Below are 113,470 nucleotides of genomic sequence, written 5' to 3' on the forward strand. Positions count from 1 at the left end.
CACCATGCTGCGCTGGGAGCTGTTCCGGGCCTCCTTCTCGAAGGCGATCCATTGATCATCCTCGATGGTCACCATCTCGGTGATGGCCGCGCGGATCTGCTCCATGAGCGCCTTGCCCCGGTCCGTCTGGATGACCTCCAGGGCGGGGTTGAGGCCGCGTTGCTGGCGCACGCGGATGATCTCCGCCATCTCGGCGAGCTTTTCGCGGATGAGGGGCTCGACCCGGTTCAGCCGGGCCAGTTGCTCGGGGTCGTCGGCCAGGTCCGAGCGCAGCCGGGCAATCTGCGAGTCCAGTGTCTGGATGGCCCGTTGGTAGGGCTCCAGGTAGCGCTCCTCGCCGGTGAGGACGTAGCCACGCTGGCCCGTCTCGGCATCCAGAATCAGCATGCGCACCTCGCGGACGCTGCGGGCTTGATCCCGGCTCTCCACCAGCCCCCCGGTGGTCTGCACCAGTTGCTGGGCGCCCTGGAAGGCCACCAGCGCGATGGCCAGCAGCACCAGCAGGGACAGTCCGAAGCCGAGGGCGATCTTCTTCCCGATGCTCATGCAGTCCTTTCCTCGGAGAAGTCGAAGAAGAGGCGACCATCCCTCAGCAGGGCCTCTCCCTCCAGAACGATGATGCCCTCCCGGCTGATGCCGGACACGAGTGTCCGCTCCTGCGCGCCGAGGGCGGCCGGGGGCGCCAGGAGGGTGTCACGGGCGAGCAGGCGCACCTCCTCGATGGTATCGGCGCGCAGGCCCAGCTCCGGGCGGCCCGGGCCCACCACGAGCACGGGCCCGTGGGTGGTGGGGGCGGCCCGGCCGAAGAGGGGCGCGAGCTCCGCCACCGCGAGCACCTCGCCGTGCAGCAGGGTGAGGCCGCGCAGCGTCTCCGGCGCGCCGGGCAGGGGGACGAGCTGCTCCGGGGAGCGCAGCACCTCCAGGACGAAGCGTGTCTCCAGGGCGTAGTCCTGCTCGCCGGAGCGGAAGTGCACCAGCTCCAGCAGGGGGCCCGTCTGGGTGTGCCGCTCCAGGGGCCGGGCCAGTGCCCGGGCGCGCTCGTCGAGCAGCTCCGCCTCACGGGCGGGGTCGGCCGTGGAGGCGGCCTCGGTGGCGGCGGCGAGCCGTTTCAACCGCCTGTAGGCCGCGGCCCAGTCCGGCCCGTCCCCCTTCGCCTCATCGCCTCCCGTCATTCACGGACCTCCTCGCGGGCCTTCTCCAACCGGGTGCGCTCCGCCCGGGCCACTTCCGCCAGGTGGCCGGCGCGCTCGCCATCGCCCAGGGGTACCAGGGTCTCCGGCGGGAGCGAAGCGCACAATGACTCGGCGGTGTGGAAGGAGCGCCGGGCCCCGGCGGTGTCGCCCTGGCGCCGGAGGATGTGGCCCAGCATGAGGTGGGCCACGGCCAGCGAGGGCTCGAGGTAGAGGGCCTGCCGCGCGGCGCGCTCGGACTCCGGGAGCCGGCCGAGCCCCAGCAGCAGCATGGCCTCCAGGTAGCGAAGCTCCGCGGCGAGCGGGTGGCGCAGGGCGGCCTCGGCACAGCGACGCACGGCGGCCAGTGGATCCAGGTTGCCCAGGGCGCGGACCGCCACCGCCTCGGCTTCCGCGTCCTCCGGGTGTGCTCCGGCCAGCCGCACCGCCTCGCGCCAGTCTCCGGCCTCGAGGGCCCGCCTCGCTTCCGCCAGCTCCGGGCGGGCCGTGGGCGGCGGCGCGGGCACGGGGGCGGCGGGCACGGGAGGCGTGACGGCCACGGGCGGCGGCGCGGGAGGCGGCACCCGCGGTGGGAGGGGAGGAAGCGGCGCGGGCGGAGGGACGGTGGGAAAGGAGCGCAGGGGGGCCTCGCCCGCGGCGGGCCGGTGGTAGACGATGCCCCAGTCGGTGAGGATCGTCTCGAAAGGGGCGTAGGTGCCGAGCGGGGGGTCCGAGGGGCCGGTGATGAGGAAGCCGCCGTCGGCGAGCGAGGCGTGGAGCCGCTGGGCCACCGCCTCGATGGTGGCGCGGTTGAAGTAGATGAGGACGTTGCGGCAGAAGATGACGTCCATGCCCCAGATGCCGTGGGCCTGGGACGGCCAGGTGTCGTCGGCGAGGTTGAGGTAGTCGAAGTGGACGCGGGCGCGCACCTGGGCATCGAGCGTGTAGCGCTTGCCCTCCAGGTGCAGGAAGGGCCGCATGCGGCTGGCCTCGGTGCCGCGCAGGGACCACTCGCCGTAGCGGGCCACCTGGGCCCGGGCGAGCGCCGCGCGCGACACGTCCGTGGCCCGCACCTCCATCTTCTCTCCGTAGCCCTCCTCCACGAGGAGCACCGCCAGCGAGTAGGGCTCCTCGCCCGAGGCGCAGCCGGCGCTCCACACGCGCGCCACGTGGGTGGGGCCCCGGCGGCGCTGCACCTCGGGCAGCACCTGGTGGCGCACGAACTGGAAGTGCTCCGGGTTGCGGAAGAAGTACGTCTCCCCGATGGTGAGCTCCACCAGCAGGTCATCCAGCAGGGCGGTGTCCGCCTCGAGCTGGGCGAGGTAGGCGGGGAAGCCGGACAGGCCCGCGCGGGCCATGGCCCGGTCGATGCCCTCCATGGCGGCGGCGGGACAACTGGGCGGCAGCAGGCCGGCGCGTGCGGCGACGAGGTCGATGACGGCGAGGTAGCCGGGGTGCCTCCAGGCCTGGGTGCTGTCACCGCTCACCGGGGGGCTCCCTCCCTCGCGAGCGCCTCGTCCAATTCGAGCGCCTCCGCCTCGGAGAGGAAGGTGCGCAGGTCATGCAGGAGCACGAGCCCATCCGGCAGCTTGAGGGCACCGGCCACGTAGCCCACGCCCGGCAACTCCCGGGGGGACGCATCGAGCTGTCCCGTCTCCAGGGAGAGCAGGCCCTCGGCCCGGTCCACCCGCAGGGCGACGGAGCGGGGGCCGGCCCGGGCCACCACCAGGTGGTCCGTGGAGGAGAGCGGGCGGGCGGGCAGGCGGAAGCGGCGGCGCATGTCCAGGACGGGGAGCAGCTCGCCGCGCAGGTTGAGCAGCCCTTCCACCACGGCGGGGGCGCGGGGCAGGGGGGTGAGTCGCACAGCGCGTACCAGCTCGCGCACATCATCCATGGGCAAGGCGTAGCGGTGCCCTTCCAGCAGGAAGAGGAGGACCTCGCGGGGGGGTTGCGTCACCATGCGTCTCCCAAGGGTGCGCAGTGTAGGCACAGACCGCCCGCCGTGGCCGCCCGCGTGTGGGGCGGCGGGGAGACTTGACGTCTGGTGGACGTCGTGGGGGGCCAGCCCCATCTATGCGCTGTGACACGGCCCCGGGCGGGGAGTGTCACGGCGGGATGTGACGCTCCGGAGGGGGGTTGCCCGGTGGCGTGCTCGCACGGCGCGGAGGAGGGGGACGGCCGGAAATGCTGGCCGCCCTGGGAGGGAGCTTCCCGTACCGGGGTCCGGGTGGCGCTCCCGCGAGGGGGGGCTGCTCCATCTTGAGGGCATGGCGGAGCATCCAACACCGCTGGAAACACACGGGCACCTCTCCCTCCACGAATTCATCCGGAGCCACCGCTCCCACATCCTGGAGGACTGGGAGCGGGCGGTGCGTCAGCTGCCCTGTACCCGGGGCCTGCCCTACCCGCGGCTGGGGACCCACCTGCCGGTGCTGCTCGAGCGCATGGCGGAGATGATGGAGGCGCGCCACCACGGGACGCCGGGCGGGCAGGCGGAGACCCCGGAGCTGGATGCGTTGGACAGGTTGGACCTGGGCTACGACCTGGAGGAGGTGTCGGGGGAGTACTCGGCCCTGCGGGACAGCATCCTGCGGCTGTACACCGGGCACCTGGAGCAGCGCGCGGCGCACGAGCTGGCCGTGGTGCTGGGAGAGCTGGCGTACTTCCACCGGACCTTCGACGCGCTGATGGCGGCGGCCGTCGCGCGCCATGCCCGGGCGCGTGAGCGGACCTTCCAGGTGCTCGAGCGCATCTCCCAGTCGGCGCGGGGGACGGAGGACCTGGACATCTTCCTGCCGAAGCTGCTGCGGGTGATGTTGGAGGCCACCACGGCGGTGGACTCGGTGACGCTGCTGCTGCGGGAGGGGGACGTGCTGCGGGCGCGTGCCTCGGTGGGGCTGGAGGAGATGGTGACCTCCGGCTTCTTCGTGCACGTGGGCGAGGGCTTCGGTGGGCGCATCGCCGCCGAGCGGCGGCCGATGGCACTGCGCTCGGCGGCCACGTCTCCGCAGGTGAAGTCGGGGGCGTTCCGGCGGCAGGGAACGCGGGGCCTGTATGGGATTCCGCTAATGCAGGGAGAGGAGGCGCTGGGCGTGGCGTTGATGGGCAGCCGCACGGCGTTCGACTTCTCCAACGAGGACAAGCTCCTCTTCGGCTCCATGGTGAGCCGGGCCACGGCGCTCATCCTCCAGGCGCAGCTGGCGGCGCGCGAGCGCCAGGCGCGGGAGCAGGCGGAGCAGGCGTTGGAGCGGCTGCGGGAGCAGGAGTCGCGGACGGCCCGGTTGCAGGAGGTGACGGCGGCGTTGTCGGAGGCGCTCACCACCTCGGAGGTGGCGCACGTGGTGGTGGCGAAGGCGGTGCGGGCGCTGGGGGCCGCGGGCGGTTCGTTGGGGCTGCTGTCGGAGGATGGGCAGTGGTTCGACATGCTGGAGACGACGGGCTACGCGGAGGCGGAGACGCGGGACTGGAAGCACTTCCCGGCGGACCTGCCCGTCATGTACGGCGACGTGGTGCGCACGGGCGCTCCGCTCTTCTACGAGTCACTGGAGTCCGTGCTGGCCGACTATCCGCACTGGCGGGGCCACCCCGAGGTGGAGGAGTACGGGGCCTTCGTATGCCTGCCGCTGACGGTGGAGGGCCGGGTGATGGGGGCGATTGGCCTGTCCTTCCGCCGGCGCCACCCGTTTCCGGCGGACGAGCGGGTGTGGATGGAGGTGGTGGCGGGCCAGTGCGCGCAGGCGCTGGAGCGCGGGCGCCTCTACGACGCGGAGCGGCGGGCGCGCACGGGGGCCCAGGAGGCGCTCTCGCGGCTGGACGCCATCATGGAGACGGTGCCGGTGGGGCTGGGCTTCTGGGACACGGAGCTGCGCTACGTGCGGCTCAACGAGCACCTGGCGCGGATGAATGGCCCTTCCGCGCGGGAGCACATGGGGAAGAGCATCCGCGAGGTGTTGCCGAAGATCGCGGATCAGGTGGAGCCGGTGCTGCACCAGGTGGTGGAGACGGGCCAGCCGGTGATGGACGTGGAGGTGGGGGGAGAGACGCCCGCGCGGCCGGGGGTGAAGCGGTACTGGCTGGCCAGCTACTACCCGGTGCGGGACGCGGACGGCTCCATCACGGGGTTGGGCGTGGCGGTGATGGACATCTCGGAGCAGAAACGCGCGGAGGAGCACCTGCGCCGGACGGCGGAGTTCCGCGAGCGCTTCATGAGCATCGTCTCGCACGACCTGCGCAATCCGCTCAATGCGATATTGCTATCGGCCAACGCGCTGCTGCGCTCGGAGGACCTGGGGGAGCGGCACGTGAAGGGCGCGCGCCGCATCATCGCCAGCGCCGAGCGGATGAAGCGGATGATTTCGGACCTGTTGGACTTCGCGAGGGGAAGGCTGGGGGGAGGCATTCCCATCAGTCCGCGGCCGGTGGAGCTGACGGCGCTGTGCCGCGAGGTGGTGGAGGAGTTGGAGGCGGGACGGCCGGGGAGGGAGGTGGACCTGGAGGTGGAGGGAAACCTGCAGGGCGAGTGGGACGCGGACCGGCTCTCGCAATTGCTCATCAACCTGGGGAAGAACGCGCTGGACTACAGCCCGGAGGAGTCGCGGGTGCGCTTCTCGCTATGCGGCGAGGGGGAGCTCGTGCGGCTGGAGGTGCACAACGAGGGAGCGCCGATCCCCGCCGAGCGGCTCGGGTCCATCTTCGAGCCGTTCCGGCGGTTCGGGGAGGAGCAGTCACCGACCTCGACGTCGGGATTGGGGTTGGGGCTCTACATCGTGGAGCAGATTGTGCGGGCGCATGGGGGGAGTGTGTCGGTGCGCTCCACGGAGGAGGAGGGCACGACGTTCACGGTGCGGCTGCCCCGGCATCCGGCGGGGATGGGGGCGGGGGCGCACTGAGGGGCGTGCCTGGTGCCCCGCGCGGCCTCAATTCGCGAGCGTCGCGGCCCGGTCCGAGTTCTCGCGTGGCAGTTTCGCGGTGAAGGTGGTGCCATCGCCGGCGTGCGACTCGGCGCCCAGCGAGCCGCCGTGAGCCAGGATGATCTGCTGCACGATGTAGAGCCCGAGCCCCAGTCCGCCGCCGTGGTGGGCGCTCTCGCGGGTGCCGCGGCGGAAGGGCTCGAAGAGCTCGGGCAGCACGTCCTCGGGGATGGGCGCGCCCTGGTTGTGCACCGAGAGCACCACCTCGCTGGCCGCCCGTCCGTCCACGGTGACGCGGATGGGGGAACCCTCGGGGCTGTACTGCAAGGCATTGCCCACCAGATTCGAAACGACCTGGGACAGCCTTCCCGCGTCCCACTCGCCCAACCCCTGCCCGAGGACCCGCAGTGACAACCTCGAGCCGGGATGCGACGTCTCCAATTCCTCCAGCGCTTCGCGGCAGATGACGGACAGGTCCGCCAGGCACGGGTCCACCGGCATCCCTCCGCCCAGCCGGCTGCGGGTGAAGTCCAGCAACTCGGAGATCATCCGCGCCATGCGGTCCGCGCTCGAGGCGATGCGCCGCACGGCCTTCAGCTCGCGCTCGGGGAAGGCCTCGGACACCAGCAGCACGCGGGCGGACAGCGTGATGGCATTGAGCGGATTGCGCAGGTCATGCCCGACGATGCCGAGGAAACGCTCACGGAACTCGGCGGTGCTGCGCAGCCTCTCCAGCGCATTGGCGCGTTGCTGCTCCAGGGCCAGGCGCTCCGTCTCATCGCGGGCGGTGAGCACGGCGCCCACGAGCGTTCCATCCGGCCGGCGCAGGGGCGAGGCGGTACCGCACAGCGTGCGCACCGAGCCATCCGGCCGCTTCACCAGCCAGCGGGCGTTGTTCATCGGCCTGCCCTCGAGGGCCCGGTAGAGCGGCGTCTCCCCCAATGGCAGGGGATGCCCCTCCAGCGTGAGCAGTCCAAAGGCCGCGGCCCATTCCGGGGCGGACACCTGCTGGCGGGTGACGCCGTGCTGGCGCTCGGCCTCGGCGTTGAAGAGCTGGATGACGCCCTTCGCATCCGTCACCACCACGGCATCGCCACTCTGCTCGATGACGAGGTCCAACAGGGCCTGCCGCTCCTCCACGGCGCGGTGGGCGGCATGCTCGCGCTCGAGCATCGCGGTCCGCTCCGACTCGGCCCGCACGCGCTGCCGGAGCGCGCGCACCAGGAACACCCCCAGGGCCACGGCCACCACCACCGTCCCGAGGAACCCCAGGGCGAGCATCCCCAGCGCCCGCTCCGAGTCCGCCCGTGCCTGATGGCGTGTCTTCCAGTAGCGCTCGCGCTCGTGGTCGGCCAGCGCGTTCAGGGTCTTCTCCATGTCCATGCGGACGGGCTGCAACTCCGCCAGCAGCCGGGGGCCCGAGGCGGGGCCCTCCTTCCGCCGCGTGGCGATGAGGTGGTCCATCACGGCGCGGGCCCGGTCCCGGGTCACCACGAAGTGCTCCACCAGCTGGTGCTCCTCGGGCGTCCTGGGCTCCTGGCGGGTGAGCTGCCCGACGACGGTGCCGAAGTGCTCGCGGGCCCGCACCAGTGCGTCCAGGCGGGGTGCGTCCTCCAGCAGGAGGAAGTCGCTCGCCTGGTGCATGAAGTGGGTGTGGGCCGTTACCAGCTCCTGGGTGAGGACCACGTCCTCCATATATCCGTTGAGCAACTGGTCCTGGGACCGCAGCGCCGAGTGCAGGACGGCGAGCGAGCTGGCGCCCAGCAGGACGGCCAGCAGGGCGACGAAGAGGAAACCGGCGGCGGCTTTTCTCATCGGCCGGAACAACGCCCGGGCCACCCGAATCGTGCCATGGGGGAGGGGACCCCGGGGGCCATGACGCTTGCTCGCCTGGAGAGCTGCAACTCCGGAGGCTTCCAGGCATCGTAGGGCCGCCATGGTACGTCACGTCATTGTCGTGGGAGCGGGGCCCGGAGGATTGTCGGCGGCGATCAACCTCGCGGGGTTGGGGCTGAAGGTCACGGTGGTGGAGAAGGACGCGGTGCCCGGAGGGCGGATGAAGGGGCTCACCCTGGGCGAGCACGGCGAGTACGCCGTGGACACGGGGCCCTCCATCCTGCAACTGCCCGGGGTGCTGGAGCGCATCTTCGAGCGCGCGGGCAAGCGCATCTCCGACTACGTGAAGCTGGTACCGCTGGACACCAACACCCGGGTGCACTTCTGGGACGGCACCTACCTGGACACCACGCGGGACGCGGCGCGCATGGAGCGCGAGGTGTCGAAGTTCGGCCCGGACAAGGCCCCCGCCCTGCGCCGCTGGCTGGAGGAGAGCCGGGAGAAGTACCCGCTGGCCTATGAGAAGTTCATGGCCACCCACGCCGACAGCCTCGCCTACTATGCGCCCTGGCGGCTGATGGCCACGCTGCGCTTCAAGCCCTGGCAGACGCTCTACAAGCACCTGGACGGCTTCTTCCACGACGACCGCATCAGCTATGCGCTCTCCTACCCCTCCAAGTACCTGGGGCTGCACCCCACCACGTGCTCCTCGGTGTTCAGCGTCATCCCCTACCTGGAGCTGGCCTTCGGGGTGTGGCACGTGGAGGGCGGCTTCCGGGCCCTGTCGCGCGGGATGATGAAGTGCGCCGAGGACCTGGGCGCCACCTTCCGCCTGGGCACGGCGGTGGAGCAGGTGCTGGTGGAGTACGGCCGGGCGGCGGGCGTGCGGCTGGCCAATGGCGAGCGGCTGGAGGCGGACGCGGTGGTGGTGAACGCGGACCTGCCCTACGCGGCCCAGAAGCTCGTCCCCTCCGAGGCCCGTGCCGGCACGCGGCTGACGGACGCGGCGCTGGAGAAGGCCAGCTACTCGTGCAGCACCTTCATGGCCTACTACGGGCTGGACCGCGTCTACGACGAGCTGCCCCACCACCTCATCTACCTGTCCGAGAGCGCGCGGCGCACGGACCGGGAGGCCCTGGAGGACCAGAAGGTGGACGTGGACGACCCGCCCTTCTACGTCTGCAACCCCACCGTCACGGACAAGAGCGGGGCGCCCGCGGGCCACTCCACCCTGTACGTGCTGGTGCCCACGCCCAACACCTCGCGGGATGTGGACTGGGCGGCCACGGAGCGCACGCTGCGCGAGCGGATTCCGGCCATGCTGGAGAAGGTGGGCATCCAGGGGGTGCGCCAGCACCTCCGCGCCGAGCGCTACTTCACCGCCGAGACGTGGCGGGACGACTTCAACGTCTTCCGGGGGGCCGTCTTCAACTTGTCCCACACCTGGACACAGTTGGGGCCCCTGCGCCCCCATGTGAAGAGCCCCAGCGTCGAGGGGCTCTACTGGGTAGGGGGTGGGACGCACCCGGGCAGCGGGCTGCTCACCATCATGGAGAGCGCCAACATCGCGGCGGACTACCTCTCCCGGGAGGCGGGCAAGGGGCCCCTGGGCGGCTGGCCTTATGTGCCGCCGGTCGAAGGGCATTCGACCGAGCCCCGTGCACGTGTGGGCTGAGGTCATCAGGAATACGTGGTAGGACTCGGAGCCTTCCGACCTGCGAACGATGAACGAAGCGCTCCAAGTCCTTCTGGCCGATGGTGTGATTGACGAGGTGGTGGGCCGCCTCAAGAGTGGCAAGGAGGCGGACGTGTACCTTGTCCGCCACAAAGGCGAGGTGGTTGCCGCCAAGATCTACAAGGAGCGCGAGCACCGCAACTTCCGCAACAACTCGGGCTACCGGGAGGGCCGGCAGGTGCGCAACAGCCGCACGGCGCGGGCCATCGCCAAGGGGAGCCGCTTCGGGGTGCAGGCCGCCGAGGACGCGTGGAAGACGGCCGAGGCGGATGCCCTGGGCAAGCTGCACACGGCCGGCGTGTGCGTGCCCAGGCCGGTGATGTTCTACGAGGGCGTGCTGTTGATGGAGCTGGTGCTGGACCTCGAGGGCCACCCGGCGCCGCGGTTGGAGGAGGCGGCGCTGACGGCCGAGGAGGCCTCGGCGCTGTACTTCGACCTGCGCAACCAGGCCATCCGGATGCTGTGCTGCGACCTCATCCACGGGGACCTGTCGGCCTTCAACATCCTGCTGGGCAACCGCGGGGCCACCATCATCGACTTCCCGCAGGTGGTGGACGCGGCGGCCAACAGCCAGGCCGAGTTCTTCTTCAAGCGCGACGTGGAGAACCTGCGCCGCTACTTCGAGTCGACGGACCCGAGCCTGCGGGCGCGGGCCGGGGACGCGCAGGAAATCTGGCGGACGTACCTCAAGCGCGAGCTGACGCCGGACTACGTGCCCACGGGGCGCTTCCAGGGCGATGGGCCGCGCCGCTTCTCCGGTGGGCCGCGCAACGGCGACAACCGCTTCAACAATGGACCGCCTCGGGGAGACCGCCCCCAGGGAGACCGGCCTCCGCGTCAGGATCGTCCCCAGGGCGAGCGCTTCCCGAGAGGGAACGGTGACGGCTCGCGTCCGTGGCGCGAGCAGGGCGCGAGCTCCCCGGAGCAGCAGGGCCCCCGGGAGATGCGTCCCCAGGGAGACCGGCCTCCGCGCAACGACCGCCCCATGGGAGACCGCCCGCCCCGGAACGACCGTCCGCCGCGCGGAGATCGTCCCCAGGGAGACCGTCCGCCACGCGGAGACCGTCCCCAGGGAGACAGGCCTCCGCGCAATGACCGTCCCCAGGGCGAGCGCTTCCCGCGAGGAGACCGCGCGCGGGGCGATCGTTTCCCGCGTGGGAACGGTGAAGGACAGCGTCAGTGGGGAGAGCAGGGCGCGAGGCCCTCGGAGCAGCAGCCGGGGCCTCAGGGCCCGCGGGGGCGTCCTCCGGAGCGGAGGAGCGATCGGCCCGATCGGGGGCCGCGTCAGCCTCGGAGCGGTGGCGGTGGTCCGGCGGTGACCTACGTGCAGAAGGCGCCGGCCGTCCCTTCCGCTTCGCCGTCGAAGCCGGAAGACGAGTCCTAGCCGTTAGCGGTAGCGCTCCTGCTGGGGCTCGGGCTGGCACGCCACCTCGAGGAAGGTGGTGCTGCGTCCGGAGACGAGCACCCACAGACAGCGCAGCAGGCAGGTGGCTCCGAACTCCCGGTAGATGAGGCCCAGGTTCTCGAGTACCTCGCGTCCGGTGATGACTCCCCGCATGCCACACCCCCTCGGATGGACTTCGCGAGGGGCCTACTGCAAAGGCTTTGCCGAGCCATCCCTGTCGAAATGACAGGGTTTGTCGGCGGTTGGACGAGCCAAGTCCCCCGTCTTCCGTTGGGAGATTTACGCCCACCTGCGCCGAGGTGTGACGACCGGGCGGGAAGGCTGGAGTTCCTACAGGCGGCCTGTGGAAAGGTTGACGGGCGCTCGGGGATGATGGGCCCGCCGTCCAATCCTTGTCCCACGTAGGAGTCCCCATGCGTCGCACCGCCCTCGCCGTTGCCGTGGCCTTCGTCCTCGGTGGTTTCTCCCAGCGCGCCTTCGCCGAGAAGCAGCCCAAGATGGAGGAGGCGCTCGTCCACCTGCGCTATGCGCTGGCCGCGCTCAAGACCGCCTCCCACGACAAGGGCGGCCACCGCGCCAAGGCCGTCGAGCTCACCGAGAAGGCCCTGGACGAGGTGAACAAGGGCATCGCCTTCGACAACAAGCGCTGACGTCAGCCAGCGCCAGGGAACCTCGCGGCGGGCCCCTCGCTCCCGGTCTTGACGCCTCGCGTCAGGCCGGTGGGGCGGGGCCCGCTCGGGTCAAACCGGTGATCCAGGAAAGTGTCGGACGGGCGCAACTGGAAACCTACAAGGTCGATAATCGTAAATAGGCAGGTTCCCGTACATCCCCCGCCCCGGGCGTACCCCAGGCGCGCGCCGCACCCCCGCGAGGTTGCTCCATGTCGATCAAGAAGACGGACGGCTCCACCTACGTTCCGAAGCCGAAGCCGCCCGAGCCGAAGCCTGTCGAGACGAAGGCGAAGCCGAACACGACGGCGCAGACGGCGAACCAGGGTGGCACGACGCGGACGGCGGGCAACCAGGTCCGGCGGCAGCAGGCGCGGGACGGGTTCGATGGTGGCAAGGCGCCCACCTCGACGGCGCGCGGCCAGACGGCGGAGAAGCTGGGCTCCACCACTGCGCCCGCGGGGACCCCGCCCAACGCGGCGGCGGACAAGGGCGCGCTGGCGAAGATCGGCCTGACGCAGGAGGACCTCAAGAAGGCGGGTGAGGCGGCGCGTCCGCACCTGGAGAAGGCCGTGCAGTCGGTGGCGGGTGGCCACCCGGAGCAGGCGCTGGAGCACCTGCGCAACGCGGCGCTGGCCTCGCCCGAGGTGGCGCAGAAGGCCATCCGTGGCCTGGCGCAGAACCTGCCCGAGGGTCCGGCCAAGACGCTGCTGACGGATGAGAAGGTGGCCAAGGAGCTGGTCACCAACAACGAGCTGCACGCCTCCATCGGCAAGCTCATCCAGAACCCCGGCGACACGGGCGCCGTGCGCGAGCTGCTCAACAACGCCCCCGCGCGTGACGCGGTGCTGGGCGCGCTGGGCAATGATCCGCAGATCAAGGAGCAGCTGGCCAGGGTCGGCCTGGAGCCCAAGGACCTGGTCGAGGCGGGCGCGGCCGCGCCGAAGCTCTGGGACGCCGCCGAGAAGATCAAGGCGGGCGATGTGAAGGGCGGTCTGGCGGACATCCAGGCGGCGGTCGAGGCCGCGCCGGGACTTGCCGCCAAGATTGGCGAGAAGCTCGAGAAGCTCCTGCCGCAGAGCGTGAAGGATCAGTTCGCCAAGCTGGGGATTACGCCGGAGCAGATCCGCACGGCGGGCCCGGCGCTGCCGCACCTCTACGAGGCGGCGGACGCGGCGTCCAAGCAGGACTGGGGCACGGCGTTCAACGCGCTGAAGGAGGCGGCCATCGCCGCCCCGGACCTCACCACGCAGGCCATGAAGGGCCTGGCACAGCAGCTCCCGGCCAACCTGGGCGCGGTGAAGACGCTGCTGACGGACGACAAGTTCCTCAAGGAAGTCGTCACCAACCGCGACCTGCACGGCCAGGTGGGCAAGCTGTTCGACGAGTCCACGCGCATGGAGGGCCTGCGCGGGCTGCTCAACAACGACAAGGTGCGTGACACGGCGCTCACCGCGCTGGGCAACGACCCGAAGGTCAAGGAGCAGCTGGCCCGGATTGGCCTGGAGCCCAAGGACCTCGTCGATGCCGGCAAGGCCGCGCCGAAGCTCCTGGACGCCGCCGAGAAGATCAAGGCCGGCGATGTGAAGGGCGGTCTGGAGGACATCCAGAAGGCCGTGGAGGCCGCGCCCGGGCTGGCCGCCAAGATTGGCGACAAGCTGCTGAAGATCCTCCCGCAGGGCGTGAAGGATCAGTTCGCCAAGCTGGGCATCACCGAGCAGCAGATCCGCTCGGCGGGTCCGGCGCTGCCGCACCTCTATGAGGCGGCGGATGCGGCCTCGAAGCAGGACTGGGGCAAGGCCTTCAACTCGTTGAAGGAGGCGGCCATCGCCGCCCCGGACCTCACCACGCAGGCCATGAAGGGCCTGGCGCAGCAGCTGCCGCCGCAGCTGGGCGCGGTGAAGACGCTGCTGACGGACGAGAAGTTCCTCAAGGAGGTCGTCACCAACCGCGACCTGCACTCGCAGGTGGGCAAGCTCTTCGACGAGTCCACCCGGATGGAGGGACTGCGCGGGCTGCTCAACAACGACAAGGTGCGTGACACGGCGCTCACGGCGCTGGGCAACGACCCCAAGGTCAAGGAGCAGCTGGCCAAGATTGGCCTGGAGCCCAAGGACCTGGTCGAGGCCGGCCGCGCCGCGCCGAAGCTCTTCGACGCCTTCGACAAGATCCAGAAGGGCGACGTGAAGGGCGGTCTGGAGGACCTCCAGGCGGCGGTGCAGGCCGCGCCGGGGCTGGCCGCGAAGATTGGCAACAAGCTGGTGGACGCGCTGCCGCAGGGCGTGAAGGACCAGTTCGCGAAGCTGGGCATCACCGAGCAGCAGATCCGCACGGCGGGCCCGGCGCTGCCGCACCTGTTCGAGGCGGCGGACGCGGCCTCCAAGCAGGACTGGGGCAAGGCCTTCAACGCGCTGAAGGAGGCGGCGATCTCCGCGCCGGACCTCACCACGCAGGCGCTCAAGGGGCTCGCGCAGCAGCTGCCGGCCAACCTGGGCCCGGTGAAGACGCTGCTGACGGACGAGAAGTTCCTCAAGGAGCTCGTCACCAACCGCGACCTGCACTCGCAGGTGGGCAAGCTCTTCAATGACTCCACGCGGCTCGAGGGCCTGCGCGGGCTGCTCGGCAACGACGCGGCGCGCGACACGGCGCTCACGGCGCTGAGCAACGACCCCAAGGTCCAGGAGATGCTGACCAAGGCGGGCCTGACGCAGCAGGATCTGCTGCAGGCCGGCAAGGCGGCGCCGCACCTGTTCGACGCGGTGAAGGCCTTCTCCGAGGGGAAGATCGACGAGGGCATCACCGCGCTGGGCTCGGCGGCCGAGGCGGCGCCGGAGCTGCTGAACAAGATTGGCGAGAAGCTGATCAACAAGCTGCCCGAGGGCCTGCGCAAGAACATCACCGACCTGGGGATTACGCCGTCCGAGCTCATCCAGGCGGGCCGCGCGCTGCCGGACCTGCTCAAGGCGGGCCAGGCGCTGGGCCAGGGTGACTTCCAGCAGGCGCTCTCGAGCCTGCAGTCCGCGGCGGGCAAGATGCCGCCGTCCATCATCGAGAAGGCCATCACCACGACGGCCGGGAAGCTCCCGGACGAGGGCTTCGGCGGCGTGGTGAAGTCGATGCTCACGGACAAGGACTTCGTGCACCAGCTGGTGGCGAACCCGGACGTGCACGCGGCGTTCGAGAAGATGATGTCGGGAGACCTGGTGCAGGGCACCAAGGATCTGCTGACCAACCCTCAGCTGGCGGCGGCGGCGGGCAACGCGCTCGCGAAGAACACGCAGCTGATGGACAAGCTGAAGCCCTTCGGCATCGAGAGCGGCGCGGACATCGCGGCGCTGGGCGGTGCGGTGTTCGACGTGATGGAGGCGGGCAAGCAGATCGCGGAGGGCAAGCCGGGCGACGCGCTGAAGTCGCTGGGCCAGGCGCTGGCGGATGTGCCGCCGGAGCTGCGCGGGCGCATGGCGGGCAAGCTGGCCGAGAAGCTGGGCGCGCCGGAGTGGGCCAAGGACACGATCGTCGCGGCGGCGAGCCTGCTGGGCAACGACGAGGTGGGCAAGGCGCTGGGCGACGCGTTCGGGGCGCTCAAGAACGGGGACATCGGCGGCTTCGTGAAGGGGCTGGCCACCACGGGCAAGACGATCGCCCAGACGGCACCGGAGGCGGCCAAGGCGTTCCTCAACTCGCTGTCGCACATCCCGGGCAGCCTCGGCGAGCTGTTCGCGGACCGCGAGCTGAACGAGGCGATGGTGGACTCGGGCGCGGTGACGAACCTGTTCGAGGCGGCGGAGAAGCTGTCCACGGGCGACATCGGCGGGGCGCTGAGGGAGATCGCCGAGGCGGGTGGCGCGCTGCTGACGCAGGGTGACCACTTCGAGGTGGCGGGCCAGGAGCTGCCGTTCGGGCGTCAGGGCATCGAGAACATGACGCGGCTGTTCGGCCGGTTCGTGGACGCGCTGCCGGACGAGCTGAAGGAGAAGATCGCCAAGGAGTCGGCGAAGTTCGCGGCGAAGGCGGGCCTCAAGTCGGTGCCGCTGCTGGGCAACGTCATCAGCGCGGGCAGCGCGATTGGCAGCGCGAAGGACCTGTGGGACGAGCTGCAGAAGGATCCGAAGGACGGGCTCGACATCGCGCTGGCGGCCGGCCAGCTGGGTCTGGACGTGGCGGGAGCCATCCCGGGTCTGAACAGCATCACGGGCCCGTTGCAGATCGTGCTGGGCACGGCGAAGGTCATCAAGGGAGCGGCGGACCTGATCGGCGACGTGCGTCAGTTCCAGCAGAGCCTCGTCGGAGCCTGAGGAAGCCCAGCCCCAGGGAATCCCGGGTTGAGCCCGAGTCACCACCCCTCTCCCTCTGGGAGAGGGACAGGGTGAGGGTCTGCCCGCGTGACGCGGCCGTCCATGGTTGGAGCAAAAAATATCTGAAGGGGACCCCCCATGGGGAGGGAGGGGCAGGTGGGTGTAAGGTGCGCGTGGGCTCCTCGCGATGGGGGAGCGTTTTGCTACGAGCACAATCACTCATGAAGAGTCTGAAGCTGGCGGTTCTGCCCCTGATGACGCTGCTCGCGGTGCCGGCTGTGGCCGCGCCGCGCGTGAAGGTCATCCTTCCGGAGAAGACGAAGAACACCTGCATCCGCAAGGTGGCGCGGCTCTCCTCGACGCTCAAGTACGAGGCGGCGCTCGCCGAGCTCGCGACGCCTGGATGTACGCAGGAGCTGAGTCCGGAGGAGCAGCTGTGGGTGTCGTTGATGGAGGGCGTGCTGCACCAGTCGCTCGAGCAGATGCCGCAGGCGGAGGAAGCCTTCTGCCGTGCGCTGAAGCAGGAGGAGCTGGCGAGCCTGCCGCTGGAGAATCCCGCGGCGGGGATGGACGAGCTCTTCGAGAAGATGCGGGTGGAGTGCCCGGATCGCGAGAAGGCGAAGGCGGCGCAGGCCGAGGCCGAGGCCGCCGCCAAGGCCGCTGCCGAGGCCGAGGCGGCGGCAGCGGCGGCCGCACCGCCGCCCGTGGAGCCGCCGCCCGCCGTCGAGCCGGAGCCGGCGTACTCGCTGGTGGACTCGTTCGAGCTGTACGCGGGCCTGCATGGTGAGGCGGACGTGGGGAGCACGGGGCCGGTGCCGCTGGGGGGCGTGAACGTGAACGCCTCGGTGGGGCTGCCGTTCGGGCTGAGGGCGGGGCTGGGCCTCACGGCGATGGCGTCGCCGCGGTTCTCCTCGGCCATCGGGCTGTTGCTGGCGGACGTGCGGCTGGCGTACCCGTTGATGTCGTCGCCGGGGAAGTTCGGGCTGCAGGTGTTCGCGTCGGGTGGCCCGCTGCTCTACGCGCCCAGCCCCATGGCGGCGGGAGGCCGGGCGGGACTGGGCGTGGCGCTGGACGTGTCCAAGGTGCGCGTGTCGCTGGGTGGCTCCTATGAGTGGCGCAGCCACTACCGGCTCGACTACGCGGCGCCGATGGCGTGGCTCGAGCTGGGTTGGAAGCTCCGGTAACGCTCCGGGTGCAGTGAAAGGAAGCCGCCGCGGTCCAGGGTTGCCTGGGCTCCGGCGGCTTCTTCATTTTTACTTCCAGTGAATGCGTGGATGTGGGTGAATACGGCTTTTCCTTGTCTGGCTTGAAGGGTCGGGAATTCCATTGTATCCAGGATGGCGTGCCGTGCATGAAGCCGGTTCTCCCTCCAAGGGTTCTCTCGATGAAGATGAAGACGCTGCTCCTGGGTGTGGCCTGTGGGTTCCTGCTGTCGGCGTGCGGGGGTCCCATCGAGGAGGAGGCGGCGCCGGCGCCGGTGGAGGAGCTGGGCACGGTGCAGGGAGCGCTGTGTGAGGGGTGGGACTCGGGGGCGCGCCGGTGTTCCTTCAAGTGCACCAGCACGTCGACGTGGTGGACGACCTATTCCTCGGTGGCCTACGGCGACTGCACGGAGTTCGCGAGGCGCGAGTGCGGCTTCACCGCGTACGGCACCTGCTGGAGCAAGTAGCCGCGGCGTTTGCCTCGAACGAGTCAATCCACTCCAAGGAATCTCCCATGAAGATGAAGACCCTGTTGCTCGGCGTTGCGTGTGGTTTCCTGCTGTCCGCGTGCGGTGGCGTTGAAGAGGAGGCGGTCACCGGCGAGGAGCAGCTCGGCGCGGTGGAGGGAGCGCTGTGTGAGGGCTGGGACTCGGGTGCGCGCCGGTGTACCTGGAAGTGCACCAGCGACGCCCCGCGCTGGTACTCGGTGACCGCGGGCTACGTGGCCTACGGCAACTGCACGCAGTACGCGACCACCCAGTGCGGGAGGACGCCGTACGCCACCTGCTGGAGCTTCTAGCAAGCCGTCGCGACGGATGGAGGCCGCCGAGGACCAGGGGGTGCCTGGGCCCGGCGGCTTCTCCGTTTTCAGTGCCTGGGGTGCTGGTCCCGTGCCGTGGAGGCGGTATCCCGTGGCGCGGATGTCCGATGGGCATCCAGGAGCGCTCGAGCAGGAGGTCTCCAGAGCACCAGCGTCTCGAATGAGCACCTGGCTTGCGACTTGCTCTGTCTCGTCGCGAGGGTGACGGGGATGGCGGCAACGGGTTGACCTTGGAGGTCACCTGCCCCACGCTTCGAGACATGGAGCGCGATCGGCGGGGCAACGCGGAGGCCTTCCCCCAAGCACCCTCCCAGCAGGAGTGGGAGGCGATGAGCGTGGAGGAGCGGGAGCAGGTGGTGGCCTCACTGCCCGGTGAGGTGACGTGGGACGAAATGGCCATGCCGGAGGGCGACCGGCACCTGGGGGCGAAGGTGAGCGCGCTGGATGTACTGAGGGCGCACTTCAGCCGCCACCGGCGGCCCCGGATGTACCTGGGAGCGGAGCTGCCCGTGTACTACCCGGGCGAGCGGCGTTTCGCGCCGGACCTGTTGGCGGTGCGGGACGTGGAGCAGCACGAACGGGACAAGTGGGTGGTGAGTGCCGAGGGGAAGGGGCTGGACTGGGTGATGGAGGTGCACGTGGGCGGCGATCGGAAGAAGGATGCCGAGTACAACGTGCGGCGCTACGCGCGGGTGGGCATTCCCGAATACTTCATCTACGACCGGAAGAAGGAGCGGTTGATGGCGTACCGGCTGCCGGCGTCCGGGCCGGGGAAGTACGTGCCCATTCCCCTGGTGAGGGGGCGCTACCACTCGGAACAGTTGGGGTTGGACTTGCAGGTCGAGGAGGGACGGCTGCGCTTCTGGGCGGGGCGCACGCCCCTGCTGGAGTCGAACGAGCGCATCGCTGGGCTGAAGAAGGAAGCGAGGCAGTTGCGGCGGCGCGCGGCCGAAGAGGTACGGCGCGCGGCCGAAGAGGTGCGGCGCCGGGAAGAGGCGGAGCAACAGCTCGCGAAGCTGCGAACCGAGTTGAAGCGGCTCAGGACACGGGGCGCCTGAGCTTCGAGCGGAGGAGGGGTGGCCCTCCCCCGTTCGGAACCCGCTACCCGAGCTTCTTGATGAAGGCGGCGGTGAGCTCGGCCTTCTTCGCGTCGCTCTCGCCCGCGGGCACGATGAGGATGCGCTCGGGAGGGAGCACCTTGCGCGCGCGCTCCTGCAGGTGGGCGGAGTATTTGGCCACGTACTCGTCGGCGGTCTTCTGGGCGACGCCGGAGGCCAGCCCCTTCTTGCGCTGCTCCTCCAGGCCCGCGAAGTCGAGCACGCACCCATCGGCCTGGCCGAGGTAGAGCAACCAGCTGACGCTGTAGAGGCCCACGCGCTGCTTGTCGGCGGCGAGCTTCTCGAGCGCGTCCTTGTAGTAGGGGGCGAGCTTGGGGTTTTCGCCCGGAGGCAGGCCGCCCTGGAGCAGCAGCTTCTGGGCCTCCTTGTTGTCGGAGACGGCGTCGGTGATGGCCTCGTTGTCCACGAAGGTCAGCTGGGACGTGGCGCAGGCGCGAGCCATCCAGGGGGCGGCCTCGGCCGGCTCGTTGTCGAAGACGATGACGAAGCGCTTCATCGGAGAGGGTCTCCAGGTAGGGGATGCGGCCATCATAACCCCGGGAAGCTGGCCGGAGAGCATCCTGGCGAGCGGATTCCTCGGCGGGAACACGGAGCCCGCTCTCCTGGTGCACGGGGTGGCGGGAATGCGGCGCACGTGGGAGTGGCGGGTTAGAGAGAGGGCGTGTCTCCACCGCTTTCCTCCCCGCGACCCCCCCAATCGCTGAAGGCCCGGCTCAAGGGCATGGGCACCCTCTTCCGGCAGTTGCCGGGCACCTTCCGGCTCTTCTGGGAGGCGAGTCCCCGCGGCGCGGTGGTGCTCGGGCTGCTGACGCTGGTGGCGGCGCTGGTGCCGGCGTCCATCGCCTGGGTGGGCAAGCTCATCGTGGACGGGGTGGTGGCGGCGCAAGCGGGCGGGGGCGAGGCCGCGCGCGAGCGGGTGCTGCGGCTGGTGCTGCTGGAGTTCGGGCTGATGGTGGGCTCGATGACGCTGGACCGGGCGTTGTCGCTGACGCGCGAGCTGCTGCGCGCGAGCCTGGGCAACCTGCTCAACGAGCGCATCCTCCAGAAGGCACTGCAATTGGAGCTGCGGCACTTCGAGGACTCGGACACGTACGACAAGATGCAGAACGCGCGGCGCGAGGCCAACAGCCGGCCGTTGGCGCTGGTGATGGATGCGTTCTCCATCGTGCGCAACATGGTGACGCTGTCCACGTACGCGGTGCTGCTGGTGTCGCTGTCGCCGTGGAGCGTGGTGGTGCTGGTGGCGGCGAGCATCCCGGCGTTCATCGCGGAGGCGCGGCTGGCGGCGGAGGGATTCCGGCTCTACTCGTGGCGGGCGCCCGAGGGGCGCAAGCTGAACTACCTGGAGTGGATCCTCACGCGGGACAACCACGTGAAGGAGGTGAAGGTGTTCGCGCTGGGCCCGCTGGTGCTGGGGCGCTACCGGACGCTGTTCCAGAAGTTCTTCCAGGAGGACCGGGCGCTGGCGCTCAAGCGGATGGGATGGGGACTGGGGCTGGGGCTGCTGTCGTTGGGGGCGTTCTATGGGTGCTACATGTTCGTGGCGAACCGGGCGACGCTGGGGACCATCACGCTGGGAGACATGACGCTGTACCTGATGGTGTTCCGGCAGGGGCAGACGGCGTTCCAGGGAATCCTCTCGAGCGTGGGGAGCATGTACGAGGGGGCGCTCTTCATGAGCAACCTGTTCGCGTACCTGGAGATACCGACGGGGCAGGAGGCATCGCGGGTGCTGCCCGCGCGCACGGCGCCGAGGGGACGGGGCAACGCCATCGAGCTGCGCAACGTGTCGTTCCGCTACCCGGGGAAGAAGGAGTGGGCGCTGCACAACCTGTCGCTGAAGCTGGAGCCGGGGGAGAAGCTGGCGCTGGTGGGCGAGAACGGGGCGGGGAAGAGCACGCTGGTGAAGCTGCTGCTGCGTCTGTACGAGCCCACGGAGGGGGAGATCCTCTACGGGGGTGTGAACCTGAAGGACATGGAGCCGGAGGACCTGCGTTCGAGGTTCGGAGCGGTGTTCCAGGACTTCGTGCGCTACCAGTTCAGCGTGGCGGAGAACATCGGGTTGGGGCACGTGCCGGCGCTGGAGGACCGCAATCGCATCGTCCGGGCGGCGGAGCAGGGCGGGGCGAGCACGGTGATTTCGGCATTGCCCAACCAGTACGACACGATGCTGGGCGGTTGGTTCGAGAAGGGACAGGAGCTGAGCGGGGGGCAGTGGCAGAAGCTGGGAGTGGCCCGGGCGTTCATGAGGGAGGACGCGGAGGTGCTCATCCTGGACGAGCCGACGGCGAGCATCGACGCGGAGTCGGAGCACGCGCTGTTCGAGCGCTTCCAGGAGCTGGCGGCGGACCGGATTGCCCTGGTCATCTCGCACCGGTTCTCGACGGTGCGGATGGCGGACCGGATTGCCGTGCTGCACAACGGCGAGGTGGAGGAGCTGGGGAGCCACTCGGAGCTGATGGCGCGCAACGGGCGGTACGCGCACCTGTTCAACCTGCAGGCCCGGGGCTACCGGGACTGAAGAAGGGTTGCTCCGGCGGCGGCCCGTGTCATCCTCGGCCGCCCTCACACCGGAGGTAGCGTGTTGGAGCAGGTCCTCGCATTCGCCAAGGCAGCTTCGGACTTCATCTGGGGGCCCTATCTCCTCATTCCCTTGCTGCTCGCCACGGGGCTCTACCTCACCGTGCGGCTGAGGGGTGTGCAGTTCCGCGAGCTGGGCCACTCGCTGTGGCTGGCCTTCGTGGTGCGCCGTGAGCAGGGCGCCGAGGGAGACATCTCTCACTTCCAGGCGCTGATGACGGCGCTGGCGGCGACGGTGGGGACGGGGAACATCGTCGGCGTGGCCACGGCCATCGCGCTCGGTGGGCCGGGGGCCGTCTTCTGGATGTGGATGACGGGCCTGGTCGGCATGGCGACGAAGTACGCCGAGGCGTTGCTCTCGGTGCGCTACCGCATCACCGATGCCCGGGGCGAGCAGGCCGGTGGACCCATGTACTACCTCAGCCGCGGGATTCCCTCGCGGCTCGGACGGGTGCTGGGGTGGCTCTTCGCCTTCTTCTCGGCCATCGCCGCGTTTGGCATTGGCAACATGGTGCAGTCCAACTCGGTGGCGGGCGCCCTGCACACCTCGTTCGGCATTCCCCTGTGGGTGAGCGGGCTGGTCATCGCGCTGCTGGCGGGCGCCGTCATCCTGGGGGGCATCAAGTCCATTGGCCGCTTCACCGAGTTCTTCGTGCCGGTGATGATTGGCGCGTACATGATTGGCTCGGGCGTGGTCATCGCCCTGCACCTGGAGCGCGTGCCCGCGGCCATTGGCCTCATCTTCTCGGAAGCGTTCAGCGGGACGGCCGCGGTGGGGGGCTTCACGGGAGCGACGCTCGCGGCGGGCATCCGCTATGGCGTGGCCCGGGGCATCTTCTCCAACGAGTCGGGGCTGGGCTCGGCGGGCATCGCGGCGGCGGCGGCGCAGACGCGCCAGCCCGTCGTGCAGGCCCTGGTGTCGATGACGCAGACGTTCATCGATACACTCGTCGTCTGCTCCTTCACCGCGGTGACCATCCTCTCGACGGGGGCGTGGACGTCGGGGCTCAACGGAGCGGCGCTGACGCAGATGGCCTTCCGTGACGGCTTGCCGGGCAACTGGGGCGGGTGGATCGTCGCCGTGAGCCTGGCGATGTTCGCCTTCTCGACCATCCTCGGGTGGAGCTACTACGGGGAGAAGAGCATCGAGTACATCCTCGGGGTGCGCGCGGTGGTGCCGTACCGGGTGCTCTTCGTGGTGGCCTCGTTCTTCGGGGCGCTCTACAGCCTGGAGTTCGTCTGGACGCTCTCGGACGTGATGAACGGGCTGATGGCGCTTCCCAACCTCGTGGGCCTGCTGCTGCTCAGTGGCGTCATCGCGGCCGAGACACGCCAGTACCTCGCGCACAAGCGGCACGGCGGAGCCCCCTGAGCCGAGGGGGCACTGAGGGTGCACCGTGCCCACTGTCCCCTCGCCCTCCGGGAGAGGGACGGGGTGAGGGTGCCACGCCTCCCGGGTTCCCCCCAGGGAGTCGGACACGAGGCGCCTACCTCCTGACTTCTTGCGGAGCGGCCCGCGAGCGATAAGAGCGCTGTCCATGCCCTACACGCCCATCATCGGCACGCTTGGCTACGTCATGTCCCCGGACGGGACGAAGGTGCTGCTCATCCACCGCAACGCGCGTCAGAACGATGCGCACCTCGGCAAGTACAACGGGCTCGGCGGGAAGATGGAGCCCGGGGAGGACGTGGTCTCCTGCATGCGCCGTGAAATCCGCGAGGAGGCGGGCATCGAGTGCACGGAGCTGACGCTGCGAGGCACCATCAACTGGCCCGGCTTCGGCCCGAAGGGCGAGGACTGGCTCGGCTTCATCTTCCGCATCGACCGCTTCGAGGGCACGCCGCACGAGCGCAATGTGGAGGGCACGCTCTCGTGGGTTCCGGTGAAGGACATCATGAGCCTGCCGTTGTGGGACGGAGACCGGCACTTCCTGCCGCTGGTGTTCGACGCGGACCCGAGGGCGTTCCACGGGGTCATGCCCTACGCGGAGGGCAAGGCGGTGAGCTGGTCCTTCACGCGAATCTGAGACCCGTGCTCACTCCGCGCGACGGAACGTGTCACACGCCTCGACCGTGCCCTGCTCGAGCCCCCTGCGGAACCACTCGACGCGCTGCGCCGAGGAGCCGTGGGTGAAGGACTCGGGGACGACATGGCCGCCGGAGCGCCGCTGGAGCGTGTCGTCGCCGATGGCCGAGGCGGCCTTCAATCCCTCCTCCACATCCCCCTGCTCGAGAATCTGGCGCTGGCGCTGGGCGTGGTGGGCCCAGATGCCGGCGAAGCAATCGGCCTGGAGCTCCTGGAGGACGGACAGGGCATTGGCCTGGGCGCGGGACGTGCGGCCGCGCTGGGCGTGGACGCGCTCGGAGATGCCGAGCAGGTTCTGCACGTGGTGCCCCACCTCGTGTGCGACGACGTAGGCCTGGGCGAAGTCACCGGGGGCGCCGAAGCGGCGATCGAGCTCGCGGAAGAAGCCGAGGTCCAGGTACACGCGCTGGTCCAGGGGACAATAGAAGGGCCCCACGGCGCTCTGCTGGAAACCACAGCCGGATTCCACGGCATCCGAGAAGAGCACGAGACGCGGCTCGACGTAGCGCACGCCGAGCGGTTCGAGCAGCCGGGGCCAGGTGTCCTCGGTGTCGGCGAGGATGACGGAGACGAAGTCCTCGAGCTGGGCCTGGGCGGGGTCCACCGGCCGGCCCGAGCCGCCGACGCCCCCCGAGGGCGCCTGGGAGTCTCCGGACAGCAGGACGGACGGGTCGCCTCCGAGCAGCAGCACCAGCAGGGCGACGACCAGGGTGGTGGCCCCGCCTCCAATGGCAAGCGGGCGTCCCACACCCCTGCCGCGCCGGTCCTCGATGTTCGAGCTGCGACGACCCCCTTGCCACCGCATCGGTGCCCCTCCTGGCCGGTTCCCGGTCCGTTTCCAAGTTAGACAGCGTGGCCCACCCCAGGGCGCCGGGGCCGGAAGGCTCGGATGAATAGCGAGCAGGGGAGCGGATAATCCCGCCGTCTTCCAGTACACTACCTTTCCAATGACGTTGTCGGTGGACTCGCGCATTTTGACTTTTCTCCTGCGGCTGACGTCCATCGCGGCGAGCACCGCCATCCTCGTGGGAGCCGTCGTCCTGGTGGGCGGCTGGGGCTTGGGAATCGAGGACCTGACGGTCCTGGGGCCGGGCATGCCCGCCATGGTTCCAGTGACCGCGGCCGGGCTCATTCTCACGGGCACGGCACTGGGGCTGCTGTGCCCCGTCACTTCGTCACCGTTCCGGCGTTGGGCGGGCCGCGTCTGCGCCGTCCTGGCCGGCCTCTTCGGCGTGCTCGTCCTGGCCGACTATGTCTTTCATGGAGAGTGGGTCGGCGGGCTCTTCGTCTGGCTGACGCCCACGTCCCGGATTCCCTCGCCCCAGACGGCGCTCTGCTTCCTCCTGCTCGGCCTGTCCCTGTTGCTGCTCGACGTGGAGACGCGGAGCGAGCGCCGGCCCGCGCAGTACCTCGCGCTCGCCGTGGCGCTGCTGTCCTGGACGGCGCTGATTGGCTATGGGACGGGCGCCTCCCAACTCCATACGCTGCCGGGCCTGCCCGCCGGAATCGGCATGGCCTTGCACACGAGCACGGTCTTCTTCGTCCTGAGCCTCGGGATTCTCGGGACGCGGCCCACCCATGGGCTCATGCGCACCTTCACCGGAGCGCACGCGGGCAGCGTCATGGTGCGCCGCTTGCTGCCGCCGCTGATGCTCGGCCCCTACGTGGTGGGCCACCTGTCCCTGCTGGGGACGCGCGCCGGCCTCTACTCCTCCAGCACGGCCTTCGCCCTCGTCACGGGCATGCTGACCTTCATGGGACTGCCCTTCCTCTGGTCGGCGTCCCGCAGGCTCAACCAGGCCGGGCTGGACCTCGAGCAGGCCTGGCGCTCCGAGGCGCTCCAGCGCGCGTGGCTCATGAGCATCATCGAGCAGATGCCCGACGCGGTCCTCATCCTGGACGAGCAGGGGCACATCCTCGTGGCCAACGCGGCCGCCAAGTCGTTGTGTGCCAGCGACTCCAGCGGGCTGGATGCCTTTGGCAACCGGTTCTTCTTCGACCTGCGCAGGCCCTCCGGCGAGTCCCTCTCCTGGGAGGAGGTGCCCTTCGTGAGGGCGGTGACGCGCGGCGAGCTGGAGCCGGGAATCGAGCTGTCGCTGTGGACGCGGGACGGGCGGAGCGTGCCGGTGCTGGCGAGCGCGACGCCCATCCAGGGGCGCCAGGGGACGCCGGGCGGAGCCGTCTCCATCTTCCGTGACATCACCCCGCTCAAGGAGCTGGAGCGCCAGCGCGAGGAGTGGACCTCGGTGGTGGCCCATGATCTGCGCCAGCCGGTGAGCGTCATCGCCCTGGCGCTCGATGCGCTGCGCAACGACATGCCCGAGGGCCCGCCCGCGCACCAGGAGGAGCCCCTGCGGTGGATCGACACCAGCGTGGGCAACCTGCGCCGGATGATCGACGATCTGCTGGACGCCTCGCGGATTGAAGCGCGGCAGTTGCGGCTGGAGCGGCGGCCGGTATCGCTCACGGAGCACGTGCACGCGTGCGTCCGGCGGATGGAGGGACAGGCCCGGGGCCGCCCCATCCGCGTCACCGCTCCGGACGAGGCGCTGACGTCGGGAGATCCGCTGCGCATCGATCAGGTGATCACCAACCTGCTCTCGAACGCGGTGAAGTACGGCGCGTCCCAGACGCCCATCGACGTCGAGGTCACCCGGCTGGAGAACGAGCTGCGGGTGTCGGTGTCCAACGAGGGGCCCGGCATTCCGCCGGAGGAGCTGCCCCGGCTGTTCCGCCGCTTCCACCGCACGCCGGGGGGACAGAGGCAGGCGGCGGGGATCGGCCTGGGGCTCTACATCTGCAAGGGGCTCGTCGAGGCGCACGGGGGCCGGCTCTGGGCCACCAGCACCCCGGGCCGCAGGACGACGTTCTGCTTCAGCCTGCCGGAGCTGGAGCAGCCGGAGCAGTCCCTGGCGTCCGGCACCCACTGAGAGCATCCGCCGCGCGGGCTCAGCGCAGGGGGCGCTTGAGGCAGTAGTTCGCGGCCGCGTCGACGGTGACGAGCTCCCAGCCTTGCTGGCCCACGGTCTTGAGCAGCGCGGTGACGTCTTCCGCCGGCAGGCCGAGCACCCCGACCTCCGGTTTCACACAGAAGTAGTCCCAGCGCGGGGTGCTGGTGTCCGTCTGGGCGAGCGCGGGGGGGACCCACTGCACGCGCGAGGCGGCGCAGCCGGCCAGGAATACGAGTGCGAGCAGGAGGTTGCGGCGGGTCTCGGTCTTCATGTGTCGCTCTCCTCGGAAGGGCCAGGGTTGGAGGGGCCCTCGGAGGCCGGTACCCTACGTCATCCATGGCTCAGCCCCTCTCTCCGTCTCCGTCCTCTCCGCCTCCGGCCTCGCCCCACGCGGTGGGCTCACCCGAGGGCGGTGCCCCGCGCTTCGGTTGGTTGCCCACGCCGGGCACGTGGAAGTTCCACCTGCTGCTGAGCGCGGTGGCCATCTTCATTCTCGGGCCGCTGGGAGGCATCGCCGCCTCGTACATGAACTTCAGCCTGGGCTTCTTCGTGGGCGGGCAGGTGCTGGCCGGCATCCTCGGCAGCGCCGTCACCTACGGCTACGGCCCCGAGGGCAAGCACGGCGCCAACTACATGCAGACGATGGCCGCGTCGGTGGCCTCCATGTGCGCCATGTCCGTGCTCATCCAGGCCATGGTGTGGCTGGGCATGCCGCAGCCGCCGGCCTGGCACCTGATGCTCTTCGTGGGGTGCGTGGGCATGTTCGGCGTGGGCGTGGGCATGCTCTACACGCCGCTGCTGGTGGACCGGTTGCAGCTGGACTACCCGTCGGGCTACGCGGTGGCCAACATCCTGCGAGCGCTCACGGACAAGCGGCTGCTGAAGGCTTCCATCGCCAAGCTGGGCGGAGGCACGGGGCTGGGCGCGGGGGTGGCGGCGCTCACCGAGCGCGTGGCGGCGGTGGGGGCCTCGGGCCTGAGCGCGTCCACCATTGGCGCGGGCATGGTGGTGGGCAGCCGCATCACCGTGCCGGCCGTGGTGGGAGGCCTCATCGGTTATGCCTTCACCCCGTACCTGCGGAGCATCGGCTGGCTGGGGGCGGACGAGCCGTTCCGCAAGATTGGCTTCCTCATTGGCCTGGCGATGATCTGCGGCGCGGCGGTGGTGGACCTGTCGCTGCTGGCGGTGCAGGCGGTGGACCGGGTGCGCAACCGGGCGAAGGTGGCGGCCGACGAGGTGCCCGCGTGGAAGCAGGTGAGCCTGCCGAAGCTGTTCGGCTGGGTGGGCTTCTGGGCGGTGGCGGTGGTGGTGGTGGCCACGCGGCTGCTGGAGCAGCCCCTGGGCTTCATCCTCTTCGGCCTGGGGCTGTCGCTGCTCTTCGTGCTCGTCAACGGCATCGCCTACGGCATCACGGACCAGAATCCCATCTCCAGCGCCTTCGTCATCTCGGTGCTGTTGATGTCGCTGCTGGGGCTGAAGAACCCGCTGGTGGGCGTGATGGCCGCGAGCATCCTGCTCATCTCCACCTCGGTGGGCTGTGATATGCAGCAGGACCGCTCCACGGGCTGGCGGCTGGGGACGGACCGCACCATTCAATTCCGCTACCAGGTGATTGGCATCGTCATGGGCGCGGTGCTGTGCGTGGGACTGGCGCGTGTCTTCATGAGCGCCTATCCGGTGCTGGCCATCAACCAACTGGACAACCCAGGGGCTCCGGTGGGGCAGTGGAGCTCGGCGATGACCTACAAGTTCGTGGGCGCCATCCGCAGCCTGGGCTCGCTGTCGGAGCACACGGTGAAGGCGCTGCTCTTCGGCCTGGTGCTGGGCTTCGTCATCGAGGTGGCGCGCAAGCTGCTCAAGCGCCACGCGCGCTACCAGGCCTTCCTGAAGGGCTCGCGGGCGGGCTACGCGGTGGGCTGGACGATGGACGCGGTGCTGCTGTCGAGCCCGTATGCCTCGTCCTTCGGCGGCTTCGTGAACCTGCCGGCGGCGCTCTGGTTCGGCGCGGGCGGCGTCCTGTCCTCGCTGTGGAACACGCTGACGAAGAAGGCGGCGCCGCACGCGGCGGGCTCGCCCGGAGAGGGCGAGGCGTTGCCGGAGGACATGAGCACGACCTCGCTGGTGGGCGGCGGGCTCATCGCTGGCGAGTCGCTCTACTTCCTCTTCGTGGGACTGGCCGGACTGCTCGCGCTGCTCGGGTGAGCGCCCACTCCCACTCCCTCTCCCTCTGGGAGAGGGCCGGGGTGAGGGTGTACGGGCCCGGACCCCCCTTTTGTAACTCCTACCGATGTACTTCTTACCGACTCTTGCCTCGTCCCGGAGTGCAGGTCTCGCCAACCCCCTGAAATCACAAGCACCAGCCCCCGGAAATCCGCTGGCACGCGGAATGCTCTATCTCATCCACGTAAGGCGGGTGGGGCAGGACGGGTTGGGTGGGGTTGGGACGGGCGGGTGGGGCAGGACGGGCGGGTCGGTCGAGGGCGGCGGGTAGGGGTTGGGGGGGTTGGGGGGAGCAGTACGGAAGGGTTGGACGGGTCGTTGCTTCTTCGGGGGTAGTACCGGGGGTAGTGCAGTGGGGAGGAGCTGCTTGGGGGCGGCTCCTCCCCGTTTTTTTTGGAGCGCGGGCTCAGGAGCGCTTGCTGAGCACTTCGCACTCGGCGGACATCTCGTAGACGAGCGGCACGCCGGTGGCGAGCTCCACGCCCACGACCTGCTCGCCGGTGAGCTTGTCGAGCTTCATCACCAGGGAGCGGTTGGAGTTGCCGTGGGCGACCACGAGCACGTTCTTGCCCTGGCGCAGGTCGCCGCTGATGGCGCGCTCGTAGAAGGGCAGCACGCGCTTGGCCGTCATCTCCAGGGACTCGCCGTTGGGGGGCGGGATGTCATAGGAGCGGCGCCACTTCTTCACCTGGTCATCGCCCCAGCGCTTGGCGGCGTCTTCCTTGTTGAGGCCCTGGAGGTCGCCGTAGTGGCGCTCGTTGAGGGAGGCGTCGCGGATGACGGGGATGCGCTGGCCGAGCGACTCGAGGATGATGGCGAGCGTCTCCTGGGCGCGGGTGAGGGCCGAGGTGTAGGCCACGTCGAACTTGAGGCTCTTGAGGGACTCGGCGGCCTGGCGGGCCTCGGCACGGCCCTTCTCCGTCAGGGGCACGTCCACGAAGCCGGTGAAGCGGTTCTCATGGTTCCACAGGGACTGTCCGTGTCGGACGAGAGCGAGGATGGGCATATGCACGCCCCCTACTTCAACCCGGGCGGGCGTGTAAACCCTGCTGTAAACCCCGTTGTAAACCCTCTCATGGATGGGCGGCGCAATCCTCCGAGGCGGGGGCCTCCACCGACAGGGTGAGCCGGGGTGCCCATTCGAGGCGCACGTGCTCCTTGGAGGCGAAGTCCACGCCGTTACGGGACTCGGTGATGAGCGCGAAGCCGTAGGGCCCGCTGCCCGTCACGAAGGAGGTCACGTCGTACTCCACCCAACTGCCATGGGGCACGTCGCCCACGTCACCCAGGGGGCCGCCCGTCACCGAGGGCTGTTGGCTCCACGTGAGGCTGTCCTCGCTCCAGGCCGTGGTGGCCGGGTACAGCTTGGGCCCATCCGTGCTGCCGTCCATGGCGTAGAGGCGCAGCGTGGCCCGTCGCACCGGGCCCGGCTGTGCGGGCACCTCGAAGCGCAGGAAGGCCGAGCGCCGCGAGAGATTGTCCGCCACCAGCTTGCGCTCGGCGCCGAAGAGGGGCTGCTCCTGCCCCTCCTGCACATACGCGTCGTCCGTGGGAGCGAGGTCCACCTGCCGCGGCTCCAGGGCCGAGGACTCCTGGCACCGCGAGCTCCCCGCCATATCGCTCGTCTCCCCGCCGCACCGGGCGAGCAGCATCAGCGCGGCCCATCCGGCAACACCCCTGACACTCCAGTGCACACCTTGCTTCATGTTCCCCCCTGCTTCCCAGGGGCCAGCCGTGCACCGGGGATGCCAGGAGGAAGGGGCCAGACAACCCCGAATCGTCCGCGAAACCCCGTGCGCGTGGGGTGGTGGCGCGCTCACTTCGGGAAGGCGCGTTGCCCTCGGAGAGCGGACGTGGGAGCACCGTGAGGCGTGGCGGTGCCTGCTCCCGCCCCTCGGGGCAGGCCCGTGTGGGGCACCTGACGGGTGTTCGAGTCCCGTCGGGGACAACCTGGGAAGCCTGGCAATCTCAAGGGGTTGCTGGGCTTTTCTCACGCAGGGGCTCGGCGCGCTTGTCTGGCGGACTCACCCGGCTCCCACTCCGTGAAGACGCCTCGTTGCCCCGCCCGGGCTCTACCTCTTGCGGGGTAGTGGAGGTCGCGGTCAAAGCGGTTACTCTGGGGCCTTGATGTCGTCCACGGTCGTGTCCTCCGCACGGTCGGCAGGATGCCGTTGTCGCTTCGGGACGCATCACTTCGGGGGAGGAAAAGAATGGCGTTTCGGCCAGTGCAGTACAAAGAGGTTCAACACTTCATCAACCGAGCCTACAATGAATGCCAGGCATTCCAGTGGGCTCGGGAGACTTTGAAGAACGCACTCGAGGCTGGGGCGACGAAGGTTCATTTCGGTGTCGAGTATCAGGCCGTCGAGCGCCGCGGAGTCTATCGGAGGCTCATCGCCGACAACGGCAAGGGCATGACGGAGAAGCAGCTCTACGAGTACTTCTCGTATGCCGGCAATGGTGAGAAGCGGATCGGTGGCGAGCATGACAATTTTGGCATTGGGGCCAAGATCTCGCTCATGCCCTGGAATCCCTACGGACTCGTCATCGTCTCCTGGGTCGATGGCAAGGCCTCCATGATCTGGATCCAGAAGAGTCCACAAAGTGGTGAGTACGGTCTGCGCAGTTTCGAGGAGTATGGGGACGACAACGTCGTCGAGCCATTCGACGACCCCGAGCATGGTTGCGACTGGAGCAAGGTCAAGCCTGACTTCATCGAGGACCACGGAACCGTCATCGTCCTGCTCGGCGGCTCGGCGAAGGATGACACCGTCGAGGGTGACCCCAATCGTCCGAGTGAGCACGGTGCGTCGAGGAACCTCATCCACTACTTGAACCAGCGGTTCTGGGTGCTCCCGGAAGGAGCCGAGGTCACCGTCAATCGATTCTTGAATGATCGCGACAGGAGCAAGTGGCCCCATGATGCGCGCGCGGGCCGGCTCGCGCTCGACGATGATTTTCGAAGGGGCGCCTATATCACGCTGTACGGGAGCCGGGTACACATCACGCAGGCGCGCAGGAAGGGAAGGGCGGAGGTCTTGTCAGGCACCGTGCCCCTCCAGGACGGCACGCGCGTGCATTGGTTCTTCTTGAAGCACGGCGATATGCCTGATCAGGCGCAGGGCCCCAGCACGAGCTTCATCGGCATCCTCTACAAGGACGAGCTCTACCACGTGACGTCGCATCATGCGTTCTACCGAACCATGGGTGTGACTCCCCAGGCCGTGCGAACCAGGCTGTGGGTCGTCCTCGAGCCCCCGGTTGATGCTCCACCGAAGGTACCGGGTGTGTATCCGGAGAGCGCGCGTAGCGCGCTGAAGTACGCAGGGACACCCGACCGGTCCGTGCCCACGAACGACTGGTTGGCTGAGTTCTCCAAGCACATGCCCGAGGCGATTCGCCAGGCACTGGCCGAGGCCTTTGGTGATCAGAAGGATGATTCGAACATCACATCGAGACTGATGGGGCGGCTGTCACAGTATCTGAACCTCTGGGGCAAGAAGTTCAAGCAACGGAAGTTGTCGACGGTGGAAGGAGGGGGCGACGAGTCCGTGGACGTCAATCTGCCCATCTCCGGGGGGGTGGGTCTGGTGGTCGACGCTCGTGAGGGCAGAACGCCGAGCGAGCAGGGTGACAGCCGGGCACATGACCCCGTGGAGAAGACGCCCATCGAGGCGCTCGCGGAAGGGATCGATCAGAAGAACGCGCGGCGAAAGACGTCTCCTCGCCAGCTCCCCCAGGTCCAGTGGCGCGAGAAGACGGATTTCGGTGACCCGGAGAATCACCTCGCGCAGTGGATCGAGACCCAGCACCTGATTCAACTCAACAAGGAGCATCTCGTCATCAAGGAGCAGATCGCGCGATGGCAGTCGCGATATCCAGACCATCTCGCCGAGGACGTAGCTGGCAAGGTGCGGGATGTCTACTCGACCGCGGTGCTCAGCGTGTTCCTCGCGACGGAGGGCCTGAGCGTGGGGAAGTTTGATCGTGAGAACCGCTTTCGCACGCCCGATGTGCTGACGGTCGCTCTCCTGGGCTACTTCCGGGAAGACGAGATCATCCGACAGCAATTGTCCTACCTGGGGAAGGCAAAGGAGGGCGAGGAATGAAGATCGGCGTTGGATGCGGCGGAGCCAGGACCGTCGACCACGAACGGCACCCACGTCAAGACTGAAGGACTCCGGGAGCAGGACGCGCTCTCCGGGGTCTCGTCGCTTCAGCGGGGAAAGTGTCAAACGACTCGTTGCGGCATTTCGCCTTGATGAGTCGTCTAACTGCCAAGCCCAGCCGGACACCCCATGCCCGTCCGGAAAGCCCGCGGCGCCTTCACATTGGTGCTGTGTGACGGGAGCGAGCCGCGTGTCGTCATCCTCGGGAAAGTGACCTTCCCATGGCTCCAGGCGCTTCGGATGGTGTCAGATCCACCGAGTATTCCTCCGGAGTGATAACCCATCAGGGATTGGTCATCACCACGGGAAATTCTCATGAAGCTGGCCGGAGTGGTGGTGCTGTTCGTGCTCCTCACCGGATGCGCGACAACCCAGGGAACAGGTGGGTCTGGCCCTTCGCGCCCGCCGCCGGGAGCCCAACCCGCGACGAAGAAGGAGTTGCCCTGGGTGGACGTACCGGGCGGGCGGATGAAGACGACGCTCTACTATGGCCCCTGGCAATGCCGCCGGGAGTTCATGAACGACTGCCAGAAGCAGTGTGCCGCTGAGGGCTATCCGCTCAAGGGCTGCATGTGGCTGGCTGACTTCAAATTCGACTGGGAGGGAAGCCTCGTCCTTTTGCCCGTTCCCGTTCGGGCTGGGAGCCGCTTCGGCCTCTTTCACTGCTGCTGCAACTACCCCGAACTGTCACCAGTGGAAAACGCAGCTCGCCGCAAGGAGTGGGAGAAGTTTCGAGAGTCCTACCGGGAGGGGTGGAGCGAAAAGTTCGGAAAGTGGCCCGAGGAGGGTGAAGTATCTTGGCCGGGTCATCACATTCGGGACCTCAAACATGGGGGCAACCCGTCAGACCCCAGCAACATCTTCCCCGCGAAACCGAGCGTCCACGACATCTACAACAGGGCGTACCCCGCTTGTTATGGCGGCCAGCCGCCCTGGAATACGGTGGGCCCCCACCTGCCCTATACGGACTGACGATGACCACACCCATGAGCCGTCTGCTCGAAGAGGTCTCCCGCGACCACTTCCCCCATCCCCCGGCCACGCCCGAGGAGATCGAGGCGTTCGAGCGGCGGGTGGGCTGGACGCTAGACCCCGACCTCCGAGCCTTCTACCTGCACTGCAATGGGGCCGAGTTGATCAAGCGGCTGCCCAACACCCCCTACCGCCTTCTCCCTCTAGCGAAGATCGTCCGGGCTCGGGTGGCCATCTATGGCGAGGATGACGACCAGTGGGGCCCGGCCTCGGTGTTCGCCCTCTGCGACGTGCAGGACGGCAACTACGTGTTGGTGGACGTGGCCCGGCAGGAGAATGGCCGTTACCCCCTCGTTGATGGCTACCACGAGGCATGGCCCGATCCGAAGTACTGTGGGCCAGTCGCCAATTCCTTCTCGGAATTTCTGGAGCAGGTGCTTCGGACCCGGCGCAATCTCTACTGGCTGGGGGAGTAAACCCGGCCCGTCTCCAAAGTGTCTCCAAGACCGGAGGAGACTCCGATTGACAGCTCTGTGGCTCAGCCGAGCTCGGGCTGCGCCTGACGGATTTCCTGCCACAGCGCCTCGGGCGCGTTCTGCCGGAGGTGCTCCATCACGCGCCCGATGGGGACGCCCACATTGACCCAGGCCGTGCTCTTTCCCTGGAAGCTGACGTTCTCGACGTTGACCGACGACCGGTGCAGGGCCACGACCCGCCACGTATCGTCGAGCACGGGAGCGCCGGATGACCCCTGCTGCGTGTCCGTGAAGTAGCGAAGCTCCAAGGGGGAGCTCGCGGTGACGAGGTTGTTTCGACAGGCGACCTTCTTCTCCTGCCCGAGGGGGTGCTGGATGATGTTCACCGGCGTCCCCGCCGCCACCGGGCCGGTCTTCACGGAGAGCGGCCGGCGGGACTGCTTCTGTGCGAGCCTCAGGATCGCGTAATCGAGGCCTGGATCGCAGCTCTCGAGCCTCGCGACCGCGACCGGCACCGGCACCTGGGCCTTGGAGTCGAAGTCGAACCCGAGGCTTGCGTTCGCGGCCTGCAGCTCGAGCTCCGAGCGCGTCGCGGCGGCTTCTCCCTCCTGACGCGCATGGAGGACGTGGTGGTTGGTGATGGCCAGCTCGGGGGTGAGCAGCCAGGCCGTCCCCCGGTGGATGTACTCCCCTCCACTGGCGAGCATGCGGCGCGTGCTCCCGTCGTAGCGAGGCACCGTGACCAGCGCCACGGCCGCGCCCGCCGCAACCGCTCCCGCGAAGAACCCGAACGACACCATGTCGTCCTGGTGGACGATCCGCTCCTTCCGCTCCGGGACATTCTCCAGCTCGATGGGCGGAGCTCCGGATGAGCGCTGCGATATGGCGGAGAGCGCCCGGGCAAGGAGCTTCGCATCCTCGACGGGCCCAGCGACCGCCACCGCGCTCTTCAGCCAGACCTCGAGTGGCACGGAGCCATCGGTCAGGCGCTCGACGCTATTGAGCCGGTTGAGGGTATTGAGCAGCATCGTCGAGGGCGGAAGGCCCAACGTCTGGATGCTCCCCGCGAACTGGGGGTTGAGGCTGCTCAGCAGCGTCAGCTGGGTCATCGGGTTGACGAGCCCCATCCTGGTGGCCGCGGCCGTCAGCTCGAGGAGTTCGTCCTGCTTCAGGTATTTGAATTCCACGATTCCCCCACGAGGTTCATTTGATGAGGTCTCCCTGCCCAGGCGGGGGGAACGTGTCCAGCTCGAGAGTCCCACTCTTGATGAAGGCCAGGGTGATCATGGCGGGGAGATCGGCTGGGCAGTCCTGGGACGCCAGGACCTCGGCCAGGAACCGTTCGACCTCGGCGGGGCGATACCAGACGGCCTGGGCGCGGGGCCATCCCGCGTGCCGCAGAAGCCGTGCGATGTCATCGCCGATGCGCAAGAGCACGAGGACGTCACCTCCGATCCCCACGCCCTGGAGTCCCCACATCAACAGCTTGGGATACGTCGAGGCCACCAACCCGATTCCCAGTCGTGCGAGCCGCGGATTCTTGTAGGCGACGTCGTCGGGGTTTTCGGCCAGCAGCCGGGCAAGTGAAGCCCTCCGCTCGTTCCACTGTTCCGGAGTCGCGGCGTCGAGCTGGGCGCGGCGGGTGAGCGCCTGCAGCCATCTGCCGGACTGCCCGGTGCGCTGCGCGATCCGAGCGGCCTGAAGCAGGCTCTCCTCCGCGAGCGCGATGTCTCCCGTGCGGCTGGCCAGCTCCGCGCGAACCAGCAGCAGCGGGATTCTCGCTCTGTCCGCATCCTCCTCCCGCATCGTTTCCAGAATCACCGCGAGCCTCGACAGGGCGACGCGTCCGGGGGACCTGTCCGCGAGCGCGCTCGAATCCGGCGACTCACCGCTCTTCCCTCGGAGGGGTTCGTAGGCCTGGGCAATCCAGCCTGGCAATCCCTCGTCCCGCTCCGAGCCCTCATCAGCGAGCACCGCTGCCCATTGGCTTGGGTGCCTGGTGCGTACGGGCTCCTCGGGAAGCCCCTCGAGCACGAAGATCCGAGCGAGCCAGGGGCCGAGCTCTGGAGGACAGTTGCTCGCATGGAGGACCTCCACCAAGAAGTCCTCGGCCGCACCCGCCTCGAACGCGCGTGTCGCCGAGGGCCAGCCTGTACGGCGCAGCAGGCTCAGCACATCTCGCACATCGGGAGCCGAAGTCCGGCCCTTGCCAAATCCCACGACCTCGAGGCCTTTGACCAGCAGCCTGGGCTGGCTGCCCGCCACGAGACCGAAGGCCAGCCTCGCGAGCCGGTCGTGTCGCGCCAGCAGCTCGTCCGAAACATCGGCCAGGAACGCCTGGAGTGCTGCTGCCCGCTCGCGCCACTGTTCTGGACTCCTCGCTCCAATCCGCACGCGCGCGACGAGCACCTGCAGCACGAAGTCCTCCCGCCCGACCCTCCGCGCGATCTGCTCGGCGTGACGCAGGCCCTCCTCCGCGAGCTCGTGCTGTTGCAGGGCGGTGGCCAACTCGGCGCGGAGCAGCAGCAGTGGCACCGAAGAGGCTCCCGCCATCGGGGTCGCGGCGGCCAAGCCCTCCTCCACCACCTCGAGCGCCTCGTCCACCTTCCCGAGCCGTTGAAGCGCCTGGGTTTCCAGCTCGTAGAGGGGGCTCCCGGGAGTGCGCTCCTTGCGAGCCCCCATCACCTGGAGCGCATGACGGGCATCGCCGCGTGCCAGCATCCCTCGCACGCGCGACTCCACGTTGCGCTCCCAATCCGCCAGCTCCGCCTCCTCCCACATGCGGGGGGGCAGTTCCAGCCCCAACCGCGATGCCAGGAACGGTCTGGCCGCTGGTGGCAGTTCCTCCAGCGCATTGCCCAGGTACGGCTCTACCCCCGGCATCCAGCGCCCCTCCACCTGCCGGGGCGGCTCCCCCAGGGCGAGCCGGTGGTAGATCTCCTCTGCCCGGCTGAGCGGATCCGCATGGCCTTCGTAGAAGCGAACCGCGGCCTCGTGGATCTCTCGAACCTGGGCGGGTTTCTCGGCCTTGAGCGACTCCAGCATCACCCGGCGGACGTCGGTTCGATGGTGCAGGGATTGATCCGCCGCGACGAAGACGAGCGACACCTCCCGCTTGAACTCCTCGAAGAGCCTGTCCACCTCCTCGCCCCCGTCCAGGCGCAGCTCGCAGGGGCCCGCGAGCACCTTCGCGATGATCTCCGGGGTGATGCGCCGCACCACCAGGCCAGGATGGGCGAGCTTCCGCACCTTCGGGTCATGGATGTGCCCCAGGATGCGCTGGTAGAGCTGCCCCTGGATCACCGCCTCGCGAGCACTGAAGAAGAAGAGCCGGCGCGTCTTGAGGCCCTGGATACCGCCGCGGCTGGAGCCCTCCCGCTTCACCACATCCGCCGCCAACTTGAGCGTCAGTGGATTCCCACCGAGTTGATTCACGAGTCCGTCGATCGCCTCTCGATCCTCCACGCCATTCAAGAGCAGCAGCTCTCGGGAGGCCTCGGGCTCGAGCTCGGTCAACGGGAGTGCGTCGGCCTGCAGATGTTCCGTGGGTGCCCGGCCGCAGAGCACCGTGCGCAGCTGGGGGCAGCTCTCCTGGAGCAACAACAGGAAGAGCGTCAGGGTCTCGACCTGAGCGATGCCACGGAATTGCACCTCCTCGAACGTATCGAGCACGAGCAAGACGCGAGGCAATCGAAGGGACGACTGTGTCCGAAGCATCGTCGCCAGGGCGATGCCCAGGGTCTGGGTCAAGACCTGCCAGGGAGGCCAGGGCGAGAGTCCGGGTTGCACCGCATCCGGGTGGGCCCGCTCATCCACGGCCTCCAGACGATCCAACAGAGCGGAGAGCGCCTCGGTTGTTGGCTTGCGCTCCTCATCCGTCAGGCGCCGCCATGGATATGCCTGCTCCGGTGTGACGTCCGCACAGAGACGGCGAAACCGCGCGAGGACCTCCATCTCCGGACGCTGGAGATGCAGCTGCCGGGCGATCTCCATGAGCAACGTGACCGGGTTGTCGAGAGAGAGCGTCGGATCATCGAAATCGAGATAGACGAACGGGATTCGCTCGTCGGCTTCCGCATGCTCGAGAATGAAGCGGGCCAGGAGGGTGGACTTGCCCATTCCCCCCGGACCATGGATGAGGAGCGGCTTCCGGGAGAAGGCGCCGAAAGCCTCCAGCAGGGACCGCCTGACGGTCTCCGACGTGGAGACATCAACGACCCCCACGTAGTCTCGGAGCTTCTGTAGCTCGGTGCGGCGGCCACAAAAGCCCTGACCCGCGAGATACTGGAACGGCGCCATGAATTGCAGCCACTCCAGGCGCCGTTGGACCTGCCTGGGGCCAGGCAGCTCTGGCACCAGCGTCCGGAACCAGTGCACGATTTGAAGCGTGCAGCTCAGCTCCTCCAGGCCCTGCTCCTCGAGAGGCCGGGCGGTGCCCTTCAGCCAGTCCGAGATCATCCGCTGGAGGAGATCCGGCTCACGGGGCGGATTGGCCGCGAGCGCGCTCAGCAGCTCCGAGCGCGAGCCAAGGCGCGCGATGGCCGCCTGGCGGACGCCCTGGCGCAGCGTCCACCGCGTCTTGCCATCTGGAGCCGTCACCGCCTCGCAGTCGCCCATGAGGTGCTGCAACGCCCCCTCCCGGACCGGCTGGGGATGGAGCGGCCGGAGCAGGGTGGGCTCGAACGTCGAGAGGACGCAGGCCGCCATGCGGTACTCCCAACGCAGCGGCTCCACCACCTCCTCCTGCTTCGAGGCGGCCGGAGCCTTCAGCTTCGCGAAGCGCTGCTCCAATTCCTCCAGGGTGAGCTTGTGATCAGCGGAGGGCATCGGAGACCTCCCGGACCGCCATGGAGACCTGGGACTGCCAACCCGGATCCGTGGGCGGCAGTGTCACGCGCTGAAGCACCTCCGTCACCGCGCGCTGGATGATGGCGGAGTCCTGCCCGGGCAGCAGTCTCTGGAAGTACTCCGAGATGTCCGGCGGCTCGATGGCGCGCAGTTCCTCGAGTTCCACGGGGCAGGGGGCCAGCAGCCGTGGCTCGTAGTCGAACAGGAGGAGACGGCCATCCGTCTGGTTGAGTGCCTGCGAGATGTGATTCGCCAGATATTGGATGAGTGCCTGGGTCCCTGGAGGTGCGTCCCGGAATCCGTCGAGCACCAGCCAGAACGGCAGCCCGGGGCGGTTGAGGGCGGAGAGAATCCAGATGCACAGCTCCTGGGCCCAGCGCTTCTCCTGGGCCCGCTGCGGCGGCATGGTGGCCGGCTGCCCCTTGGCGAGCTGGACGAGGTCCCGTGCCACGTCGCCCGGCGTATAGGTCTCCGCGAGCCCCTTCTCGGTCGCGTACGCGAACGGGACGAAGGAGGGCATGGTGTCTTTGAGGTGGCTGACGAACCAGCTCGAGTAGGTCTTGCCGCTCTGCGCGGGGCCGTTCACCACCAACACCCTCGGCCCGGCCACACGATCCACGAACCGGCGCAGGACGACGCGGAACCGTGTCCGATCCAGAAAGGGGCCGACGTGGAGCTGGCACCTGGCATACGGATCGTCCGCCGTCTGCTCCTTCTTGCGGGCCTCCAGCTCGGTCCGGATCTGCTGGAGCTCGGGGAAGACAGCGAGGTCGGGCAGCCGCAACAACCGCAGGATCGCGGGGTCCTCCGGCGCGAGGCCTTCCTCGTCGAGGAACCGAAGCAGCGCGTGGATGTACTCGTGGACCGAGGACCTGATGCCGATCCTGCTGCGCACCGGCAGTCCCAGCCAGACTCCAATGGTGTCCCCGGGATTCTGACCACTGAGGATCTCGTCGAGCCGAAGGAACAGAGCGCTGGTCTGAGCCGAGGACAGAAGCATCTGAACGTCATGCGACCATACCGCGCGGGCCCTGTGCAATCGAGCCAGCGGCTCGGACCAGTGGAAGGCGCGGCGCGTCTCGGTGCGCGTCCGGTTTCAGGGGGGAGCAGCCATTGGGGGACACGCCTGATGACTTGCTCGCTCCCCTTTCTCCAGCAGCGCACCGCCCGTGACGCGCGCTACCGCCGGTTCCAGTTGAGGTGCCAGCCGCGCTGGTTCGCCAGGGAGGGCGTGAGGTTGCTGCCCGGGTAGCGGACGTAGATGCGGAAGCCCGTCGGCGTCGGCGAGTAGAGGGAGGTCGCGCCCATCAGCCCCCATTGCTCGCTCGTGCCCCCGATGGAGGTGATCGGCGCCCCCGAGGCCGCGCAGCCCGAGGTGCTCACGTCGACGTAGAGGCTGTCCGAGGTGTACTGCTGCCAGGGGGTGGAGCCCTGCGGGGTCCGCCCGGTGCAGTTCCAGGACTGCCGGAGGCCGTCGGGCTGGGCCCTCCAGTTGAGGTGCCAGCCGAGCTGGTTCGCGAGCACGGGGGTGATGGAGGTGCCCCTGTGCCAGACGTAGACGCGGAAGCCGGTCGCCGTCGGCTGGTAGATGGAGGTCGCGCCGGTGGTCCTCCAGTGCCAGTCCAACCCGCCCAGGGACGTGAAGTACAAGGGCGCGGCGGAGTAGCCACAGGCCGTCGTGTCCACGTCGAGGTAGAGGCCGTCCGAGCCGTACTGCTGCCAGCTCGTGGTCCCCGGCGTCGTCTGCCCGGTGCAGAGCGAGGGCTGTCGGACGCTGCCCGGCACGGCCTGCCAGTTGAGATGCCAGCCGTACTGGCTCGCGAACGCGGGCGTCACGCTGCTCGGGGAGCGGACGATGACGCGGAAGCCCGTGGCCGTCGGCAAGATGATGGAGGTCGCACCGGTGGTCTGCCAGTGGTAGCCGGTGCCACCGATGGACGTGAAGTACATCGGGGTCTCGGAGAAACCGCAGCCCGACGTGTCCACGTCGAGGGAGAGGCTATCGAAGGTGTACTGCTGCCAGTAGGCGCCCGGAGCCGTCTGGCCCATGCAGACGGGAGCGTCACGGTACTCGAGGTGGAGTGGGTCGCTACCCCTGTTCCAGCCGCAGTCGCCACCGCCCGTCAGGTTCACCTTGCGCCCCTCGGAGCTGTAGGTGGTGGTGCCTGCCGGGCTGTTGCCGCCGAGCGAGAACTCATGGGGGGCGACCGCGAAGGGCGTGCCGGACAGGTCGATGCTGGCCACACCCGAGGCCGTGCCGTCGCAGGACATGGCCTCGCCGTAGGGCATGGAAGTGACGGGCGTTCCGCCGTGCTCCAGCGAGCCAGTGGACTGGGCGAAGGTCTGGTCGGCGATGGAGACCCGCAGGGTGACGGGATCGATGCGCACCTTCGCGTAGTCCGTGCGCACGTTCTGGCCCGTGGCGGAGCCGCCCGCGGTGTATTGCGAGTAATTGGTCCCGCTCACGAGCGAGAGGTATTCCCGGGGCGTGCCGGCCATGTCGTGGCACCAGGCCGTCCAGGGCTTCTTCTGATCACCCCCGACGTGGAGTGTGTACTCGCCATCCACGGCGGAGGGGTTGGCGGCTCGAATCTCCTGGCAGGTGGCCGCCAGGACGGGAGGGGCGCGGTACTCGAGGTGGAGCTGGTCGCCCCCCGTCTGGTTGAAGGGGCTCCAGACGGGAGTCCAGCTGTTCCAGCCGCAGTAGCCGCCGCCCGTCAGGTTCACCCTGCGCCCTTCGGCTCTGTAGTCGGTGGTGCCCACGCCATTGGCGCCTTGGACCGCGAAGTCATGGGGGGCGACCGCGAAGGGCGTGCCGGTCAGGTCGAGGCTGGCCACGCCCGAGGCCTTGTTGTCGCAGGACATGGCCACGCCATAGGGCATGGAGGTGACGAGCGTTCCGCCGTGGTTCAGCGAGCCGGTGGACTGGGCGAAGGTCTGGTCGGCGACGAAGACCCGCAGGGTGACGGGATCGATGCGCACCTTCGCGTAATACGTGCGCACGCTCGAGCCCGAGGTGTAGCCGCCCACGGTGTATTGCGAGTAGTTGGTCCCGCTCATCAGCGAGAGGTACTCCCGGGGCGTGCCGGCCATGTCGTTGCACCAGGCCGTCCAGGGCTTCTTCGCATCGCCCCCGATGTGGAGCGTGTACTCGCCATCGATGGCCGAGGGGTCGGCGGTTCGAATCTCCTGGCAGGTGGCCGCGAGCGAGGTGAGCCCCTGCCCCTTTGCGTCCACGGGCCGGGCCTGGAGCGAGGTGCCGGGCTCTCCACAACCCGTCGAGAGCACGGCGCCCAGCAGGAGCACTCCGAGCGGAGCACGGGAAGCACCCGGATGGAGGGCGGGCCGGAGCGTGTCCGGGACATCGTGGGATGAAGCAGCCGAGGTGTGGAGGTTCTTCATGGCTCCTCTGGAAACAGCATGGGGTGTAGGGGTTGCCACGCATCGGCGCTCGCCGTTGCGGACGGGAACACCCCATGGCAAGCGGGGGGCCAGGAGCTCCGGTGCGGGGCGTGAGCCCTGATTCCAGGGAGTTACGCGCGGTGCTCTCCGAGAACGTCCTCGGGCGCGGAGGAGAACGTGCCAGGGCTGGCACGCGCGTGCGCCTCCCCAGGGGTCACGCATGTCATAGCGGGGCCCGAAGCGGGTACACGCCGGCCCTGGCGCCCTCTCTCAGAAAGGCCACACCGGGTGGGTGACGCTCATGTCCACCCGGCGCACGGTGGCGTAGTTGTTGGACGCGGTGTTCGCGTAGAAGACCTGCGGCTGCGCGGCGAAGCCATACGCCGCCACCTGGGCCGACGCCTCCGCGCCGTACCGGATGCCCCACAGCTCGAACATCGGCCGCTGGTCCCGTTTGGTGATCCAAGACAGGGCGATCACGAGATAGTCATTGCCCTCGAGGGACGGCCGGGTACTGAAGCGGCTGAAGCCGAGCCGCTGACGATAGGTGGCCCAGTCCCCGTTGCGGAACAGGCGCTCGTGCAGATGCAGCAGGGTGTAGACATCCCAGGCCTGGTCCGCCACCCCGGTGCGCTCCTGCCAGTAATGCGACCACTGGGTGAAGAACGCCATGCGCTCTCCGTTCAGGTCGTAGATGCCGCTGGGGCCCCACAGCCGCTGGTATACCCCCTCCACCTTGTCCGCTTGCTGCCGGCCCTGCACCAGCAGATTGAACGCCGCGCGATAGCCCACCCGGTCATCGCCCACGTTCACCCCCAGCTCGCGCAGCAGCCGCCATTCCTTGTGCAGCGGGAAGATCTGGTTGGAGACCTCGCCGCTTCGTCCACCGTAGACCTTCAGGTGCTCGACCTGCAGGTTGTGGCCCAGTTCGTGGCTCTCACCCCATCCGCGGGGCATCAGTGGCCAGGACTGATCGTAGGGATTGCCTCCGCAGCCACCGCCACAGTGGGCATAGCGGTCCACGTTGATGTGCTGGGTGGCTGGGAGACGATGCACACCGGGTGACGTGCAATCCCATTGCTCGGCCGCGCAGAACGATTGCACGGCGGGGGGGAGCGAGGCGCCCACCACCGGAAAGCCCGCGAGCCGGTAGGCATCCTCGATGAAGAGGAAGCGCAGCTCGGTCAGGTAACGGTCGAGGTCGTTGGCGTAGTCGTCATGAATCACCTGGCGCATCATGTCCACCCGGGTGTGGATCTCCGTGGCGGCGCTCTTGATCTCGGCCCAGTCGAAGCGGTTGTCGGTCAAGGCCAGGAGGAAGTCATGGGTACTGCCATTCCGGGTCAGGTCGAGGAAGGGATGTTTCACCACCCCTCTCACCTTGAGGGTAATGGTCGTGCCAGGCGTGGCCTGACTGAATTGCAGTTGCAGCGTGCCCCCATAGGGCGTGACCACGGTGAGGGGCACGCGGGGCTGGAGTGCCATGTCGGGGCTGGCGAGGAAGCGTGGCCGGTCATACTCCATGCGGTTCCACAGCCGGGTAGAGCCCGTGCGCTGGGTATTGAGCCGCAACGCCAGTTTCGCGCCGCCAGCGTCCAGCACCTCGATGGCCAGCGGCTTGCCCGGCAGGGCGAAGCGGCCGAGCGCCGTGAAGCCGCTGTCGGAGGCCAGGTCCAGGGTGAGGGTCTCCTCCGTGTTGCTCCAGTCAATCCGCTGGACGCGCTCGCTCATGAAGCTGCCGAGATCCGGTTGGGCCCCTCCCACCCGGCGCACATAGGCCACCCAGCCATCCGCGGCGAGGGCCCGCTGGAACTCCGCCGGGTGGGCCTGCTTGTCCAGGGGGTAGCGAATTCCGCGCCGGGCCACATCGGCCCACAGCGTCAGCAAGCGTGGCAGTGTCTGGTTCGGCGTGGCGAAAAGCTCGCGGCCCTGCCGGTTGAGTGTGTCGAGCTGGGCTCCCAGGGTGGCGATGGGGTCGAGCAGTTCGCTCCGCAATCCCGGCACGTTGTCGCAGTTGATCGAGCTCACGAATTCCGTGCATCGGCTCCAGTCGTAGTTCGTCCGGAAGCCTCCCTGGGCGAGCTTGCCGATCAATGGCAGGAGGGCAGCGAACTGAGAGGTGCGCGCGGTGTTCTGCGCGGGCGTGCGGCCGGCCGCCACGGCGTCCTGGTCCCAGAAATTGCCGCCGTAGGGACCCAGCACCAGACCCATCGCGTCGAGCATCGTCCGGCCGGATTCACTGTCCTGCCAGCCAGCGCTGTGCAGGTAGAGCACCGGCTTGCCCGCCCGGAGATAGGCGCGGATGGTGTCGGCCAGTCCGCTCCCGGGGGTGGCCCCGCTCCCGACGATCAGCACATGCGCCTGCGCGCCACAGAGGCTGTCGGCGAGGATGTCGCAGTCGAGGTTGTTCAAGGAGATTCCCGCCCTGGCCATGCCGGCCTCGCGATCGGTCCGGTCAAGTCCGGCCCAGCCCACGATCAGGGGGACGGGCAGGGGTTGCTCCATCGCATCACCCCAGACCAACCACCCCATCAGCCGCTTGAAGGCGGGGATGTGCGCCAGGTTGGTGTTGTTGCGGAATTGCCAGAGGATGTGCTCGCCGTAGCCCGCGGAGCGGCCTCCCTCGGCCTGGCTGAGGCTGGCCAGGACACGGCCCTTGTCACCCACGATCCAGGGCTGGGAGAGTTCGGCATTGGCGGGCAGCACCCACTGACTGCTACCAGCCGGCGTGTACTCGGTACTGACGCCGCCCACGATGCGGGTCAGCCGTTCGGACTGGGCTGTCTCCAGGGTCTGGGCGAATTGTTGGGCCCGCAGGGCGATCTCCGCCGCGTCGGTCAATGCACTCGGGTCCCCGGTCCGCAGCGCCGCCTCCAGGGCATCCACGGGAAGCGGTTCCTCGTGGCCCCCGTCCGTTCCTCCCGCGTCGGGCAGTGGCTCCTCGTGGCCCCCGTCCATTCCTCCTGCGTCGGGCAGCGGCTCCTCGTGGCCCCCGTCCGTTCCTCCCGCGTCGGGCAGTGGCTCTTCCTGGCCCCCGTCCATTCCTCCCGCGTCGGGCAGCGGCTCCTCGTGGCCCCCGTCCGTTCCTCCCGCGTCGACGGGCAGCGGAGCGGAAGGGACGCTCGCGTCCCCCGCATCGTCATCCCCGGCGTAGCCCGTATCCGGTGCATGGTCGCTTCCCGTTCTGCCCCCACAAGCGGCCAGACACGACAGGAGACAGATCAAGAGAAGATGCGAACGCATGAGATGTCCTCGCGAAGATGGGGGAGGTCCGTGGAGGAAGTGGAACAAGGGGAATGGAGATGGCCCACGGGGCCTCTTCTCACCGCTCAATCGTCATCATCATTGTCGTAACCCCCACCACCACCACCGCAGCCACCGCCGCTGTCCTGATCATCTTCTTCATAGACGCGATCCGGCACATCGAAGGTGCACGTCAGCACGCCACCGTCCGCGTAGCGGTAGACGAACTGCCCTTCCGCGTGGTCCGGCGTCACCCGGCGGAGCGTCACGGAGCCCTCCACCGGAACTCCGGGCGGGGTGATGTAGGCGTTGCTTCCCCCGCCCGTGGTTCCCTCCCAGCTGCGCACCAGCGAAATCTCCTCGGGGACCAGACGGTCCTGCTGTGGCAGGAGCTTCACGGTCCGCGGGACGCTCTCCTCGAACTGGGGCTCACCCGTCAGGGTGAGGTTGACCCCCAGGCTCTCAAGCCCCGGGACGCCGGTGGGCTTGTAGTTCAGTTGAATCCGCGTATGCGCGCTCAGGTCTAAATTGATCAACGTCGAATGGTGAGAGCTCAAGGAGAGGGGCCATGCCACGCTCTGGCCCAGGTGGGTGCCCGTGCATTCGCCCGTGGGCTTGGGTGTCGAATGACAGGAGGGGATGAGCAGCGTGCAGGTCAGCAGCGCGAACACGACGCGAGAGGATGAACGGGGCATGTGCGGGGTTCTCTATCAGACTCTCAGCGCCGGGCCTTCTTCTGACGGCGGTACTCCGCCAACCAGTCCGGGTGGGTGCTCGCGTCCTGGACGTCCACCATCTCCAGCAAATAGCCCTGGGGCTCGTTGGAGCGCTCCCGGAGCTCGAGCTGGATGAGGACCCACCGGCCCTTGCCGAGTCCACCCAGCACGTAGTCCCGCGTCGTCTGCAGGCCGAGATTCACGTACTCGGTGTGGCTGTGGCGCTGGAGGGCTGGATCCTCCAGCGCCGGGAGCACGGGCCGGAAGAAGTCCGCCCGCTCCTCGGCATAGGTGACCTTCAGCTCCCGGGTCATGGTCTCTTCGAGGGGCAGGCTGAAGGCAGACGACACGGTCAGTCCCGTGAATGTCCAGAGGATGCTTCTTCCCGTCTCGATGAGCATGTGTTTCTTCTCGTGATTGTGATTGGCACGACTGGCGGGCTGCGCTCCGGGGTCTCGCCGCTTCAGCGGGTGAATTCTTCTCTCCGGATGAGCCCATCGTCTGGCACTTCGTAATAGTCACCCTTGCTGCCCAGATAGATGTGCGCCTTCGGCGTCAGGCCGGTCGGGGCGTCGAATGTCCCCGCGCAGATCGACATCTTCGGCACGCCCTCCTCGTCCCAGAACAAGCTCGACCCGCACTCACCACAGAAGCCCCTTCGCACCGTTGCGGACGCCGCGTACCACCGCAGCCCGCGCTGTTCAGTCAATTCGAACCCGGGCCGGTCGACGGCGGTGTAGGCGCCGGCGTGCCCGTGCCATCGACGGCACTTCGAGCAGTGGCAGAACGTCACCGGCGTGAGCTCGAGGGTGATGCCGTACCGCACTGCGCCACATGCACATCCGCCGGTCTTCATCATGCGTCGCCGTATAGCAACACCGTGGGTGTGACTGAAGGAGTGGCGCGCAACCTCCCGCGGGTGAAGACGTCCGGCGCTTCAGTCCTCGATGAACGGCCGGTAGTAGCCCGTATCGAGGTCGACCCACAGCAGCGCCGTCCCATCCGGAGTGAATGCCGCGCGTGGATTCTCACCCATGCAGGCCCGCACCCCGGTGGACCACGCGCCACTTTCGAATCGGGCGGTGTACACCCATGGCCGGTCGAGCTCCACGGGATCGTCTTTCCACCACGCCACGAGCACCCTGCCGTCCCCATCGGCCGCGACCGACACGTCGTAGTCGTAGCGGTAGGACTTTCCGAGCAGGGGAGACATCTCCCACTTGCCCGCGGTCCAGCGCGCGGCGAAGACATCGTCATCCTTGTTGGATTCGACCCACGCCACGACGGGTGCGTCATCGGGCCCGATCACGAGATCGATGCCGCTGATCGAGCCCACCGCGGTGCTCGCGAGCGATGTACCGAGGGGAACCCACGTGCCGCCCTCCCAGCGCTGGACGATGACGCGGTTGTAGGTGCTGCCCGTGGGCTGCTGGGAGTACGCGAGCACCACCCGGTCCCGCGAGTCGACCGCGAGCACGGGGCTTTGCGTGTCATTGTCGCTCGTGCCGATCGGCGCTCCCAGCGCTTCCCACCCGGTGCCCGTCCAGCGGCGCACGTGCACCGCGTAGTATTCGTACCACGCCACCGAGGGGTTGCCCCGGCTGTCGACACCAATGGACAGCCACTCGGAGCTGAACTGCGTGGGAATCACGGGGATGTTCCCTCCGATCTGCTCCCAGCCGCCGCCGCTCCAGCGATGGACGCGAACAAAGGGAGGGGGACTTCCGGGCGGATCCTCGAGGATGGCCACGAGGGGCGCTTCGTTCGCATCGAGCGTGAGGGCGATCTCCTTCCCGTTGAAGCCTTCCACGGGGAGGTCGGTCCCGAATGCTTTCCATCCGTCCGCGGCCCAGCGCCTCACCGTGACGCCCGTCGGGTTGTCGATGCTGGCCATCCAGGGAGTGCCGGAAGGCTCTCGCGCGAGCGCCACGGGCTCGTCCGAGCTGAGCGAGGCCTCCGTGGGGATGAACGGCAGGAGCTGCCAGGACATCGTCACCGAGCTCTCCTTGAGCGGGTGACCGGCGGCGTCGGAAAGAACGCCCATGAGGGTGGCTTGGAACTCCGCGGGCGCGCGAAGCCGCTCCTTGGGGAGAATCGTCAGCAGGGTCCCCCCCGCGGAGAGCGAGGCGGTGTGGGCCAGCGGGCCCGTCTCATCACGGAGCGAGGTCGCCGTCGAGACGTCGCCATTGACGGGCTCGGAGAAGCGGAAGGTGATGGGCGTGTCCTTGCGGAGGGCCGTCGACGCGTTCGGCGAGGTCTCGACGACGTAGGGACGGGTGCGGTCGATGCGCAGCGATCTGATGGTGCTGAAGAATATGTGCGTTCCGATCTTCGCCTGGAGCTGGAATTGGTGGAAGCCTTCCGGGTCGCGATCGCAATCGACCGTGTACGTGTAGGGCGGAACCAGATTGGCGACGGGCTGGCCGTTGCGCAGCAGCACCACCTGCTCTGGATTGTCTCCCTGGTGGGAGGCCCCCATGTTCCGGATGCCCGAGGTGCAGAACCCGTCCTCGGCTACGCCCACCCACGAGAGGGTGACATTCGGTACCGGGGGGGGAAGTGGGGGCTTGGGTGGCGGTTCGCAGGCGGTGAGCGAGCAGAGCAGTACGGGCAGTGAAATGGCAGCGGGCCTGACGATTCGCGACATCGGGTCTCCACGGGGGGGGACCTCTGCGACGCGAACCGGGCCCGCGAATTCAATGGGACGTGCGAAAAAAGACGGCCTGCCCCGTCCATGGGCTCAGTGCGCGCCGGGTGCGCTGTCCCGCCGGGCCACGTTGTTGCTCAGCGAGCGGGCGCGCTTCAGCAGTGACACGAACTCCTCGCGCTCGACGTTGCCGGCGGGCGTGGCGCCCTGGGCGATGTCGAGCACCTGCTCGAAGCTCCAGCGCTCGGCGTGGGGGCTGTGGCGGAGCAGCTCGGCGGCGCCCATGACGGCGGTGGCGAAGCGCAGGTCCGTGGAGGCCTCGGGGAAGGAGGCCGCGAGTGCCCCGGCGGGGAAGCGGTACGCGCGCTCCGAGGCCTTCTCGCCCCGGGGCCGCTTGGCGCGCAGGCGCACGGTGGCGAGGCCCTCTCCCGCGCCGGGCTTCAGCTCCAACTCATAGAGCGCGGTGACGGTGTGGCCGGAGCCGATCTCTCCCGCGTCCACCTTGTCGTTGCGGAAGTCGCGGTCGGCGATGTCCCGGTTCTCGTAGCCCACCAGCCGGTAGCGCGCCACCTGGGCGGGGTCGAACTCCACCTGGAGCTTCACGTCCTGGGCGATGACCTCCAGGGTGCCGCCGAGCTGCTCCTGGAAGATGCGGCGCGCCTGCATGAGCGAGTCCACGTAGTAGTGGTTGCCATTGCCCTTGTCGGCGAACTGCTCCATGAGCGTGTCCTTGTAGTTGCCCATGCCGAAGCCCACGGTGGTGACGGTGATGCCCTCCTTCACGTGGCCGCGGATGAGCTCGAGGATCTCCTCGTGGGAGGCGGGGCCCACGTTGGCGTCGCCATCGGAGAGGATGAGGACGCGCGAGAAGGAGTGGCCATCGAGCGTCTTCATGGCCTGCTGGTAGGCGAGCTGGATGCCGTTGGCCATGGCGGTGGAGCCGCCGGCGGTGAGGTCCTCGATGGCGGCGTGGATGAGGGCCTTGTGCTCCAGGCCGGTGGGAGGCAGCGCGAGCTTCACGCCGCCCGCGTAGGTGACGAGCGCCACGGTGTCGCCATCGCGCAGGTTGTCCACGAGCATGCGCAGGGAGCGTTTGGCGAGCGGCAGCTTGTCGGGGGACTCCATGGAGCCGGAGACATCCACCAGGAAGGTGAGATGGGCGGACTTGCGCTCGGAGACGCTGAGGCGCTTGCCCTGGACGCCCACGCGCATCAGGTGGCGGCCGGGGGTGAAGGGCGAGGGCGCGGCGTCCAGGTGCACGGCGAGCGGGGCGCCCTGGGGCTCGGGGTAGGTGTAGCGGAAGTAGTTGAGGAACTCCTCCACGCGCACGGCCTCGCGAGGCGGCGGCGTGCCCTCGAGGATCTTGCGGCGCACGAGGGTATAGGAGGCGGTGTCCACGTCGATGGAGAAGGTGGACTGCCGGTCCTCGGCGGTGGTGACGAAGGCATTCACCCCATGGTCGCGGTACTGCTCGGTGTTGCCGTGGCGCGGCTCGGGGTAGCGGGCGGTGGGGATGCGCGTGCCGCCCTTGCCGCCGAGGATGACGACGCCCGTGCCGTAGCCCCCGACACCCCCGCCCCGGCCCCGGGTGCCGATGGAGCCGATGCCGATGACGTCACCGCCTCCTCCGCCCCCGCCGGCGCCCTTGAGGCCGAGCCCACCGAGTCCCTGGGCGGTGCCACCGCTGCCAGCGCCGAAGAGATTCGCGGCCGCGGCTCGCGCCTCCGCCGAGGCTCGGGGCGCCGCGGACGGGGCAGCCGCTGGAGGCGGAGCCGCTGGAGGCGAAACGGCCAGGAGCTCCGCCGGGGCCGCTGGCGCCTGGGCCTTCGCCGGGAGCGGCTCCAAGCGCTTCAGCGTCGATGTGGGCGCCGGTGGTTCCTCGGAGCGCTGACATCCGCCGAGCGTCCAGCTTCCAACGGTCAGCGCGCACACGACTCCCGTGACGGCGAGGGGGCTCCGCCTCATGTACTGCCTCCAGGGTGGGTGGGGTTCGTCTCTCGGAGGCCTTGGACAACGGCACGCGCGGCGGGTTCCCGGGTATGATGGGGGCACCGTGCAACGTTCGCGTTCCGCCCTTCACGCCCCTGACACCACTGGCGAGCTCCTGGGGGAGATCCCCGCGCCGGTGAGCCAGGCGGAGCTGCCGTCCCCGCGTGCCCTGCTGGAGGAGGTGCGCTCACCGGGCGCGGCCCGCGCCGAGGTGGATGCGCTGCTGAGCGGGCTCGCGAGGCCCCTGGGGCCCGGGGAGAGCGCTCGCGAGCGGGCGGACCTGCTGCACGAGATTCTCGGGGACGAGCAGGTCCGCGACTACACGGGCAGCGGTGGGCGCAAGGTGGAGCACGTGGCGGTGCTGCAGTTGGTGGAGCTCGGCTTCCCGTACGCGCTGGAGGTTCCTCCGGAGCAGTACGCCCAGGCACGTGCGGCGGCTGGACACCGCGAAACGAAGTCCTGGAAGGGGATGCACCGCGGGATGGGTCTCGCGGCGACCACCTTCGTGGGCGCACTGGAGGCGCTGCCCATGGTCTTCCTCGCGCTCGATGGCAAGCCCACGGAGGTGGCGTTCGCGCTGGTCTGGATTCTGGGAGTGGCCCTCACCTCCTTCGTGCCGGCCGCGTTGGCGAATACCGAGCTGGTGGAGCGCAGGGACTGGTTGCGCACCCTTCTGAAGCTGGCGGTGATGCTGCCGGCGCTGCCCTTTCTGGCGTCCGCGGCCCTCCTGGTGGTGGGGGCCCTCACGAGCAGTGGCTATTGGTGGATGTTGGCCGCCTTGCTGCCCCTGGGGCTGGGGCTGTTGCGCCTGGGCGGAGCGAAGTGGCTGTACGGCTCGTCGGCCGGCCAGGCGTAGCCGGAGCCCAGGGCGGAGTGAGCACGGCCATCCGGGGCGGGAACCGCCTGGCCGGTTGCCCGCTCCTGGTGCGGAATGCAAGGTGCGGGAGGCATTCCTACCTTCCGGATGTATGCGTCGACAAACGAGCCTGGTGCTCCTCAACGGGCTGTCGCTGAGCCGTCTACCGTTGGCGGGAGTCTTCGTGTCGACAGAGGATCCGCTGGCCCGGGCGGGACTGGTGGTGGGGGCGGCGGTGACGGATTTCCTGGACGGGTGGATCGCCCGTCACCGGCACCTGGAGTCGTACTGGGGCGCGCTGATTGATCCGCTGGCGGACCGGGGCTTCGTGATGGTGGCGCTGGCGGCCTTCGTGGCGGAGGGGAAGCTGACGCCCCTGGAGTTCGGCACGCTGGTGGTGCGCGACGTGGCGACGGGGGTGGGCTTCGTGGCGGCGCGCTTCCTCCCGAGCTTCCGCCCGGTGAAGTTCCAGGCGCGGATGCTGGGCAAGGTGGTGACGACGCTGCAACTGGGGGCGCTGATGTCGGTGCTGGTGGCGCCGAAGCTGGTGCGGCCGTTGGTGGCGGCGGTGGGGGTGACGGCGCTGGCGGCGGTGGCGGACTACACGCTGGCGGTGTGGCGGAAGCGGGTGCGCCCGGACCAGGCCAGTCCCATCAAGCGCACAACCGTGTGAAGAACCGCCCCAGCTTCTCCGTGTCCAGTCTGCCCTCCGTCCGTACGCCGCTGCACAGGTCGAGCCCGAAGGGTCCCACCTGACGGATGGCCTCGCCCACGTTCTCCGGGCGCAGGCCGCCGGCGAGGAACACGGGCACGCCCGCCTGCTCGCGGATGCGCCGGCTGATGCTCCAGTCGTGGACGCGCCCGGTGCCGCCCAATTCCTTCACCGCGAGGGACTGGTTGCCCGAGTCGAGCAGCAGCGCATCCACGTGGGGCGCCACGCTCAGGGACTCCTCGAGGGATTCCTCTCCGGTGACGTGGATGACCTGGACGAGCGAGATGCCGGGCATGGCGCCGCGCAGGTCCGCGTAGGTGCCGGTGGTGAGCCGGTCGCAGAGCTGCACGGTGTTGGTCCGGCAGCGGCGCTGCTGGGCGACGATGTCCCGTGCGTCCTGGCTGCACGTGAGCAGGAAGGTGCCGATGGGAGGCGGGACGGTGACGGCGATCTCCGCGATGAGGGCCTCGGAGATGACGCCGGGCCCGCTGGGCATGCTGGAGACGAGCCCCAGCGCGGAGGCACCGGCGCGGATGGCGGCGTGGGCCTCCTCGACGCTGGAGATGCAGCAGATTTTCACTCGCGGGGTGGTGCTTGCTTCCATGGTGTCACCATTCCACGTGGACGATGAAGTCACTGCCGGAGGCGTTCTTCACCTCCACGCGGGCGCGGGCATGCACCTTGGCGGCCTTGAGGAGGGCCTGCTCCACGACGCCCTGGGTCCACGCCGGGCCGAGGAACTCTCCCTGGCAGATGAGCTTGCCGGAGCGGGGGCCTACGCGCTCATAGGCGCGCTCGCCAAAGGCGGAGACGGCCTTGTAGGCGGCGGGGGAGCTGGCCATGAGGCGGTGGGGCTCGTCGCCGGACAGGAAGGACATCATCTTGCCGGCCTGTGAGTCGAAGAAGTAGTTCACCGCGGCGCGGCCGAACTCGGCGATGGAGTCATCGTAGCTGCGCGCGCTCGTCTTGTTTCGCTTCACGCCGAGGTCGACCAGCTTGAGGAGGTCGGCCACGGGGTAGCGGAAGAAGCTCACGATGTTGCGCGAGCCGAACACCTCCCGGCGCACGGCCTCGGCCTCCGTGGGGCCCAGCTGCCGCTGGAGATTCTCCATCGAGCTGTCGAAGAACATCCCGAGCAGCACGTCCTTCTCGGTGGCGGCCCGGATGCGGAGTTGGAGCGCGTCACTGCTGTCCATGAAACCCCCTGCGGAAACAGGGGGGTGCCTACCACCAAGGTGGGGCCGCGCGCCAGCGGGTGCTGGGGCCCACGGGCATCCGCCCATCTCCCGAGGGCGGGGGAGCGTGCTCACGGCCTCCATTTGGCCCCTTCCGGGGGGAGTTGTTAGGCTCGGCCCCGATGGCGCGGGAGCAACCATGGATCGCAAGAAGTTCGCCCTGATCAAATACGATCATGGCGAGCCGACGAGCTTGAGCGGTGCCCGGTGGATGTGGCTCGTACTCGTCCTGGCCGCCGCCATTGGCATGCTGTTCGTCTTCTTCCCCGTGAGCTTCTTCCTGGTGGTCGCTGCCCTGGTGATCTCCAAGCAGCCCAAGCGGCTCTACGTGGGGCCCCGCTACCTCATCTGCGGCAGGAAGATCGTGTACTACGCCAACATCCAGAAGGTCTCGATGGAGGACTCCGGGACACGGCTCGTGCTCAAGTCGTCCACGGGCAAGGTGCTGGTGATTGAACAGGACAGGTTCCAGACGGGTGCCCGGAAACCCGACAAGATCGCGGCCAACAAGGCGGCCCGCTTCGAGAAGGTGGCACAGAAGATCGTGAAGCACGTGCGCCGCGCCGCCCCCCAGGCGGTGCTCACGGGCGTGAAGGACCTGCCCGCGACCGGCACCTGAAGTCCGTGGACCCCGCCATGACCGCGCTCCAGCTGAAGCCCCAGCGGGAATACTCCCGTCACATCCACCTGCTGTACGTGCCCACGCTGGGCTGCAACCTCGGTTGCAGCTACTGCTATCTCGGGGACCAGACCACCCGGAAAACGCTCAAGCAGGACGCGGCCCGCGCCACCGCCACGTTGCGGCACGCCCTGGAGGCCTTCGAGGCGGCCGGGGTCCTCGCCTTCAACGTCTCGCTGCACGGGGGCGAGGTCACCACGATGCCTCCGGCGGTGCTGGAGGAACTCTTCACGCTCATCCGTGGCTACTACATGGGCCACTTCGACGCGCTCTCCGCGCTGGGGCAGCCGAAGAGCGTGCCGCACATCAAGACGAACCTGTACCGGTTCGAGCCGCTCTATGACTTGTTCGTGAAGCACAAGGTGTCCATCAGCGCGAGCATCGACCTGCCGCTGTCCATGCACGCGAAGCATCGCACCACGCGCGGCGGGGCGAGCTGGCTGGACAAGACGCTGGACAACCTGCGCCTGCTGGCGCGCTATCCGCACGCGAAGAAGATCTCCGCCACCCTGTGCGAGGAGCACCTGGCGGACATCCCGGCCATCATCGAGGACATCTGGTTCATCCATCGAGAGCTGGGCTTCGACATGAACCGGTTCAACGTGATGTTCGCGTTCGAGTCGGAGCTCAACGAATCGCATGAGGCGAGCAAGGGCAAGACGGCGCTGACGCAGGCCTCGCCCGCGAAGCAGATGGAGCTGTACCGGGCGCTGAACGAGGCCTTTTCGGGCACGGAGCTCGAGGAGGGGCTGCGCCGCCACTGGTTCGACGAGTTCAAGCCGTCCTATTGCACCAGTGCCTTCAATTGCGGCGAGCGCTTCTTCCTGCTGCAGAGCGATGGCTCCGTGTACTCGTGCGTGCGGGGCCAGGGGCTCGAGGAGCTCCATTACGGCAACGTGTTCACCGACTCCGTCGAGCAGATTCTCGCCACGGGGGCCCGGAAGGTGAGCGCGCTGCACCAGGCCCACGGCTTCGACGCGAGCTGCCAGAGCTGCGGCCACCTGCGCCTGTGCAGGACGGGTTGCCCCGCGGTGAAGCTGCAGATGAAGAGCGCGAAGTCGTACACGTGCGATCTGCAGAAGGCCATCTACACGGACCACCCGCGCTCGTTTCCAGCGGACCCGCCCGAGGCGCAGCAGGACTACGCGCGGTGGTACGCCCGCAACATGCACCCGCGGCTCGCCTTCGCGGAGGCGCCTGCTCCGAAGCCCGGGGTGCTGCTGCCGAACGATCTGTACCAGGAGAAGAACACGCTCCTCGCCTTGATCGAGGAGGACGAGACGTTGAAGGCCCTCTACTCCAGTGAGGCCTTCGTGCTGGAGATGGGGGACGAGCGGCTCCCGCTTTCATCGCAGCTGCTCAAGCGCGAGCGCTCGTTGTTCACGTTGACGAAGGAAGACCGGCTGCGGCTCCACGTGCGCCGGGACGTCTTCCAGAAGGCGTGCCCGGAGCCCATCCGCAACACGCTGTACCTGCAGATGCTGCGGGATACGCCGGTGGTCTACGGAGACGAGAAGCGCACGAAGCAGGAGCACCTGTTCACGTACCAGCTCCATTTCCAGTGCCTGGAGCCCAGTGACACGCTGGGGGAGGAGTACGTGATGGCGGACCTGGGGGGCGTCCTCCACCTGCATCGCGGGCTGTACCTGCCGGGGGTGACGAACAACCTTTTCGTCACGACGCAGTACCTGCGCGAGTATCACTATCAAAAGCAGAAGAACAACGCGTTCTACCACATCCAGGCCATCAACCTGCCGTTCCAGAACTTCGAGTTCTACTATGTGCCCTGAGGAAGGAATCCCAGCGTGAATCCCCAGGAGATGGCGCGAACCGCGCACACGGTGGAGTGCTTCCTGAATGCCTTGCGGCTGGAGGACGGCCCCGCCCGGACGCAGATCGAGGAGTGGCTGGTGAACTGGCTGCTGACGGAGGAGGCCCCGAAGCCTCACGCCATCTACAGCCGGGCCAATATCCACTGCTATGCGGGGGAGCAGCTCACGAGGAGCTTCTCGCTGCCGCAGGTGACGGAGAACCAGACCATCTGGTGCGACCGCAAGAAGCTCTCCATCATCGATCCACAGGCCTACTCGCGCTCCGGGCATCTCGTCATGATGGGCACGGCGGGCCTCATGTTGGCCATGCCCGGCGGCCCCGGGGAGCCCGAGGGCAACCAGCGCCCGGGCGAAGCCAGACAGAGCAACAACAACAATAATAACAACAATAACAACAATAATAACAACAACAACGGCTGACGCCCTCACGCGGCCGCTCCGGGCACGGTCTCGCCAGACTTGTCCAACAGTTGGACAAGTCTGTGAAGAGCGCGCCCGGGAGGCGCCCCGTGCTCCTGCAAGCGCACCCCTGAACGGACTTGCTTCCGCTGGCTTGGGGTGGGGACACGCTCACCGACCGCTCAGCCCAACCCGCCCGCGAACGGCATCGTCCGCCAGCGCTGGAGCGCGGGCGCGAGCCCCTCCGCCAGCATCGGCAGTTGTGGCACGAGGGCGTGGCAGGCGGCCATCTGAAGCATCCCCGCGGTCTCCATGACGCGCAGGACCGCTGGATCGAGTGGCCTCACGCCCGTCCGTGCCGCCGCCTCGTTATAGACAGCGGCCCCCTCCGGGCCGAGGAACGCGAGATCCCATTCCGCCGGGCCGAGGGTCACCTCCTCGAAGTCCGCGTAGCGCACGCCCGAGGCCGTGCGGAGGATGTTGTAAGACGGTGCATCGCCGTGGATCGGCTGGATGCCGGCGTTCGGGAACGCCTTGGCGAAGCCTTCGCGCGACGAGAGCACGGGCCCGAGCACAGCCCACTCGCTCCGAGCCCGCTCGAGGTCGGCGGGTGCAATCAACCCGGGGTTCTCCTCCAGGCGCGCGAGGAAGGTGGGCACCGCTGTCATAGGGGAGAGGAACGGGAGCTCGCCCGGGTAGTCGCGCAGTGCCGCATGCAGGCCGGCCGCGAGTGCCGCCTCGGCGATGAAGTCTGGTTGGCGCGATGCGTCGACCTCCACGAACTCCCAGAACGTCATCGAGAGGCCGTCCCGCTGCACGGGCGCTCGGGGGACGAGGGGGCTGGGGCGCACGATCGGGAGCCCCCGGTCGGCCAGCCAGGAAACCACGGCCAGTTCTCGCGCCTGACGGGCGGCCACTGAGGCTACGTCTCGTCCGGGCGGCAGCACCACGGGGACGCGAACCACCACGGGTGATGGTGCCAGGTGCACGACGACGGAGAACACGTCATGCAGGACCTTCGGGTCGGTCACCTCGAGTCCAAGTGCACGGCCCGCGCTCGTCGCCGCGGTGATGGCACGTGCCTTACGGGCTTCGAGGTCGGTGGGAGTCAGGTGCTCGATGGTCATTCCGTCACGGCCTTCTTCAGCGGGGGTCGAGAGACGACGGGGAAGGGGGTCCACTCCTGACATGAGGCGTGGGCCCGGTGCGGATGTCTACTGCTCGTCCATGTAGGCGCGGCAGGCCTCGAAGCCGTAGGGCCGGCCGAGCAGGTCCTTCATCAGCTTGGCGGCCGGTCTGGCGCCACCGGGCGTGACTCGAGCGCTTCTGGACGAGCCCACAGCGTAGGATTTTGCACCAGCGGTGCTACCTACGCGGCGGACAAGGGGCTTCGGGCATGAACGAAGCCGTGGATATGATTGCCAGCGGAGAACAGCCGCATATCCATGGACGACAAGACCGCCCTTTCACCCGCCAACCCACCCGGGACCCTGCCAAAGGGCACGGTCATTGCTGGCCGCTTCATTCTCGAATCCCTGGCGGGCCGTGGAGGAATGGGCTTCGTCTATCGCGCTGTCGATTCCTCCACCGGCGGGACAGTCGCCCTCAAGCTGCTGCATGGCGTCACCTCACCGGAAATCGCCTACCGCTTCAACCGGGAGGCCGTGCTGCTGGCCGAACTGCGTCACCCCGGCATCGTCTCCTATGTGGCGCATGGCTCCATCGAAGCGGGCCAACCCTATCTGGCCATGGAGTGGCTCGAAGGGGAGGACCTGTCACGGCGCCTGGCCCGCCAGCCGCTCGACCTGCCCGAAACGCTGTCCCTGGTGCGCCGGGCCGCGGAGGCGCTCGCCACGGCTCATCAACGAGGCATCGTCCACCGCGACCTCAAACCCTCCAACCTCCTCCTGAGAGGGGGCCGGCCCGAAGACGTGGTGTTGCTGGACTTCGGTCTGGCCCGCGATGTCGCACTCACGGTGGTGACGGGGACGGGCACGGTGGTGGGGACGCCGGGGTACATGGCACCGGAGCAGGCCTCCAGTGCGCCGGAGATTCCTCCGGCGGCGGACATCTTCTCACTGGGGTGTGTGCTGTATGAGTGCCTCACGGGGAAGCCCCCCTTCGCGGCGCCGCACTTCGCGGCCACACTGGCCAAGATTCTGCACGCCGAGCCAGCGCGTCTGAAGACGTTGCGCCCGGGCCTGCCCGCGGGCGTGCAGGTGCTGGTGGATCAGATGTTGGCGAAGGATCCGCGGCGGAGGTTGCCGGATGCCTCCAGCCTGTTGAAAGCGCTCGGGGAGTTGGAGTCGGTTCCCGAGCTGTTGCCGCCGCGGGCCGGGACGGAGCCACGCTTCGACAGCGGGCCCCAGGCCGAGCAGACGCTCGTCAGTGTCCTCCTGGTGTCGCTCGATGCCAGGTCGCGCGAGGAGACGGCGGATTGGGACCAGGGTCTCGCGCTGCGTGACTCGCTGCGCACGGAGCTGGCGTCCTTTCGCGGTGCCCAGGTGGAACTGCTGGCGGATGGCTCGCTGGTGGCCACGGTGGTGTTGGAGCGCGGCACGGCCACGGACCAGGCGGCCCTCGCGGCGCGCTGTGCCCTCACCCTGAAGGAGCGCTGGCCGGAAGCCGCGGTGGTGTTGACCATGGGTCTGGGCGTGCTCGGCGAGCGGATGCCGGTGGGCGAGGCCATGGACCGGGCGGGGCGGCTGCTGCGCCAGCTCGAGAGCGCTCCTTCCGCCTGCGTGTTGATGGACGATGTCACGGCGGGGCTGCTCGGGGCGGGCTTCCAGCTCTCCCGCTCCGATTCGGGCACGTTCATCCTGCAAGGTGAGCAGCTGAATGCCGATGCTTCCCGGCCGTTGTTGGGCAAGCCCACCCATTGCGTGGGCCGGGAGCAGGAATTGGCACTGCTCGACTTCACCTTCACCACGTGTGTGGAGGATTCCGCCGCCCGGGCCCTGTTGGTGACGGCTTCACCCGGTGCGGGCAAGTCCCGGCTGCGCCACGAATTCCTCCGCCGACTGGAGGGCAAGGAACAGCCGCCGCTGGTGCTGCTGGGGCGCGGGGACCCGATGAGCACTGGGGCCTCGTACTGCTTGCTGGGTCAGGCGCTGCGGAGATTGTGCGCGGTGGGGCAGGGGGGGAGCCTGGAGGAGAAACGGCTTCAGCTGTACCAGCGGGTGGCGTTGCACCTGTCCGAGGCGAAGGCCCAGGAGGCGGTGGAGTTCCTGGGCGAGCTGTGCGCCATCCCCTTCCCCGAGGAGGACAGTCCCCGGCTGCGTGCGGCGCGAGGCGACCCGCGGCTGATGAGCGCGCAGGTGGGCCGGGCGCTGGGGGCCTTCCTGACGGCCGAGTGTGCCCACCAGCCGGTGCTGCTGGTGCTGGAGGACCTGCACTGGGGCGATGCGTTGACGGTGACGCTGGTGGACGGGCTGCTGCGGGACCTGGCCGGGCAGCCCTTCCTGGTGCTGGCGCTGGCCCGGCCCGAGGTGAAGGAGCTCTTCCCGGGACTGTGGGCCAGGCGCCTGCAGGAGTTACCGCTCCAGGGGTTGAGCGGCAAGGCGTGTGCCCGGCTGGTGCGTGAAGTGTTGGGGCCGCGGGTGCCCGAGTCCGTGGTGCAGCGGGCGGTGGAGCAATCGGACGGCAATGCCCTGTTCCTGGAGGAGCTCATCCGCATGGCGGCGGAAGGGCGCGGGAAGGAGGCTCCGGAGACGGTCCTGGCGGTATTGCAGGCGCGCCTGCTGCGGATGGGGCAGGGGGAGCGTCAGGTGCTGTTGGCCGCGAGCATCTTCGGCCGTGCCTTCTGGTTGGAGGGCGTGGGAGCGCTGTTGGGCCCACAAGCGGAGCCGTCCCAGTTGGAGCAGCACCTGCGGCTGCTGGTGGAGCAGGAGGTCATCGAGCCGCTGCCCGACAGCCACTTCGCCACCGCCACCGAGTACCGGTTCCGCCACGCGCTGGTGCGGGACGCGGCCTACGGGTTGGTGCCCGAGAGTCAGCGGCCCCTGGGCCATCAGCGTGCGGGGGACTGGTTGGCGCGGATGGGAGAGCCGGATGCGCTGGTGCTCGCCACGCACTTCCAGTGGGGGCAGCAATTGGAGCGTGCCGCCTACTTCTACACCCAGGCCGCCGAGCGGCTCTTCGCGCGCAGCAACGTGCAGGAGACGCTGCGGTGCGTGGAGGCGGCCGTGGCCTGTGGTGTGAGTGGGGAGGACCTCGCCCGGCTGCGGGCGCTCCAGTCCGTGGTGTTCTTCTGGAGGGCTCAGATGCCCAATGCCCTGGAGCTGGGCATCCCGGCGTTGGCCGGACTCGAGGCGGGCAGCCCGTTGTGGTGCAGGTTGATGGGCAGCCTGATCTTCGGCAGCTCCAGTTCCATGCGTCCGGACCTGACAGCCAGGCTGGGCGAGATGCTGCTGCGTACCATACCGGAGCCCAAGGCGGTCGAGGCCTATATCGAGGCCATCGCCTTCATGGGCGCTGTGTTCGTCTTCTCCGGCGAGCGGCGGAAGGTGGAAGCGCTGCTCGAGCGGCTCATGGAGGTGGGTGCCGACGTGATGGACCACTCTCCCCTGGCGCGGGGAGTCGCCAGCATGTTGAAGGGCCACGCCTCCTACTATTTCGAGGCCTGTCCGTGGCGGCTCGTCAAGCTGGCCGAGCAGGGGGAGCGGGATTTCAGCGCGGTGGGCTCGGAGCGCAACGCGCTTGTGATGCAGACCCTGTCAGGGCTCAGCCTGGCTGCGATGGGAGAACTGCCGCGAGCCGTGGAGGTGCTGCGCGATGTGTTGGCGACCTCCAGGCGTGCGGAGCATCATTCCCTGGTGGAGGGGGCCCTGTTGCACTTGAGCCTGGTGCTGGCCGACAGTCCCGAGGAGGGAGAGCGGCAGGAGGCACACGCCTTGGCGCTCGAGGTGGTGGAGGGGGCGCGCACCTACTTCATCGTGTCAGAAGTGAGCCACGCCCTGCTGGCGCGGATGAAGGCGGCGGGTGGCGCGCTGAGCGAAGCCGAATCCCTGGCACGCAAGGCGTGTGAGCTCCTGGCGCCGTTCCGGGTCTACATGACTTACGCACGCACGGTCCTCAGTGGCATCCTGCGTGCCCAGGGACGCGCCGCGGAGGCACGGGAGGTGGCGGAGTTGGGCGTACAGGAATTGGAGGGGATGCGCAACGAGGGGGTACATGCGGTGGCCATGCACCTGGCGCTGGCGGAAGCCTGCTTCGCGCAGGGGGATGCGAGTGCGGGAGAGGAGGCCCTGCGCAAGGCCTTGCGGTGCGTGAGGGCCCGCGCCAGCGATTTTCCCGAGCCCGAGGCGCGCGAGCGTTTCCTGCGCCAGGTGCCCGAGAACGCCCGGACGCTGGCGTTGGCCCGTCAGCGTTGGGGCGAAGCCTCGGCATAGGGCTTCGCCCCAGGAACTCCTACTGCGCGTCGATGTAGGCGCGGTAGGCCTCGAAGCCGTAGGGCCGGCCGAGGAAGTCCTTCACCAGCTCCGCGGCGGGCTTGGAGCCACCGGGCTCGAGCACCGTCTTGCGGTACTTCATCGTGGTGGCCGTATCCAGGTAGCCGTTCTTCTGGAACTCGGTCTCCAGGTCCTTGGCGATGACGAGCGACCACACGTACGTGTAGTACGCGGCCGAGTACCCCTCCAGGTGCCCGAAGGCGAGCTGGAAGTGCGTGCCGTCACGGTACTCGTGGCGGAACGGGCTGAGCTTCTCCTGCTGCTTCTTGAGCGCCTCCGTGGTGTCGAAGCCCGGCGCGCGCGAGTAGTAGTCCAGCGACACCGCCGCCAGGAACATCTGCCGGCGCGTCCACAGGCCCTTGCCGAACTCCTTCGAGGCCCGGAGCTTCGCCACCATCGCGGCCGGAATCACCTCGCCCGTCTCATGGTGGCGGGCGAACTGCTGGAGGATGGAGGGGTTGGTGGCCCACTGCTGCAGCAGCATCGAGGGCGTCTCGACGAAGTCCCACTCGGTGGCGATGCCCGTGATTCCCTTCCACTGCTGGCGGCCGCCGAAGACGTGGTGCAGCAGGTGGCCGAACTCGTGGAAGAACGTCTCCACCTCGTCCTGCGTCATCAGCGCGCCCGTACGCGGGAAGTTGCAGACCAGCGCGCCCTCCGGGTAGCGCTTGCCGGCCTGGCCCGCCACGAGGTCGAACTGCGCCGCGTGCTTGTACTTGTCCTCCCGCGGGTGCATGTCCAGGAAGATGCGGCCCAGCAGCGCGCCGTTCTCCATGACGTCATAGGCCTCGACGTCCGGGTGCCACACCGCCGCGTCCTTCACCGGCACGTAGGTGATGCCCCACATGCGCGAGGTGATGTCCATCACGCCCTGCTTCACGCGCCCGTACTCGAAATAGGCCCGCATCGCCTGCGAGTCGAAGCCGAGCTTCTCCGCCTTGAGCCGGTCCTCGTAGTAGTCCTGGTCCCACGGCTCCACGGTGGTGGCCTTGGGATCGTCCTTCTGCTTGCGGGCGAGCAGGTCCGCGTACTCCTGCTTCGCGCGCTGCTCGGCGGTGGCGGCCACCTTGTCGATGAAGTCCGCGGCCACCTGCGGGGTGCGCGTCATCTTCGTCTCGGTGACGAAGGCGGCCCAGGTGGGGTAGCCCAGCAGCGTGGCCAGCTCGTGGCGCTTCGCGATGAGCTGCTCGAGCACCGGCTGGTTCTTCGGGTGGGCACGCTGACGGTAGGTGCGCCACACCTTCTCGCGCGCCTTGCCATCGCGGGCGTACGTCATGAAGGGGAAGTAGTCGGGGTAGTTGGTGGTGATGACCACCTTCCCGTTGGCTCCCGGCTTGTGGCTGTCGATGAAGTCCTGGGGCAGGCCGGTGAGCTCCTTCGGGTCCAGCTCCACCTTGCGCACGTCCTCGGAGATGTTCTGGGTGAAGGTCTGTCCGAGCTTGAGGATCTCCTCGTTGAGGGCCTTCACCTTCGCGCGGGTGGCGTCATCGCGGTCCACGCCGGCGCGGCGGAACTCGAGCAGGGTGCGCTCCATCCAGTAGCGGGTGGGGGCATCGGCCTGGGAGAGGTCCACGGCGGACAGGGCGTCATAGACGCCACGGTCCTGGGAGATGTCGACGTTGAGGGCATCGGCCTTCTGCTCGCAGGCGCGGGCGGCGTCGCGGAAGGCGGCTTGAGGGTGGACCTCGCGAGTGAGGCTGGAGCGGTTGAGCGAGGCGCCGAGCGCGGCGGTGGCCTCGTCATAAGCCTCGAGGATGGCGCGGCCATCGGAGGCCTCGAGGGATTTCAGGGAGGCGATTCGAGCCCGGGCGCGCTCCAGGTCGGCGGAGCAGGCGGCGTTGAATGCCTCGAGTGTTCCCGAGACGAGCTTGGAGCCCTCGGGAGGAGGAATGGGCTTGCGGGTTTCGGCCTGGACGGAGGCGGAGGGCTCGGGCTTCGTCATGGTCGAATGGGAGCAACCGGCCGCGCCCAGGGCGGCCATGAGGGTGAATGCGGCGATTCTCAAGACGACTCCTTGGGGGAAACAGCGGGGAAACGGAGGGCGGAATGTATCGCCGGGAGGAGGAGACCGCAGCCGGAAGCAGGCCGGGGCGACAGCGAGGACACAGGGAAACAGCGAGGACACAGGGAGTAGGTGGCCACACTGTCCGCATCTCCCGCCGGGCATCCCGGGTTCCCACCCGAGGACGTCTCCGCTCCACCCGGGTGCACGAGGCGCTAGGCTGAGCGCCCCCTGACCCACAAGGCGTGGTGACCATGAATCAACGGCGTGGCTCGTGGCTGTGGCTCTTCTGTGCCCTCGGAGTGTCCTGGAGTTGTGACCCGAACGCCCCCAACCCCTCGTTACCCGGCACGGGGCCGGGAGTGCGCGCGTGTGGCGTGGATGGCGTGCTGCTCTGTGACGACTTCGAGGGGGGAGCGCTGGGGAGTGTGCCCAATGCGTCCACGTGGCAGGTCCAGATCTTCGAGCAGAAGGGCCACATCGCCATCGACAGCTCGCAGGCGCACTCGGGCTCGAAGTCGGTGTACGTCAACGGCACCGGCACGGGCAATTACCGCTCGGTGTTGTTCTCGACCACGGCGCCCTTCCCGCCGCAGCACAACAGCTTCTACGCGCGGGTCTTCCTGCGCTCGAAGAACGGGATGGGCGAGGGGCACAGCACGTATTTCGGAGGAGGCTCGGCGGACAACCAGCGCATGGTGCGCATCGGCTTCCACCAGTACGTGCTCGAGGCGAACCTCATCCATCCGGGCACGGAGTACGAGGTGCTCTCGGGCCCGTGGGGCCAGCCCTCGCAGGGCATCCAGCTCCAGGCGGGGAAGTGGCACTGCGTGGAGGCGCTCTTCGATGGGGCGCGGCACGAGCTGCGCGTGTGGTTCGACGGGAACGAGGTCTCGGGCCTGCACACGACGAACTGGAACAAGAACCTGAGCACCTGGTCGCCGCAGTATGGGAAGGCGTGGTTCGGCTTCGAGACGTACCACGGCGAGCAGGACGAGCTCTGGTACGACGACATCATCATCGGGACGCAGCGGATCGGCTGCGGCGGATAGCGCATGCGTATCGGCGTCATCGGAACGAAGTGGGGGCTGATGCACGTCGGGGCCTTCCGCGCGGCGGGGGCCGAGGTGGTGGCGCTGTGCGGCCAGCACGAGGCGCACACGCGCGAGGTGGCGGACCGGGAAGGCATCGCCCTGGCCACGGCGGACGTCCGCGAGCTGTGCGCGGCGGTGGACGTTGTGGTGGTGGCGAGCCCGGACGCGCTGCACCGGGCGCACGTGGAGGCGGCGCTGGACGCGGGGTGCGCGGTGCTCTGCGAGAAGCCGCTGGCGCTCACCCATGAAGACGCCGCGGCCCTGGTCGAGCGGGCCCGGCACGCGAAGCGTCCCTGCGTGGTGAACTTCCCCTACCGGATGTTGCCGCCGCTGCGGGCGCTGAGGGCGTGGCTGGGGGAGCACAGGGCACACCACCTGGTCATCACGGTGCGCAACGGCTTCGTCCCCACGGAGGCGCTGGAGCCCGGGGCCCGCGTGGGGCGCTCGGCGGACTTCGGAGGCGTCTCGCACCTGCTGGACGCGGTGCTGTGGCTGACGGGGGCCTCGCCCACGTGGGTGCAGGCGTCGTTGTCGGGCCGGCCGGTGCACACGGCGGCGCTCCAGGTGGGGCTCTCCAGCGGGGCGGTGCTGGTGCTGACGCACGCGGCCAGTCCGGAGCCGGGGCTGCACGGCGGCTGGTCCCTGCTGGGCGAGGACTGGGAGGCGGGCTTCTCCGGCGGCTTCATCCCCGCGCGCGAGGGGTGGTGTGTCTCGCCGGTGCGCTGCTTCGAGTCCGGTGCGTGGAGGGATCTGTCACCCGGACTGGAGCCCCGGCCTGGCGAGCGCGAGCCCTGGGCCCAGGCCCATGTGGAGACGGCGCGGCGTTTCCTCGGGATGCTCGGGCAGCCGCCACGGGTGGACGCGGAGCTGGCCTCGGTGGAGGAGGCGGCCACGGTGCAGCGCATCCTCTCGGCGGCCCTGGCCTCGGAGGATGGTGGCCGCCGCATCCTGATGGACTGAACGCGCGCACCTTCCTTTCAGTGCCTGACAGCGGGAGGCCCGTGACTCCTCTTCGGGTTGCCGCCACCCACACCCGCCGTCAGCTCTCTAGCGCTCCCGGTGATTGAGGAAATGAGTCCCCCGAATAGCGACAAAGTGCGACACCAGGGTACACTGAGGCGGGAATGAGTTCCTGGCGCTCTCATGGAGGCCCTGAATACGGGCTTACCATGAGAAAATGGAATCTGTTTTACAGTGTTGGTTCAGCATTATAGTCTCACTGCCCGAGAGTCTCTCCCAGGGTCCCCCCGCCCGCCTCGAGGTTCCGATGCTTTCCGTTCTCCCGTCCGGTTTCGCCGCGTTTCCCCCGTCGCAAGAGGAGACGCTGCTGCGCGGGCCCAGCCTGTCGACACTGAGGCTGCCCGTGTCCTGGAGCTCGGAGCCGAGCCTGCACGCGAGGGCGATTGACCGGGCCACGCGGACGCGGGTGCTGGCGGTGAAGCTGTTGCCGAGGGTTCAGCCGGCGGTGAGGCGCTTCGACGCGAGCCAGTTCGGCCTGCTCACGGCCTACACCTATCCGCGGGGCACGCGGGAGCGGCTGGAGGTCTGCAACGACTGGCACGTGTGGCTGTTCCTCTTCGATGACCAGGCCGACGAGCAGGAGGAGGTGGGCCAGCGTCCGGAGTACCTCCAGGAGTACGTGGAGTCCTGTCTGAAGGTGTTGCGCGGAGGCCCCCTGCGCGCGCGGGCGACGCCGCTGGAGCGCTTCACCCGCCACCTGCGCGAGCGCATGGGCAGTCTGGCGAGCGAGGTGTGGTTGGAGCGCTTCACCCGGGACGTGGAGGACTACCTCTACCGGGGCACGCTCCCGGCGGCGCGTCACTGGGCGGCGGGCACCGTGCCCGAGCTCGAGCCCTACATCGAGCAGCGCTCCATGGACTCGGCGATGTACACGGCGTTGGACCTGGTGGAGTTCGCGCACGAGGGGCAGGAGCTGCCCGAGGCGCTCTTCCAGCAGCCGCTCGTCCAGCGGCTGCGGCACCTGTGCGCGCGGGTGGTGGGGCTGACCAACGACCTGTTCTCCTTCGAGAAGGAGGTCCTCTGGCACCGCAACCCGAACAACTTCGTGCACGTGCTGCGGGTCAACCAGCGGCTGGGGCTGGAGGCGTCCATTCACGCGGCCATCGGTGTCATCAACGCGGACACGGACGCGTTCCTCGCGTGCGAGGAGGCGCTGCTGGAGCAGGGGCCGGTGGATCCGCGTGTCCTCTCGTACGTGGAGGGGATGAAGGCGTGGATCCACGGCAACGTGCGCTGGTCCATGGTGACCGGGCGCTACAGCTCGCCGACCTCGCCCTTCCCCGAGCTGCGCCGCTAGTCAGGCGCTGGGCAGGTGGTCGCGGATGACGCCGAGCCAGTACTCGCGCCCGTAGTACTGGCTCATCTTCCCGAGCAGCTTGCCGTCGCGGAACAGCAGGAAGGTGGGGATGCCGAAGAGGCCGAAGCGCCGGGCCAGCTCCTCGTGCTCGTACGCGTTCACCTTCACCACGCGCATGCGGGCGCCCTCGAGCTCGGAGAGCAGGGAAGGCTCGGCGGCCGCGTAGATGTCGCAGTTGGGGCAGCCGGGTCCCCAGAAGTCCACCACGACCAGCTCGTCCTTCGGCTCCAACACCAGCGCGTCGAAGTTCTCCGTCGTCGCGTCGTAGCTCACGGGATGTGACATGCCCCCGTGACTAACGGCACCAGGCGCCCGCTTCAACCGGGGAAGCGGGCGCCAGGGTGGCTCAGCGGCGCTCCCCTGCGGGCGGGCGGGCCTGACGCTGCGCGGGCTGGGCCGGCTGCTGGGGTTCCGGTTGTGGCTGTCCGGCCTGGGCCTGGGGCTGGGACTGGCCGAGCAACTGGTAGGCCCGGTCCCGGTGCTCGCGCAGCTTGGGGAGCAGTTTGTCCAGCAGTGGCGCGAGCTCGGGGTACTGCTGCCGGCCGAGCATCACGAGCTGGATGGCCTCGTCATGGTTGGCCACCTGGAAAGCCAGGTACGCCTGGTCATAGAGGGGAGGCGCCAGCACCGTGAGCTTCGCCTTGCTGGCCTCGGTGGCGTTCATGAGGCGGGTCTGTACGTCGTTGGTGGGCTGGAGCCGGGCAGGGAGCTGGAGGTTGCGTTGCTTCGCGAAGTCCAGGAGCTGCTGGTTGGTCGTCCGGTGGTCGCTCACCATGTGCTCGCCGAACTGTTTCACGGCGGGATTGGCTGCCTTCTGCACGGTGAGCTCGCCAAGGGCGATCTCCGATTCGTTGATGGCCCGGAGCTGTGCGAGGAAGGCCGGCGCGCCGTCCGCGACCATCATCATTCCCACGCGGTGGGCCTGGTCCGCCTTGATGTCCCCCGTCTTGTGGGACGGGGGTTGTGCTATCGCCGGGCCCCCCAACCCCAGGGCCATCGCCATCGAGCCGAGCACTGCCCACCGTCCCCACGAGCGCTTCATGTGACCCACTCCTTTCGAACCTTTTCGGGGAAGCTGGGCTCGGGAGGGGTGGAGAGGCCAGGGGAGGGCAGGCGGCCGGGCGAGGCTCTTCCGGCCGGGGAGGGGGACCCTGGAGTGCCGGTCAGCGGGCGGTGATGTCGAGGGTGAGGGTGATGACGGCCTCGAAGTCGCTGGAGGAGGTGCGGGTGGTGCCTCCGCGCAGCCCGAGGAGGAAGTCGCCCCGGGCCAGGTTGGCGTCCAGGGACTCCAGCGCGTTGCGGGTGGTGTCCATGTCGAGCTGGGCGCTGCCCCGGGGGTTCTGGAGGGTGGCGATGTCCACCTGGGTACCGGTCTCGCTGGTGCGCAGGAAGGCCGCCACGTCACCGGAGAGCACGTCCTGGATCATGCCCACGTTCTTCGACTTCGTGACATTCAGCTGCAGGCGCGCCTGGGTGACTTCGAAACGCGAGGGAGCCTCGCCCAGGGTGGAGCGGGCCTGGGACAGGAAGGCCGTCCATTGGTCGTTCGTGGAGTCCAGGTGGAGGCTGTCGTTGATGGTGCCGCCGATCACGCCAGCGGCATCGAGTTTCACCTCGTAGGTCACGGTGCCCTCGTGGCTGGGGCCGCAGGCGATCAGGGACAGGGCGAGGGGGAGCAGCAGGAGGGCGCGGACGAGGGGCATGGAGGCTCCAGGAAAGGGATGGGGGTGGGAAGTCCCGTGGGTTGAATTCATGGCGGAATCCATACGGAATTGGCGGCTGCGGAGTGCGGAAAGGCTGCCCGCGCGGGCCGTGGCGGTGCACAATATCCGACGAGGCACACTGCGCAGCAGGCCCCGGGCGCCATAAGTTGGGGCCCTCGACGGAGGGGACATGTACGAGTGGCTGGAGGGACTTCAGAAGTCGGCGAAGCGGACGGCGGCCGGAGTGGGCGCCGAGGATGTCCGGAGGGCGGAGACCGAGTGCGGGGTGCCCTTCCCCGAGGAACTCGGCACGCTGTACCGGACGTTCGACGGCGGTGAGCTCCAGGGGGAGGTGACGCTGTTTCCGCTGCATGGTCCCGAGGGTGCGCCGAGCGTGTTGGAGAAGACGCGGCTGAAGCTGGAGAGCCTGCCGGCCGCGGGAGTGTGGCGCATCGGGGTGAAGGGGCCGCACCGGCAGCTCTTCGCCGCGCGCAAGTCGGCGATGGTGGAGCAGGCCGACAGTCCCCTGCCTGGCTGGGCGGAGCCGCTGTCGGGGGATGATTGGATCTACGGCACCTGGGAGACCGAGAAGCGCGAGCTGCGGCTGTACCGGACGCTGCAGACGATGCTCGAGGTGCTGGTGCCTCCGGCCGAGGTGGAGGAGTTCGGCGACAGGACGTTCGCGCGTGCGCTCTCGGCGGTGCAGGGGGCGCTGAGCGACCTGTCCGTGGAGTACGACGAGGACGCGCGTCCGAAGGCGGCGGCCGAGGAGGAGTCGGAGGAGGAAGAAGAGGCGGCTGAGGAGGAAGAGGCCGACGAGGGCGAGGAGGAGGCCGAAGAGGGCGAGGAGGAAGAGGCCGAAGAGGGCGAGGAGGCGGCTGAGGAGGAAGAGGCCGAAGAGGGCGAGGAGGAGGAGGCCGAAGAGGAAGAGGCCGAAGAGGGCAAGGAAGAGGCCGAAGAGGGCAAGGAAGAGGCCGAAGAGGGCAAGGAAGAGGCCGAAGAGGGCAAGGAAGAGGCCGAAGAGGGCAAGGAAGAGGCCGAAGAGGAAGAGGCCGACGAGGAGTTGCGGAAGCCTGTGGTCGCGGCGGCCGAGCGCCGGGTGGTGCAGCTCCGGCAGGCGGCTCCCGAGGTGCAGCCCGCGCCCGTGACCCGTATTCGGAGTGCGGTGAAGAAGGCTGCTGCCGTGGCTCAGGACGCCGTGGAGACGGCTGCCGAAGTCGCGCAGGGGGCCGCGAAGACGGCTGTCGCCGTGGCGAACGTCGCCACGATGACGATGACTGGCGGCACCACGTCCACGGCTGGTGCGAAGGCTCCGGCGAGGAAGGCCGCCGCGAAGGCTCCGGCCCAGAAGGCGGCTGCGGAAGCTCCTGCCGCGAAGACTCCGGCCAAGAAGGCGGCGGCAAAGGCTCCGGCCAAGAAGGCGGCCGCGAAGAAGGCTCCGGCCAAGAAGGCGGCCGCGAAGGCTCCGGCGAAGAAGGCCGCCGCGAAGAAGGCTCCGGCCAAGAAGGCCGCCGCGAAGAAGGCTCCGGCCAAGAAGGCTCCGGCCAAGAAGGCTCTGGCCAAGAAGGCGGCAGCGAAGAAGGCCCCGGCCAAGAAGGCCGCCGCGAAGAAGGCTCCGGCCAAGAAGACCGCTGCCAAGAAGGCCCCGGCGAAGAAGGCTCCGGCCAAGAAGACCGCTGCCAAGAAGGCCCCGGCGAAGAAGGCCGCCGCGCGCGGCAGGCGCTGAGCCGCATCGCCGCTTGTCCGAGCTCCCCTCTCGTCAGGAGAGGGGAGCGGACTCAGTGTTGAATCAAGGGAGGCTCGGCGGGGGGCCGTGGGCGGGTTCCCTGGTCCTCGGGGGCGAGGATGACGCGGGTCACTCCGTCCTTGCCGGTGCGCCATTGCTCGTGCAGCCGCGCCAGCCGGTCCTCGAGAATCACCTGCACCGCGCCAGCGATGGGCAGTGCCAGCAGCGCGCCGAGGAGGCCCGCCAGTGCGGTGCCCACCAGCATCACCAGGGCGATGAGCAGCGGATTCATCTTCAACGTCCGGCGCTGGATGAGGGGCTGCAGCAGGTTGCCCTCCACCTGCTGGTAGACGACGAAGATGCCCACCGCGATGAAGCCCTCCTTCATTCCCACCGAGGCGAACGTCGTCCCCGCCACCAGGAAGAGGCCCAGGGTGGAGCCGATGAAGGGGATGAGCCCCAGCACCGCCATGGCCAGGCCCAGGGCCATGAAGTAGGGCACGCCCAGCAGCAGCGTGGACACCGCCGTCACCACCCCGCCGATGAACGAGATGAGGAACGCTCCCGCCACGTAGCCGCCCACCGTGCGGTGCATCTCGTGCGCGAGGCCGCGCCAGTGCTCGCGGCGTGATGGCTCCACCCACTGCAGGGTCTTGTCGAACAGGTCCGGGCCGAACAGCAGGAAGAAGACCGTCAGCACGGAGATGGTCACCACGGCCGCCAGCTTCTGCAGCAGGTTCGTCACCACTCCGATGACGGGCCCGGGGGCCATGGGGATGTGCTGGCGCAGCTCCGCGGAGACACGGTCGACGACGTCATAGCGCTCGTCCAGCTTCTCCACCCACGACAGGTGCTGGAGCCGGTCGATGTAGTCGGGTGCGGCCCGCACCAGCGCGAGCCCTTGCTCGAGGAGCATCGGCACCAGGGTCATCAGCAGCGCCGAGAGCAGGCCCAACCCCAGCAGGGCCACGGAGAACACCGCCGCGCCGCGGCGCACCTGGTGCCGCTCCATCCAGCGCACCAGCGGATGCGCCGCCAGCGCGAGGAACAGGGCCACCATCACCCAGGACAACACCGTCCACACCCGGGTCAGCAGCCACAGCACGGCCACCAGTGCCAGCACGTGCGACGCCACCGTCCACACCGTGCGGGGCGTCACCTGGGAGCGGGGCCGGCGGGGAGTCTCCAAGGGCCCGCCCCTCGTCTAGCCTTCCGGCAGATCGTTGGGAGGCATGGGACGCAGCGGCTCCCGGGGACGAGCGGTGATCTCCTCCTCCTGCTCCTCCTCGTCACCCCGCCGGAACTCGTGAATCTGATCCGGGAGGATGTCCCGGTAGTCCGGGTCCTCTTCCAGGGGTGGGGTGGCCGTCAGCTCCTGATCCGTGAAGTTGATGTGCTCCTGGCCGGTGACGGGGTCCCGGTTGCGCAGGGACTCGGACTCACCCACGTCCTCGGAACCGAGTTTCTTGAATCGCATGGTGTTTCCTCCGAGCACGCCGGGTTGGCTGCCCGACCCAACGGTGCGAACCCGGGGGATTCCACGCAACAGAGCGGGGACGCCCGCCTGTCAGGTGGCTCAGCGCGGCGAGGCCAGCGTCCGGCCGGAGGGGTAGCGGGGCTCCGCCTTGGACAGCACCATGCCCAGGGCGAGCACCCGGGAGAACGTCTCGCGCATGGCGTAGCGCCGGGTGCGGGGCCGGCCCTCGTCGGCGGCCACCCCCCAGGCGTCGATGCCCACCGAGTTGGCGATGTACAGGGCCCGCGTCAGGTGGAAACGTTGGGTGACGAGCACCGCCTCGCGCACCCCGAAGACGGTGTGGGCCCGGACGGAGCTGTCGTAGGTGGACAGGCCGGCGTCGTCCTCCTCCACCGCCTCGGGAGGCACGCCCCGCTCCAGCACATAACGCACCATGGCACGCGTCTCGTCGTGGAAGGGGTCCGAGTTGTCCCCGCTGAGCAGCAGCGAGTCCACCGTGCCCGCGCGGTACAGGGCGATGGCCGCGTCCAGCCGTTGGGCCAGCACGGCCGAGGGCACGCCTCCGGGGGCCAGTCCCGCCCCGTACACCAGGGCCACCGGGGCCTGGGGGGCCTCGGCGCGCGGGATGATCCGGTCCGCGTAGCGCTTCTCCACGTAGAAGGAAACGACCCACACGCCCAGGACAGCCGCCAGCCCCATGGCCAGCAGCCCCAGCACCCACCTGCGCAAGGCTCGCGCCTTCTTGCCGCCTCTCCCCATGGTCCCCGGCCAAACCGCCGGGAGCCCCATTCTCGTCCCTTCATTCCCAGATGGAAGCAGCTCTCTCGCCTGGTGCTCACACGGGGACACCAGCGCTCGTGTCCTCCGTCCTCAAACCATGCCGCTCCACCGCTTCCAGCACCTGCCGGGGGTCGGCCGGCTTGCCCAGGAAGGCGGCCACCCCATAGCTGGCGGCGTACAGGGCTCTGTCCCTCGCGCTCATCCCCGCCAGGGCCGCCGAGAGGATGACCACGGGGATGGCGCGCAGGGTGTCATCCCCCTTGCGCGCGGTGAGCAGCCGGTTGCCGTCCATGACGGGCATGTTCATGTCCAGCACCACCATGGAGGGCCGGGGGGCGCGCCTCAGGTACTCGAGGGCTTCCCTCCCATGGCAGGCGGCCACCACCGGGTAGCCATGGGTCTCCAGGAAGTGTTGGAGCGACTCCCGGATGTCCGGGTCATCCTCCACGATCAATACCGGGCCACGCAGGGAGGCCATGATCTCGCGCTCCACCGATGAGGGAACCTGCCCTCGAAGGCTAAGCCCGGGAGACCAGGGTGGCACCCCCGGTGGAATCGCCTGGATGCCCGGCCCCGGCCCCAGGAGGGCCCCGGGGGGGTGCCCCGAGTTTCAAGGCCACGGTTGACCGGCCGCCATACCGCCTATATAGGGGGCCGCGTTCAGGCCTGTTTCCAGAGGAGTTGGTGGCCCCATGGCGTCCCTTCGCGATATCCGCAAGCGCATCCGCTCGGTGAAGAACACGCGGCAGATCACCAAGGCCATGAAGATGGTCTCCGCAGCGAAGTTGCGTAAGGCGCAGGATGCCATCATCGCCGCGCGTCCCTACGCGCAGATGCTGGATCAGATCATCTCCGACCTGACCACCCGTTCCGGCGGCGAGGAGCTGGCCCACCCGCTGCTGACGTCCCGTCCGGTGCGCAAGGTGGAGCTGCTGCTGCTCACCTCGGATCGCGGCCTCGCTGGCGGCTTCAACTCCAACGTCATCCGGCGCGCCAGCCGCTTCCTGTACGAGAACAGCGGCATGGAGATCGAGGTCTCCACCGTGGGCCGCAAGGGCAACGACTTCTTCCGGCAGCGCGGCCAGAAGATGCGCAAGGACTTCGGCTATCTCTTCCAGCGGCTGAACTACACCCACGCCTCGCAGGTGGCCGAGGAGATGAGCGCGCGCTTCATGAAGGGCGAGGTGGACGCCGTCTACGTCGTCTACAACGAGTTCCTCTCCGCCATCAGCCAGAAGGTCTCCCTGGCCCAGCTGCTGCCGCTGCAGACGCTCTCGGTGGGCGCCCCCACGGCGGCCCAGGCCGGCCAGAGCGCCCCAGTGGCCTCGCCCACCCCCGCCCTGGTGGACTTCAAGTACGAGCCGGGCCGCCAGGACGTGCTGGATCGGCTGGTGCCCCAGGCGGTGGCCATCAAGCTGTACCGCTCCCTGCTGGAGAGCGTCGCCAGCGAGCATGGCGCCCGCATGAGCGCCATGGAGAACGCCACCAGCAACGCCTCGGACATGATCGCCAGCCTGTCGCTCACGTACAACCGCACCCGCCAGGCGGTCATTACGAAGGAGCTGATGGAGATCGTGTCCGGCGCGGAGTCTTTGAAGTAGAAGTTCCGCTTCTGGCCTTGGGGCCGCGAAGCTTGACCCCTGGGGGAGGCCACCTGTAGAGGGGGCCCGCCCATCCCCCGGGCCACAATTTTGACGAGGGACGGAAGAACATTCCATGAGCGCTCAAGTTCCGACGGTAGGCAAGGTGACGCAGGTTCTCGGACCTGTGGTCGACGTGGAGTTCCCGCCCGGCGGTCTGCCGGAGGTGTACACCGCCCTCAAGCTGACCAACGCCAACATCAGCACCGAGGCGGACAACCTCACCCTCGAGGTGGCGCAGCACCTGGGTGAGAACACCGTGCGCTGCATCTCCATGGACTCCACCGAGGGTCTGGGCCGCGGCACGCCGGTGAAGAACACGGGCGCCCCCATCCAGGCGCCGGTGGGCAAGGCCACCCTGGGCCGCATCCTCAACGTCACCGGCGATCCGGTGGACGAGAAGGGCCCCGTGAGCGCCAAGGAGTCCTGGCCCATCCACCGCCAGCCTCCTCCGTTCACCGAGCAGGACGTGCGCGTGCAGATGTTCGAGACCGGCATCAAGGTCATCGACCTGCTCGCCCCCTATACCCGTGGCGGCAAGATTGGCCTGTTCGGCGGCGCCGGCGTGGGCAAGACGGTGCTCCTGCAGGAGCTCATCCGCAACGTGGCCGTGGAGCGCGGTGGCTTCTCGGTGTTCGCCGGCGTGGGCGAGCGCACCCGTGAGGGCAACGACCTGTATCACGAGATGCAGGAGTCCAAGGTCATCAAGATCGACAACCTGGAGGAGAGCCAGGTGGTGCTGGTGTACGGCCAGATGAACGAGCCGCCTGGCGCCCGCGCCCGCGTGGCCCTCACGGCCCTGACCATCGCCGAGTACTTCCGCGACATCGAGGGGCGCGACGTGCTCCTCTTCATCGACAACATCTTCCGGTTCACCCAGGCCGGTTCCGAGGTGTCCGCCCTCCTGGGCCGCATCCCGAGCGCCGTGGGTTACCAGCCCACGCTGGCCACGGAGATGGGCAGCCTCCAGGAGCGCATCACCTCCACGACGAAGGGCTCGGTCACCTCGGTGCAGGCCATCTACGTGCCCGCCGACGACCTGACGGACCCGGCGCCGGCCACCACGTTCGCCCACCTGGACGCGACCACGGTGCTCAACCGCGCCATCTCCGAGCTGGGCATCTACCCGGCCGTGGATCCGCTCGACTCCACCAGCCGCATCCTCTCGCCGGACGTCGTGGGCGCGGAGCACTACGCGGTGGCCCGCAAGGTCCAGGGCATCCTCCAGCGCTACAAGGAGCTGCAGGACATCATCGCCATCCTCGGCATGGACGAGCTCTCCGAGGAGGACAAGCAGGTGGTGGCGCGCGCCCGCAAGATCCAGAAGTTCCTGTCGCAGCCGTTCTTCGTGGCGCAGATCTTCACCGGCTCGCCGGGCAAGTACGTGAAGCTCCAGGACACCATCCAGGGCTTCAAGGAGATCGCCGACGGCAAGCACGACGACGTCCCCGAGTCCGCCTTCTACATGGTGGGTGGCATCGACGAGGTGATGGAGAAGGCCCGCAAGCTGGCGGCGGCCTAGCCGGCCGTTTCCGCCTGGGAGGGAGCCCCCGTGCTGCGTTCCGCCCTCATCCTGGTGTTGTCGCTGGTGGCGCTCCCGGCCCTCGGGCAGGAGCGCTCCAGCCGTGCGCGGGTGAGTGCCAATGGCACCTTCACCGTGCGCCTGGTGCAGCATGCCGCCGGGAAGTGCACGCTGGAGGTGGCCAAGGAGAGCGGCCCGGTGTGGACGCTCAAGCAGTGCGTGGGCGGGGTGGATGACCTGTACTTCGTCTCCAACGATGGAGAGCGGGTGTGGGTCATGTTCCCGCTGGCGCCCAAGGGCACGGTGAAGCTGAGCGGGAAGCAGTACAAGAAGGTGCCCGCGTGGGCCAACACGGTGGTGGCCGAGCAGTATGGCCGCGAGGGGCGCCTGCAGGAGCGGCGCCTGATGAACTTCGTGAGCCCGCGCGAGGTGTCGGAGGTGCGGCAGTTGGGACAGCACCTCAAGTGGTTGGAGGGCGTGCTCGGGGTACCGGGCAAGGGCCCGCGCCTGACGGACGCGGGGCGCATCGAGTTCGAGACGGTGGGCAGCAAGTCCCACCAGCTGACCTTCTGAAAAAGCGGTACTGCAGGGAGCACGGAAGCCCATGGCCAAGCTGACGGTCGAGATTGTGACCCCCGAGAAGCGCATCCTGTCGGTGCAGGCGGACGAGGCGATCGTTCCGGGCGGCAAGGGCCTGTTCGGCGTGAGGCCGGGCCACACGCCGTTCCTGTCGCTGATGGAGCCGGGGCCGCTGACGCTGATCGACGGAGGGCGCCGCGAGTACTACTTCGTGGCGGGTGGTTTCGTCGAGGTGAGCAACGACAAGGTGCTGGTGCTGGCGGACGTGGCGGAGGCGGTGACGGGCATCGACGTAGAGGCGGCGAAGAAGCGGATGCAGGAGGCGCAGGAGCGGCTGCGCGGCATGTCGTCGGACGACGTGCGCTTCGACATCGAGCAGGCGACGGTGCGCCGCGAGACGGCGCGCATGAGCGCCGCGACGATGCGCTGAGCCATCACCCCGCTCCCCCAATCACCCCTCTCCCCCCGGGAGAGGGACGGGGTGAGGGTGCCCGGACCCCGGGTTCCCACCCCGAGCTTCAAACCAGGCCCCCGTGCACGATGCCCGCGTTTTCGGGCGTCAGGCATCGGGGGCTTCGTCGTTTCCACCCCCCTTATTCCCCCGATTCACCGTCCGTGCGAGCGTTCCACTTGACGTGGCGCCAAAAAAGGCGCATTCAAGATGCACATTTAAAGATGCATTCGAGATGCATCGAAACAGAGGGTCCACGAGCGGCCCGGGGAGCGAGCGCATGAGCACCAACATCGCGGAGAAGAAGAGCAGCCTGTACGAGCAGATCGGCGGGGAGCCGGCCATGGAGGCGGCGGTGGATCTCTTCTACCGGAAGGTGCTGTCGGACGAGCGCATCAGCCACTTCTTCGAGGACGTGGACATGGAGCGCCAGTCGGCGAAGCAGAAGGCGTTCCTCACGATGGTGTGCGGGGGGCCGAGCGCGTACTCGGGCAAGGACATGCGCAAGGGGCACGCGCACCTGGTGCAGCGCGGGCTGAACGACACGCACTTCAACGCGGTGGCGGAGAACCTGTCGGCGACGCTGCTGGAGCTGGGGGTGGCGCAGCCGTTGGTGGATCAGGTGCTCGCCATCGCCGAGAGCGCGCGGGCGGACGTGCTCAACCGCTGATTCCGAGGGGGGGCACGCACATGGCGAGGGTGAAGCTCGAGGGCCAGTGGTACGGGCTGGACGAGGGCGAGTCGGTACTCGACGGACTGCTGAGGGGGGGCGTGCGGGTACCGCACTCGTGCCGGGCGGGGGCGTGCCAGTCCTGCCTGATGCGAGCCGAGCGCGGCGAGGTGCCGGCGAAGGCCCAAATGGGGCTGAAGGACACGCTCAAGGCCCGGGGCTACTTCCTCTCGTGTGCGTGCCACCCCGAAGGTGAACTCGAGGTGGCGGGGGCGGGCGCGGAGCTGCGGGTGTCCGCGCGCATCGCCGCGCTGGAGCGGCTGAGCGACAGCGTGCTGTGCGTGCGGCTGCGCCCGGAGAAGGCCTTCGAGTACCGGGCGGGCCAGTACGTGTCGCTGATCCGGGCGGACGGGCTGGCGCGCAGCTACTCGCTCGCGAGCCAGCCGCACGAGGAGGCACTGGAGCTGCACGTACGCCGTACCGCCGGAGGCCGCATGAGTGGGTGGCTCTTCGACGAGGCCCGGCCGGGGGACACGTTGGAGTTGCAGGGCCCCGCGGGCGAGTGCTTCTACGTGCCGGGGCGGCCGGAGCAACCGTTGCTGCTCGCGGGGACGGGCACGGGCCTGGCCCCTCTGTACGGCATCCTCCAGGACGCGTTGGCGCAGGGGCATACCGGGCCCATCTGGCTCTTCCACGGTGCGCTCGAGGCCTCCGGGCTCTACCTCGTGGAGGAGCTTCGCGCGTTGCAATCCCGTTACAGTCAGCTCCAGTACCGCCCCTGCGTTCTCAAGGGGCAAGAAAGAGTGGGCGTGACGGTGGGGGCGCTGGACGCGGCCATCAAGGAATCGTGCCCCCGGCCGGCCGGTTGGAGGGCTTGGCTGTGCGGCGACCCGTCGCTGGTGCTATCCCTGAGAAAGAAGCTTTTCCTCGCCGGGCTGTCGCTCAAGGACCTCCACGCGGATGCGTTCCTCCCGAGCACTCCTCCGCCGCAGGAAGGAGTGGAGGTCTCGGGCCGTGCATCTGACGCTTCACGCTGACTACGCGCTGCGCGTGCTGCTGTACCTCGCGGTCAACCCGGATCGGGTGATCTCCACGGGCGAGGTGAGCGGTGCCTACGGTATCTCCAAGCACCACCTCGTCCGGGTGGTGCAGGGGCTGGGCCGCCACGGCTTCGTGGAGGTGCGGCCGGGGCGCTCCGGCGGCGTGGTGCTGGCCCGGGCTCCGGCGGAGATCTCCGTGGGCGAGGTGGTGCGCCGCATGGAGCCGGACTTCCACATCGTGGAGTGTTTCGATCCGAAGACGAACACCTGCCCCATCACCCCGGCGTGTGGATTGATCGGCGTGCTCAACGAGGCGACGCGCGCCTTCCTGGCCACGTTGGACAAGTACACGCTGGAAGACCTGGTGCGGCGCAGTCCGCGCAAGCTGTCCGCCTACTTCCTCAAGCCCGCGGCGAACGCCGAGGTGGGTTGAGCATGGTGGGGCCCGTGCTGGAGCTCTTCCACCGCATCGCGGAGCCGACCTCGGCGGAAGCGCGCCGCTACGTGGTGGACTACGCGCTGGAGGATCGGGTGCGCTTCCGCAACGTCGCCTTCGAGGAGGCGCAGGCGGCGTGGAAGGAGCTCGGGGGACACAGCACGCCCGCGCTCTGGGACGGCGAGCACCTGCACCAGGGCGCCCAGGCGGTCCTGGCGAGACTGCAGGCGGTTGTCAACCTCGGTCGCGACGGCTGACGCCCCCGGCATGTCGCGTGCCAGTGCCTCGTGGGTCCGAGCTCCTTGTGGTGGGAGAGCGACCTTCACCCAAGCTATGCGCCGGCATGCGGGGAACTCACGGGGAGATGAAACTCGGGGCTAGTCACGGAACGCGGCTCGGTTATCTTGCCGCTCCCCATGTCGCTGACCCCCGCCGAACGCCAGGACAGGTTTCACGCGGCGTTCCTGGGACTCGCCATCGGAGATGCCCTCGGGTTTCCCCTGCGGGGCGTGCCTCCAGCGAGCCTCACGCGCCTGCCTGGACTGGCGGAGGACTTCGCGCCTCGGCCTCGGGGGAAGTTCGCCAAGGGCCAGTTCTCGGATGACACGCAGCTGATGCTGGCGGCGGCCGAGAGCGTCATCCGCGAGAACAAGGTGGACGGGCGCAGCGCGGCGGCGCACCTGGCGTGGCTGTGGCAGGAGGGCATCATCCTCCAGCCGCCCAAGCAGCTGGCCGAGGCACTGCAGAAGCTGGCGCAGGGCACGCCGTGGATGAGCGCGGGGGCGCCACTGGGAGTGAAGTGCCCCTCGGTGCTCAGCCGCGCGGTGGTGGTGGGCCTCTTCGAGAGCAAGAGCCGGGTGCGCATCCGCCACGACGCGGGCGTGTTGACGGTGCTCACGCACAAGGACCCCACGTGCGCGGCGGCGGCGGCCGCGTTCGCGCAGGCGATCGCCCTGGGGCTGACGACGAGCGAGCCGCTCACGCCCGCGGAGTTCTGCGAGGAGCTGGCGTTGTCGGCGGCGGCGCACGACAAGGAGCTGGCCGAGGAGCTGCGGCACCTGCCCCGGCTGCTGACGTGGGACCCCGCGCGGGCGCTGACGCAGCTGCGCAAGGTGAGCGTGCCGCCCAGCCAGCTCAAGGGCGTGGACGGGCTGCCGCCGCACGTGGTGCCGGTGCTGCTCACCGCGCTGTACGCCACGCTGAAGGTGCCGCACGACTTCCGCCAGGCGGTGGAGCTGGTGCTGCGCTGCGGCGGCGAGGCGGACGTGGCCGCGGCGTGCACGGGGGCCCTGGTGGGAGCGCACCTGGGCACGGCGGCCATTCCGGCGCGGCTGCGCAAGAACGTGCTGTACGCGGACACGCTGCTGGACACGGCGGACCGCCTCTTCCAGGCGCGGCAGGTGCGCGAGACGCTCGCCACCGCGCTGGCCCAGCAGCACCACCCGAAACGCCGCCGCTGAGAAGCCGGTACGGAGCCGGGCCCCTGCTTGCCCGCCCGCCCGAGGGGAGGCAGCCGGGCGTGGGTGCGTCCTGGCGGCCAGACTTCCCGCGGAATGTTCCCGCTCCCACCTTCCGCGGGAGAGCGGGACGTCCCCGGCACCAGGGGTGGGCCCGCGGGATGCCCCGGGAGGCGGAGACGTGGAACTCGAGTCGGAGCGTCTGGAGCGAAGGCAACTGGAGTCGTTGTCCACGGCGGAGCTCATCCGCCATGCCATCGAGGAGGCCCGGCTGCTGGCGCGGGCCGAGGTGCTGCACGCCAAGAAGGAGTTGCAGCAGGAGGTGAAGGCGGCGCGCACCTCGGGAATCCTGCTGGGCGCGGGAGGCGTGCTGGGGCTGATGGGCCTGGCGGCCCTCCTGGTGGCGCTGGGGCTGGCGCTGCCGCTGAGCGAGACGCTCGGCGTGCTGCTGGTGGGCGTCTTCCTGGTGGTGGTGTCGGGCGGCCTGGCGTTCGCGGGCGTCAAGCGGCTGCCGAAGAAGCCCCTGCCGCACACGCAGGAACGGCTGAAGACGGACCTCGCCCGCACCCGGGAGACACTGCAATGAGCGAGCAGGACAACAAGGGCGGTGGACACATCACCGCGGGCATGGGCGATCGCGAGCAGGTGGAGAAGACGGCGGACCGGCTGCGCGACGAGCTGCTGCTCACGCTCGAGGAGCTGGACAGGCGGCGCGAGCGGGCCATGGACGTGAAGTACCAGGTGAGCAAGGCCGTGGAGAAGAACCGCGACGTGCTCATCCAGGCGGGCGGTGTCGCGGTGGCGCTGGCCGTGGCGGGCATGGGCTACTCGTGGTGGCGGGCGCGTCACCGTGAGGAGCTGCTGTGGAAACACCGCGCGCAGGCGCTGCGGCGCGCCTGGGAGCATCCGGACCGGGTGGCCTCGCGCGCCGAGGAGCGCCCGGTGGGCATCGAGCTCGGACGCAAGCTCGTCCTCATCTTCGTCAGCACGCTGGCCACGGCGATGGCCCGGCGCGCGGTGCAGTCGTTGCTGCCTCCCGCCGAACAGACACCGGCACCGGAGGGCAGGAAGCGCCTCGGGCTGCGTTTCCTGCAGACTCCCGCCCACGCATGAGCCGCCGGAGCGGAGTGATGGACGGCGCGGCACTCTCCCGTCAACGGGGAGCGCCGCGTTCTCGTCCTTACATGGATAAGAATTGTTGATTGCGAGAAACCCGCGCATAAAGCAGATTCATCCACGCCATGGACCTGCTCTACGCGCGTGCCCAGATGGGTCTGTCTCTCGCATTCCACATCGTTTTCGCGGCGGCGGGAATCGCGCTGCCGTTGTTGATGGTGCTCAGTGACCTGAAGGCCCGGAGGACGGGAGACGCGGACTACGCGTTACTCAGCCGGAAGCTGGCGAAGGGGACGGCCATCCTCTTCGCGGTGGGCGCGGTGAGCGGCACGGTGCTCTCCTTCGAGCTGGGGCTGCTGTGGCCCGCCTTCATGGGGACCTATGGGGAAGTCATCGGCCTGCCCTTCGCGCTGGAGGGAACGGCCTTCTTCACCGAGGCGGTGTTCCTCGGCATCTACCTGTACGGGCGGGAGCGGATACCGGCGGGGCTGCACCTCTTCTCGGGGGTGATGGTGGCGCTGAGTGGCGCGGCGAGCGCCTTCTTCGTCACGCTGGTGAACGTCTTCATGAACGACCCGTCGGGTTTCACGCTCACGGCGGGCGGGCCGGTGAACGTGGACCCGGTGGCGGCGATGTTCAGCCCGGGCTGGCGGCACCAGACGGCGCACACGCTGCTCGCGTGCTACCAGGCGAGTGCCTTCGCCATGGCGGGCATCCACGCCTTCGTGCTGCTGCGGCACCCGGGGGCGGCCTTCCACCGCAAGGCGCTCTCGATAGCGTTGCCGCTGGCGTGCCTCTCCGCGCTGGTGCAGCCGCTGGTGGGACACCAGTCCGCGGAGCACGTGGCGCGCGCGCAGCCGTTGAAGCTGGCCGCGGCCGAGGGCCTGTTCCAGACGCAGCGGGGCGCGGGGTTGAGCATCGGCGGGCTGCCGGACGTGGAGACGGGCACCATGCGCTACGCGGTGGAGATTCCCAAGGGGCTGTCCATCATGGCCTTCATGGATCCGGACGCGGAGGTGAAGGGGCTCGACGCCTTCCCGCGTGACGAGTGGCCGCCGGTGGCCAAGGTGCACGTGGCCTTCCAGGTGATGGTGGGGACGGGAGGCGCGATGGCGCTGCTGGCGGTGGTGACGCTCTTCCTGCGCTGGCGGCGCAAGGCGTGGCCCGAGGACCGGCGGGTGCTGTGGGGGTGGCTGCTGTGCGGACCGCTCGGGGTGGTGGCGATGGAGGCGGGGTGGCTCGTCACCGAGTGGGGACGGCAGCCGTGGATCATCCGCGGGGTGATGCGCACGGGCGAGGCGGTGACGCCCGTGCAGCACCTGGCGGCGCCCTTCTGGACGTTCACGCTCGTCTACGTCTTCCTGGGGGCGATGGTCGTCTTCCTCATGGTGAGGCAGGTGGCGGGCACGTTGCCGGGCCACGAGCCGCCGGCGGGGGAGGTGGCCCATGAGCACTGAGTTGTGGCTGGGCGGAGCGCTGGTGGCCGCCTTCGTCCTCTACGCGCTCTTCGGGGGCGCGGACTTCGGAGGGGGCGTCTGGGATTTGCTGGCCTCGGGGCCGCGCAAGGCGGAGCAGCGGGCGCTCATCGCGAAGGCCCTCGGGCCGGTGTGGGAGGTGAACCACGTCTGGCTCATCATCGGCATCGTCATCCTCTTCTCGGCCTTCCCGAGGGCCTTCGCGGCGTTGTCGGTGGCGCTGCATGTGCCACTGACGCTGTTGCTGCTGGGCATCGTCTTCCGGGGCACGGCCTTCACCTTCCGCACGTACGACGCGCGCGGGGACGCGGTGCAGCGTCGCTGGGGGCTCGTCTTCAGCGTGGCGAGCGTGCTGTCCCCGGCGCTGCTGGGCATGTGCGTGGGGGCGGTGGTGAGCGGGGACATCCGAGTACAGGGGCTCGTGGTGGTGAGCGGGTTCTTCTCCGCGTGGCTGTCTCCGTTCGCGCTGGCGGTGGGAGCGCTGGCCCTGTGCCTCTTCGCCTTCCTGGCGGCGGTGTACCTCATCGCGGAGACGCGCGAGTCCGGGCTCCAGGAGGACTTCCGGAAGCGGGCGCTGGGGGCGGGAGTGGCGGTGTTCCTGGCGGCGCTGGGGGTGCTGGTGCTCGCACGGGAGGGAGCGCCGCGGGTGTGGGAGGGGCTGACGGGCTCGCCTTTCGCGCTGGTGCTGCACGCGGCGACTGCGGTGGCGGCGGTGCTGGCCTTCGGGTTGCTGCTCGCGAGGCGTTTCTGGCTGGCCCGGGTGGCGGCGGCGGCGCAGGTGGGCCTCATCGTGGTGGGGTGGGCGGCCTCGCAATACCCGTACCTGGTGGTGCCGGATCTCACGCTCCAGGGGGCGGCGGCGTCCGTGGCCACGCAGCGGGCCCTGCTGGTGGCGCTCGCGGTGGGGGCCGCGCTCATCATTCCCTCACTGCTCTTCCTGCTGAGGGTGTTCCAATCCGCACCCGATGTGCCCATTTCCCCTCGCCCTCCGGGAGAGGGACGGGGTGAGGGTATCGGATGAACCTGGGTTGAACCCGGTGTCCCCACTTGGGGGCCGCGGGTTGAACAATGGGTCCAGGCACCCTCACCCCCACCCGCTCCCGGAGGGCGAGGGAGCCGTCTCACGGAAATCGCCGTGCGACCGCGGGCACGAAGGTCCGGTCATCGGGTGCGGCTTCCAGGAGCTGCGCGGGCCTGCCCACCTCGGGCGTGGGCGCGTCCTCGTCGAGCAGCACGCTCTCGAGCACATCCCGGAAGCGCTCGCGCAACGACTCCTCGTACAGCACGAAGCGCACTTCACGCAGCCGGCTGCCGCCCAGCAGCAGATGCCAGCGCAGCGCCGACGCCTCCGCGCGAGCACTCGCCTCGACAGTCACCCGCCCCGCGCCCGTGCCCAGCGCCGGCACCGCGAGCGAGCTCAACCCTTCTTCCTCCGCGGTCAGCAACGCCCGCTGCATCGCCCGGCCGATGCAACTGACCTCCTCCCACGCGCTCACCGCGTGCAGCACCCGCTGACACGCGAGCCGCCCCGCCCCCGTGGAAATACATGCCCCGAGCGGCTGCTCTCCCCAGTGGTGCGCCTCCTGCTGGATGCTCTCACCGCCGTGGGCCCGCAGGGCCGCCGCGGCCCCACCGGTCATGTTCAACTGGGGCACCGCCGGGCTCACGATGCCGTCTACCCGCGCCAGCGCCAGGTCCCCGGTCTCACAGACGATCCGCGTGGAACCCAGGGTCAACGTGCCGTCCTCCAGCCGCGTGGCGGCGCCAGGTGGGCGCGTGGTGGCGGCCAGCCGTGCGAACAGGTGGCGCACCTGGGCCACGTCTGGAAAGCGCGCGTCGGGCCGCGGCGCGAGCATGCGTGCCAGCACGTGCTGGAAATACGCCTCCTCGGGTCCGCTGGGGCTGGGGAAGATGGGGTGCGCCTCACCGCGCAGCCGGGGCTCGATGCCCTCGAAGGGCGGCCGCCCGTAGCGCAGGTGATAGGCCGTGGCGCCCAGGCCGAACACGTCCGCGCGCCGGTCGAACGCCTCACCGCGCAGCACCTCGGGGGCCATGTACGGCCCGGTGCCGGAAATCTCCCCTCCACTCGCGCCACCCATGTTCCGGGCCACCGCGATGCCGAAGTCCCCCAGCTTCGTCCCCTGCTCCGGCGAGTCCAGGATGTTCGAGGGCTTGAGGTCCCGGTGCAGGATGCCGGTGAGGTGCGCGGCCGCGAGTCCCTCGGCCACCTGGGCGAGCACCTCGCAGACGAACCACAGCGGCAGTCCGTACCCCAGAGCGCGGCGCCGGCGCACGTCCACCTCGTCCATGTCGATGCCGTCCACGTACTCCTGCACCAACAAGGGAGTCCCCTGGTGGATGCGCACGTCCGTGGCGCGCACCACGCGGTGGCTGGGCACGCGCGCCATCAGCCGGGCCTCGTTGAGCATGCGCTGGTAGCGCTCCTCGGGGTCCGCCTGGAAGTGCGGCTTGAGCGTCTTGATCACCAGCGGCGACGCCAGCAGCACATGCCGCGCGAGCCACACGTCGCTCATCCCACCACCGCCGATGCGGCCCCATATCTCGTAATCCCCGATGCGTGCGCCGGACTCGATCATGGTGCGGATTCCACTCTTACCCTGGTGGTACCGCACATTGAAGCCCCCCTGCACCGCCAGGAATGTCTGGCAATTGGCCGCGCGGCCGGAGCGCTCAATCCCTTGCGGACGGGAGCCGGTGAGGAGCGCGTGGCGCGTGGTGGTGCTCGGCGAAGACGTGCCAAGGCTACGGTCTGTGATCCCGGCCCGGGGAGTGTCGGCATTTCCAGACACTCAATCGTGACGCAGTGGGTCAACCCCCGGTGGGGTGCTCTACCTCCGAGGACTGGCGGAGTTTTCCACCCGTGGTGTGTGCGAAAGCGCTTCTGGACCCATCCAGTAGGGCCCGGGTTTGGGGTAGCGTCCCGACACTTTCCAGAATCCGAGGAGCCCGAAGCCCGATGACGAGCCCCAAGTTCGAGACGCTGGTCGACATCTTCCTGCAGAGCATTGCTTCCTTTGGCCCGCGGCCGCTCTTCGGCGAGAAGAAGAACGGCCAGTGGTCGTGGATGACGTACATCCAGTTTGGCCAGATGGTGGATGACCTGCGTGGCGGTCTGGCCCAGCTGGGCGTGACGCACGGGGATCGCGTGGCCGTCATCGCCAACAACCGGCACGAGTGGGCGGTGGGTGCCTACGCCTGTTACACGCTGGGTGCCGCCTACGTCCCCATGTACGAGGCCCAGCTGGACAAGGAGTGGGCCTACATCCTCAATGACTGTGGCGCCAAGGTGGTGTTCGCCGCCACGGATGCCATCGCCGCCAAGCTCAAGGCCATCAAGTCGGAGCTGCCCAAGCTGGAGCACATCATCCGCTTTACCGGCACCGCCACCGAGACGGACACCTTCGCGTGCCTGCTGCGCCGCGGCGCGGATACGCCCAGCCCCGTCACCACGCCCAAGGCCTCGGACCTGGCCGGCCTCATCTACACCTCGGGGACCACCGGCAATCCCAAGGGCGTGATGCTCAGCCACTCCAACCTGGCGCGCAACGTGTGCGCCATGCACGAGGTCTTCCCCATGAACAAGGAGGACCGCTCGCTGGCCTTCCTGCCGTGGGCGCACTCCTTCGGGCAGAACGTGGAGCTCAACGCCCTGCTCTCCATGGGCGCCTCCATGGGCATCGCCGAGGGCGTGGACAAGATCGTCGACAACCTCGCCGAGGTGCAGCCCACGCTGCTCTTCTCGGTGCCGCGCATCTTCAACCGCATCTATGACGGTCTGCAGAAGCGCATGGCGGCGGAGAAGCCCATCAAGCGCATGCTCTTCCACCGCGGCCTCGAGGTCGCCAAGCAGCGCAAGGCCCTGGCCGAGAAGAACCAGAGCAGCGTGCTGCTGGACCTCCAGCACGCCTTCTTCGACAAGGTCGTCTTCTCCAAGGTGCGTGCCCGCTTCGGCGGCCAGCTGAAGTACGCCTTCAGCGGCGCCGCCGCCATCTCGCGCGAGGTGGCCGAGTTCATCGACAACCTCGGCATCACCGTCTACGAGGGCTACGGCCTCACCGAGACGTCTCCCATCGCCACCGCCAACTACCCGGGCTACCGGAAGATCGGCTCGGTGGGCAGGCCCATCCCCGGCACGCGCGTGGAGATCGACCGCTCCGAGACGGGCGACCCCAAGCAGGGCGAAATCGTCGTCTACGGCCACAACGTGATGATGGGCTACTACAACCTGCCCGACGAGAACGCGAAGGTCTTCACCGCCGATGGCGGCTTCAAGACCGGTGACATGGGCATGGTCGACGAGCACGGCTACGTCTGGATCACCGGCCGCATCAAGGAGCAGTACAAGCTGGAGAACGGCAAGTACGTGGTGCCGGTGCCCATCGAGCAGGCGCTGCAGCTCTCGCCCTTCATCGTCAACGTGATGCTGCACGGGCAGAACAAGCCCTTCAACGTGGCCATCATCGTCCCGGACATGGAGGCGCTGAAGAAGTGGGCGACGGAGAAGGGTCTGGACATCTCCTCCATCCCCGAGCTGCTCAAGCGCGAGGAAGTGCAGCAGCTCTACCGCGAGCAGATCAACGAGTTCTGCAAGGACTCGGCGAAGGGCTACGAGAAGCCCCAGCGCTTCCTGCTCATCAGCGAGGACTTCTCCACGGCCAATGACATGCTGACGCCCTCGCTCAAGCTCAAGCGGCGCAACGTGCTCAAGAAGTTCGGCGAGGCGGTGGAGGAGCTGTACCGCGAGGCCGAGAAGAACGGCGAGCGCGCGGCCTGAGTCCCATGGCCCGGGAGGGCTCCGGGACCCGGGTGACTTCCCGGGTGCCCGAGCCCTCCGTGCCTCAGGCGGCCTTCGAGAGGAAGGCCGCCACCGACTCGATGGTGGGGTACTGCCGCAGCAGCGTCTCGTCGAGCTCCCGCTGAAGCCAGGTCTCCAGCTCGCCGATGACCCGCAGCTGCTCCATGGAGTCCAGGCCGTAGTGCTGGAAGGGCGCGCGCACGTCGATGTCCGTGGGCGTCAGCTCCAGGAAGCCGGCCACCCGCTCCACCAGCCAGCGCTGGATGTCCTCGGTGCTCCTCGCGCTCACGAGACCGGGCCCTGGCGCAGCCGCGCCACCATGGCCGCCAGTTCCGGCTGCTCCGCCGGCGTGCCCACGATGGGGGGCAGGTCCGCCATGGAGTCGGTGGGAATCAGGTGCACGTGCGCGTGCGGCACCTCGTAGCCCAGCACCACCTCCACCACGCGCTTGCAACCGGTGCGCTCCTTGAGCAGCCGCGCCACCGTGCGCACCGCCTGCATCAGCTCCGTGTACCGCTGCGGCTCCAGGTCGAACAGGTAGTCTCCGTCCGCCTTTGGAATCACCAGCGTGTGTCCTGGCCTCACCGGACGGATGTCGAGAAACGCCAGGTGCCGCTCGTCTTCCCAGACCTTGTGACAGGGAATCTCGCCGCGGACGATGCGCGCGAAGATGTTGTTCTCAGCCACTCTGCACTCTCCCTTGATTGAAAAGTCGGTACTCCCTTGATTACCGGGCAGGTCTACTTTACACACTAAGTATGGACTCTGGGGTGATGCAGCGCACGGCGAGCACTCATCCGGAGGGATTCACGTTCCTTGTGTGGAGTGGCGTGGGCGTCGGCGTATTGGAGGAGCCGGGGGAAGGCCCCCTCCTGAAGTCCTTCCTGTCGCCCGGGGAGCGGGTGTGTCTCGACGAGCGGGTGTTGCCCCAACGTCAGCCGGAGTGGTTGCGTGGGCGTCACGCGTGCAAGCAGGTGGTTCGGGAGCTGATGGGCCCGGAGTCCTTGATGCACCAGGTCGAGGTGCTGCCGGGTCCCCAGGGCGAGCCCCAGCTCCATCTGTCAGAGGGGCCCGGGCCCCTGAATATATCAATCAGTCATACGCGCACCCTGTCGGTGGCGGCCGTCACGGCTCGCGGGCGGGTGGGGGTGGACGTGGAGCCCATGGCTCCCGTGGAGGAGCGTTTGTGGCACTTCTTCCTTTCACCCGCTGAGAGAGCCCGCTGCGAGCGGGAGCCGGAGCTGGCCTTGCGGCTGTGGGTACTGAAGGAGGCGCTCTACAAGGCCCTCCGCCCGCCCCAGCCCATTCCGTTGCGCTCCCTGATCCCCGAGCTGGGTGAGGGGGTGCTCCGGCTCGCGCCTCCTTTCGAGTGGGAGCTCTCCTTCACCTTCCTGCCCCTCCGCAACCACCTGCTGGCCGTCGTGCACTCATGAATCCCTCTTCCTCCATCCGTATCCACGGCATCCACTACACGCTGCCCGAGCGGCAGGTTGGCCTCGAGCAGCTCTCGGCGGAAGGGCGGCTCGTCAGCACGCCCGAGACGATGCGCGACTTCGGCTTCGGCGATTGCCGGGTGTCCAATGTGCCGGCCACGCAGCTCGCCTCGGCCACTCTCAAGGCGCTGCTGGAGCGCCACGGGGTGGATCCCCTGGAGGTGGGATTGCTCATCAACGCCAGCGTGCTGCCCACCAGCTCGCTGGTGCCGCGCGGGGAATCCCTCGCCGAGTTCCCCACCGGGGACAACGCGCATCTGGGGTTGTTCCGCTTCTCCAGCACGCGCCTCCAGGACGAGCTGGGCTTGTCCAATGCGCGCACGGTGGGATTGAGCGAGCTGGGCTGTGTGTCCCTGTCCCATGCGGTGTGGCTGGCCCACGCCGTCATGGAGATGGAAGACCTGAAGTATGCCCTGTGCGTCAACGCGGACGTCTTCCCCGACGGCATCAAGCGCGAGGTCGTCTACAACGTTTGCAGCGACTCGGCGTGCGCGGTGCTGCTGTCGCGCAACCCAGAGGGCCTGCGTCTCAAGACGTATCACACGCTCACCCGCGGCTATTACTGGGATCCGGACGGCCACCAGAACGAGTTGCTCGCCGCCTACTTCCCCACCGGCAAGCGCGTGCTGGAGAAGACCTTCAAGGCCAGCGGCCTGGCGCGTGAGGAGATCAAACTCCTCATCCCCCACAACGTCAGCCTGCGCAGCTGGGAGATCCTCAGCAAGTTCACCGGCATCCCCCTGGAAAAGATCTACACGGAGAACATCCGCCCCAAGGGTCACTCGGTGGCGGCGGACAATTGGATCAACCTCAAGGACGTCATCGATCGCGGTCTGGTGAAGAAGGGCGACCACGTGATGATGTTCTCATTCGGGCTCGGCGCCCACTGGGGCTGCAGCATCGTGCAGATCTAGTTCCGCCCGGGTTCACCTCTCTCCCCCCGGAGTCCCCCCAGAGGTCCCCCCCTCATGCATTTGTTTCTCACCGGAGTCACCGGCGCCGTCGGTATGGAGATGGCTCGCTGGATTGTCCGTAACACGCCGAAAGCGCGGGTGTATGCGCTCATACGTGCCCCCTCACCCGTGGTGCTCAAGGCGCGCTGGTCGAAGCTGGCGGCGAAGCTCTGGCCGGACGTTTCGGCACGCCCGCCCGAGGGCCAGTTCATCCCCGTGCTGGGCGACATCTCCCAGCCCGGGTTGGGGCTGTCACCCGAGGACGCGGCGCGGCTGGCCAGTGAGGTGACGCACGTCATCCACTCGGCGGCCAACGTGGAGCTGGATGCGCCCCTGCCGGAGGCGCGCGCGGCCAACGTGGACGGCACGCGCCATGTCTTCGAGGTGGTGCGCTCCTTCCGCCGGCTGGAGCGCGTGGGCTACGTGAGCACCCTCTTCGTGGCGGGCAAGCGCCCGGGCCGCTTCCTGGAAACGGATGCGGTGCACACGTCGGACTTCGTCAATCCGTACGAGCAGAGCAAGTACGAGGCGGAGCACCTCGTGCGCGGGTTGATGAAGGAACTGCCCATCGCCATGTACCGGCTGGCCTACCTCATCGGCCGGGATGACGGCGAGGTGACGCGCTACAACTCCATGCACTCGCTCATGCGGCTCTTCTACCAGGGCCACGTGGGCGCCTTCCCGGGCACGCCGGAGTCGCGGATGGACCTGTCCTCCAATGACTACGCGGCCGCCGCCCTGCTCACGCTCTTCCTGGAGCACTACCAGCCGGGACGTACCTTCCACATCGGCAATGGTGACGAGGGCCTGCGGTTGCAGGACTTCATCGACACCATGACCGAGGTGTCCGCGGAGACGGAGCGGCGCTGGGCCCAGGGCGTCTTCCTCCCGCCGGACGTGGTGGACGAGGACACCTATACGTTGCTGCGGCGCACGCTGTTGCAGACCCAGAACAAGCAGTCCCACGAGGTCATCCGCCTCGGGGACACCATGTACGGGCACCTGCTGGCCAACCAGATCTTCGACGCCGCGCCCGTGCACGCGTTGCTCGGCGAGCGGGTGAAGCCGCCGCCCGCGAAGCAGTTGCTGCGTGACGTGTTGCGGCACTGCGTGGCCACCGACTGGGGTCGTAACCGCATCTGACGAGGGACGGAATCATGGACAGGAATCAGTTCGAGGATCGGCTGCTCACCTTCATCCGCAAGCTGTGCGTGGAGAATGGCATCACCGCGGACATCGGCCGGGACACCGCGCTGTTCGAGAACCGGCTCATCAACTCCATGCGCATCATCGACTTGATGGGCTTCATCGAGAGCGAGCTCTCCATCGAGGTGCCCGAGGACAAGTTGACGATGAACTTCTTCCGCACGCCGCGGGTCATCTCCGACACGTTCTGTCCGTTGGGTGGAGACGCGAAGGCATGAGCGCCCTGACGGTGGACCCGAAGAGCCTGGCTTTCGACTCCGGGCGCTCGCCCCGGCCCGAGGCCATCGGCCAGTTGATGGAGCGCGGAGACCTGCGCTCCTACGAGAACGGCACGCTGGGCATGTCCGGCCCCGCGCTGTGGCTGTTCCGCTATTTCGAGCGCAAGTTCCTCGAGCTGGCTTTCAAGTACGGCGCCTCCGAGCGCCAGTACCCCACGCTGATGCCCATTTCGGTGATGGAGCGGACGGACTACTTCAAGTCCTTTCCGCACCACGCCACCTTCGCCATGTGCCTGGACCGGGATGCTACGTCCCTGCGCCAGTTCGTGGACGCGGTGAAGGGCGGCGAGCGCGTGGAGGAGGGAGCGGCCTCGCGGGTGCGCACGGCGGGCGCGGTGCTGTCCGGCGCCGTCTGCTACCACTGCTACGCGGAGCTGCAGGGCCGCGCCATCACCGGCGAGCCCCTGGTGCTCACCACGCAGGGCCGGTGCTTCCGCTACGAGCACGGGGAGTTCGCCCCGCTGCGCCGGCAGTGGGAGTTCACCATGCGGGAGATCGTCCTGCTGGGGCCCGAGGCGCCCATCGCCAGCATGCGCGAGAAGCTGCTGCTGGAGGTGGTGGAGTTCGCGAAGGCGCACGGCCTCACCGGGCGCATCGACGTGGCGTCCGACCCGTTCTTCGGAGCGGTGGAGGGCCGGGCGCGCACGCTGCTGCAGCGGGCCCAGTCGCTCAAGTACGAGCTGCTGGTGGACGTCACCGGGCAGAAGGGCGGAGACCTGGCCATCGCGTCCTTCAACCTGCATGGGGACTCGTTCTCCCGCACCTTCGGTCTCAGCCTGCCGGACGGCCAGCAGGCCAGCACGGGCTGTATCGCCTTTGGCCTGGAGCGCTGGGTGGCCGCCTTCACCGCGTACCACGGGGTGGATCCCTCCGCGTGGCGTGAGGTGATTCCCGCCTCGGAGTTCGCACCCGCACCGAATCGAGGAACCGTATGACGACGGAGCGCTACTACTACGACTTCTTCGGCGCCAAGTCGGAGTCGCGTTGGAACGTGGAGAAGGACATCCCCTGGGGGGAGATCGACCGGGAGGCCGCGCTGAGCCAGCCGGACATCCTGGACAAGGTGCGGCGCACGGCGCTCATCGAGTCCTACCACGCCCTGGGCACCGTCTCGCTCATCAAGCTGCTCCACGAGGACGTGGACGCCACCTCGGTGTTCCAGGTGGAGTGCTTCGAGGGCTTCCGGCACTTCTGGAGCCTGCGGCGCTACCTGGACCTGGTGGGCTTCGAGCCGCGCATCACCGACGAGGAGTTGGTGGAGATCCGCCGGCGCAACATCGAGCACGTCAACTACAAGCCCGAGGACACCGTCCAGGAGCTGGTGAACTTCATCTGGTCCGAGCACGCAGCGGGCTACTTCGCCCGGCAGCTCGGCGCGCAGTGCAAGGACAAGGTGCTGGCGAAGCTGCTGGGATTCATCTCCGTGGATGAGTTCCGCCACGCGGAAGGCGGCTATCAGATTCTCACCAAGCTGCTGGAGCGCCAGCCGGAGCTGAAGCCCGAGGTGCTGCGCGCGGCGAGCAACTTCAAGCACTACGGCTGGCACGTGTGCGAGCTGCCGGTGGCGGTGGAGAACGACTTCACCACCGTGCTGCAGATGAAGCGCAAGTTCGAGAAGGTGTGCGGTGCCCGCATCGTGAGCTGGCGCGAGGGCTGGGCCAATGGCTGAGGCCGCCCGGAAGCTGGTTCCCGAGGAGCATGAGCCCGCCTCGCCCATGGGTAACAAGGCGGGGTGGGTGCTCCAGGAGCCCACTTTCGGGTGGGCCACCGCGGAGGGGACGCCGAAGGAGCCCACGGTGGGCGAGGCGCTGCGCGAGTGGTGGGACGCGGTGAACGTCTTCGCCGACGCGCGGCGCCTGCCATCGGCGCTGCACGTGGCCTTCCACCTGGCGACGCTGGGCTGTCTGGTGGCGCTGGTGGGCTGGCACCTGTCGGTGAAGAGCGCCCTGTACTTCTCCGTGTCCGCCTTCTTCATGGCCACGGTGACGCACACGGCGTGGCTGCACCGCTATTGCTCGCACAAGGCCTTCGACTTCCGTAGCCCCTGGCTGGCGCGCGTCTTCCTGTGGCTCAACGGCATGGCCATCCGCGAGGACACGTATGCGATTCCCCACCGGGTGCACCACCAGCGCTCGGACAGGGTGGGGGACCCGTATGGCCCCCATCTGGGCCGGCTCGCCAGCTACCTGGCCATCGAATCGGTGACGAAGTTCAACACGGACATGGCTCCGGAGCAGTACGAGCACGTGGCGAAGACGGTGAGCCACATCGGCTTCCCCATCAGCACGTACGAGCAGTTCCGGCGCACGGGCACGGTGGAGCATGCCGGGCACCTGGCGGTGCGCACGCTCTTCGCGCAGGCCTTCTGGAGCGGAGTGGCATACGCGGTGGGCGGCGTGCCGTGCGTGCTGGCCTGGTACGCGGCGGTCTTCTTCGTCACCTTCCTCATCCGCGACTTCAACTACCTCGGCCACGGTGGCCGGCGTCCCCGGGCGAAGCTCCAGGGCTGGGAGTTCGACGAGCGGACCCTGGCCCTCAACCAGATTTTCTACGGCGTCTTCGCCTCCGAGTGGCACAACAACCACCACAAGTTCCCCCGCTCGGCCAACCTGCAACTCGTCCCGGCGCAGGTGGACATGTCCTTCCTCTTCATCCGCCTGCTGCACACGTTGGGCGTGGTCACCTCCTACGTGGACGCGGTGCCGCGCTTCCGGCAGCAGCTCGCCGCCGGCAAGGCGGTGCGTCCCATCGCGGGAGACGAGGAGTACGCCAACGCCACCGGCATCGCGGATGGCAACGATGGCACGCCCCTCCCCGAGCGTCACTGAGCCGTCATCCCCTCTCCCCCCGACCTGGAGTACCCCCCCATGGCTTCTGACTGCATCTCGGGCGCGACCTCGCTCGCCCACATCCTTCATCGCCGCGCCGAGCGCCATCCGGAGCGCAGGGCCCTCACCTTCATCGCTCGCGGCACCGAGGAGCGTAAGGCGTACTCCTTCGCCGGGCTGGATCAGCGGGCCCGCACCATCGCCGCGCTGCTCAAGGCCCATGGTGTGCAGGGCGAGCGCGCCCTGCTGCTCTACCCCCAGAGCGCCGAGTACGTGGAGTCCTTCCTGGGCTGCCTCTACGCGGGCACGGTGGCGGTGCCGGCCTACCCGCCGGACCCCACCCGCCTGGAGCGCACCCTGGGCCGGTTGCTCGGCATCATCGCGGACTGCCGCCCCAAGGTGGTGCTGTCCACCGCGGAGATCTGCGCCATGGCGGCCGCCTTCGCCGAGCAGGTGCCCGGACTGGGCGAGCTGACGTGGCTGGCCACCGATCAGCAGGACCTGGGCGTGACGCCGCTGGAGTCTCCGGCCGACGCCCGGAGCGAGCAGCTCGCCTTCCTCCAGTACACCTCGGGCTCCACCTCGTCGCCCAAGGGGGTGATGGTGAGCCATGGCAACCTGCTGGCGAACCTCGCGCACATCGGCGGCAGCGTGAAGCTGGGCGAGGACTCGTGCTCGGTGACGTGGCTGCCGTCCTTCCACGACATGGGGCTGGTGGACGGGCTGCTGGAGGGCTTCTACTCGGGCTACCCGGTGTACCTGATGTCCCCGGCGGACTTCCTCAAGCACCCGCTGCGCTGGTTGCAGGCGGTGACGGCCTTCAAGGTGACGCACTCGGGTGGGCCCAACTTCGGCTACGAGCTGTGCGTGCGCAAGGCGACGCCCGAGGCGCTCGCCGCGTTGGACCTGTCCTCGTGGCGCAGCGCGTACTGCGGCGCCGAGCCGGTGCGGGCGGGCACCATGCGCCGCTTCATCGAGACGTTCTCTCCCCGGGGCTTCTCTCCCTCGGCGCTCTTCCCGGTGTTCGGCCTGGCGGAGGTGACGCTCAAGGCCCCGGGTCCGCAGGGGAAGGGCCTGGTGACGCTGGGAGTGGACAAGGAGGCCCTCAAGGAGGACCGCGTGGTGCCGCTGCCCGTGGGTGATGCCAACGCCGCGGAGCTCGTCTCCTGTGGTGAGTCCGAGGAGGGCTACGGCCTGGCCATCGTGGATCCGGAGTCGCGCGACACGGTGCCGGACGGCCGCGTGGGGGAGATCTGGGTGTACGGCCCGAGCGTGGCACAGGGCTACTGGCGCAAGCCGGAGCTGTCCGAGGAGACGTTCCGCGCACGCATCCGCGGGGACGACTCACGCACCTGGCTGCGCACGGGGGACCTGGGCTTCATGAGGGACGGGCTGCTGTACATCACCGGCCGCAAGAAGGACCTCATCATCATCGGCGGGCAGAACCACTATCCGCAGGACATCGAGTGGACGGTGGAGGCGGCGCTGCCGGCGGTGAGGCCGGGGTGCGGCGCGGCCTTCTCGGTGGAGGTGGAGGGCGAGGAGCGGCTGGTGGTGGTGGCCGAGGTGGACACGCGGCAGCAGCAGGGCGGCGCGACGTTGGATCTCAACGCGGCGACGGCCACGGTGCGCCAGGCCATCAACGAGGCCTACCAGCTACGGGTGCACGAGGTGGTGTTCCTCAAGCCGGGCAGCGTGCCCAAAACGTCCAGCGGGAAGATTCAGCGGCAGGCGGCGAAGCGCGCGTACCTGGAGCGTGGCCTGCAGGTAGCGGAGGAGCAGGCGGCATGAAGGTCGCTATCGTCGGGGGCGGTATCGCGGGGATGGGCGCCGCCTACAGCCTGCACCGTCAACACGAGGTGACGCTCTTCGAGGAGTCGCAGGCGTTGGGCGGCCACGCGCACACCGTGGAGGTGACGCGCGAGGGCCGCACGGTGCCGGTGGACATCGGCTTCCTCATCTATCACCCGTGGGTGTATCCGAACCTGTCGGCGCTCTTCCGGAAGCTGGGCGTGGAGACGCAGCCGCTGCGGCCGGGCCTCGAGCTGTCCATCCACTTCCAGGGTGGCCACTGGCGCACGGGGCGGGACTCGGCGTTCTGGGAGTCCGTGCGGCACGAGGTGGATCGCTTCCAGCTCGCGGTGCCGGAGCTCGTGTCGAATCCGAAGAAGTACATGCCCCTGACGGTGGAGCAGTACCTGGACCAAGAGGGGTACTCGGAGGACTTCAAGCACAAGGTGATGGCGCCGCTGTTGTCGGTGCTCTTCGTCACGCGCATCGGCCTGCTGCAGATGTCGATGTTCATGGTGGCGGCCACCTTCGGGCCGGTGAGCGGCTACTCGATGGATGGGCCCACGCCGTGGCGCACGGTGAAGCAGGGCTCGCGCGAGTACGTGCGCCGGCTGTCGGCGAGCTTCGCATCGAGCGTGCGGACGGGCTGCGGCGTGCGCTCCATCCGCCGCGAGCGGGACGGGGTGACGGTGACGAGCGCGGATGGCGGGGTGCACCGGTTCGACCAGGTGGTGTTGGCCACGGAGGCGGGCACGGCGCTGAAGCTGCTGGAGGACCCCAGCTCGGACGAGGCCGTGTTGCTGGGCGAGGTGGAGTACGAGCCGGCGAGCATCGTGCTGCACACGGATCCTCGAGTGATGCCGGAGGACCGGAGCCTGTGGGCGGCGTACACGTACGTGACGCCCGAGGCGCGAGGGCCCTTCACGCGGGCGCATTACAACTACTACCTGCCGGCGCTGCAGGACTGGGTGGGCGAGGACCTGTTCGCCACGTGCAATCCGCCCGAGGGGTTGATCGACCCGGCGAAGGTGGTGAAGACGATGCGCTGGCAGCACCTGGTGTGTGACGGAATGCATCCGGTGCGTTCGGCGGAGTTGCACCGCATCCAGGGCAAGCGGCGGACGTACTTCTGCGGGGAGTATGTGGGGTTCATCTCGGGGCACGAGATGGCGTTCACGTCGGGGCTGGCGGTGGGGAGGGCGCTCGGAGGGGAGTTCCCGTTCGAGGACAGCGAGTTCGCGCGGCGGAGCTTCTACGACCTGGCGGTGCACCACATGAAGGTGGTGAAGCCGGAGGACGCGCCGGTGGAGGGAGCGCCCACGTGGTGGCCGCCGCCGATGGCGCGGGTGCAGTCCGAGGTGCTGAGGGGACTGGTGGAGGACGAGGTGCGGCGGAGGATGAGGGCGGTGCTGCCGTTGCCGGAGGTGTTGCGTCCACTGGAGCAGGCGGTGGCGGGCACGGTGGCCGGACGCGTTTCGCTCTACGACGAGCTGCGCAAGCAGAAGAAGCAGAGCACCTGAGCGCGGGTCAGAGGATGCGTTCCCGGGCCTGGGCGAGGGTGTACTCCGTCTGGGCCGGGACGAATGTGCCGGACTTCTCCACCAGCCACGCGGGGGCGCCCTGTGGCAGGTAGAAGTCCTCCTCGAAAGGGGACAGTCCGAGGTGACGTAGGTACTCCTTGAGCATGTCGAAGGTGAAGCGGTCCCTCACCCGGCGCGCCTGGTACTGCTCCAGCTTTTCGAAGGGGAAGGGCTCGCCGGTCTGGTCGAAGACCCAGCGGCCCCCATCATTGGAGGCACCCAGTGCTCGTATGTAGTTGAGCCAATCCGTCTGGTGCGGGCCGTACACATCGAGCATCACGGCGCCATAGCGGCCTTCACCGTTCCGGTAGGTGTGGGGGACGGCGACCACACGCATGCCCCGGCAGCCGACTGTCCTGGCCATGTGACGCATGGGGCTCGCGGCATCGGTTCCTCCCCACCCATTCTCGACGTATGCCGTCCAGGGGCTTCGGGTTGGGATGAAGAGGTCTCGCCGTGACTCCGGAGTGGTCAAGGGCAGCAGAGAGGAGAGAACCTGTTCCAGGGAGCCCGAGACCGGTCGCACCTCCACGGAAATACCTCGGGGTGCCATCAGCCCTGCCTGCCACGCCGCGAAAGCGCGGGCGGCGTGCTCCGCATTGGTCTCCAGGAATCCCATCTCCGAAGTGATCGGCGCCCAGCGGTCATCCAGGAGAAGCCCCTTCATGTTCTCGGTCATCGGTCGAGTCTTGTTTCAGGGCACAATGAGGAGGATGGTCTCCGCATTCGGGTCGTTGGACGTGATGCGCGACTGGTGGCCGGGACCACGGCCCGACTTGGGCGTGTCGTACTCCACATGGTAGCTCCCTCTCGCACATTGTGGCGGTAGCTCACGTTTCTCGTCGGGTCACTCATTGCTACCTTGCTCGGCTTCGGTGCTGAAATCGCTGTAGACTTGAGGTGTGAAGCGTGAGCGGCGCCACAATCGGTATCGGGAAATGCTCGTGTGGGCGTGTGCCAGTAACGGCACGATCATCGACATCGATGATGTCCCGTCGCGCAAGCAAGACAGACCTCACCTATGGTGCCCGGAGTGCGATGGCACGCTAACTCCGGTTAGGGGTGAACAACGCGCACACCACTTCCGCCACCCAGAGGGAACCACCTGTATCGCTGCAGCTGGTGGTGAGGGCGCTCTGCACCTCAACACGAAATTTCACCTAAAAGCAGCACTCGAACGTGCTGTTGCTACGGGCGAATACCTGCAGGCCTTCGTGGATTGTGTTCAGTGTGCCGCTTGGTATCGAGCAACTGCCGAGGGTCGCCCACCAGCGCCTTTTGACCATCCACCGGGAGCTGGCCGACAGATTCGCAAGATGAGGGTCCCCCTTCTACAACTGCAGGTTGGGGACGTTGTCGAGATGGGAAAGCGGGCTGTTGGAACACGTATCCCTGACTTGAGGCTCCTCCGCAATGGACGCCCCATTGGTGTCCTTGAGGTTTTTGTCCAGCAGCCCTGTTCTGATGAGACCTGGACTTCACGCGCGACCCTGGGAATTCCCGTGGTTGAGGTCCAGACTGACGACATCCTGGCACTTCGTGATGCGGAGGGCTGGAGCGCACCTCTTCCCATTCCGGTTCGTCGAGCGCTCGTGTTGCAGGATGCCCTCTGCCCAAACTGCGTGGCATGGAGAAGTCGGCCGAAACCCAAGCCACAGGAACCGGCTCGTATTGCCCCCACGAAAGTTCCGCAGGAAAGAAGGCCCCCTCTCCAGGCCAAGCAATCCGACGAGAACCACGTCCTCCCCTTCAAACGAGATAGCGCACTGTTCGATCGAAGAGTTCCGCCTCCTCGAGTCAAGCAGTTGGAGAGGCTCTGCGTCGACATCTACAGCAGAGGAGGTGTCTTGACAGAGTTGTGCATTGTTCTCGATCAACTTGAGCAACGCGGTGTCATGACTGGGGAGTTGCGGCTAGGTTCGAGAAAAGAGGGAGCTGCTCAACACGACCGACTGCTGGCTAATTGGGATTCCGACGTCGCACGAGACCCAGAGAAGTTGCGAGCAGAAGCTCGCAAAGTGCTGGCTGACTGGAAGAAGAGCTTCACGGCCGAGCTGACTTGGCACATCGAGTGGTGGACCAAAAGCACCTCCTCTACTCGAAAGGTGTGGGCATGGAACGGAAGTGAGTGGCGCAGGGTCTATGGCACGGAGGTCTATGAACGAGTCGAGCGACTCGTTCGACAACTTCAAGCACCTTACCCACGTCGCATCATGGACAAGGCTCGTGATGGCGGTTGGCTCGATGCAGAGGATGTGGACGCACTCGAAGCACGAGCAAAAGACGCCGTCCTCTAGTCGTAGGACGGCAGTTTCCGAAATGATGGCCGGACTGGTTGTTGATGTGCGCGGCCCAAAGTCCGATGGTTGCACAGGTTGTTACGAGTGAGCGGGTGGATGCACTGTTGGCCTACACTCGCCGCCCATGTTCCGTCCGCTTCGCTGGCTCTTCGTCCTGCTGGGGTGCGTCTCCTGTGCAAGCACCCCGTCTCCATCCCCCAGCCCTGACTCGAGCCGCCCCGTGCGCGTGCTCTTCGTCGGCAACAGCTACACCTACTACAACAACCTTCCAGCGATGCTCGAGGGCTTCGCCCAGGCGTTGGCTCCAGGGAAACGGCTGCAGACCGGCTCGGTGCTCGAGGGTGGCGCGACGCTCTCCTCCCTCTGGAAGGGGGACAAGGCGAGGCCGCTCATTCGTGACGGCTCCTGGAACTACGTCGTGCTGCAGGAGCAGAGCATGCTGGGCGGCCTGCGCATCAACGGCGTGCCGTACATGAACGACCCCGCGGAGATGTTCCTCCCCTACGGCCGCCTCTTCGCCCAGGAGGTGAAGACCGCCGGAGCGCGGCCGGTCTTCTACATGACGTGGTCGCGCAAGACGGACCTGCCCGCTCAGGATGTGCTCACGTATGCCTATGCGAGCCTCGCGCGCGAGCAGCAGGGCGTGCTCTCCCCGGTGGGTCTGGCCTGGCAGCGGGTGCGGCGGGAGCGGCCCGGCCTGGAGCTGTATTTCGAGGACGGCCGCCACCCGGGTCCCGCGGGCACGTACCTGACGGCCTGTGTGCTCTTCACCTCGCTCTTCCGCCAGCCCTGTCTGGGCGCGCCGAGCACCCTCACCGGAGCGCCCTGGGTGGACACGGCCTTCGACACCTCGCGCACGGAGACGCTGGTGGCTCTCCCGGAGGACACCGCACGCTACCTCCAGCAGGTGGGCTCCGAGGTGGGGCTCGCCACCGGGCTTCCCGAGACGGACGTTGCCGCTCCTCCCTCCCCGGTGCTCCCCAGCCTTCCGCGCGGCGTTCCGTTCGAGGCCGGGCAGATGGCCGGTGAGTGGCAGGGGACGCTCGCCCTCTACCCCGAGGAGCGTGGCATGGCTCCCGTGCCCTTCCAGCTCTCGTTGACGACTCAGGGGACTCAACTCGCTGGCAGGGGGCGCATCCTGTTCTCGCATCGCGCGCCACTCGAGGCCGACGTGACACCGCGCATCGAAGGCGAGGTGCTCTCGTTCTCCTTCCAGGACCCCCACCTCTTCGAGGGCACGTTGAACCTGCGCGCGGTGCTCGTGGAGGGGGAACTGCGCGGAGTGGTCAGCGCCGCGGACCCTCAGGGCGGGCGTTGGTTCGGCTCCTGGTCCGCTCGCTCCGTCCAGGGTTCACCGTCCACGGAGCCGCGGAGGTGAACCCGGCACCCTCACCCCGGCCCTCTCCCGAGGGGAGAGGGAGGAGTGGGGGAGGGTGACGTTCTGGGCTCGGGACTACTTCGAGGCCGGGGCGGCCACCTTGCCGTCCACCGGCTTGTACTTCACGCCCAGCTCGTTGAAGAGGAACGAGTAGACGTCCACCAGCTCCTCGATCTTCTGGCCCAGCGGCGTGCCCATGCCGTGGCCCATGTTGTTGGTGCGCAGCAGCACCGGCCGCTTCGAGCCCGTGGCCTCCTGCATCCGCGCCACCATCTTCCTCGAGTGGAACGGATCCACGCGCGGATCATTCTCTCCCGAGGTGAAGAGCACCGAGGGGTACTTCACCCCGTCCTTCACGTGGTGGTACGGCGAGTAGCCATACATCGCCTGGAACTGCTCGGGGTTCTTCACCGTGCCGTACTCGGGGATGTTGAACTGGCCATTGGGCGTGAGCTCCACGCGCAGCATGTCGTAGATGCCCACGTGCGCGAGCACCGTGCGGTACATCTCCGGGTGCTGCGTGAGCGCCGCGCCCATCAGCAGGCCGCCGTTGCTGCCGCCCTGGATGGCCAGGCGCCCGGGCTTCGTCCACTTCTGGTCCACCAGCAGCTTCGCGCAGGCGTAGAAGTCGTCGAAGACGTTCTGCTTCTTCGTCAGCGAGCCGTTGGCGTGCCACTCCTCGCCGAACTCCGCGCCGCCGCGCAGGTTGGCGATGGCCACCACGCCGCCCTGCTCGATGAAGGCGAAGTTCATCGGGCTGAAGCCCGGCGACAGCGAGATGTTGAAGCCGCCGTACCCGGTGAGCAGGGTGGGGTTGTTGCCGTTCCGCTTCGTGCCCTTGGCGTGCAGGATGTTGAGCGGTACCTGGGTGCCGTCCTTCGAGGTGCACATCACCCGGTCCACCACCACGTTGCGGGTGTCCACCGGCGAGGTGCGGCCCAGCGCCGTCTTCGCCAGCTTCCCGTCCTTCGCCGCGTAGCGGTACACGGCGGAGGCCTCGGTGTAGCTGCTGGTGCCGAACAGCAGGTCATCCCCGCCCAGGTACACCGTGCCGCCCACGGAGGAGACGGGCGGGGTGGGCACCACGCCGATCTCCTTGCCGTCCAGGCCCAGGATGCGCATCCGCGTGGGGCCGCCGAGCTGCTCCACCACGTAGAGCCGGGTGGCCGTGGGGCGGACGCCCACGAGCGAGGCCTCGCCCTCGGGGATGAGGACCGTGGCCTTGTCCTGCGCGGGCGTGGCGAGCGGAATGCTCAGCAGCTTGCCGCGCGGCGCGTCCTTGCGCGACAGCACGTAGAGCACATCCTTGCCGAACGTCGCATCCTTGAGCTTGTCCTCGAACTTCGACAGCTGCGTCCAGGTGCCCTGCGGCCCGCGCAGGTAGAGCGCGTACTCGCCTCCGTCGCCGTTGCCCAGGACGGCCAGCACGTGCTTGCCGTCGTCGGACGTCTCGAGCTGGAAGTTGGCGATGCGCGGCGCGTCCTTGCCCAGCTCGTAGGTGTCCTTGTCCGTGGGCGTGCCGAGCTTGTGGAAGTACACCTGCTGGAAGAACTCCCGGTCCTCGGCCGGACGCTCCTCGCCGCGCGGGTAGCGCGTGTAGAAGAAGCCCGTGCCGTCTCCGTTCCACGAGAGGCTGCCGCCGGCCGTGCCGCCGTTCACCCGGGGCACCACCTCGCCGGGCAGCGGCTTGCCGGTGGCCACGTCGTACACGGTGACGTCACCGCTCTCCGTGCCGTCCTTGGACAGCGACACCGCCACCTTCTTCCCGTCCATCGAGGGCACGAAGAAGTCGATGGTGGTGTGGCCGCTCGGGTCCAGCTCCATCGGGTCCACCAGCACGCGGGCGGTGGAGGTGTCGTCCACCGAGGGCAGCACCACCAGCATGGACTGCTGCCGGGGCGGCTGGAACTTCATGGCGAACAGGGTGCCGCCACGCTGAATCATGGCGAAGTGGGCGGCCGACTTGTGGGTGAGCAGCGTGGTGATGCGCGCGCGGATGGCGTCGCGCGAGGGCAGCTTGTCCATCACCGCGCGCATGTGCGCCGTCTGCCCCTCCACCCACTTGCGGACCTCGGGGTCGTCACTCTTCTCCAGCCACTGGTACGGATCGTCCACCTTCGTGCCGTGGTAGGTGTCCGCCACGGCCTTCTTCGCGGCGACGGGCGCCGGGGGCAAGGCCCCCTTGGCACCGGCCAGCGACGTGAGCGGCAGCATCAGCGACAGCACGGCGACGGCCGGCTTGAGGCGTTGTTGCATCGAGTCCCTCGGGTTGGTTGAGGGCCCGTAGCCTGCCACGCGACGCCGCCGTCCGCTCGTCCGCGCGCGTCGTGTCCGCTCCTGGGACGCCATCCCACTTCCGGACAGCTTCACTGCCCGTCCAGGCGGCGAGCGGCCACCTTCACGCGCGTCGCGAGGTCTTCTTCGCCGCGGGTTTCTTCGTCACGGATTTTTTCGCCCGCGTCTGTTTCGGCGTGGCCGTCTTCGCCTTCGCCGGAGCTGACTTCTTCTTCGCGGCGGGCTTCTTCTGCGCGGCGCGCAGCGAGGCCTCCACCGCGCGGCGGGCCCAGGGCAGCAGCGCGTGCGCGTCGTCGCTCGCGTCCGAGGGAGGCGTCCAGTACGACATGGTGACGGGCTTGCGGCCCTTGCCCGCGTCGTAGACGAAGGGCTCGCCTCCCGCGGCCTCGAAGGCGGGGCGCGTGGTGTCATCCGTCTTGAGGTAGAGCCGGTCCTCGATGATGAGGCCCATCATCCTCCCGGCGTGGTACAGGCCCCACCCACCGAACATGGCGCGCGCCTGCACGGGGCCCAGCGGCTCCAACAACTCCAGCGTGTACTCCACGTAGCTGTCCATGCGCGCCATGCGGTGTCCTCCGTTTCACCCCATCATGGGGCCGCGGACGTCGCGGTGACCACGCCCTTGTTCACCCGGGGTGGCGCGTTGGCCACCACCGCCGTGCGCTCCAGCATCGCGTCCAGCTCGCTCCTCGGCAGCCACTTCCCGCGCACCATCACCCCGGCGATGTCCCGCGTGTGCTTCACGTCCTGGAGCGGGTTGGCCTCCAGCAGCAGCAGGTCCGCGCGCCGGCCCTCGGCCACCGTGCCCCAGGTGCCCGCCTCGCCCAGGTACTCCGCCGCGTTGCGCGTGGCCGCCTCCAGCACGCCGTAGGGCGGAATCCCCGCCGCCGCCAGTGACTCCATCTCCCGGTGCACCGCGAAGCCCGCCACCATGAAGAGCTGCGGCGAGTCCGAGCCCACCAGCAGCTTCGCCCCCGCCGTGTACAGCCCGCGCGTCACCTGCCGCCGCAACTCGGCGAACTTGCGCTCGCGCTCGGCCGGGGCGTTCACCATCTGCGGGTCATTGGCCAGCATCTGCGTCCACGCCTCCACGGAGGACTGCTTCGCGTAGCGCAGCTCCGGACGCGCGCGCAGGGCCTCCACTCCCTCGGGGTTCGTCACCGTCTCGAAGAGCGCCAGCGTGGGCGAGCTCCACACGCCCGCCTTCTTCGTGGCCTCCGCCAGCGCGGGGATGCGCGCCGGCTCCATCCGCTCCAGGGGCTCACCCACCTCCACCTGGCCCACCTGCTGGCGCGCGCTGTCGTTCTCCGGCAGCAGCTCGTTCAGGTAACCATCCAGGTGCTCTATCTGCTGCCCCGACTCGAGCGCGTGGAAGAGGCCCACGTCTGGCGTCACGTGGCCGCTCACCGCGAGCCCCTGTACTCGCGCCTCGGCCATCATGGCGTCGTACGTCTCGCGGCCGAGCGAGCCGTGCGTCTTCAGCAGGTCATAGCCGGCCGCCTTGTACTCACGCACCCGCTGGCGTGCCTGCTCGGGGCCCTGCACGGATTTGCCGTGCATGGAGGGCGCTGCGACACGCAGCGTGGGTCCGAGCACCTCGCCGCGGGCCACGCGGTCCCTCACCAGCCGTGAGGTGTCCTTGGGGCCGCCCAGTGCCCGCGTCGAGGTGACACCATTGGCCAGCAGCAGGGCGAGCACCTGTCCGGCGGGGTCCTCGGGCTGGCCGGTGCCCGGCACCAGGTGAAGGTGCATGTCGGCGAGCCCTGGCATCAGGTAGCGCCCCTGGCCCTCCACCCGCGCGGCGCCGGCGGGCACCGGGGTGGTGTCCACCGGTCCCAGGGCGATGATTCGCTCCCCCCGCACCACGACCGTCTGGTGGGCGAGCAAGCGTTCGGAATCCATGGGCACCACGTTCACGTCCACGAAGGCCACCGTGTCCTTCGCCAGGGGCTCCGCCTTCACGGACGGGTGGGTCGTGCCGCAGGCCGTCATGAAGAGTGTCAGGCCCATGACTACCGGGTGTGGCCGCCAGGTCTCTCGCCGCATGTGGTGTGCTCCCCCTCTCCCGGGATGCCCGGGCGCGGCCCCAACACGCCTGCCTGCTGGCTTGTTCCCGGGGCGAGCGGGCGAGCAGCGGGACCGGAAATGGTTTGGAATAGTACAAGGGGCTCCCGTCGTTTTCGCGCGGCCTACCCATGATCCTGCCCACGCTCTTTCTTCTCGCTTCCGCTCCGGCAGTTCCCCCTGCTCGCAACACCGTGGCACCCGAGATTGGCGTTCCCTTCGCTTGTGGCCGTGTGTTTCCGGTGAGCCAGGGGCACGACACGGGCAGCCACCTGCAGAACGACACGTACGCCTGGGACTTCCGCATGCCCGTGGGCACGCCGGTGGTGGCCGCCGAGGACGGCACGGTGCGCATGGCGCGCGGAGACAGCACGCAGGGTGCGTGTGACCCGAAGATGGCGCAGTACGCCAACTACGTCGTGGTCGCCCACGAGGGTGGCCTGGAGACGCAGTACCTGCACTTCAGTGCCGTGGTGGTGAAGCCCGGCGAGCAGGTGCGCAGGGGGCAGCTCCTGGGCTACTCGGGCAACACGGGCTGGTCCTGCGGTCCGCACCTGCACTTCAAGGTGGCCCGTGCGGCGGGCACCGGGTGGAACAACCCCTCCGTTCCCGCGCTCATCGCGGGGTATGGGGATCCGGTGCGCGACACGCTCATCGCGGCGCCCGCGTGTGGGAAGAACCAGGACATGCCGGTGATGGCCGCCAACGATCCGCGTGCCAACGAGCCGCTCGCGCCCGCCACGGACGTGATGCGAGATGGCGAGCAGGCCGCCGGTGGTATCCCGTCCGGGGCTCGCTCCATCCTGGAGAAGGTCTCGCGCACGGCCTCCGAGTCGGCCCGTCAGCGCGAGCAGCAGCCCGAGGCGCGCGCCTCGGATGGGGCGGGCGGCTCCCGCTAGCGCTCTCCGTCAGCGGTGCGCCACGGGCGTGGCCGCTGGGAGCGTGAGCGCGAAGTCACGCATCCAGAAGCTCAGTAGAGGCTTCTGGCCCGCGAGGCCGAGCGCGGTCATGGGACTGCTGTTGGGAATGGACCAGGAGCCCCGGAGCAGCCGGAGCGAGGTGGAGAAGGAGTCCTGCGTCTCGCCCACCTGGCCCTGTATGGAATAGAGGTCCGGCAGGGAGAAGGGCAGCCGGACGCGGCGAGGCAGGCCGGGGAGGAGCTCGAAGCGAGCCTTCCCCAGGAGCCGCCCCCGCTCATCCCACGCGGCGCCGGAGAATCCGCCGCCGGGAGGACGCCGGTCGAGCTCGAAACGAGCCATCTCCTTGGGCAGATTCCACAGCGCGCGTCCACCGCGCAGGGACTGCTCACTGTCCACCCAGATGAGGGGTGTGGCTGCGCCGTAGCGCTGGGCTCCACGCTGCTTCACGACGATGCCCATGGCCAACTCGCCATACGTCAGCGTGCTGCCAGGCTCGTAGTCCACGAAGGCCCCGGTGACGAACATGCGGCCCGCGATGACAAGGGGCTCGAACACGGGGTCCACCCGGAGCGAGCACCGATGGACGGGCACGCTCCATGCGGACATGTACGCCTGCCCACGCAAGAGCCACGGCGCGGGCGGGTAGTCGACGGGCCCCGTTTGGGGAGAAGACGAAGGCTGGATGTCCACGGTGTTTCGCTTGCGAGAAGGTGCACGGAGCTTGGTTGTTCCGATTCTGCTTTTGGAACGGTACTTCATGGGTCTGAAGTCCCGTTCATGGTTCGCTCTGTCTACTTGCATTTCCCCGAATCACACACACCGGACTTGCAATCCATGTTGTACTTGCAGCCAATCCCCGCCGAGCAGCCAACTCCCACGCCATCGCTCAACCCCATTACATAGAGGCCCTTGGATGTAGTGGTGATGCTGGTCTCGTTACCAATAGTGCCCATGAATTTGTGCTGGAGGCTCACGGTGTTCGATTTCACCTTGGACGCTGAAACGTTGGTTTCGGGCGCTTGGATGTTGAGTTCGTTAGCGATCTTGGTGGCTATTTTCCCTGAATCACTCAAGTTGTTGATGTCAATTCTGATGTGACTTGGGCTTGAGGTTCCTGGGGGCGTTTTGTCAAACTCGAATACGGTAGTTTTTGCTTCGCCGTCGGAGGAGGTGGTTGTGATGGAGAGTAAATTGCCGTCCGAGATTCCTTCATGCGGTAGCAATGCTATTGAGCCTGTTGCTCGGAGCACCTCTTGATACGAGTCGCAGAGGCGACTGCATGTGCCGCAATCGTCGGTATTTCCGTCGTCGCAGGCTTCTGTCCAGAAGTCCCATGCACCATCACCACAGTTCGTGAGTTTGCAGTTGGCATTGCATGATGAATCAACACTGGGTTCGCATTCTTCATCTGCGGCCTTGTTGACATAGCCGTCACCGCATCGCGCGAGGGTGCAATTGATATTGCAGGTTGCCGTGTTTGCAGCCTTGCCATCTTTGCCGCCGTCGCATTCCTCCTTTTTGGGGTTTACGAGGCCGTCGCCACAAAAGCCGTATGTGCAATTGATGTTGCAGAAGGGGTCGGTGTCGCTGGGTTCGCAATCCTCGCCTGCGGCTTTGTTGATAATTCCGTCACCGCAACGAGGGATGGTGCAGTCATCATTGCAGGTTGATGTGAGCGCAGATTTGCCATGTGAAATGCCCTTGCCGCTGTCGCATTCCTCTTTCTTGAGGTTCACGATGCCATCGCCGCAAAAGCCGTGCGTACAATTGATGTTGCAGAAGGGGTCGGCATCACTGGGCTCGCATTCTTCGTTTGCGGCCTCATTGATAAGGCCGTCTCCACAGCGCGGTGGAGAGCAGTCTCTATTGCAGGTGGCGGTATTCTTTGTGCCCTCGTCACAGGCCTCTCCATCTTCTTTTACGGTATTTCCGCATCCTGTGATGGCTGTGCATTCTTTGTTGCATTTGTTCTTTTGGCCGTTTTCTTTGCCGTCGTCGCAGGTTTCGCCTTTGTCTGCGATTCCGTTCCCGCAAAGTTCCAGTGAATGGCATTTGGAGCTGCAGCCGTCGCCGTCGATGATGTTGCCATCGTCGCATACCTCTCCTGGTTGGACGATGTTGTCGCCGCAATCATCTTCGATGCATTTGTCCTGTTTGGCGGCGCACTTCATTCCCGCAGGGCAGGTGAAGTCGGGGCCGCAATCAACGCTCGTTGGCTGGAGACAAGATTGGAGCGGCAGCGCTAGGAATGTTACGGCCAGGATAGAGATAAACCCAGGGCGAACATAAGAAAGGAACTCTTTTCGCATCGTGCACCTCAGAATCGGAAGGTGGCTAGGGCGCCGTTGGTGCTGCCGAGGATGGGGCTGATGCTCACTGTCTCCGCTTCCAGGTTCGGCTCTACGGGGATGAGCCGGGACTGATTGATGTAGAGCAGTACTGCCCCAGTGGCGAGAGCTCCTCCTCCTAGTGCATAGGCACCAAATGCGGCCCTCTGGAGCTGATCTCCCCGGGCTCGCGCAACCGCGAGGCCATTGGTGTTTGGATCGCAACCTCCACACCACCGTATGCCGCTATCGAAGACGCCGTAATTTTTGCTGGTTTGCTGGTGCAGCAGGCCTCCGCCTGCGGCTATGGCTACCCCTGAGCCCATCATTGCCCAGGGCATCCACGCGGGCCACCGCGTCTTGTACACAGGGACATACGGTCTTAAGGAGATCGTCACCTTCTCGCCGGGCATCAGGGGGCGGCTCTTGTCCGAGGTCATGTAGCCCTCCTTGACCGCGACAATGCTGTGGGTTCCGGGGCGCACCAGCCCCTGATGCTTTCCAGGTCCCTCGAAAAGCACCTGGCCATCCAACGTCACCCTGGCGCCGGGCTCATCGCAGGAGATGGTCAGCCGCACGAGTTGCGTGTCCAGGAGTTCCTTATACCGGGTGGCGTTCTCGAACTTGTCTTTGCCCAGGGGCTCAGGCCCGTAGTTCATCGCCGACGTCAGGTGTTCGTAGACCTCAATAGGCCGGTCGAGCTTCATCAACGCCAATGCGAGGTTGTAATGGATGGCCGGGTGGTTCCAGTGACGCAGTGCCTTGACGTATTTCTCACTGGCTGTGGTGAAGATGGATTCGGTCAGTGCGACGTTTCCCGCGTAGAACAGCTCGCGCGCGGTCTTCTGCTCCTCCTGGCTGACTCCCTGGGCCCAGCGGCTTGAGCCACCCACGAGTTGTTGGGTCTGCGCGGCCGCCACGTTCGTCCACAGCGCGAGCACGGTCACCACGATGCCAAGACCAGGTCTGGTCTCTCTCATGAGGTTTCTCATGGTCACCCTCGATTCAATCCTTCAAGTCCTTGATGAACCCGCCCATGTCCCGCTCCAGGTCTTCGACGCGTTTCTTCTCGCGTTGCAGCAGTCTTTCGGCCTCTTCCCTGGCTCGGCGCGCCTCCAGGGCCTTTTCCTCGGCGCGTTTCTTGGCGGCTTTGGCGCGCTGCTGGGCCCACCATGCGCTCTTCAGCGCTGATTTCAGCCTGCTGTTCGAGCCGAGCAGGTTCTTGTTGGCGCGTGCCAGTTGTTCACTGAAATCCTCCGCCTCCTGCTGTGCTTTCTGTCGCTCCAGCTCCTTGGCCTGCACTTCGGCCAGACGCTGTTTCGCCTGTAGCTCGGCCTCGCGTGCCGTTGCTTCCGCCGCGCGCGCCATGAGCTCCGCCTTGCGTGACACCGCCTCGGCCGCTTGTGCTACCTCCGCCTGGCGCTCGGCTTCCTGCTGTGACGTGCGGATGATCACCAGTGCCACCGCCGCGGCGATGACCAGCAGCACCAGGAACACCGTGGAGCCGACGACCAGCGCCCGCTTCAGCCGCGTGGCTCGGACCTCCTGGGCGGACACCGCATCGAGGAAGTCTCGCTGCAACTGCGGCAGTTCCCCCCGGTACCTGCGTTGGAAGCGCCGGGCCTCCTCCACCATCTCGCCGCGCCACAGCAGGTTGTTGTCGAATTTCTTCGCCTGCCATTGCCGGGTCGCGTTGCGCAGTTGTTCCAGGAAGCCCGCGTCCTCCTGGCCCTCGTCCAGCCAGCGCTTCAACGTGGGCCAGCTATGGATGAGCGACTCGTGGACGAGCTCCACCGTCGCGCCCGTCGCCCCGCCTCCCGTCTGCACCACCAGCAGTCGTGCCTGCACCAAGTGGTCGATGATTCGCTGCATCTCCCCCGTGTCCTTCGTCAGCTCGCGCAGTTCGTCCGCCGACACCAGGGCACGCGTGTGCTCTGGCGTCACCAGCCGCAGGAAGAGCGAGCGCACCAGGGTCCGCTCCTGCGTGGACATTCCCGTGAGCACGCTGTCGGCATGGCTGGCCAGCGCACCTGCGATTCCTCCAATGGCCGCGTAGGCGCTCGTGGTGAGCAGCTTGCGCGCCGGGTCTCTCGACTCCCATAGCTGTGTCGCGGCGAACTGGAGCAGCGGCAGCGCGCCCTGGGTGGACTCCAGGTGTTCCAACATGTTGTCCACCATCGTTGGCGTCTCGAACCGGTAGCCCGCTCGCTCCGCCGGTTGCACCAGTGCATCGCGCAATCCCTCTCGGTTCGGCGGTGTGAGGAAGTAGAGGCCCTGGCTCAGCTCGGCCATGAAGCCCTCGTCCTCTGGCACCCGGTCCAGGAAGTCCGAGCGGATGGAGAGCACCACCCGGATGGGCGAGGTCGCGTCATCCGCGATGCCCAGCAGGCACGCCGTGAATGCCAGCCGCTCCTTCGCATCCGGCACCAATGTGTAAAGCTCCTCGAACTGGTCCACGAAGAGCAGGATGTGGTGCTGCGTCCGCCTCGCCCGGCTGCGCAGCACGTTGCCCACGTAGCCGGGCTCGTTGCGCAGGTGCTCGATGAGGAGCTTCTGCTCCTTGAGATCCTGCTCGACCGAGTCCGACGAGCTCACCAGCGGCGCCATCATGTTGGCCAGCGCCGACAGTGGGTTGCGGCCGGGGCGGATGACGAGCGCCTCCCATGGCGTGCCCGAGCGCTTGAGCACCGGCACCAGGCCCGCGCGCACGAACGACGACTTGCCCGTGCCCGAGGGCCCTACCACCGCCAGCAGCGGCCGGTTGTGAATACGGTTCACCAGCGCCGCGATCTCCCGCGTGCGGCCGAAGAAGCGGTCCGCGTCCGCCTCCTGGAAGGAGCTGAGGCCCGCGTAGGGGCTCTCGTCGATGCGCTGCTCGCGGTTGTAGCGGCCGGGCAGGAAGGGCTCGAGGGCCCGCAGCAATGACAGCGCATCCGGGAAGCGCTCCTCCTTGTGCTTGAGCAGACACCGGTCGACGATGGCCGCCAGCTCCGGCGGGGCGTCTGGCACTACCTCGCGCAGGCGGGGCATCGGCTCGTCGAGCAGCGCCGTCACCGCCAGCTGCGGTCCCCCCATG

At 68.3% G+C, this 113,470-nt stretch carries 97 protein-coding genes and 1 pseudogene (2 of these 98 cut by a window edge); 54 read left to right on the plus strand and 44 right to left on the minus strand.

Going from position 1 to position 113,470, the window contains the following annotated elements:
• The 4 genes in view from BO221_RS47205 to BO221_RS47220 are tightly spaced (each overlapping or abutting the next) and all read right to left on the minus strand, a layout consistent with a single transcriptional unit that may run on beyond the window.
• Window positions 1-546: the beginning of a methyl-accepting chemotaxis protein gene (locus BO221_RS47205; RefSeq protein WP_073567513.1), read on the minus strand. 1,104 nt of this gene lie to the left of the window's left edge; 546 of the gene's 1,650 nt are visible here — the first part of the coding sequence; the start codon lies at window positions 544-546; its stop codon lies beyond the left edge, outside the window.
• Window positions 543-1,172 (minus strand): chemotaxis protein CheW, encoded by a 630-nt coding sequence (locus BO221_RS47210; protein ID WP_073567514.1) that lies wholly within the window; start codon window positions 1,170-1,172, stop codon window positions 543-545. Before BO221_RS47210 ends, BO221_RS47205 begins: the two co-directional genes overlap by 4 nt.
• Complete coding sequence (locus BO221_RS47215; RefSeq protein WP_073567515.1) at window positions 1,169-2,656, minus strand: CheR family methyltransferase; 1,488 nt, start codon at window positions 2,654-2,656, stop codon at window positions 1,169-1,171. The genes BO221_RS47210 and BO221_RS47215 overlap by 4 nt, the downstream gene beginning before the upstream one ends.
• A complete protein-coding gene (locus tag BO221_RS47220) occupies window positions 2,653-3,129 on the minus strand; it encodes a chemotaxis protein CheW (protein ID WP_369866201.1) in 477 nt (158 codons plus the stop codon). The genes BO221_RS47215 and BO221_RS47220 overlap by 4 nt, the downstream gene beginning before the upstream one ends.
• A 307-nt stretch (window positions 3,130-3,436) precedes the next feature.
• On the opposite strand from BO221_RS47220, the gene BO221_RS57180 reads away from it, so the two are divergent.
• The gene (locus tag BO221_RS57180; RefSeq protein WP_073567516.1) at window positions 3,437-6,058 is read left to right on the plus strand and encodes a GAF domain-containing protein; all 2,622 of its coding nucleotides are present in this window, start codon (window positions 3,437-3,439) and stop codon (window positions 6,056-6,058) included.
• Between the two features lie 27 nt (window positions 6,059-6,085).
• Here the strand turns inward: BO221_RS57180 and BO221_RS47230 are convergent, their stop codons facing one another.
• A complete protein-coding gene (locus BO221_RS47230) occupies window positions 6,086-7,894 on the minus strand; it encodes a PAS domain-containing sensor histidine kinase (protein WP_073567517.1) in 1,809 nt (602 codons plus the stop codon).
• 121 nt (window positions 7,895-8,015) lie between these two features.
• On the opposite strand from BO221_RS47230, the gene BO221_RS47235 reads away from it, so the two are divergent.
• The gene (locus BO221_RS47235) at window positions 8,016-9,590 is read left to right on the plus strand and encodes an NAD(P)/FAD-dependent oxidoreductase (RefSeq protein WP_073567518.1); all 1,575 of its coding nucleotides are present in this window, start codon (window positions 8,016-8,018) and stop codon (window positions 9,588-9,590) included.
• A 49-nt stretch (window positions 9,591-9,639) separates the two neighbouring features.
• The gene (locus tag BO221_RS47240; RefSeq protein WP_073567519.1) at window positions 9,640-11,034 is read left to right on the plus strand and encodes an RIO1 family regulatory kinase/ATPase; all 1,395 of its coding nucleotides are present in this window, start codon (window positions 9,640-9,642) and stop codon (window positions 11,032-11,034) included.
• Window positions 11,035-11,037: 3 nt separating this feature from the next.
• Here the strand turns inward: BO221_RS47240 and BO221_RS55720 are convergent, their stop codons facing one another.
• Window positions 11,038-11,208: a hypothetical protein gene (locus BO221_RS55720; RefSeq protein WP_198956325.1), complete on the minus strand. Its 171-nt coding sequence runs from the start codon at window positions 11,206-11,208 to the stop codon at window positions 11,038-11,040.
• A gap of 260 nt (window positions 11,209-11,468) precedes the next feature.
• On the opposite strand from BO221_RS55720, the gene BO221_RS47245 reads away from it, so the two are divergent.
• From BO221_RS47245 to BO221_RS47270, 6 genes are all read left to right on the plus strand, one after another.
• Window positions 11,469-11,705, plus strand: coding sequence for a hypothetical protein (locus BO221_RS47245; protein WP_073567520.1), 237 nt, complete (start codon window positions 11,469-11,471; stop codon window positions 11,703-11,705).
• A gap of 230 nt (window positions 11,706-11,935) precedes the next feature.
• Complete coding sequence (locus tag BO221_RS47250) at window positions 11,936-16,018, plus strand: hypothetical protein (RefSeq protein ID WP_073567521.1); 4,083 nt, start codon at window positions 11,936-11,938, stop codon at window positions 16,016-16,018.
• Between the two features lie 221 nt (window positions 16,019-16,239).
• Window positions 16,240-17,202: a hypothetical protein gene (locus tag BO221_RS47255; protein WP_073567522.1), complete on the plus strand. Its 963-nt coding sequence runs from the start codon at window positions 16,240-16,242 to the stop codon at window positions 17,200-17,202.
• Window positions 17,203-17,402: 200 nt separating this feature from the next.
• The gene (locus BO221_RS47260) at window positions 17,403-17,687 is read left to right on the plus strand and encodes a hypothetical protein (RefSeq protein WP_073567523.1); all 285 of its coding nucleotides are present in this window, start codon (window positions 17,403-17,405) and stop codon (window positions 17,685-17,687) included.
• A 47-nt stretch (window positions 17,688-17,734) separates the two neighbouring features.
• Window positions 17,735-18,019, plus strand: a complete 285-nt coding sequence (locus tag BO221_RS47265) for a hypothetical protein (protein WP_073567524.1) — start codon at window positions 17,735-17,737, stop codon at window positions 18,017-18,019.
• Between the two features lie 281 nt (window positions 18,020-18,300).
• Window positions 18,301-19,098, plus strand: coding sequence for a Uma2 family endonuclease (locus tag BO221_RS47270; RefSeq protein ID WP_073567525.1), 798 nt, complete (start codon window positions 18,301-18,303; stop codon window positions 19,096-19,098).
• 43 nt (window positions 19,099-19,141) lie between these two features.
• On the opposite strand, the gene BO221_RS47275 is transcribed toward BO221_RS47270, so the two are convergent.
• Window positions 19,142-19,654 carry a hypothetical protein gene (locus tag BO221_RS47275; protein WP_073567526.1) on the minus strand — a complete coding sequence of 171 codons (513 nt, stop codon included), beginning with the start codon at window positions 19,652-19,654 and terminating at the stop codon, window positions 19,142-19,144.
• A 225-nt stretch (window positions 19,655-19,879) separates the two neighbouring features.
• On the opposite strand from BO221_RS47275, the gene BO221_RS47280 reads away from it, so the two are divergent.
• The 3 genes from BO221_RS47280 to BO221_RS47290 all read left to right on the plus strand — a co-directional run bounded on the left by BO221_RS47280 (window position 19,880) and on the right by BO221_RS47290 (window position 23,765).
• Window positions 19,880-21,679: an ABC transporter ATP-binding protein gene (locus BO221_RS47280; protein ID WP_073567527.1), complete on the plus strand. Its 1,800-nt coding sequence runs from the start codon at window positions 19,880-19,882 to the stop codon at window positions 21,677-21,679.
• A 60-nt stretch (window positions 21,680-21,739) separates the two neighbouring features.
• Complete coding sequence (locus BO221_RS47285) at window positions 21,740-23,110, plus strand: sodium:alanine symporter family protein (protein WP_233166579.1); 1,371 nt, start codon at window positions 21,740-21,742, stop codon at window positions 23,108-23,110.
• 166 nt (window positions 23,111-23,276) lie between these two features.
• A complete protein-coding gene (locus BO221_RS47290) occupies window positions 23,277-23,765 on the plus strand; it encodes an 8-oxo-dGTP diphosphatase (RefSeq protein ID WP_073567529.1) in 489 nt (162 codons plus the stop codon).
• A gap of 9 nt (window positions 23,766-23,774) precedes the next feature.
• On the opposite strand, the gene BO221_RS47295 is transcribed toward BO221_RS47290, so the two are convergent.
• On the minus strand, window positions 23,775-24,629 hold the full coding sequence (locus tag BO221_RS47295; protein WP_073567530.1) for a neutral zinc metallopeptidase: 855 nt from the start codon (window positions 24,627-24,629) through the stop codon (window positions 23,775-23,777).
• A 154-nt stretch (window positions 24,630-24,783) separates the two neighbouring features.
• Here BO221_RS47295 and BO221_RS47300 point away from each other — a divergent pair, with 154 nt between their 5' ends.
• Window positions 24,784-26,754: a cell wall metabolism sensor histidine kinase WalK gene (locus BO221_RS47300; protein WP_158080042.1), complete on the plus strand. Its 1,971-nt coding sequence runs from the start codon at window positions 24,784-24,786 to the stop codon at window positions 26,752-26,754.
• Window positions 26,755-26,773: 19 nt separating this feature from the next.
• On the opposite strand, the gene BO221_RS47305 is transcribed toward BO221_RS47300, so the two are convergent.
• Complete coding sequence (locus BO221_RS47305; RefSeq protein WP_073567532.1) at window positions 26,774-27,046, minus strand: hypothetical protein; 273 nt, start codon at window positions 27,044-27,046, stop codon at window positions 26,774-26,776.
• Between the two features lie 65 nt (window positions 27,047-27,111).
• Between BO221_RS47305 and BO221_RS47310 the strand changes: the two genes are divergently transcribed.
• Window positions 27,112-28,977: an OPT/YSL family transporter gene (locus BO221_RS47310; RefSeq protein WP_083682560.1), complete on the plus strand. Its 1,866-nt coding sequence runs from the start codon at window positions 27,112-27,114 to the stop codon at window positions 28,975-28,977.
• A gap of 424 nt (window positions 28,978-29,401) precedes the next feature.
• Here BO221_RS47310 and BO221_RS47315 read toward each other — a convergent pair whose 3' ends face one another.
• Together BO221_RS47315 and BO221_RS47320 are read right to left on the minus strand one after the other, a co-directional pair.
• Window positions 29,402-30,001, minus strand: coding sequence for a 2,3-diphosphoglycerate-dependent phosphoglycerate mutase (locus BO221_RS47315; RefSeq protein WP_073567533.1), 600 nt, complete (start codon window positions 29,999-30,001; stop codon window positions 29,402-29,404).
• Between the two features lie 67 nt (window positions 30,002-30,068).
• The gene (locus tag BO221_RS47320; protein ID WP_143196102.1) at window positions 30,069-30,701 is read right to left on the minus strand and encodes a DNRLRE domain-containing protein; all 633 of its coding nucleotides are present in this window, start codon (window positions 30,699-30,701) and stop codon (window positions 30,069-30,071) included.
• Window positions 30,702-31,205: 504 nt separating this feature from the next.
• Here BO221_RS47320 and BO221_RS47325 point away from each other — a divergent pair.
• The 3 genes from BO221_RS47325 to BO221_RS47335 all read left to right on the plus strand — a co-directional run bounded on the left by BO221_RS47325 (window position 31,206) and on the right by BO221_RS47335 (window position 34,612).
• Window positions 31,206-33,104: an ATP-binding protein gene (locus BO221_RS47325; RefSeq protein ID WP_158080043.1), complete on the plus strand. Its 1,899-nt coding sequence runs from the start codon at window positions 31,206-31,208 to the stop codon at window positions 33,102-33,104.
• A 375-nt stretch (window positions 33,105-33,479) separates the two neighbouring features.
• Window positions 33,480-34,136, plus strand: coding sequence for a hypothetical protein (locus BO221_RS47330; protein ID WP_073567536.1), 657 nt, complete (start codon window positions 33,480-33,482; stop codon window positions 34,134-34,136).
• A gap of 2 nt (window positions 34,137-34,138) precedes the next feature.
• Entirely contained in the window at window positions 34,139-34,612 is a 474-nt protein-coding gene (locus BO221_RS47335; protein ID WP_073567537.1) for an SMI1/KNR4 family protein, read from the plus strand.
• 62 nt (window positions 34,613-34,674) lie between these two features.
• On the opposite strand, the gene BO221_RS47340 is transcribed toward BO221_RS47335, so the two are convergent.
• The 10 genes from BO221_RS47340 to BO221_RS47385 form a co-directional block, all read right to left on the minus strand.
• On the minus strand, window positions 34,675-35,799 hold the full coding sequence (locus tag BO221_RS47340) for a trypsin-like peptidase domain-containing protein (RefSeq protein ID WP_083682562.1): 1,125 nt from the start codon (window positions 35,797-35,799) through the stop codon (window positions 34,675-34,677).
• Window positions 35,800-35,815: 16 nt separating this feature from the next.
• Complete coding sequence (locus BO221_RS47345; RefSeq protein WP_073567538.1) at window positions 35,816-39,439, minus strand: AAA family ATPase; 3,624 nt, start codon at window positions 39,437-39,439, stop codon at window positions 35,816-35,818.
• Window positions 39,426-40,460: an ATP-binding protein gene (locus BO221_RS47350; RefSeq protein ID WP_073567539.1), complete on the minus strand. Its 1,035-nt coding sequence runs from the start codon at window positions 40,458-40,460 to the stop codon at window positions 39,426-39,428. The genes BO221_RS47345 and BO221_RS47350 overlap by 14 nt, the downstream gene beginning before the upstream one ends.
• Window positions 40,461-40,639: 179 nt before the next feature.
• Window positions 40,640-42,862, minus strand: coding sequence for a GON domain-containing protein (locus BO221_RS47355; protein WP_073567540.1), 2,223 nt, complete (start codon window positions 42,860-42,862; stop codon window positions 40,640-40,642).
• Window positions 42,863-43,132: 270 nt separating this feature from the next.
• Window positions 43,133-46,105: an ImpA family metalloprotease gene (locus BO221_RS47360; protein WP_143196105.1), complete on the minus strand. Its 2,973-nt coding sequence runs from the start codon at window positions 46,103-46,105 to the stop codon at window positions 43,133-43,135.
• 86 nt (window positions 46,106-46,191) lie between these two features.
• Window positions 46,192-46,800, minus strand: coding sequence for a hypothetical protein (locus BO221_RS47365; RefSeq protein ID WP_143196106.1), 609 nt, complete (start codon window positions 46,798-46,800; stop codon window positions 46,192-46,194).
• Between the two features lie 23 nt (window positions 46,801-46,823).
• Window positions 46,824-47,222, minus strand: coding sequence for a hypothetical protein (locus tag BO221_RS47370; RefSeq protein WP_073567542.1), 399 nt, complete (start codon window positions 47,220-47,222; stop codon window positions 46,824-46,826).
• Window positions 47,223-47,284: 62 nt separating this feature from the next.
• Entirely contained in the window at window positions 47,285-47,680 is a 396-nt protein-coding gene (locus BO221_RS47375) for a GFA family protein (protein ID WP_073567543.1), read from the minus strand.
• 78 nt (window positions 47,681-47,758) lie between these two features.
• Window positions 47,759-49,468 (minus strand): Ig-like domain-containing protein, encoded by a 1,710-nt coding sequence (locus tag BO221_RS47380; protein ID WP_083682566.1) that lies wholly within the window; start codon window positions 49,466-49,468, stop codon window positions 47,759-47,761.
• A 93-nt stretch (window positions 49,469-49,561) separates the two neighbouring features.
• A complete protein-coding gene (locus BO221_RS47385) occupies window positions 49,562-51,433 on the minus strand; it encodes a VWA domain-containing protein (protein WP_073567545.1) in 1,872 nt (623 codons plus the stop codon).
• An 88-nt stretch (window positions 51,434-51,521) separates the two neighbouring features.
• Here BO221_RS47385 and BO221_RS47390 point away from each other — a divergent pair, with 88 nt between their 5' ends.
• Window positions 51,522-52,313 (plus strand): hypothetical protein, encoded by a 792-nt coding sequence (locus tag BO221_RS47390; RefSeq protein WP_143196107.1) that lies wholly within the window; start codon window positions 51,522-51,524, stop codon window positions 52,311-52,313.
• 112 nt (window positions 52,314-52,425) lie between these two features.
• Window positions 52,426-52,986, plus strand: a complete 561-nt coding sequence (locus BO221_RS57185) for a CDP-alcohol phosphatidyltransferase family protein (RefSeq protein WP_073567547.1) — start codon at window positions 52,426-52,428, stop codon at window positions 52,984-52,986.
• On the opposite strand, the gene BO221_RS47400 is transcribed toward BO221_RS57185, so the two are convergent.
• Together BO221_RS47400 and BO221_RS47405 are read right to left on the minus strand one after the other, a co-directional pair.
• Window positions 52,967-53,629: a phosphoribosylanthranilate isomerase gene (locus BO221_RS47400; RefSeq protein ID WP_073567548.1), complete on the minus strand. Its 663-nt coding sequence runs from the start codon at window positions 53,627-53,629 to the stop codon at window positions 52,967-52,969. The genes BO221_RS57185 and BO221_RS47400 overlap by 20 nt on opposite strands.
• Before the next feature lie 4 nt (window positions 53,630-53,633).
• Window positions 53,634-54,221 (minus strand): DUF2378 family protein, encoded by a 588-nt coding sequence (locus BO221_RS47405; protein ID WP_073567549.1) that lies wholly within the window; start codon window positions 54,219-54,221, stop codon window positions 53,634-53,636.
• 178 nt (window positions 54,222-54,399) lie between these two features.
• On the opposite strand from BO221_RS47405, the gene BO221_RS47410 reads away from it, so the two are divergent.
• The 3 genes from BO221_RS47410 to BO221_RS47420 are packed head-to-tail and all read left to right on the plus strand — an operon-like array spanning window position 54,400 to window position 57,191.
• Window positions 54,400-54,879 (plus strand): hypothetical protein, encoded by a 480-nt coding sequence (locus tag BO221_RS47410; RefSeq protein WP_073567550.1) that lies wholly within the window; start codon window positions 54,400-54,402, stop codon window positions 54,877-54,879.
• A 17-nt stretch (window positions 54,880-54,896) separates the two neighbouring features.
• Window positions 54,897-56,729: a radical SAM protein gene (locus BO221_RS47415; RefSeq protein ID WP_198956326.1), complete on the plus strand. Its 1,833-nt coding sequence runs from the start codon at window positions 54,897-54,899 to the stop codon at window positions 56,727-56,729.
• A gap of 15 nt (window positions 56,730-56,744) precedes the next feature.
• Window positions 56,745-57,191: a hypothetical protein gene (locus BO221_RS47420; RefSeq protein WP_073567551.1), complete on the plus strand. Its 447-nt coding sequence runs from the start codon at window positions 56,745-56,747 to the stop codon at window positions 57,189-57,191.
• Window positions 57,192-57,352: 161 nt separating this feature from the next.
• Here the strand turns inward: BO221_RS47420 and BO221_RS47425 are convergent, their stop codons facing one another.
• Both BO221_RS47425 and BO221_RS57190 read right to left on the minus strand, forming a co-directional pair.
• On the minus strand, window positions 57,353-58,297 hold the full coding sequence (locus BO221_RS47425) for a phosphotransferase (protein ID WP_073567552.1): 945 nt from the start codon (window positions 58,295-58,297) through the stop codon (window positions 57,353-57,355).
• An 87-nt stretch (window positions 58,298-58,384) separates the two neighbouring features.
• On the minus strand, window positions 58,385-58,510 hold the full coding sequence (locus BO221_RS57190) for a Zn-dependent oligopeptidase (protein ID WP_143196108.1): 126 nt from the start codon (window positions 58,508-58,510) through the stop codon (window positions 58,385-58,387).
• Window positions 58,511-58,615: 105 nt separating this feature from the next.
• Between BO221_RS57190 and BO221_RS47430 the strand changes: the two genes are divergently transcribed.
• Window positions 58,616-62,560, plus strand: a complete 3,945-nt coding sequence (locus tag BO221_RS47430) for a serine/threonine-protein kinase (protein WP_073567553.1) — start codon at window positions 58,616-58,618, stop codon at window positions 62,558-62,560.
• Between the two features lie 19 nt (window positions 62,561-62,579).
• Here BO221_RS47430 and BO221_RS47435 read toward each other — a convergent pair whose 3' ends face one another.
• Entirely contained in the window at window positions 62,580-64,562 is a 1,983-nt protein-coding gene (locus BO221_RS47435) for a M3 family metallopeptidase (protein WP_369866226.1), read from the minus strand.
• Window positions 64,563-64,876: 314 nt separating this feature from the next.
• Between BO221_RS47435 and BO221_RS47440 the strand changes: the two genes are divergently transcribed.
• From BO221_RS47440 to BO221_RS47450, 3 genes are all read left to right on the plus strand, one after another.
• The gene (locus BO221_RS47440) at window positions 64,877-65,674 is read left to right on the plus strand and encodes a hypothetical protein (RefSeq protein WP_143196109.1); all 798 of its coding nucleotides are present in this window, start codon (window positions 64,877-64,879) and stop codon (window positions 65,672-65,674) included.
• A gap of 3 nt (window positions 65,675-65,677) precedes the next feature.
• Entirely contained in the window at window positions 65,678-66,676 is a 999-nt protein-coding gene (locus BO221_RS47445) for a Gfo/Idh/MocA family protein (protein WP_073567556.1), read from the plus strand.
• Window positions 66,677-66,983: 307 nt separating this feature from the next.
• Window positions 66,984-68,033, plus strand: coding sequence for a hypothetical protein (locus BO221_RS47450; RefSeq protein WP_073567557.1), 1,050 nt, complete (start codon window positions 66,984-66,986; stop codon window positions 68,031-68,033).
• On the opposite strand, the gene BO221_RS47455 is transcribed toward BO221_RS47450, so the two are convergent.
• From BO221_RS47455 to BO221_RS47465, 3 genes are all read right to left on the minus strand, one after another.
• On the minus strand, window positions 68,034-68,378 hold the full coding sequence (locus BO221_RS47455) for a co-chaperone YbbN (protein ID WP_073567558.1): 345 nt from the start codon (window positions 68,376-68,378) through the stop codon (window positions 68,034-68,036). It abuts the gene before it with no gap.
• Between the two features lie 61 nt (window positions 68,379-68,439).
• On the minus strand, window positions 68,440-69,135 hold the full coding sequence (locus BO221_RS47460) for a DUF4142 domain-containing protein (RefSeq protein WP_073567559.1): 696 nt from the start codon (window positions 69,133-69,135) through the stop codon (window positions 68,440-68,442).
• A 121-nt stretch (window positions 69,136-69,256) separates the two neighbouring features.
• Window positions 69,257-69,796: a hypothetical protein gene (locus tag BO221_RS47465; RefSeq protein WP_073567560.1), complete on the minus strand. Its 540-nt coding sequence runs from the start codon at window positions 69,794-69,796 to the stop codon at window positions 69,257-69,259.
• 190 nt (window positions 69,797-69,986) lie between these two features.
• Here BO221_RS47465 and BO221_RS47470 point away from each other — a divergent pair, with 190 nt between their 5' ends.
• Entirely contained in the window at window positions 69,987-71,522 is a 1,536-nt protein-coding gene (locus BO221_RS47470) for an SMI1/KNR4 family protein (protein ID WP_073567561.1), read from the plus strand.
• Between the two features lie 52 nt (window positions 71,523-71,574).
• Here BO221_RS47470 and BO221_RS47475 read toward each other — a convergent pair whose 3' ends face one another.
• The 4 genes from BO221_RS47475 to BO221_RS47490 all read right to left on the minus strand — a co-directional run bounded on the left by BO221_RS47475 (window position 71,575) and on the right by BO221_RS47490 (window position 74,257).
• The gene (locus BO221_RS47475; protein ID WP_233166580.1) at window positions 71,575-72,711 is read right to left on the minus strand and encodes an AI-2E family transporter; all 1,137 of its coding nucleotides are present in this window, start codon (window positions 72,709-72,711) and stop codon (window positions 71,575-71,577) included.
• A 15-nt stretch (window positions 72,712-72,726) separates the two neighbouring features.
• Window positions 72,727-72,999 (minus strand): hypothetical protein, encoded by a 273-nt coding sequence (locus BO221_RS47480; protein ID WP_073567563.1) that lies wholly within the window; start codon window positions 72,997-72,999, stop codon window positions 72,727-72,729.
• Window positions 73,000-73,098: 99 nt separating this feature from the next.
• Entirely contained in the window at window positions 73,099-73,728 is a 630-nt protein-coding gene (locus BO221_RS47485; RefSeq protein WP_369866215.1) for a vancomycin high temperature exclusion protein, read from the minus strand.
• Between the two features lie 106 nt (window positions 73,729-73,834).
• On the minus strand, window positions 73,835-74,257 hold the full coding sequence (locus BO221_RS47490) for a response regulator (protein ID WP_073567615.1): 423 nt from the start codon (window positions 74,255-74,257) through the stop codon (window positions 73,835-73,837).
• Window positions 74,258-74,471: 214 nt separating this feature from the next.
• On the opposite strand from BO221_RS47490, the gene atpG reads away from it, so the two are divergent.
• The 13 genes from atpG to BO221_RS47555 all read left to right on the plus strand — a co-directional run bounded on the left by atpG (window position 74,472) and on the right by BO221_RS47555 (window position 85,186).
• Entirely contained in the window at window positions 74,472-75,380 is a 909-nt protein-coding gene (gene atpG, locus BO221_RS47495) for an ATP synthase F1 subunit gamma (protein ID WP_073567565.1), read from the plus strand.
• A gap of 115 nt (window positions 75,381-75,495) precedes the next feature.
• On the plus strand, window positions 75,496-76,941 hold the full coding sequence (gene atpD, locus BO221_RS47500) for a F0F1 ATP synthase subunit beta (protein ID WP_073567566.1): 1,446 nt from the start codon (window positions 75,496-75,498) through the stop codon (window positions 76,939-76,941).
• A gap of 30 nt (window positions 76,942-76,971) precedes the next feature.
• Window positions 76,972-77,514 (plus strand): hypothetical protein, encoded by a 543-nt coding sequence (locus BO221_RS47505; protein WP_073567567.1) that lies wholly within the window; start codon window positions 76,972-76,974, stop codon window positions 77,512-77,514.
• A gap of 31 nt (window positions 77,515-77,545) precedes the next feature.
• Window positions 77,546-77,950 (plus strand): F0F1 ATP synthase subunit epsilon, encoded by a 405-nt coding sequence (locus tag BO221_RS47510; protein WP_073567568.1) that lies wholly within the window; start codon window positions 77,546-77,548, stop codon window positions 77,948-77,950.
• Between the two features lie 301 nt (window positions 77,951-78,251).
• Window positions 78,252-78,641 (plus strand): group 1 truncated hemoglobin, encoded by a 390-nt coding sequence (locus tag BO221_RS47515; protein ID WP_073567569.1) that lies wholly within the window; start codon window positions 78,252-78,254, stop codon window positions 78,639-78,641.
• Window positions 78,642-78,661: 20 nt separating this feature from the next.
• A complete protein-coding gene (locus BO221_RS47520) occupies window positions 78,662-79,678 on the plus strand; it encodes a 2Fe-2S iron-sulfur cluster-binding protein (protein ID WP_073567570.1) in 1,017 nt (338 codons plus the stop codon).
• A complete protein-coding gene (locus BO221_RS47525) occupies window positions 79,656-80,114 on the plus strand; it encodes an Rrf2 family transcriptional regulator (RefSeq protein ID WP_043412574.1) in 459 nt (152 codons plus the stop codon). Before BO221_RS47520 ends, BO221_RS47525 begins: the two co-directional genes overlap by 23 nt.
• A gap of 2 nt (window positions 80,115-80,116) precedes the next feature.
• Window positions 80,117-80,374 carry a hypothetical protein gene (locus BO221_RS47530; protein ID WP_043412244.1) on the plus strand — a complete coding sequence of 86 codons (258 nt, stop codon included), beginning with the start codon at window positions 80,117-80,119 and terminating at the stop codon, window positions 80,372-80,374.
• 159 nt (window positions 80,375-80,533) lie between these two features.
• On the plus strand, window positions 80,534-81,577 hold the full coding sequence (locus BO221_RS47535; protein WP_073567571.1) for an ADP-ribosylglycohydrolase family protein: 1,044 nt from the start codon (window positions 80,534-80,536) through the stop codon (window positions 81,575-81,577).
• Window positions 81,578-81,755: 178 nt separating this feature from the next.
• Window positions 81,756-82,160 (plus strand): phage holin family protein, encoded by a 405-nt coding sequence (locus BO221_RS47540; protein ID WP_043412251.1) that lies wholly within the window; start codon window positions 81,756-81,758, stop codon window positions 82,158-82,160.
• Entirely contained in the window at window positions 82,157-82,687 is a 531-nt protein-coding gene (locus BO221_RS47545; RefSeq protein ID WP_073567572.1) for a hypothetical protein, read from the plus strand. The genes BO221_RS47540 and BO221_RS47545 overlap by 4 nt, the downstream gene beginning before the upstream one ends.
• Window positions 82,688-82,815: 128 nt before the next feature.
• The gene (locus tag BO221_RS47550; protein WP_073567573.1) at window positions 82,816-84,147 is read left to right on the plus strand and encodes a cytochrome ubiquinol oxidase subunit I; all 1,332 of its coding nucleotides are present in this window, start codon (window positions 82,816-82,818) and stop codon (window positions 84,145-84,147) included.
• Complete coding sequence (locus BO221_RS47555; RefSeq protein ID WP_073567574.1) at window positions 84,137-85,186, plus strand: cytochrome d ubiquinol oxidase subunit II; 1,050 nt, start codon at window positions 84,137-84,139, stop codon at window positions 85,184-85,186. Before BO221_RS47550 ends, BO221_RS47555 begins: the two co-directional genes overlap by 11 nt.
• Before the next feature lie 100 nt (window positions 85,187-85,286).
• Here the strand turns inward: BO221_RS47555 and BO221_RS47560 are convergent, their stop codons facing one another.
• Entirely contained in the window at window positions 85,287-86,762 is a 1,476-nt protein-coding gene (locus BO221_RS47560; RefSeq protein WP_073567575.1) for a serine/threonine-protein kinase, read from the minus strand.
• A gap of 380 nt (window positions 86,763-87,142) precedes the next feature.
• On the opposite strand from BO221_RS47560, the gene BO221_RS47565 reads away from it, so the two are divergent.
• Window positions 87,143-88,960 carry a long-chain fatty acid--CoA ligase gene (locus BO221_RS47565; RefSeq protein ID WP_073567576.1) on the plus strand — a complete coding sequence of 606 codons (1,818 nt, stop codon included), beginning with the start codon at window positions 87,143-87,145 and terminating at the stop codon, window positions 88,958-88,960.
• A 64-nt stretch (window positions 88,961-89,024) separates the two neighbouring features.
• On the opposite strand, the gene BO221_RS47570 is transcribed toward BO221_RS47565, so the two are convergent.
• Window positions 89,025-89,270 carry an acyl carrier protein gene (locus BO221_RS47570; protein ID WP_073567577.1) on the minus strand — a complete coding sequence of 82 codons (246 nt, stop codon included), beginning with the start codon at window positions 89,268-89,270 and terminating at the stop codon, window positions 89,025-89,027.
• A complete protein-coding gene (locus tag BO221_RS47575) occupies window positions 89,267-89,668 on the minus strand; it encodes an HIT family protein (protein ID WP_073567578.1) in 402 nt (133 codons plus the stop codon). Before BO221_RS47575 ends, BO221_RS47570 begins: the two co-directional genes overlap by 4 nt.
• Window positions 89,669-89,811: 143 nt before the next feature.
• Here BO221_RS47575 and BO221_RS47580 point away from each other — a divergent pair, with 143 nt between their 5' ends.
• Genes BO221_RS47580 through BO221_RS47620 form a run of 9 tightly spaced genes read left to right on the plus strand, consistent with a single transcriptional unit; the run spans window position 89,812 to window position 99,050 of the window.
• Window positions 89,812-90,414: a 4'-phosphopantetheinyl transferase superfamily protein gene (locus tag BO221_RS47580; RefSeq protein WP_158080044.1), complete on the plus strand. Its 603-nt coding sequence runs from the start codon at window positions 89,812-89,814 to the stop codon at window positions 90,412-90,414.
• A complete protein-coding gene (locus BO221_RS47585) occupies window positions 90,411-91,388 on the plus strand; it encodes a 3-oxoacyl-ACP synthase III family protein (protein WP_073567580.1) in 978 nt (325 codons plus the stop codon). The genes BO221_RS47580 and BO221_RS47585 overlap by 4 nt, the downstream gene beginning before the upstream one ends.
• Window positions 91,389-91,442: 54 nt before the next feature.
• Complete coding sequence (locus BO221_RS47590; RefSeq protein ID WP_083682572.1) at window positions 91,443-92,570, plus strand: SDR family oxidoreductase; 1,128 nt, start codon at window positions 91,443-91,445, stop codon at window positions 92,568-92,570.
• 14 nt (window positions 92,571-92,584) lie between these two features.
• On the plus strand, window positions 92,585-92,851 hold the full coding sequence (locus BO221_RS47595; protein ID WP_073567582.1) for an acyl carrier protein: 267 nt from the start codon (window positions 92,585-92,587) through the stop codon (window positions 92,849-92,851).
• Window positions 92,848-93,846 carry an aminoacyl--tRNA ligase-related protein gene (locus BO221_RS47600; RefSeq protein ID WP_073567583.1) on the plus strand — a complete coding sequence of 333 codons (999 nt, stop codon included), beginning with the start codon at window positions 92,848-92,850 and terminating at the stop codon, window positions 93,844-93,846. Before BO221_RS47595 ends, BO221_RS47600 begins: the two co-directional genes overlap by 4 nt.
• Window positions 93,843-94,580 (plus strand): hypothetical protein, encoded by a 738-nt coding sequence (locus BO221_RS47605; protein ID WP_073567584.1) that lies wholly within the window; start codon window positions 93,843-93,845, stop codon window positions 94,578-94,580. Before BO221_RS47600 ends, BO221_RS47605 begins: the two co-directional genes overlap by 4 nt.
• Window positions 94,573-95,739, plus strand: a complete 1,167-nt coding sequence (locus tag BO221_RS47610; RefSeq protein WP_073567585.1) for a hypothetical protein — start codon at window positions 94,573-94,575, stop codon at window positions 95,737-95,739. The genes BO221_RS47605 and BO221_RS47610 overlap by 8 nt, the downstream gene beginning before the upstream one ends.
• A 39-nt stretch (window positions 95,740-95,778) precedes the next feature.
• Window positions 95,779-97,530, plus strand: a complete 1,752-nt coding sequence (locus tag BO221_RS47615; protein WP_073567586.1) for a fatty acyl-AMP ligase — start codon at window positions 95,779-95,781, stop codon at window positions 97,528-97,530.
• A complete protein-coding gene (locus BO221_RS47620) occupies window positions 97,527-99,050 on the plus strand; it encodes an FAD-dependent oxidoreductase (RefSeq protein WP_073567587.1) in 1,524 nt (507 codons plus the stop codon). Before BO221_RS47615 ends, BO221_RS47620 begins: the two co-directional genes overlap by 4 nt.
• 7 nt (window positions 99,051-99,057) lie before the next feature.
• Here the strand turns inward: BO221_RS47620 and BO221_RS54530 are convergent, their stop codons facing one another.
• Entirely contained in the window at window positions 99,058-99,474 is a 417-nt protein-coding gene (locus tag BO221_RS54530; RefSeq protein WP_143196112.1) for a hypothetical protein, read from the minus strand.
• A gap of 574 nt (window positions 99,475-100,048) precedes the next feature.
• Between BO221_RS54530 and BO221_RS57760 the strand changes: the two are divergent.
• The 3 genes and pseudogenes from BO221_RS57760 to BO221_RS47635 form a co-directional block, all read left to right on the plus strand.
• Window positions 100,049-100,267: pseudogene (locus tag BO221_RS57760) on the plus strand (competence protein CoiA family protein); the annotation flags it as partial.
• A 159-nt stretch (window positions 100,268-100,426) separates the two neighbouring features.
• On the plus strand, window positions 100,427-101,407 hold the full coding sequence (locus BO221_RS54535) for a hypothetical protein (protein WP_233166581.1): 981 nt from the start codon (window positions 100,427-100,429) through the stop codon (window positions 101,405-101,407).
• Window positions 101,408-101,630: 223 nt separating this feature from the next.
• Complete coding sequence (locus BO221_RS47635) at window positions 101,631-102,788, plus strand: SGNH/GDSL hydrolase family protein (RefSeq protein WP_233166582.1); 1,158 nt, start codon at window positions 101,631-101,633, stop codon at window positions 102,786-102,788.
• Between the two features lie 75 nt (window positions 102,789-102,863).
• Here the strand turns inward: BO221_RS47635 and BO221_RS47640 are convergent, their stop codons facing one another.
• From BO221_RS47640 to BO221_RS47650, 3 genes are all read right to left on the minus strand, one after another.
• Window positions 102,864-105,044 (minus strand): prolyl oligopeptidase family protein, encoded by a 2,181-nt coding sequence (locus BO221_RS47640; protein WP_073567590.1) that lies wholly within the window; start codon window positions 105,042-105,044, stop codon window positions 102,864-102,866.
• A 142-nt stretch (window positions 105,045-105,186) separates the two neighbouring features.
• Entirely contained in the window at window positions 105,187-105,648 is a 462-nt protein-coding gene (locus tag BO221_RS47645) for a TfoX/Sxy family protein (protein WP_073567591.1), read from the minus strand.
• A 23-nt stretch (window positions 105,649-105,671) separates the two neighbouring features.
• Window positions 105,672-107,129, minus strand: a complete 1,458-nt coding sequence (locus BO221_RS47650; protein ID WP_083682574.1) for an amidohydrolase family protein — start codon at window positions 107,127-107,129, stop codon at window positions 105,672-105,674.
• A 260-nt stretch (window positions 107,130-107,389) separates the two neighbouring features.
• Here BO221_RS47650 and BO221_RS47655 point away from each other — a divergent pair, with 260 nt between their 5' ends.
• Complete coding sequence (locus BO221_RS47655) at window positions 107,390-108,046, plus strand: M23 family metallopeptidase (protein WP_233166583.1); 657 nt, start codon at window positions 107,390-107,392, stop codon at window positions 108,044-108,046.
• Window positions 108,047-108,055: 9 nt separating this feature from the next.
• On the opposite strand, the gene BO221_RS47660 is transcribed toward BO221_RS47655, so the two are convergent.
• The 4 genes from BO221_RS47660 to BO221_RS47675 all read right to left on the minus strand — a co-directional run.
• A complete protein-coding gene (locus BO221_RS47660) occupies window positions 108,056-108,673 on the minus strand; it encodes an acetoacetate decarboxylase family protein (RefSeq protein ID WP_233166584.1) in 618 nt (205 codons plus the stop codon).
• 185 nt (window positions 108,674-108,858) lie between these two features.
• Entirely contained in the window at window positions 108,859-110,376 is a 1,518-nt protein-coding gene (locus BO221_RS47665; RefSeq protein ID WP_083682578.1) for a DUF4215 domain-containing protein, read from the minus strand.
• A gap of 8 nt (window positions 110,377-110,384) precedes the next feature.
• Window positions 110,385-111,374, minus strand: coding sequence for a PEGA domain-containing protein (locus tag BO221_RS47670; RefSeq protein ID WP_073567595.1), 990 nt, complete (start codon window positions 111,372-111,374; stop codon window positions 110,385-110,387).
• 25 nt (window positions 111,375-111,399) lie between these two features.
• Window positions 111,400-113,470 carry the 3' portion of a serine/threonine-protein kinase gene (locus BO221_RS47675; protein ID WP_083682580.1) on the minus strand. 755 nt of this gene lie beyond the right edge of the window, so the window shows 2,071 of its 2,826 coding nt (coding positions 756-2,826); the start codon falls outside the window, past its right edge — the gene reads right to left on this strand; its stop codon occupies window positions 111,400-111,402.

Origin of the sequence: Archangium sp. Cb G35, assembly GCF_001896145.1 — a bacterium.
GTDB classification, from domain to species: domain Bacteria; phylum Myxococcota; class Myxococcia; order Myxococcales; family Myxococcaceae; genus Archangium; species Archangium violaceum.

What these genes read in the sequence shown, in the direction of transcription:
- BO221_RS47240 (WP_073567519.1), top strand. Translation starts at nt 9,640, where the DNA reads ATGAACGAAGCGCTCCAAGTCCTTCTGGCCGATGGTGTGATTGACGAG.
- BO221_RS47275 (WP_073567526.1), bottom strand. Translation starts at nt 19,654, where the DNA reads ATGAAGCGCTTCGTCATCGTCTTCGACAACGAGCCGGCCGAGGCCGCC.
- BO221_RS47255 (WP_073567522.1), top strand. Translation starts at nt 16,240, where the DNA reads ATGAAGAGTCTGAAGCTGGCGGTTCTGCCCCTGATGACGCTGCTCGCG.
- BO221_RS47510 (WP_073567568.1), top strand. Translation starts at nt 77,546, where the DNA reads ATGGCCAAGCTGACGGTCGAGATTGTGACCCCCGAGAAGCGCATCCTG.
- BO221_RS47280 (WP_073567527.1), top strand. Translation starts at nt 19,880, where the DNA reads ATGGGCACCCTCTTCCGGCAGTTGCCGGGCACCTTCCGGCTCTTCTGG.
- BO221_RS47260 (WP_073567523.1), top strand. Translation starts at nt 17,403, where the DNA reads ATGAAGATGAAGACGCTGCTCCTGGGTGTGGCCTGTGGGTTCCTGCTG.
- BO221_RS47610 (WP_073567585.1), top strand. Translation starts at nt 94,573, where the DNA reads ATGGCTGAGGCCGCCCGGAAGCTGGTTCCCGAGGAGCATGAGCCCGCC.
- BO221_RS47250 (WP_073567521.1), top strand. Translation starts at nt 11,936, where the DNA reads ATGTCGATCAAGAAGACGGACGGCTCCACCTACGTTCCGAAGCCGAAG.
- BO221_RS47410 (WP_073567550.1), top strand. Translation starts at nt 54,400, where the DNA reads ATGGATCGCAAGAAGTTCGCCCTGATCAAATACGATCATGGCGAGCCG.
- BO221_RS47400 (WP_073567548.1), bottom strand. Translation starts at nt 53,629, where the DNA reads ATGGAAGCAAGCACCACCCCGCGAGTGAAAATCTGCTGCATCTCCAGC.
- BO221_RS47650 (WP_083682574.1), bottom strand. Translation starts at nt 107,129, where the DNA reads ATGCGGCGAGAGACCTGGCGGCCACACCCGGTAGTCATGGGCCTGACA.
- BO221_RS47325 (WP_158080043.1), top strand. Translation starts at nt 31,206, where the DNA reads ATGGCGTTTCGGCCAGTGCAGTACAAAGAGGTTCAACACTTCATCAAC.
- BO221_RS47565 (WP_073567576.1), top strand. Translation starts at nt 87,143, where the DNA reads ATGACGAGCCCCAAGTTCGAGACGCTGGTCGACATCTTCCTGCAGAGC.
- BO221_RS47360 (WP_143196105.1), bottom strand. Translation starts at nt 46,105, where the DNA reads ATGCGTTCGCATCTTCTCTTGATCTGTCTCCTGTCGTGTCTGGCCGCT.
- BO221_RS47560 (WP_073567575.1), bottom strand. Translation starts at nt 86,762, where the DNA reads ATGATCGAGTCCGGCGCACGCATCGGGGATTACGAGATATGGGGCCGC.
- BO221_RS47450 (WP_073567557.1), top strand. Translation starts at nt 66,984, where the DNA reads ATGCTTTCCGTTCTCCCGTCCGGTTTCGCCGCGTTTCCCCCGTCGCAA.
- BO221_RS47590 (WP_083682572.1), top strand. Translation starts at nt 91,443, where the DNA reads ATGCATTTGTTTCTCACCGGAGTCACCGGCGCCGTCGGTATGGAGATG.
- BO221_RS47440 (WP_143196109.1), top strand. Translation starts at nt 64,877, where the DNA reads ATGAATCAACGGCGTGGCTCGTGGCTGTGGCTCTTCTGTGCCCTCGGA.
- BO221_RS47555 (WP_073567574.1), top strand. Translation starts at nt 84,137, where the DNA reads ATGAGCACTGAGTTGTGGCTGGGCGGAGCGCTGGTGGCCGCCTTCGTC.
- BO221_RS47615 (WP_073567586.1), top strand. Translation starts at nt 95,779, where the DNA reads ATGGCTTCTGACTGCATCTCGGGCGCGACCTCGCTCGCCCACATCCTT.
- BO221_RS47445 (WP_073567556.1), top strand. Translation starts at nt 65,678, where the DNA reads ATGCGTATCGGCGTCATCGGAACGAAGTGGGGGCTGATGCACGTCGGG.
- BO221_RS47430 (WP_073567553.1), top strand. Translation starts at nt 58,616, where the DNA reads ATGGACGACAAGACCGCCCTTTCACCCGCCAACCCACCCGGGACCCTG.
- BO221_RS47520 (WP_073567570.1), top strand. Translation starts at nt 78,662, where the DNA reads ATGGCGAGGGTGAAGCTCGAGGGCCAGTGGTACGGGCTGGACGAGGGC.
- BO221_RS47295 (WP_073567530.1), bottom strand. Translation starts at nt 24,629, where the DNA reads ATGCGGTGGCAAGGGGGTCGTCGCAGCTCGAACATCGAGGACCGGCGC.
- BO221_RS47415 (WP_198956326.1), top strand. Translation starts at nt 54,897, where the DNA reads ATGACCGCGCTCCAGCTGAAGCCCCAGCGGGAATACTCCCGTCACATC.
- atpD (WP_073567566.1), top strand. Translation starts at nt 75,496, where the DNA reads ATGAGCGCTCAAGTTCCGACGGTAGGCAAGGTGACGCAGGTTCTCGGA.
- BO221_RS57180 (WP_073567516.1), top strand. Translation starts at nt 3,437, where the DNA reads ATGGCGGAGCATCCAACACCGCTGGAAACACACGGGCACCTCTCCCTC.
- BO221_RS47605 (WP_073567584.1), top strand. Translation starts at nt 93,843, where the DNA reads ATGACGACGGAGCGCTACTACTACGACTTCTTCGGCGCCAAGTCGGAG.
- BO221_RS47550 (WP_073567573.1), top strand. Translation starts at nt 82,816, where the DNA reads ATGGACCTGCTCTACGCGCGTGCCCAGATGGGTCTGTCTCTCGCATTC.
- BO221_RS47265 (WP_073567524.1), top strand. Translation starts at nt 17,735, where the DNA reads ATGAAGATGAAGACCCTGTTGCTCGGCGTTGCGTGTGGTTTCCTGCTG.
- BO221_RS47320 (WP_143196102.1), bottom strand. Translation starts at nt 30,701, where the DNA reads ATGAAGCAAGGTGTGCACTGGAGTGTCAGGGGTGTTGCCGGATGGGCC.
- BO221_RS47365 (WP_143196106.1), bottom strand. Translation starts at nt 46,800, where the DNA reads ATGCCCCGTTCATCCTCTCGCGTCGTGTTCGCGCTGCTGACCTGCACG.
- BO221_RS47355 (WP_073567540.1), bottom strand. Translation starts at nt 42,862, where the DNA reads ATGAAGAACCTCCACACCTCGGCTGCTTCATCCCACGATGTCCCGGAC.
- BO221_RS47375 (WP_073567543.1), bottom strand. Translation starts at nt 47,680, where the DNA reads ATGATGAAGACCGGCGGATGTGCATGTGGCGCAGTGCGGTACGGCATC.
- BO221_RS47490 (WP_073567615.1), bottom strand. Translation starts at nt 74,257, where the DNA reads ATGGCCTCCCTGCGTGGCCCGGTATTGATCGTGGAGGATGACCCGGAC.
- BO221_RS47290 (WP_073567529.1), top strand. Translation starts at nt 23,277, where the DNA reads ATGCCCTACACGCCCATCATCGGCACGCTTGGCTACGTCATGTCCCCG.
- BO221_RS47270 (WP_073567525.1), top strand. Translation starts at nt 18,301, where the DNA reads ATGGAGCGCGATCGGCGGGGCAACGCGGAGGCCTTCCCCCAAGCACCC.
- BO221_RS47470 (WP_073567561.1), top strand. Translation starts at nt 69,987, where the DNA reads ATGTACGAGTGGCTGGAGGGACTTCAGAAGTCGGCGAAGCGGACGGCG.
- BO221_RS47640 (WP_073567590.1), bottom strand. Translation starts at nt 105,044, where the DNA reads ATGCAACAACGCCTCAAGCCGGCCGTCGCCGTGCTGTCGCTGATGCTG.
- BO221_RS47310 (WP_083682560.1), top strand. Translation starts at nt 27,112, where the DNA reads ATGGCTCAGCCCCTCTCTCCGTCTCCGTCCTCTCCGCCTCCGGCCTCG.
- BO221_RS47315 (WP_073567533.1), bottom strand. Translation starts at nt 30,001, where the DNA reads ATGCCCATCCTCGCTCTCGTCCGACACGGACAGTCCCTGTGGAACCAT.
- BO221_RS47405 (WP_073567549.1), bottom strand. Translation starts at nt 54,221, where the DNA reads ATGGACAGCAGTGACGCGCTCCAACTCCGCATCCGGGCCGCCACCGAG.
- BO221_RS47305 (WP_073567532.1), bottom strand. Translation starts at nt 27,046, where the DNA reads ATGAAGACCGAGACCCGCCGCAACCTCCTGCTCGCACTCGTATTCCTG.
- BO221_RS47245 (WP_073567520.1), top strand. Translation starts at nt 11,469, where the DNA reads ATGCGTCGCACCGCCCTCGCCGTTGCCGTGGCCTTCGTCCTCGGTGGT.
- BO221_RS47335 (WP_073567537.1), top strand. Translation starts at nt 34,139, where the DNA reads ATGACCACACCCATGAGCCGTCTGCTCGAAGAGGTCTCCCGCGACCAC.
- BO221_RS47210 (WP_073567514.1), bottom strand. Translation starts at nt 1,172, where the DNA reads ATGACGGGAGGCGATGAGGCGAAGGGGGACGGGCCGGACTGGGCCGCG.
- BO221_RS47220 (WP_369866201.1), bottom strand. Translation starts at nt 3,129, where the DNA reads ATGGTGACGCAACCCCCCCGCGAGGTCCTCCTCTTCCTGCTGGAAGGG.
- BO221_RS47535 (WP_073567571.1), top strand. Translation starts at nt 80,534, where the DNA reads ATGTCGCTGACCCCCGCCGAACGCCAGGACAGGTTTCACGCGGCGTTC.
- BO221_RS47330 (WP_073567536.1), top strand. Translation starts at nt 33,480, where the DNA reads ATGAAGCTGGCCGGAGTGGTGGTGCTGTTCGTGCTCCTCACCGGATGC.
- BO221_RS47465 (WP_073567560.1), bottom strand. Translation starts at nt 69,796, where the DNA reads ATGCCCCTCGTCCGCGCCCTCCTGCTGCTCCCCCTCGCCCTGTCCCTG.
- BO221_RS54535 (WP_233166581.1), top strand. Translation starts at nt 100,427, where the DNA reads ATGAGGGTCCCCCTTCTACAACTGCAGGTTGGGGACGTTGTCGAGATG.
- BO221_RS47460 (WP_073567559.1), bottom strand. Translation starts at nt 69,135, where the DNA reads ATGAAGCGCTCGTGGGGACGGTGGGCAGTGCTCGGCTCGATGGCGATG.
- BO221_RS47385 (WP_073567545.1), bottom strand. Translation starts at nt 51,433, where the DNA reads ATGAGGCGGAGCCCCCTCGCCGTCACGGGAGTCGTGTGCGCGCTGACC.
- atpG (WP_073567565.1), top strand. Translation starts at nt 74,472, where the DNA reads ATGGCGTCCCTTCGCGATATCCGCAAGCGCATCCGCTCGGTGAAGAAC.
- BO221_RS47645 (WP_073567591.1), bottom strand. Translation starts at nt 105,648, where the DNA reads ATGGCGCGCATGGACAGCTACGTGGAGTACACGCTGGAGTTGTTGGAG.
- BO221_RS47665 (WP_083682578.1), bottom strand. Translation starts at nt 110,376, where the DNA reads ATGCGAAAAGAGTTCCTTTCTTATGTTCGCCCTGGGTTTATCTCTATC.
- BO221_RS54530 (WP_143196112.1), bottom strand. Translation starts at nt 99,474, where the DNA reads ATGGCCAGGACAGTCGGCTGCCGGGGCATGCGTGTGGTCGCCGTCCCC.
- BO221_RS57185 (WP_073567547.1), top strand. Translation starts at nt 52,426, where the DNA reads ATGCGTCGACAAACGAGCCTGGTGCTCCTCAACGGGCTGTCGCTGAGC.
- BO221_RS47600 (WP_073567583.1), top strand. Translation starts at nt 92,848, where the DNA reads ATGAGCGCCCTGACGGTGGACCCGAAGAGCCTGGCTTTCGACTCCGGG.
- BO221_RS47230 (WP_073567517.1), bottom strand. Translation starts at nt 7,894, where the DNA reads ATGAGAAAAGCCGCCGCCGGTTTCCTCTTCGTCGCCCTGCTGGCCGTC.
- BO221_RS47480 (WP_073567563.1), bottom strand. Translation starts at nt 72,999, where the DNA reads ATGCGATTCAAGAAACTCGGTTCCGAGGACGTGGGTGAGTCCGAGTCC.
- BO221_RS55720 (WP_198956325.1), bottom strand. Translation starts at nt 11,208, where the DNA reads ATGCGGGGAGTCATCACCGGACGCGAGGTACTCGAGAACCTGGGCCTC.
- BO221_RS47595 (WP_073567582.1), top strand. Translation starts at nt 92,585, where the DNA reads ATGGACAGGAATCAGTTCGAGGATCGGCTGCTCACCTTCATCCGCAAG.
- BO221_RS47670 (WP_073567595.1), bottom strand. Translation starts at nt 111,374, where the DNA reads ATGAGAGAGACCAGACCTGGTCTTGGCATCGTGGTGACCGTGCTCGCG.
- BO221_RS47380 (WP_083682566.1), bottom strand. Translation starts at nt 49,468, where the DNA reads ATGTCGCGAATCGTCAGGCCCGCTGCCATTTCACTGCCCGTACTGCTC.
- BO221_RS47515 (WP_073567569.1), top strand. Translation starts at nt 78,252, where the DNA reads ATGAGCACCAACATCGCGGAGAAGAAGAGCAGCCTGTACGAGCAGATC.
- BO221_RS47530 (WP_043412244.1), top strand. Translation starts at nt 80,117, where the DNA reads ATGGTGGGGCCCGTGCTGGAGCTCTTCCACCGCATCGCGGAGCCGACC.
- BO221_RS47350 (WP_073567539.1), bottom strand. Translation starts at nt 40,460, where the DNA reads ATGCTTCTGTCCTCGGCTCAGACCAGCGCTCTGTTCCTTCGGCTCGAC.
- BO221_RS47455 (WP_073567558.1), bottom strand. Translation starts at nt 68,378, where the DNA reads ATGTCACATCCCGTGAGCTACGACGCGACGACGGAGAACTTCGACGCG.
- BO221_RS47425 (WP_073567552.1), bottom strand. Translation starts at nt 58,297, where the DNA reads ATGACCATCGAGCACCTGACTCCCACCGACCTCGAAGCCCGTAAGGCA.
- BO221_RS47660 (WP_233166584.1), bottom strand. Translation starts at nt 108,673, where the DNA reads ATGTCCGCATGGAGCGTGCCCGTCCATCGGTGCTCGCTCCGGGTGGAC.
- BO221_RS47435 (WP_369866226.1), bottom strand. Translation starts at nt 64,562, where the DNA reads ATGACGAAGCCCGAGCCCTCCGCCTCCGTCCAGGCCGAAACCCGCAAG.
- BO221_RS47585 (WP_073567580.1), top strand. Translation starts at nt 90,411, where the DNA reads ATGAATCCCTCTTCCTCCATCCGTATCCACGGCATCCACTACACGCTG.
- BO221_RS47235 (WP_073567518.1), top strand. Translation starts at nt 8,016, where the DNA reads ATGGTACGTCACGTCATTGTCGTGGGAGCGGGGCCCGGAGGATTGTCG.
- BO221_RS47345 (WP_073567538.1), bottom strand. Translation starts at nt 39,439, where the DNA reads ATGCCCTCCGCTGATCACAAGCTCACCCTGGAGGAATTGGAGCAGCGC.
- BO221_RS47370 (WP_073567542.1), bottom strand. Translation starts at nt 47,222, where the DNA reads ATGCTCATCGAGACGGGAAGAAGCATCCTCTGGACATTCACGGGACTG.
- BO221_RS47545 (WP_073567572.1), top strand. Translation starts at nt 82,157, where the DNA reads ATGAGCGAGCAGGACAACAAGGGCGGTGGACACATCACCGCGGGCATG.
- BO221_RS47620 (WP_073567587.1), top strand. Translation starts at nt 97,527, where the DNA reads ATGAAGGTCGCTATCGTCGGGGGCGGTATCGCGGGGATGGGCGCCGCC.